Consider the following 115,343-nt stretch of genomic DNA (forward strand, 5'->3'; position numbering starts at 1 on the left):
AATTCTCTTAACTTTCTCTTAGTTTCCTCAAAATTAGTTAAAAACCCACCTTCTCATTTGTTAACAATATAAGGCATTCCGCAACGGATGGCTTGTTCTTTAACTATTTCAAAGGGATGTTTTTTGTCTTGTTCTTCAGGGATGTTTTTTGTCTTGTTCTTCAGGGATGTTTTTTTAGTACATAAAAACAAAATGGTCTTATTTTTCTTAACTATTGAATTTATATAATTACCTACTTCTTGACAACTATCAGCAATTTTTTTTAAATTTAAGATATGGGTTCTATTTTTGGTTTTGCCATAAATATAAGGGCGCATTTTGGGATTTCATTTACGGACTAAATTACCAAATTGGACTCCAATTTTGGCTAATTCATTCTTATTGAGGTTGGTCATGCTATATATTATTAAATTATTGTATATTTTTATTTATGAAAGCCCAATCATTCACTAGAAGCATTTTTTTTTTATTAATATTAAAACACTTAACTGTTTTTGAAAACTTGGTGATAATTGTAAAAAATTTTAAATACTAAAAAAAATCCGAGAAAAAAAAGAAACAAAATGAAAATAAAAATCAAAAAGTCAATCAGGAATTTTCTGGGTTTGAATTTAAGGTAGTAAAGGGAAGGAAAAAACATTACGGAAAAACAAAGCCCTGTAAAGGAAAGCAAAAAAAGAAGATGAAAAGTCAATGAATGTCTTCGCACTCTTCGCTCCTTCTCTAGCGCTTTTTTTAGCACTGATGAAATAACTTCTGAACCAAATATCAATCACACCGAGAAAAGCATTAAGAAGAAAAAGATAAGTCCAAGCAGACCTCTCAATAAAACCCCCAACACTTTTCTCTTTTTCATAAACTCTTACAAACGAAACTTAACTTTAATTGCTAGGAATTGCATTCATCACAATTAGGGTCATAATCTATTCCTCTGCTACGATGTGCTAAGTGGAGTATAAACTTAGTATGATCCGCTGCTTCTTTGGTTTTTTAATTTGCTTCGTAAACCTCACTAACAAAATTAAAAAGCCCGCTCGCACTACCACTCGATTGACTAGCAATTTCACCTAATGCATTTCCTGCTCCGCTTCACATCAAATCATTTCCTAATTCATCTATTCATTTTGCGAATTCACTTTTTTCTTTGTTTTCCACATTCCTCATAACCTTTTCCATAAGGTCTAAGTCTTCTGTGTTAATTCCCCCGCTACTATTAATCTTATTAATAATATTACCAAGTTCTAAAGCAAATTCTTTAGACACGTCTCATGTTAGAGCAGTCTGTTTAAGTTTCATTCCTATTGGCAAAGCGGCAGGACCAAGAAGAGCACCGGCAGTTTTACTTATGGCTTGTTTGCCTACGTATTTTGCTGTGTCTTCTGCTGATTGACTATTTCCTGGACCATAACTTTTTACTACACTAATGTCACCATAACCTCTAATTTCATTTTCATAACTCCCATTTATCACTTCATCACTTTCATAATCTTTAGCAAACTCCTCAAAACTAGGAACTTTGTATTCATTTTTTAATTCTTGAACTAATTCAATTAGTTTCTTGCTTTCTGTTAAATATGGATTTAATTTTGGCATGTTTGTATAAATTTATTTGATATTTTTTTTATGTTGTATTTGCTAAATTTTTAAACTCACTTGTTATCTTAATCCTTTTTAGTCCAGCCATTAACTAGCGAGAATAGGTAACACTTTATTATTGTATTTTCCCTAATTTTAGTTATCGTTATAATTTTGTACAAAATTAATCTCTAAAAATGCAATTTTGAACTTTTTACTTATTCTCTGCTTCTCGCTTCGGAATAATTTTATTATTATTTTTATATCATTTTTCTTTTTGTTTGGTTTTATCTCGTCTATTTCGGATCCTTCATTCGTTAATTTCTTTATGATTGCCGGATAGCAAAACCGCTGGTACTTTTAGACCAGCAAATTCTTCCGGGCGGGTATAAGTAGCAAAATCTAGTTGCGAGTTTTGAAAGGTCTCTTGCTGATAAGATTCAGGTTGAATGGCCCCTGGAATAGCCCGAATTAGGGCATCGGTAATTGCCAAAGCGGGCATTTCTCCTCCCATAGTAATAAAATCACCGATTGAAATTTGCTCGTCAATATAATATCAAATCCGTTCATCAAATCCTTCATAATGTCCGCAAACAAAGACCAGATTAGGAGTTTGGTTGAGTATTCTCGGCACCTCGTTTTGGGTGAAAGTTTGCCCTTGGGGAGAGAGCAAAATGAGATAACTGTCAGGATAAGTCTCTTGAATAGCAGCCAGAGCCGCTACTAATGGCTCAATTTTCAGGACCATGCCAGCTCCTCCACCATAGGGATAATCGTCAACCTGACCTTTGACAGCAAAATCCCGTAAATTATAAACTTGATAATCAAGTAATTTTCGTTCTCTAATCTTTTTGGCTAAAGAAATCTGAAAGTAATTGTGAAAATATTGAGGGAATAAAGTCAAATAAATAAAATTTATCATAAAGAGCAAGTATTAATAATATAATATAAATATATTTAAAAATATAATAATATGAAAAAAGATATAGAAAAAAAAAAAAAAAAAAAATGACGTTTTAGAAGGTGGCAGTGTTTACTTTTTCTATCGTCCTAAAGTCGAGAAAGTTCTTAATCAGCAAGAAGGGATACAACGTTTTTTTTCGTTTTACGAACTCAACAACAAAATAAATATCGATTATTAATTGTAGGCAAAAAACAGTTGCCTCCCAGCGAGAAAGATAGTTATTTTCTATTTTTAGAAGTTATTAAAAATAGCAAGGAGGAGTTATTGAATGCCTTACAAGAAAAACATTATTCAACCAAAACGCGGGGCGAACGGACCTCGCCAGTCTCTCAGCGCCTCGGAGTTGGCAAATATTTACTGGTGTCTCATGATAATCATAGCCATTTTATCTATCGGTTGACTGCTCCGGCACAAATTAAAGAAGTTCAACAAGAATTTAATCTCCAAAAGGAGGATGATTTTTTAATTAGTATTAAAAATCCGCAAGCGACCACGCCTCCTGGAGTTGAGTTAACGGAAAGGCAAAAAGTCAAATTCCCACCTTCTCTCCAAGCCAAAATGGCTAATTACTCTTTTGTCCCGCTTACTACCAGCGAATTTTTTGATTACGAAGGAGTAGAATTATTATTAATTGCCAGAGGCAAAACTAATTTAGCCAGTCGTGAAAAGGGGGTAGAATCCTGTCTGGAAAAAATTCCTTTGGATAATTTGGTGGATGAGTTGGCTAAAATAAGTTCACCAGAAGTTTTATCACCAATTAGAGAAAAATAATTATCCAAAGATTTTCAATACCTAATTTATTACAATAATGTTTTAGTTCGTTAGTAGTCCTAATTTTAGTGTGTCTTTGCTAGAGTTTAATTTTCTTTTTTACATTTGTCGCAGATTATCATTTTATAATTTACATTTATCATGGAAAACTACAACCCCAACCATTCCTTCACCTTTGGCAACAATTTCCAAACTGCAATCCCACCAACTACTCCCGCCAAAGTTCCACCAACTCCATACTTCACCTTCATACTGTTAGTTTTTTGTTGTAATTGTTTATATTGGATTTCTAAAGTGTTTATTTTAGTTTCTAACTTTTCTATTTCTTTTTCTAGTTCATCAATACCTTTCTCTATTTTGGGTTGTTCCTGAGCTTCTCGCTTGATAATTTCCTCACTGGCTTCTAAATATTTTTCTAATTCTGCTAAATCTTGGTTCATTTTTTCTCCAATGCCTTTAAGACTTTGGGGATTTTGGTCTATTTTTTTATTTACTATCTCAACTCTCTCTTTTAAGAGATTTAGTTTGTTGGATCAGTCAGCCATAATTTTTTCCTAACAAGAGAGAAAAAGAAACAATTTTTAATTGTTTCCTTGCCTGATAAGGCTAGAGAGAGAGAGAGAGAGAGAGACGAATTAATATGTCGATTACCATAATAGTTATTTTATCAATTTAGTTAATCCCCTCACCACTAACCTTAGACATTCTACTCGGTGGGGAAATTGTGATATATCACTAAACACTTGTAAATCAGGACAATTATCTAAATTGTAAACTTTTTTTTCAATCATGGCTTGACAATTAGTTAATAATTCACGAGCAAAATTTAGGTCTTTTCTTTCTAAACAAGAGCAGATAATATTAGCCACTGCCACAGTAATCAGACAGGACTGTTGACCTGAAAATAAGCATTTTTGTAAATTATTATCTTCTTTTTTTACTAGCAAGTGAATAATATCGCCACAACCTTGTTCTAGGCTACGAAAAGTAGCAAAAGGGATTTGTCATTCCTCACTCTTTTTTTTCAATTCCTCTAATTTTACCTGGTGGTTGGGGTGGTTATAATTAGACAAGATAATTTTTCTTTTTTCCTCGGGTGAATAAAGCATTATAATTAATTTTTGACAAGACAGTATGTAAATTTTTGCTCTCTTTTCACACTCCAACTGGTAAAAAAAATTATAGCAAGATTGAAAATGAAAAAAGGCTTAATATTTTTAGAATCGGCAACCAAAAAAAAGACCATTCAATCCTTTTTAGGCGAAGAATATGTGATATTTGCCACCGGAGGGCATCTATGAGAACTAAAAAAGTCCGGAGTATATAATTTGGGAGTAGATTTAGAAAATTTTCAGCCTTCTTACGAAGTAATTGCCGAAAAAAAAAGTTTAATCAACTTCTGAAAAAATTATTTAAGTAAAGAAAAAATTCTAGCAATTTATCTGGCCACCGACCCCGACCGGGAGGGAGAAGCCATCGCCCAAGAGACCGCAAAATCATTAGGAATAGACCCCATTAAATGCCAGCGACTACTTTTTTATGAAATAACCCCTCGCAGTATTAAGGAAGCCTTAAGTAATCCTTTGACTATTAACCAGAATTTGGTCGAATCCCAACTTTCTCGCCAAGTATTAGACCGCATGATAGGTTTTTGTCTTAGCACTATTTTACAAAAAAAATTACAAGCCCTATCGGCCGGTCGGGTACAATCAGTAGTTTTGAAATTAATTATTGAGCGGGAAGAACTGATTAAACAATTTGAAAAGAAAAAACTCTACATCCTTTGTGGTCTGTGCCAAGTCAACAAGCAGAAAATAACTCTCAAGCAAGTGGATGAGACCGGAGAATTGATCCTCTACAAAGAGAAAAGTGCGGCTGAAGAAATTAAAAAAAAATTGAGTTTAATTTTTCAACTAGCCGACCAAAAAGAAGAAAAAAAGTTCATTTTACCGAAGTCACCGCTCATTACTTCTTTATTATTATTCGAGGCCAAATCGCAACTAGGATTTTCGGTGGCTCAAACCACGCAATTAGCCCAAAAATTATATGAGGGGGTTTGAATAAGTAGCCAAAGAAAACAAATTGGGTTGATTACCTATCCCCGAACGGACGCTACTCGTATTAATCAGGAGTTCACGAGTTCAGCCTATCAATATATCAAAAAAAATTGAGGTTTTAATTATGTTAATACTAATCCGGCTTGAAAAAAAAAAGAAAAAACCCTTAATGTTCAGGGAGCGCATGAGTCCATTCACCCTACTTATTTGAATTACCAGCCCGAGGAAATTAAAAGTTCTTTAACGGAGGAAGAATACAAATTATATAAGTTGATATACAATCACACTCTCGCCAGTTTAATGAGCCCGGCCCAAATTAACAAAATTACTTGACGATTTCTTAATAATAATTATCATTTTGTTACAACGGAAAGGATTTGTCAATTTGCCGGATTTTTGGCAGTGGCCCCGGAAGTTTATTTTCCTAATTATAACGTTAAGTTAAAGAGTGAATTGATTACTCTTTGGTCTCCGGCAATGCCTGGCATTTCCCAACTAGAAGCCTATAAAATTGAAGTCCAAGAATATCAAGAAAATAAACCTGTTCGTTATAACGAAGGCAGTTTGGTACAAGAATTAGAAAGGTTGGGGATTGGTCGCCCTTCTACTTACAATTTGTTCGGTCGAGTATTGTTGAAAAGAGGCTATGCCAAATTGAACGAAAAAGGACAATTTATTCCTACTCCTTTGGGAATTGCGGTTAATAATTGATTACAAGCCAATTTTGCTACTCTGATAAATGAAGGTTATACTGCAGCCTTGGAAACCGAACTAGATAAAATTAGCCAAGGGGAAAATGATTATCTTACTTTCATTAAGACCTTTTGAGAGAATTTTTCCTTTTCGCTGGCGAGAATTAGTAAATAAAAATATTATCTTATTTTAACCTTGGCAGACAAGCCATTTTTATTTACTATTATGTTGTCCGGCGGGAAAAAAACTGGCTAAAACATAAAAAAAAGCCAGAAATAAACACGCCGCCGGACGCAATTATGAAAACACTTTTCTTTTAAGGGGAGAAAACAAAATTAAAGAACCCCATGTTATGGGGCGAACAGTGAGAATTGAACTCACGAAAACTAGCACCACAAACTAGCGCGTTAGCCATTCCGCCATGTCCGCCAACTTGGAGCGAGTAACGGGAATCGAACCCGCGTAATTAGACTGGCAGTCTAAGATTCTACCACTGAACTATACTCGCAAATCATTATTATTTTTTATTTCGTTAATCAAAAACTAAATCTATTTTTTCTCTAATCATTAACATTTCCTTTTCGGTCAACTTTCCTAATTTCTTAATCAGCCTTGACTTATCTACTGTCTTAATTTGGTCCAATATGGCTAAACCTTCTTTGTTGTTAACTATTACCGGCACTTCAAAATCTAAAAATGTTTTGGTTCTCTTGGTAATCGGAGCCACAATAAAGCGGTAATTTCACTTATTTAAATTGTCAGTGAAGACAACGACACCCGGTCTAATCTTTTTTATTTCACTTCCTCGAGCCTCTTTTCTCCCAATTCAATATAAATAAACTTCACCCTTTTTAACTTCACCACTCGCCATCATTATTTAGTTCCTCGTCAAGGTCAACATTATCTCATAATTTTAATTCTTTTTCTCTTTCTTTATTCTTAATGGCTTGCCCGTAGTTAGCAAAAATGTCTATCTTTTTGGAGTTTTTGGCTTTTGGTTTGGATGAGTTAATTGGCTGTTTTTGGAGAGTTTCCATCAATATCCGGTAATCAATCTTTTTACTCTTTAAGAAGTTTTGGATTAGTTGACTTTGGTGGCCCTTGTTGATTTCCAAAATTATTATTTCTTTCATATCCTTGTCTAATTGAAAATATTGGTCTCCGGCAATTTTACATCTATTTTAGTCTTGTCAGACAAAATATTGTATTACGTCTATTTCTCATATATTATATTATTATTTTATTCTAAATCATTTTTCAAATATTTTTTTCAATAAAGGGAGAAAAAGATCCAGCCAGTCAAAATAGAAAGAGGAATGGAAAGTGAAATGAAAACCAGCGGATATTGTAAAATAGTTTCTCAAAAAAAGTAGCCAACCCCAAATAAAACACCAATAGAAAAGCCCATAATTAAAGTAAATAAAAAGGAACTGACTTCTTGTTGATAAAAAAGTAGAGGCACCAAAAATAAAAAATTAATCAAAACAAAACCTACTCCATTAAGTAATAAGAAGAGGGAAGTAGACGCTACTCCAATCTTCGTAGCCACCAAAAAGTAAATAAAAAAACCGGTCGTTGTCAAAAGATTAATCCCCATAAATCAAGTAAAAGCCGCTACGAACTTGGCTAAAATCATTGTTTCGCGGTTCGTGCCCGGAGTAAAAAGCGTAACTTTGACATCTTCATCACGTCTAATTTTGGGAATACTAAAAAGTTTCTTTGCTTTCAATTCCTCTCAACCCAGGCCACGTCCGACCAGCCAAGAAATCAATGGGGTCATCGCTATTAACAAAAAACCCAACTGAATAAGGGAGACAACTCAGAAAAGTACCAATTTTTGCTGTAAAGTATCAATTGGAATGTCAGCCAAAAAGTGTTTTGCTCTCGATGGTTCTTCTAAAGAGGCTTTACCAGAAGAAGAAAGAGCCCAAATATAAACAGTAAACAGTGCCAGATAAAGAAGAACGATTCCAATTCTGGATACTAGTTTTCGCACATAATAACGATAAAGTTTTGAAAATACAGATTTTTGAAATTTAGACATAAAATGATTTTAATTCAAATCCTCCTCTTGATATCTTAAATAGTAGAGGGTAAGGAAAAAAATCCCACAAACTAAGGAAATAATGGTAAACCAAATGGGGTCAAAGAAAACATTTTCTACTTTGTAGGGTCAAGTCCAAGAACTAAACATTTTTAAGGCTCATCATAGTGCCGGTAGAAAGACTATCAGAGTGGAGAAAATCCATTTGCTGCGGCCTAACCAGGAACTCACAAAGAGATAAGGAACAAAAACTAAGAAAAAGAATAATAGCGGTAACACAATTACGGATATTAAAGCCAGTAAGGAGAACGACGACCAAGATTTAACTGGGGATAATCAAAAATAATAAATCCCGTACGGAATTAAAAAGAAAACAATATTAATTAGAAAATAGAAAGTCAAAAAGGCGAGAATCTTGCCTCAAATTAAATCACCTCTTTTTACTCCTGGGGTCATGGTTAAAACGGTCGCTTCCTCGCCATCCTCTCTTGGAGAGAAAAAAGTCCTTTCAAAAATCTCAAAAGTGAATCAATAAAGAACTACAAAACCGGTCAGATTTCACCAGGCAATATCAAAAAGTAATTTTCAAAAGGTTTTGCCTTTGGTATAATTTTGGTCGGCGTATCCCAGAACTGAACCATCTGTATGTTGGAAAAAGAAAACATTATCAGCGGTGAAAGGAAAGGAGAGACCAAAAATGTTAAAGGAATCAATTGCCTGACCAATTATTTTTTGTGCTGCGCTAAGTCCTTCGTTGCCTTCTTCTTCGGATTGCCCTTCTTCTTTTCTTTTTCTGTCTTTTTGTAGTTCATCCCGAAGTTTAAGACGTGCCTCTACTAGACCCACATCTAAACCTATCCCCTTAATTTCAATCTTGCTGCCAAAAAGTAATTTTACTGTATTAGAAAAACTGACGTTTTTTTCAATATTTCGTCTTTGCTCCGCAGTTTGGTCTAAATTACTACTTAGGAATTTAGCCACTCCTTTGCTACCAATGAAAGGTATCACAAATCACCACACCACTCCAATTAGAATGGTGAAAACGAGAATTCGTAATCAATTTTTTTGTCAGATTTTTCCAAAATAGAATCTATATAATTTTCCGGTCTGCGACATAATTTAATTTATTATAATTCAAATAGTTGTTGGCCTTTTTCAATAAAATATTCCTCATAAGTCTTTTCAATATCAGCCGTTTTCGGACCCGTGTAAACAATGTGTCCTCTCCTAATCATAGTAATATCGTCGGCTAATTTTTGGAGGTCAGAAAGAATGTGGGTTGACATTAAAATGGTGCCACCTTTGTCACGAATGTTTTTCAAATTGTTAAATAAATCTTGGCGAAAACTCGGGTCTAAACCATTAAAAGGCTCGTCCAGTAAATATACCCTTGGTCGGTAAAGGCTCAAAGTGAAAACTTGGAGAATTTTTTTTCAACCAGTCGAGAGAGAATGACAATTTTGCGAACGAAATTGGGAAAGTGGAGAACTGGCTAGTTTTCGCAATACTATTTCTTTCGGAATATCTCGTAAATAACCGCAATCTAGCAGATATTTTTCTACTGTCAAGTTCGGAAATTTTGGTTCGGCAGGAATAAAACCCAATCGCTCATTAAAGCGAGGGTCATGGTTAACCGATTTGCTTTCGATATAAGCCTCGCCGTGGGTTGGCAAGACCAAACGAGTCAAAATGCTGAGTGTAGTCGTTTTACCGGCTCCATTAGGACCAATAAAGCCATGAATAGTCCCTTTTCGCACGGCAAAAGAAACACTATTTAAAACCGTTTTATCACCATATCTTTTACTGACTTGTTTAATTTCAATTACTTTTTCGGACATATGATTTATTTATTATTAATTAATTTTATTATTATTGGCGCTCCGGGAAGGATTTGAACCTCCGACAACTTGTTTAGGAAACGAGTACTCTATCCACTGAGCTACCGGAGCACTTTAACTAATTTTTAACAATTAATCAAATAATAACACCAATAAGCGACGATTAGTTTGATTATTTTCTCACCCAAGTTTTTCGAGGAGCATTTCTATTATTACCATGTGGAATAAGCAATTATCGAAAATGTTAGGTTTTTCGTCTTTATAATTTGAGTTTCTTATTTTTTTTGTCTCTCTCTCTCTCTCTAAAGAAAGTCAACAATTTAATTACCCCATAAACTCCACTAATCATTAAAAAAAGGACAATCACCACTAATATAATTTTAGTGCTTCTTTCCGGTTTCTGTAAATCTTGAATTTCTCTTTTCAACTTTTCTATTTCAGCACTTAAAGATTTAATTTTTTCGGTCAGAATTTGGTTTTGTCTTGCGGTTTCTGTTGACTTGTCCTTGGTCTTCTTATCCCCATTTTCTCCGCTGGTTCTAGGAGAAGTAATTTTCTCCTTTATTTTTAGTAAAAATTCTTTCATAACCACTTCAATTTCCTCGCGAGAAGATGCCGTATTTATTTTTCCTTCGTAATCTTGGTACTCTCGATCGGTGAATTGTCCCCTAATTTGTCGCAATGCCAGCAAAGAGTTAAATCTCATAGTTTTTAATTGTATTTGATTATCCTTCTCTCCTTTCAATCTTTCCAATTCCTTACGTAAACTTTCTAATTCTTTTTTTTCGTCTACTGAGATTTTTTCCTGGTTATCCTCTAAATCAATGTTAAGAAAATCCTGGGGAACGACTTTATGGACCGTTTCTGCGTCAATCTTTACCTTACTTTCTAATTTTCCTTGACTTACTTCCTGCGCCCACTGCAAAAGACAATAATCAAAAATACTATCCAAAGCGGATTTTAACTGTCGAACGCCTTTTTCTTTAGTTTTATTGATTAATGTTTCCAAGGCTTCGGGAGTAATTTCCAGATTGTCGGGATTAAGACTGGAGTTTTGGTTGAATCACTTTTGGATAAACTGGCGAACGATAGCCTTTTTCTGTTCGTTATCGTAGCCTGGTAATTCAACGACAGTTGATATTCTCGATAGCAGGTACTCGGGGATTTTTTTCGGGTCATTGGCGGTTATCACAAAGGTTGCTTGGGAAAAATCTAATTTAACATCCAAATAATAATCCAAAATTTCCTTGTTTTGTTCTGGATCCAAAATGGCATTTAGGCAATTATGAATAGCCGAATCACCTCCATAAGAATTAACTTTATCAATTTCATCCAACAAAATTAATGGGTCGTGGGTTTTAGTCTCCGTCAAGGCCTTAGTCAATTGTCCGATTTCGGTTCCGGAAGAGTTTTCACTGGCTCCGAGCAGCAGAGAAGTGTCGGTGGTTCCCCCTAACGACACCAGAAAAAATTCTTTCTTTAAGGCCTGGGCTAAAAGTCGAGCATAAGTGGTTTTTCCCACGCCGGATGGCCCAAAGAGACATAAAATTAGCGGCGTTTTTTTAACGTTGTTTTGTTCGCGGTAATTCCTAATCCTCAAACTATTCAAAATCTTTTCATTTTGTCTCTCAAAGCCTATCTGTTGTTTGAGAATTTCCTCGGCCTCGGGCAGATTGGTGGCTGGAGAAGTTGACTGGTAAGCCACAATTAATTCGTTAATTATCTTTATTTTTTTTCTTAGAGTAATTTTTGTTACGCTAGAATGATTCAGATAATTATGTTGGTTTTGAAGTTCAGTTTTTTTAGCATTTAACCGATCAAGGACCGTCATTCTTAGTATAACAATATTTTTTTAACGCAGCAAGTCAGTCCAAAATACTTAAAATTATATTAATTAATAGAATTGTCTGAAGATAGTAATTGATATAAATTTGGTTTAATTAGTACCTTGCGTACTTACGAAAAAAAAGAATTAGACACCGTGATATTTCTAAGACGGTCTTAGAAAAAGATTTAGTTAATCTTGGCACCCAAGCCACCTGAGAAAAATATTTAGAGATTGTCGAACATAATCTAAAAATAGTAAAGTTTACTCTCAACAATCTGCCTCCGCAAGTAGTTCATTCTCGAATTACTTCAGATTTGTTGCCTTTATCCACTTTAAAAAGTTTCGACCCAGAGAAAATGAATTATGAACTGGTGTTGGAGGAGAAAAATTTTTTACACCTTTGTCAAGAAATAAAGGAACTTTTAGAAAAGAGAAAAATTACCGTTTCCATGCATTCGTCCCAATTTTTTAGTTTGGCGTCTGATGACAAAATGATAAGGGAAAATTCCCAAACCGAGTTGATTTATTATGCAAACATTTTATCATTAATAGCAAAAGAAGCCATTATTACTATTCAACTTAATTCGAAACGGGAATTGGTTGAGCGACTGGGAGAAGAAAAATATTTGCAATGAGTAGCGGAAGCAGTTCAAAAATTACCTGCTAATGTTCTGGCAAAAATTAGCCTAAAAAACGAAGCGCGCGGTTTCTGAAATTCGGCTAATCTTTACAAATTTCACCGCTATTACCAAGAAAAATATCAGATTTTTTTGCCGCTGGCTTGAGATAATTATCACGAATTGGCTAATCCTTCGCGAATTAGTGAAAGCCGAGAAAATTGAGAATGATTTAACGATACGTGAAAAAAACAGACTCCTCTTTTTTATTGGTCGGAAAGTTGCGGCCAAAACAAGATTGCTCATTGTGATTTTTTTCACCATAAAACCCTTCCACCCACTTCAATTCCCGTTTGAGTATGTGAAACCAAAATGAAAGAATTATCCTTAAAAGAATTGTTAGAAAGCCAAAAAATTAATATAGAGGAGGCGGCGGGAAAGAAAGAACGATAATATTTTTTTTGTATCGTTGTTTATTTGAAAATATCCTACTTATTTTTAATCTTGCCAGACCAGATAAAATATCCATGTCTATTTTTTAAGCCTAGAAATCTCCTACTTAAAATCTCGGTTCACAATTCTCTTTATTTTTTTCAGTGGTAAAAATCACCCCTCCGCCCAAACAAATATTATCACAGTAAAAAACCGCATACTGTCCGGGGGTAATGGCTCTTTGTTTTTCAGAAAATTCCACTTTTAACTCTCGAAAATCGACCAATGAAATAATTTTGACCGCAATTTCCGGTTGGCGATAACGAAATTTAGCCGTTATTTTTTGACTATTCAGACACTTTTTTAATTTTTCCTCTCTAATCAACCAATTAATATTTTTTACCACACATCAATTGCTATACAACCATTCGCTATCCCAACCACCTGCTACATAGAGTACATTTTTTTCAGGGTTTTTCCCCACTACGTAATGAGGCCTTTTTTGCCCCGGCAGCCCTAAATTGCGTCGTTGTCCGATAGTAAAGTAAGGAGTTCCGTAATGCTGGCCAATGCTCTCTTGGCTGTCAACATTGATTATTTTGCCCTCTTTTTTTGGGAAGTAATTAGTCAAAAAACTTTCAAATTTCCGTTCTCCAATAAAACAGATGCCAGTTGAGTCTTTTTTTTGGGCGTTAATTAATCCAGTTTCTTTGGCAATTTGACGGACTTCATTTTTAGTCAAATCGGCTAGGGGAAAAATTATTTTGCCTAGTAAATCGCGGTCAATTTGGCATAGAAAATAGGTTTGATCTTTGTTGTTGTCTTGGGGTTTGCTTAAATAATACTCTCTGTTTTCCTGAACTATTTTAGCATAATGACCGGTGGCAATAAAATCGGCCGCAAAATTTTTTTTCACGTGTTCCACAAAATAATGAAATTTAATTGTGCTATTACACAAAATATCAGGATTGGGGGTTAAGCCTTTTTCTAACTCGCGGAGGAAATTGGCGAACACTTCGTCTCAATACTCACGAATAAAATCCACTTTGTAAAGCGGAATTTCTAATTGTTGAGCAATGGCTTGGGCGTCATTTCAGTCTTGAGTTTGCGAACAAATATTAGTCTCTTGCCCGCCCAGATAATCGTCCCAATTTTGCATAAAAACAGCCTTTATTCTGCAGCCTTGTTTTTTTAAAAGAAGAGCCGCCACGGCCGAGTCCACACCCCCACTGAGAGCCACAATAACTTCTTTACTCATTTATAAAATTATTATATATTATCTATATTATTAAAAAAAAAAAAAAAAAAACAGTCAAGTTAATGCGGTCGTTTGGGGTAAAAAGGCAAAAATTGAATTAAAATTATGAATGACAGAATAAAACAATTAACCAGAAATTATCTCGATAGTTTAAATTTACCTTATTATCAGTTAGACGACAACCAGAAACAAGAAATAATTCGCATTAATGGAGAAACGGAATGAATAATTTTTAATGCTGGGTCTCTTAAGACCACTCCATGAACGCACGGTGCCTACGTGACTAGAGACTATTCAGCGGAAGTTTACGAAATAATTTCCCCCTTTTTGCAAGAAATACTCCAGGAGGTAGTGATAAAAATTTATCCCCGAGATGATTTGGATTCTACGGATATTGATGAAGGAGTCAAGTTTTTTTACTTTTTCGGTGGCTCTGGAAGTGGAACGGATACGCTTGGTCATACCACATTTATGGATGCTATTCCAATCTCCCGAGACGATAACCCAGATAAAAGCTATTGAGTAGCAATAAACAAAAAGGAAGCCGGAAAACACTTTAATGAAAACATAATGAGAGGTGACATTTTCTTAGGCAATGACCGCCATTACTGAAAAAAAGACAACCACCTCGCTAATTTATTAAATGAAAATGATATTGTCAACAGTCGGGAAAATCCCTCTGCTCCTAATCAACAAACTAATAATAACTCTAGTGGAAATGATAACAACACAAATAATCAACAACAAACTCCTCCTCACAATCAGACAACCATAACCAGAGATTTAACTTTTACTATTGATAGTGTAACAAATATTTGAGGAGATTATCATATCGTCCCCTTTTCTCCGATAGAAGTGGGAAACGCTTATGTTTTTAACATTAGTATCCTTCCTAACCACCGACATGATTCTACGCTCTTGAGAGTTGGTAATAAAATAATTCTTCGGGATGTCAGGTTTGGTCCCGGACCGAACGAAATAAGAAATTTTTCTCAAAATGATCTTTATGTCAGAGACTTTTTTCGTGCCATTGAATTAGCACCGACTACTACTCCTCCGCGGACAGAAGTAAGAGATTTAAACTTTACTATTGATAATATTTGACAGCACGGCGGCACTAATGTTTATTATATCGTGCCAACAACTGATTTGATGATAGATAACAAAAGCATCTATACTATTGTTGTTGAGTATAATGGCTCGCCCCTTAACGCTGGTGATCAAATAATCATCCGGGATGTGACTTTTGGTCCGGGTCAGGCCAGAAAAGAACTCGACATTGGTGAGATCTGGGTCCGCTCCTCTTTTCGCACTATTGAATTAATATCGACTACTACTCCCCCAGGCAGCAGCAGCACACCCAATAATCCTCCACCCCCCCCCCCATCTTTTCCCGACGTGTTGAAAAAAAATCACGATCTGATAGACGAAGAAAATAGTTTTTTTAAATTACGCGACGAACTGAAAGACATAATTAACCAAAATAAATCCGTGGTTCAAGAGGCTCAAACTCTCGGACTAACTTTGCCGTCATTTTCGAATAATGCTTTGGATTTTTTTCAAACCACCTCTTTCGTTCTCTTTGACGCAGACCAACCGCTCAACAGCCCTTTTAATCAACAAACTAGCGACAAAAATGACAAAATTAGACAAAAAGTATTAAATTTTAAAAATAATATTTACCAAATCTATGACAGCAATGTTAAAAAATTAAATGAAAAGAAACAGGGGGAGCAAGGAGGCTCCCCGCCACTCGAAAATGAATTAACTAAATTAAAAAAGCAAGTAATTAATAAAATAAGCAACATTCTCACTGATCCGGATAATTTAAGAAATATCGATTTAAATACTCTGGCTGGTGGTAAATATCAGAATTGAGAAAATGATATTATGGGATTAAACACGGCCGACGAAGTGAATGATTACTTAAATGCTTTTTCAGTCGCTTTAAAAGAAAAAGGAGTCGAGGAAAAAGAGATAGAGGAGCAAGAAAAAAATGATAATTCCTCCGATCATGACTCTCAGAAAAATGATAATGTTATTGATGATAAAACCAAAAATTTCATTAGCAATTTGCCCTTGCCCTCGGCCAAAAATGTGGCTAAAAGTAAAATCCTGGAATTATTCAGAAATCACCGACCTGATTTGGAAAAGCTAAAAGAAATTTGAGCGGGCTATGATAGTTGAATAGATTATTTGGATAATCTTACTAGTTCGGCCGAGGTGGTGGCCTTTTTGGAAAGAATGGAACAAGCCATGGTTCAACAACAAAGTCAAAAACAACAATCAAGCAAAAATCCGTCTGCTCGGCCGAATTCCATGATTTCCCCTTTTCTAATATTCTTCTTTCTGGCCTTGGCTAGTTTTCTAGTCATAGTTGTGTTAATTCGAATGCGGAAAAACCGGTTGCAGAGACAAAAAAATTAAAATAAAGCAATAATAAAAACAATTATATATGACTAATGCACAAACTTGGCTTGACGAAAATATTCCGCTAAATCAAAGAAATAATATCAGAGAATTACTGATTGACAATATTTCTCAACAGGAAAGAAATGAGAGAGACAATGAATTGGGTTTGCGGTCAAGAACAGCCAACGAATATTATTTAACTACTCCTTTAACCGGAGAATTAAACTTATCAACCTTTCCTCATCTGAAAAGATTGAAAGTGGAGCATCAATCCCTAACTCGTTTAGTTCTGGCCGATTGCCACAGTTTGGAATCTTTGGAAGCCAACGATAACTTGTTAAGAGAAGTCGTTTTTCCGACCCAAACCCAAGCACTAGAAAGTGTTTATTTAACTAATAATGATTTGTCAGCCCGAAACTTATATTGCTTTTCTCATTTTCCTAATTTGCGAGTTTTGTTTTTGGGAACTGATGATAAAGACAGAATAAGACAAGGTATTTATAACCGGTGAAATGGCTCTCTAATGTATTTGCTAACTTTAACCAAGTTGGAGGAATTAGATATTAATGCTACTGATATCGATGATGGATTAAGATGTTTAGCAACTAAAGGTTTAAATTATTTTACTTTCGGCAGCCAAGGTCGAACGGAAGCGGGAGTAAACCAAATTAAGAATATATTTAAAAATGATTTTAGGCTTAAGGAGGGAGAGGATGCGGAAGAATGAATAGAAGAATGGGCGGCGGATGATGATTTTGATAATAACTCATACAAAATAAGGCATATTCGTGGCTGACAAGAAAGACAAATAACCGCCTGAGTTGTCGAAGTTCCTTAAGTTAGAGGTAATAACAACTAAAAATTAAGATAATAATGTGTTAGATTTGAAAAAATTATTCACCGATTTTCCCGGTTTAGTGCGGGGTTTAGAGTCACGTGGAGTAAGCGAGGAGCAATTAACAATCCTTCGGGAACGCTATAAAGAAGAAAAGGAAATAATTCATACTCTCAATAAACTTCGCCAGCAGAGAAACCAATTGGAGGGTCCCAACAATGCAGAAAAAGTGCGAGAAGTTAGAGAAGAAATTGCGTTTTGGGAAGAAAAATTACGGACAGCAATCCAGGAAGTCGAAAATTTAGCCAACCAAATTCCTAATTTGCCAGCACCAGACACCCCCACTAATGAAGAGGGCAACCGAGTAGTCGCCAGCACTGAATATCAACATACTATTCAACACAATTTAACCCACGAAACGATATTAAAAAAATTAAAATTAATTGACGAGGAAAAAAGTATTCTCCTCTCCGGCAGCAAGTTCGCGGTTTATCAAGGTTTTGGCAGCCAATTATTACATGCTCTTATTAATTTTATGCGAGCCGAAAATAGTAAGCGGGGCTATCTTTTATTTGATACTCCTTATTTAGTCAAGGCTCATAACCTTTATAATACCGGTCAATTTCACAAATTCCAAGATAATCTTTATAAATTGGAGGAAAGTGATTTTTACCTCCTCCCCACCGCCGAAGTCAGTTTAGTTAATCTCTATCAAAACCAAATATTAACCGAGGCAGAATTACCTTTGAATTTATGTGCTTATAGCCCCTGTTTTCGGGCTGAAAGAATGGCTTCCGGTCAGGAAAATAAAGGCTTAATTCGTCTACACCAATTTCATAAAGTCGAATTAGTGAAAATAGTTGAACCCGCCAACTCTTATGACGAATTAAAAAAAATGTTAACTGACGCTCGCAATATTCTCCATTTGTTAAAAATCCCCCACCGCGTAATTGAACTTTGCCACCAAGAATTGGGTTTTACAGCTGCTAAAACTTATGATATCGAAGTCTGGTTGCCAATCAGTCAAAAATGATTAGAAATTTCTTCATGTAGTAATTGTGAAGATTTTCAAAGTCGTCGAGCTCAAATCCGAGTCAAAAAAGAAAACCAAAAATATTATCCTCATACCCTTAATGGCTCGGCTTTGGCGGTTGACCGCCTAATTATTGCTTTGTGCGAGTATTATTATAATGAGAAAGAAAATAAGTTGATTATTCCAGAGATTTTACAGAAATATTTTTAGATTCCCAAAAATTACTTTTTTAATTGGAAATTTAAACATATCTTCAATGAATATAACAATTTTGCATTAACCCAGAAGTGCAAATTTTCTTGTTGCTATTCACCTTTCTAAACAAAAAAAGTATTTTTACTCAATTTCTTATTAAAAAGCATTTAAAATTACCTAATATGACTAGAAACGCCCAAAAATATATCAACGAAATTATTACAAAAAGGACCACTATTCCCTCAATTTAAGTAAACAAGAACTAGTTGGAGAAATGGATTTAAAAGAGTTTACTAACCCGACAAGTATTAAAGCAGATGGCAATGAGTTTACCAGTTTAGAGTGATTATTTATTTTGCCTGAGTCAAGTTGGGAAAAGCTAAAATGATTAAGCCTATGAGGCAATAAAATCGAGAATGTGGATTTTACCAAATTGCTGAATAATTTTCCTAATTTGCAATCAATAAATTTGGAAAATAACCCGTTAAATTTAAGCAAATTGGAAGACTTAGATGATGAACAACTTTCTCAATTAGTAGAATTAGTTGAAACAAAAAAATTAAAAATTAATTCTTGAAAAGGCACTCCTCTATTAGACCTTTTGCGACAAATTAAGAAATTGAGGGAAAAAATTGCCAAATTAGAACAACAATTACAAGCCCAAGTTGAAGTTGCTCCGAAATAAGAAACTGATGTTTAGTGTCATTTTTGGATAAGTATAGAAAAGGATAAAAGGGATGATTTCTTGTTATCTCTTTTCTAGAAAAAATTTCTCAAAAGGCTGGTGATGTAAATTTTAGATTAAACTCGGCAAATCTCTTTCAACATGTTTCAGTTTTTATGCGATTTTATTATGTCTCCCTTAGCAATATACAAAAAACGCCATTTCTCAACTTTTCTTGCTTCCTCACCTAATTCTAAATTTAAAGCGTTTACTCATTCTTTTGCTGCCTGATTTTTTTCTTCTATTTCAGGATTGGGGTTATTATCATCTTTAATTTCTACTAATCAATAAGTATCATTTTCATCTATCACCAAAAAGTCGGGATAATAATGCCTTTGTTTTTTTCCATAAAGAATATAAATTTCATCTCCCCATTGCAAAAGTCTAACTCATTTTTTAACTTCTTGGGTTTTATCAATTAACTTCGCAAATTGAAATTCAATGCTGCTGTCAAAAGTGTCATAATTATACAGACTTTTGTTAGACGGATAGCCTTTTGTTTTCTTGACGAATTCTTCCTCTAAATTTCCCGCAACCATTTCACAACTAGGATGAAAATAATTGAAACTTTTTTCAACTATCTCTTGCTCGGGCTGATTTTCACCAACATGTAATTCTTTAAAAATGTTTTGGATTAATCGGGCTAACTGTTCGCCGGCGGCTTCTCAATATTGAGACACTATTTCTAAATTACCAATTTGGAGAAATTTTTCTACTAAACGACAGGCTGATTCTATTTCTGTAAAATTGGATGAATTAATAAACGAGCATTTACGAAAAATAAGACCAATCAATTGACTTTTTATTTTTTCTTCCTTAGGAAGTTGTTGAGTCGCTTCAATAATAAATTCTTCATCATCCGCCGTTTTTCAACTAATTTTTTGATTAGTATCTATCTCAATTTTGTAACGCTGTAATAGATTTTTTATCTCTTTTTGGGAAGTAAAATTTTCTCCTAATTCCTTGAATCTTTTGCCTAGCCCTTTGATTTCAATTATCCGTAAAGAAAAATTTTGGGGTTTAATTTTTTGCCGTAAGATTTTAATAATAAATTTCCCTTTTATTTTATTTGGTGGAACTACTTCTTGGCTTTGCTGTAAAATGTTTTTTTCTCGTTCGTCTAAATTTTGAGGGTTAAAAATGTTTTGACCAAAATTATTTTCTACTCCGTTTTGTGGTGTTTGAGAAAGATTTTCAGGTTGTCCGCTCATTTTTTTGTTGTCTTCTCTTTGCTCTTCTTCAACAATTCCAAAAAATTTGTTATTTAAGGATTTACGAACGTCTAATAATTCTTTAAAATTGTCATGCATTATAATTTCCAAAGTATTTAAGGCTTCTTTGGGAGTATATTCACCAAAAGGTAAACGCAAACCACGACCGATTATTTGTTCGATAAAAGTGGTTGATTTGAAGGCTCGCAAAGGGACAATAACATAAACATTTTTGACATCTCAGCCCTCTTTTAACATGCCAACCGCAATAATAATTCGTGTAGGATTATGGGGATTATCAATGTTTTGTAATTCTTGGGCTAAGTCGTCGGTAATTTTGCTACTATCAACTTGGAGGATATTTTCGGAGGGAAATTCACAATTAACAATTAAACTGGTGCGAATGTTTTCGGCTTCTTCAATGCTGGGGGCAACTACTAACATTAAAGCTTTTTGGGAGTTTAGATTATTTTGTCGGGTGTAATTATCTAAAAGGGTTTGCTTGGCATCCAATAATTTTATTGCGTCTTTTAATTTGGTTTCTTCCTCCTGATATCCATCATATCGGCCCACCATGACCGGAATTTTGATTAATTTATCTCGCAGGGCTTTTCATAGAGGATACTCAAAAATGATTTCGTTAGATGGCGTTTTTTCATGCGGAGTGCCAGTTAGCCCAATTAAAATTTTTGGTTTTAGTTTCCGAATGGCTTCGGAAAATTTTTCTCCATAATATAAATGATGTTCGTCAGCAAAAATAGTTAAATCATCTAATTTGCTTAAATGTTCCCGTAGAGATTGGCCTAGTATTTCATCATAATTACTAGTTTTGCGAGCCGTTTTGCCTTTGGCTTGGGTTAAAGATTGGACTGTGAAAATAAATAATTTGACGGAATTTTTATCAGTAGTTTTGGCCGTGTGAAAATTTTTGATATCAATAATGTGGGGCGGTTTGATAGTTAATTTATCAGCCAGAGAATTAGGTTTGTTGAGTGAAAAATTGTTAATGGTCTTTTCTCTAATTATTTTTCCTGGGGCCACAACTAGAAAATTAGTTATCTTTTCTGCTTCGGCTAAATAGTTTAGAATAGCCGCAATTATTAAGTTTTTCCTACTCCGGTAGCCACCGAGAGAATACATTCAGATAATTTTTCAGAATTTTGGTTTTTGGCTTGATAATAATGCTCTAAAAATGCTTGAACGGCTCCTTTATTTGGTTGACGAAGTTCTAGTTTTTTAGCAATGTTTTCGAGGGTGGTTTGGTTAATCATTAGGCTTTAGTAACATTTTTGCACGCCGGCAGTTTCAAAACTCACGGTAATCCTTCCCCAATTCTCCTTTCTCGGCCAATTTACCAAACTCCTCACTTCTTTCAGCGTTTCGGTATCACAAATAGCATATCCTTTTCAAATCATTTAATTTCAATCGCGGATAACTGGAGTTTAATCCGCCAAACTTTTCCATTAAATATCCCTTGCTATAAGAAGGTCTTTCCTTAATCACTTTTTCATAAAAAGGATCTTTTTCTATATTATTAATTCAGTCTCGGTTTTGAATGTAATTATCTAACAATGTTCTTATCTTTTTGTTAGGCTGATAATATTTTTTATAGAATTCTCGATCTTTTTTTTCTATTCGTTCATCATTGATTTTACCCCAGAATTCCACCTTTTCTTCATCATCTCCCTCCCTTCTCGCTCAACAATAAGCACTACAATACGTTTTCTTACCTTTAGTAAATTGGGGCAAAATTCCTTTTGATTCCCGACTTTCATAGTTCGTCTTTCCATAAATTTTTCTTCAACTAGGTTCTCATAATAAAGGACGGATTTTTCCTTTATATATTCCTATTTTTGGATCACAAACATAACATTTTCCATCTATTTCTTTTAACTCAACTATTTCGTGCTTTTGCTTTCAATCTTCCGGCAACTTATTTATCATTTTGTTTAGCGTTAAATACTCATTTCTAGTCAATTCACCTTTTTTATTTAATTCTTCATATTCCAAGTAATCATTGATTTCCCTTTTGTTGGTTTCATACCCCAATCATTGCAGACTTTCCAGTTTTTTTCTAGTTACGCTGTCAGGATCGAAATTTCATTCCTTTGCGTGTTTTTTCAGAAGGTCTCGTACTCTTCAGTTCAAGTACCCCCCTCCATTATAATATTTTCTCCACCTGTTAAATAAAACTTCTCTCCTTTTTCAATTACGCAGGGACATTTTAGAGTGGCGGTTTATGTATCATTCTTCTATTGTTCCTCCTTTTGCCGCTTCATATTCAATAATGCTTTTATAGTTATTCCGAATTTTTCTGAACTTAAATCATTTTTTAATCCTAAAAGATAAACTAGGAATTTTTTTCTTGGTTCACTCAAAAAGTTCATAACCGTCTTTGATAAAAATAAGAAGCACAATTAACTTTTTAAGCCCAAGTAGAAATTTTTTTGCGTCATGAAGAAACTCATTTAAAGTTAATTTTTGATGCTGTTTTAAAACTAAAAGAGGTTGTTCGTCTAATGGAAGAACTAATAAAAAACTAGTGGGAATTATTGGTGAGTTTTTTGTTGAGTAATCTTTTGCTTCGTTTTTCTGCCGAGTTATTTTCATAATTTCATTGTTATATTCTCGCATAATGCCTTAAAATATTATTCGGCACCTTGCCAATTTTAACATTATTATAATTTTTGCTTTCTAATTCAGGGTCAACACTCAACGCGGCAATTTCTAAAAACTTATTTTTATCCATAGAGTTAAGCAAAAAATTAACTAATCCTTCGGTCAACATTCCTTCCACTACTGCCAATAAAACATCTCCTTTTCTACCACAAAAATGTTCGTTATCGGGCTGATAATCATATTCCAACTGGGTCGCTACTAACTTCGCCAATTTCCCATTTAAAGCATTTTCAGCCAAACAAATTATTCCGGAATGAACCTCAAACATGGATTTCTCAACTTGAAAATAAGTAAATCCGCCGCTACCAGTTCAATTAACTCCCCCACTAATTCCACCTTTATCCTCGCCACTAATAACTTTTTTTATTCGTGGAACAGCAAAATTATTAATTGTTTCCTCATTATTTTCAACAATAATTCACTTTCTCCTTAATTTTTGAGCCACAGCAGCGGTAGTCCCTGAACCAGCAAAATAATCCAAAACAATATCTCCCTCATTAGTCGCAATTTGGATAATTCTTTGTAATAATTTCTCAGGTTTAGGAGTAGAAAAAGGCTTAATATCAGGAAATAATTTCTGGATTTCTTTTGTGCCCGTTGAACTCTGTCCTACTTCGTCGTGATTTCACCAAGTATGGGGTGGTCGCAGTTCTGATTTCTCCGCATATTGTCTAGTATAAGGCTTTCATCCTTCTTTGTTTTTCACTCAATCAATTTTGTCTTTATTTTCTTCGTAAGACAACACCCCTCATCTTCAACACCCCTCATCTTCAACACCCCGCGCCGTTCGGCGCATCGGGTATATTTCCTCGCCGTCAGGTGCCGTAATCGGATAAAACATGTTTGGACGGTCAGCTCGAGCACTATTCGCCCCTCATTTTTGAAGCATAACCCTTTTATAATAGCGACCTTGCTCGTCTTGATACTTAAATTCTCGTAAATTAGGCTCTATTTTTAAATAGTTTTGTTTTCATCCACTATTCTTGGAGTAAACTAATATGGTGTTATGGCTAGTTGAAAATTGCTTGGCATCCATCGCAATACCCGGTTTATTTTCTCATAAAACGCTTGCCACAAAATTCTCCTTTCCAAAAATTTCATCCAAAACCAATTTAAAATGATATAATTCGGTATCATCTAAATGAACTCACAAAGAACCATCATCACTTAATAATTCATAGGCTTTAAGAACTCTATCTCGCATCATGGTTAATCAAACTGAATGCTCCAATTGGTCGTCATAATTAGCAAACATTTGTCCGGTATTAAAAGGTGGGTCAATGTAAATTAACTTGATTTTATTCACGTACTTTTTTCGGTATTCTGGGATTTTGCTTAAACTGGTTAGAGCATTTAAACTATCACCGCAAATTATTAGGTTATCAGAGGAATTTTCACCAAATTTTCCTATTTCTTTAAATAATCGGACCTCTGAAACCCGATAATCATTAGGGTCTACCCATTCATACTGACCTTTGTCATAATCTTTAACAATCAGAGTTTTATCTTTGTTAACTCAATTTAGTTCTAATTTGCCATTATTTTGAACCATGTCCTTAATAATTATTTTTACCTATACAATAAATTGGAAGAGGTAAAAATTCTCAAAAAAGTCTTAAATTACTAATATATAAAACATTAAATGGTAATTACAATTAAAGATATTTACCAGCAGGTCGAAAAGTTTAGTAAATTAGAAAAGATTAAAGTCGGGGGTTGGGTAAAATCAGTCCGGGTAGGAAAAGAAAAAATTTTTATTACTTTGAATGACGGATCAACTTTAGATAATTTACAAATAATTGCAGAGCGGGAAAGTTCCCCCAGTGGTTTATTAGAAAAAGTAAATTTCTCTTCTTGTTTACTGGTAAGTGGTCGCTTATTGTTTACTCCTCAGCGTTCTCAGCCTTTTGAATTAGTGGTTTTAGGTTCAGATTTGGAAATAATTAATTCTACTGCTGATGACTATCCCCTACAAAAAAAAAACATCCCTTTGAACGTAGTGCGTGAATCGCCTCATTTACGGGCTAAAACCAACTACTTTTTGGTCCTTTTTCGCCTCCGTCATAGCATCAGTAAAGCCATCCATGATTTTTTTCACCGAGAAGGATTTTACTATGTCCCCACTCCGATTATTACTAACAATGACGCGGAAGGAGCCGGCGAAGCCTTTAACGTTACTACTGATAAAAAAGAACCTTTTTTCTCAAAACCTGCTAACTTGACTGTCAGCGGGCAACTCCATGCCGAAGCCTTGGCTCAAGGATTAGGCAAAGTTTATACTTTCGGACCCTGTTTTCGAGCCGAAAAATCTCATACCACTCGTCATTTAGCCGAATTTTGAATGGTAGAAACCGAAATGACTTTTGCTGATTTAGAAACAATAATCAATTTAGCCGAAAAAATGATAAAATATGTGGTAAATTATGTTCTTGACAATAATATTGCTGAATTAGAATTTTTAGAAAATTACGATAAGGAAAACAAAAAAGAAATAATTAATAAATTGAAAAAAATTGTTGATAGCAAGTTTAAAAGAGTTGATTACACACAAGTTCTTGAAATTTTAAAAGAAAGAAAAGAAATTTTTGTTTTTAATGATATTAAATGAGGTGTAGATTTACAATCCGAACACGAAAAATATTTATGCGAACATTTTGACAATAATCCAGTTTTTATTACTAATTATCCAGCCGATTTAAAGGCTTTTTACATGAAAGGCGGAATCTTACCAGAGGTCAAAGACAGAGTCTTGTCAGAGGTCAAAAATAATCCGGATAAAAAAATGGCAGTCTGTTTTGATTTATTATTTCCGGAAATTGGAGAGTTGATTGGCGGAAGTTTGCGTGAGGACAATTACCAGACTCTGCAGGAAAAAGCCAAACAAAAAAGTTTAAATATTGACAATTTAAGTTGATATTTTGATTTACGAAAATACGGTTATGCCCCCAGTGGCGGTTTTGGTCTGGGCTTAGAAAGATTGATAATGTTTATTAGTGGAGCCGAAAATATTCGGGATACTTTGGCTTTTCCAAGGTTTAATGGCAAATTAGAATTTTAATGTTAACAAAGTCGAAATTGTAAACAATTTTGCTAAAATCTTTCATATGAAGTTCAGCGTTGATTGGGCCAAATTAAAAAAATTCTTTCTCTGGCTAATTGGTTGGTGGTCGGTAGAACTTGCTCCTCCCGTTCGCGGTCGAATCCTCAAAAAAAACGAAAAATCATTAGTTGGCAAAGCCTACTATTTTTGTGATTTAAAAAGTTGAAAAGTTAAGAGTCCTCTTTCAGGAATTATCAGTAAAATATATCCCAATTATGCTATCCAAATTACTAATAAGGAAGGATTACAAGTGTTAGTGAATATCCAACTTGACAGAAAAAATCCCATGCCTCTTGATAAAATATTTCAATGTGAAGTCAAAGAAGGAGACAAAGTTAATCCAAAAATCACTCTTTTTATCGTTTATTTAGAGGAACAAGTTATTAGTGTTTGTGTTTATATTCCCTGACAACCAGAAATTATTGGTAAAATTGGTGAATTCCAAAAAAATGATAAAAAATGCTTTGTCAAGGTTCACTATCGTAACCCTTATTCAAAATTACAATTTAAAAAACATGGAAAATATTAAGTAAAATTTCTTTTTTTCTTTTCTCAGAAATTAATCTTATTCAGTTTTCAAAGAAGGTAGATTTTCTAATCCACAAATCGTATATATTATAATTTTATGTGCGGGACGCCCGCTCCTCCTAAACTTCTCATCACTTATATATATTTATTATTTTATATTGTTGAAGTTAAATATTTAAAATTAATATTATAAATGTCAGCCGATAAACCGCCTCTAATTACTAAATGCCTTAATTGTGGAAAAAAAGTCGTCGTTAAATATGTGCGTGCTTCACGTGATTATAGCCAAAAAAATCATTGGGGATACTGAACTGAAGCCAAAGAAAATGATGGATGTTATACTTGCGACCAGTGTTTATTTCGTCTTTATAAAAATTATAGGTGAGAATTTTGTCAACTTATTCCTAACAAAAAAAAGCGGGTCTTACTACGTCAATATATTGTTAATGGCGATATTAAAGGAAAGATCGAGCCTGCGTTTAGTAAATTAAGAATTAAAACCATAAAGAAAGAGTAGAAACCTTTCTCCTCACCAACAAGGGTAAAAAAATAGGTAAGGGAAATTAGATTTCTTTACAATAAAACCATTTTATAATGTTTTTTTATTTACTTTTATAAATTAATAAATATAAATATATAAAAACACTATATGATATGGCAAAAATAAACTTAAAAAAATATCAAGAATGGTTAGAAAAAAGAAATTTATCTTCGCACACTATTAGTAGATATAACTGAGGTTTGCGAGAATACGGGGCAGAAGAACTAAACACTGATAAAGTCGTTGCTTTTTTTAAGAAAAATTTAGCAAGGTATGAACCCGCTAGTCTACATCTTCACCGTTGCGCTTTAATTTCTTATGCTAAATTCAAAAAGATAAAAATTGAATGAGAACTAATTGACCAGATTATTCCGGGGATTCCCTTGAAATTTTTCGAAACGATTACTGAAATTGAATTAGAGAGATTAAAACAAGCTAAAACTAGGGCTAGTGATGCCACTAATCAACGAAATAACTTAATTTTAGATTTTTTATTTTACACTGGAATGAGGGTCAGCGAATTAATTAACATTCGCCATTGCGACTATCAAGGAAAAAAGTTAAAAATACATGGAAAAGGTAATAAGTTTAGGTATATCCCCCTTCCAGATTTCTTAGCCAAGCATTTTAATGGCAGTTCTGATTACTTGTTTAAAAATTATCGGGGTGAAAAAATGAGTGATGTCTGAATTCGAGAAATTTGTTATAGAAGAACTAAAAAAGCAGGTCTTAACAAGCAAATTAGTCCGCATACTTTTAGACGTAGTCTTGCTACCATTTTAAATAAACGGGAGGCTCGTTTAACCACTATCCAAAAAATATTGGGACATAGTCGAATTGATACTACCGCTAAATACATCCATAATTCTTACGAGGAAATTTATCAGGACTATAGCAAGTTGTGAATTTCTTCCCCCCCCCAATGACAGTTTCTTTAAAAAATAAGGAATAAGTCAGTCGGGCGATTGTTGTTATTCTTTATCTTTTTCTTCCGGTTCCATTAATTCAAATCCTTCTAAATACTTGCTCCTATCCGTTTGCTTATAGTTGTCGCTTCCGTTTCCCTCCTGCCCGCACTGGTGGCACTTATAAGTCATTTCGGCAAGAATATTTTTATTAGTAGTGGCTAATCCTGTTTCTTGTTGGCATTGAGAACAGAGTATGAGAAATAATTGCATAAATCTTTTAATCTTCACAATATTTATCCGGTTTATCTTCTGCATAATTTTCATCTCTATCGTTATCAATTTCTAGCAATCTAATTCTTTCTTCTAGTTTATCAAGCTTGGTTCAGAGAGCAGGAAACTTCTTTCTTTCGATTTCTTCGGCTAATTTCTTTTCCTTTTTTTCGTTTTCTATTTGCTGGTGATATTTAAAAACATCCTCATCTACATACTTATCATTATGACAGAGTTCGCAAGAACATAAAAAGAAAGTAGCAAAGATAAATCCCATTGGTCGACCATCGGGATATTTTTTTCCATCTGTATACTCTACTCTAATTTTCTTTACTTTTTCTATTTCCATACTATTTTTTAGTTTAAAATTATGTGATTTTTCTCTTGGATAATAAATCTGGTCGTATCAAAATTTCATCATTACTACTATTTAGCACCGATTGTTGCCCCTATTGGTGATTTTGGTCAGCACTCAAATTGTTTTTCACTCTTTTTTCACCGGATCGTATAAAAAATTAGGTTCTTTTCCTATTCCTGGGCATTTTCCTCTATCCATTGTCGAATAGTTTTGTGACGATTGGCTATTATTTCTTTGTCAATTTGTCCTTCTCATTCAGTTCCCCTTTCTAATTGGCGTATAAAATCCTTTGTTTCTTGGGTTAATTGGCTTATTCTCTGATAATCCTCACTTTTTAGTTGTATTCTTTCATTCGGAGGCTTGTATCAGGCCTCCTCTCCTAATTTTTCCACTACTAGGGCGTCTAAAGTATTTTTTTTCCATAACCTTTCCTCTAATTCTTTTTTTTGTTCAGTTGTTAGCAATTCTTTTCTGTTGGGAGTGTATCATAAAATGAGGAAATTGCTCACTAGAAAGGCTTCTTTAAAGATTATTTCTTGCTCTTGGTTCATTTTTAATGTTTCATTTTTATGAGGTTATCACGCATTCTCGGCTACGTGACATGCTAAAATTTGACTAGTTATTTTATTCTTCTGATTCAAGTTTTTTTATTCTTTCCACACTTTCTTGGGTTCGTGTCTTTCAATCTCATATTAACACTTTAAGATCCTTCTTGCTTATGACAAGTGCATTGGCATCTTTTTCATGCGGAGTTATTTGTGCTTCAATGTTGGCCAAAATTTGACCTCTTGTTCTTATTAACTCTTTAAGTTTTTCTTTTGCTTCTTTTTTTAAATTTTGTATCTTTAAATCTAGTTGGTTATTCATAGTATCTTGAATTAATTTTTTTCTGCTTCCTTTCTAATTTGCAGCAAAAATTCAGTCGCTCTGGTTATTTGCTCGCTATTAAAGGTTCGGACTAGGTTTTTAATTGCTTCTCTCTTTTTCATTATGTCGCTATGTTTACTGTTTAAATGCTTAGCGTATTTTTCTTCATAATTGTTATGACCACAAAATCGGCATATTTTTTTCTTTTGGTTTTCTTTTTCCATTTTTAGTTTTTGTCTTTCTATTAATTACTTTTTTTGCTTATTGTTTTGTTGTAAATTTGTTCGCTTTTATTGCTTTGCGTACCTTTTTACTGAACTCTATTTTTCTCTTTAATTTTTCCTTACCGCTTCTTTTATGGTTTTTTAATTTCTTTAAGGGATGGTCTCCGATTGGCAAGTTCTTTATTCATTTATCCTATTTTTGTTAATTCATCTATTTTCTTTATAATTTCAGGGTCGGTAGTAGTTCTAATGATTATTGTCCCCTTTTCCATTTTAAAAACTGCCCTACCTCCTGCTTTTAATACTTCCAAAATGATCGGGTTTGCTTCTTTTCCTATTTCTCCCTCTTTTATTTGCTTATAATTAACTTCTGTCATGGCTTATATTTCGGTCTTTCTCTACTTGGTCAGCTATCTTTTCTATTTTGGTCTTGACTAATTCCTCTATTTCGTCGCCTTTCCTGTATTCTATCATTTCAGAATAAAAATATTTCTGTTTACCCGTTCTTGGCTCGTGTTTATAATATAATCATGCTTGCCTTCGTTTGGTCCCCACTTGCTCTCAATACTCAATAATCACGCTTTTTTTTACCTGTTCCAATAATTCTTTACTTGTCATGGTCGTTTTTTATTTGTTTTCGTTTCCATATTTTCCTCAAAAATTTCTTTTATCGGCAGGAGTAAATTTAATCCCTTGTTCTTGGTATAGTTTATAAATTAAAGGCTTTTTATCCTTGATTTCTTTATCGTTCATTATCCTATCCAACTCTTCTCTCCTTTTCTTATTCAGTTTATACCACAAAGGAGGATAAGCGTGCATTGGATCCTTAAATAATGGTTTGCCAGTTTTGGAACAATAAAGCATTTGCGAAATATGAAGCATAGTTTGTAGCCGGAAGTTCCCCCTGGCTGATTTAGTGAAAAATTTTCTCTCTGGATCTAACGATAAAAATGCCTCTGCTATTTCTTCGGCACTATGCTTGGTTTTGGATAGAGTTTCCGGTGTTTCTTTAAGCATTTTGTCAGGGCTTATTTTATTTTCTTTATTTTCGTATGTCGAATTTTCCATCGCCTTTTATAGTTATTCTAACCACTTCAGTAAATCCCATTAATTTTTTGTTACCATTTTTTCCCTCTTTTAATTCTAACTCGTAACTACTTCCTTCTCTTAATTCTCCCCACTCTTTCTTTGGTACATGTTTATCAAATACAAAAATTTTATCTGGGTTAGTTTTAAGTATCAAAAATTTGCCCCCATCTTTACCAGTTCCCTGGATTACTTCCTGGATAGTAGCAAATTTGGTAATTATTTGGTCCCGATTTGTTCAATAATCCATTTATTTGCTGTTTATTATTCTAATTTTTGCTCTAATTTGGTAAAATTCACTGATTTTCCTCATATCTTACTCGAAATAGTCATTAGGATAACCATTATTTTATAAAAATGGTCACTCTCTCCCCTTTCTCTTCACCCATCAGGCATAAAAAATTAAAACTGCATCTCTTTCATGTTCGTTTAGTTCTCTATCTTTAAAAAACCACACTTTTCGTGGAGCTCCCATCTTGCCCTGAATCTTTTTTAACTCCAATCCTGCTATATCGCCTTTGTCGGCTACTCTATTTCCTCATTTGTCCCGGTACTGATTGCTTACTCCCTCGTATTTTATTGTTCTTTGCTTAGCCACATACTCTAATGCTCCTACTGTTCTTATTAAGTCAACCATATTGTGATTGTATTTCTGATTTCTAAATAACTTTCCGGTTTCTACTAATAATGTCTTCGGTTGTAGTTCTTCCAATCAATTTTCCATGTTTTCGGCTTGGTTTAATCAATTTTTATCGGTAAAACTAAAAATCGCCCATTCATTTCAACTTTTATAGTAAAATATGCTACTAGTACTAGTTCCGCTGGGATCCGTAGCCATTGTACCTCCTTTGCTTATTCCTTTCTTATTTATTCTATAAGAATACTCCGTATTTTCTATATACATACCTAGGTATCAATTAATTATCCCCTCTCCCATCTTATTAGTAAACACATTATTTATATTTTTATCTTATGTAATTCAATTATCATTCGACTTTTTGGCCGCGAATACTTTTTTGACCTCAAGCCCCTCGCTTCCTTTTTTTGGTTGTAGCTCAATTGGCTTGATTTTTCCGACCCGACCGACCGACTTTTCCGCTTTTCTTGGGAGTTCACTTCAGTTAGCATTAACTCTTGGCATAGTCAATCTTTAACAATGACAAGGTTAAAGATTGCTTTCCAGAGTATCTCTAACTGGCATTATACCCCAAACAAATGGCAAAATTCGACGGGTGTGGCGAAAAAGCATGACTTTGAGGAGCCAAAAAAGGATGGGGCTTAACCGCCAAAATATTTTTTTAATATCTAATTAGCATTTTTCGGCATTTTCATCTCTTTTATCAAAACCAAAAGTGTTATTGATAGAATTATCGGCGTTAAAAACACTTGACCTATTTTATAACCCCCCAGGTGATGTTGATTTCTCCCGTGGTGTTTGTGTTCTGCTTGGTGGCATTTGCCATGTTGATGATTATGATTTTCTGCTATCAGCACCTGTTGTCTGCAATGAGAACAACAACTACTTTCTTCACAACTACTTTGGTGCTCTTGGCACTTCCGATCTGTTTTTTTATTACTTTTCACTCTTTGCCAGTCAGAACAATCTTGGCAATTAGGAAATTTGCTCTGTTTATTATTAAATTTTATCTTCTTTTTTAATCAATAAACAAAAATTCCGCAAATTATCCCTATGCTAATAATTATTGCTATTTTATTCAGATTGACCGTCACTTTTGCCCGATTTTGCTTTTGGTTTATAAAAGCCGCTACTTAAAGTATGGTTGATGCTTTTTTCTTCTAATTGCTCGGCTACTTGCCTTGTTATGGATAAGACTTGCTCTTTTTCCTTCGCGGTTAGATTTTTAACTATTAAACTTACGCTATATTTCATTTTGTTATTTCGTTATTATATTATTTTACACAGAATTTCCACTTGGCTTCTAACGTTCCAGTATTCATTCTATGCCTTGTTGTTGGAGTTTTTGCATAATTTCTTGCTGTTCTTTTTCTTCATCTTCGTATCCTTTGTTATAAACTCCATTGATTATTTCATAATATTTTTGACTTGCTGGCAATAGGTTCTCATATTTCTCTAATTCTTGTTCTACTTCTTTTATTTCTTCCTCAATTATAGGGCGAACTAGTTCGTGGATTTGCTCCTTAGCATCCTCTCCGTTTTCTGTTGTTGTTGAACCGTTTGGAATATATTGTCATAATTTATAATTGGATCAACTTTCTCAATTCTGCAAATCTTGCAATTTCTCTCGGTTTTTTTCAATCATTTTTTCGCATACGCTTGGGGTTATTACTGACATATTTTTTAACTAATTGTGGTTTTTTGTCTTCCATAGGAGAAATTGTAATTACCTTTGCCATTGTCAAAGACTTGGTTATATTCTTTAATTCCTTTAACTCGGCTTTTAAATCCTCTTTTTTCAAAGGCATCAAAAGGAGCTGTTGAGGCATTGGTTTCAGCAACATTGGCTCGCTCTTGTTTTTGGGACAAAGGGTCATGCCGCACTCCTAGATATTTTTCCATTTTTGTATGCCAAAACTCATAATCCCGGATATATCAGGCTCGGATGTCTAATTTAGGCTCATAAGTTTCGAATTTGACCTGACTGGGGTGAATACCGGTTTTACCATCTGATGCTCCTTTTTCCGGCCGCCTACTCTTTTCAAAGGCGATAAAGAAAAATATGCCTTTTTTTCACATTTGGATTAGATAATTAGCGTCCTCTTCGGCCGGTTGTTCGGGAACTATAAATATCAATTTGCGTTCACTCATAAAAGCATCTATCGCCATTTTTTTTACGGCCTCAACCATTTGTTTAATAAAATAATTGATCCGCTTCATGTAGGCTTCATTGGCTCGGTTATTTTCAAAAACTACGTATTTGTAAGGATAGGTTTTTTTATTACTTTGAATTTCTATTTTTTTGTTGGCTAATAGACGCAATTTTACTGTATCATATTTGTTTAGTAAATTACTATCTTCTTCTACCACTTCGGCTAAGAAAATTTTACCAGTAATTGCCTCGGGATCGTTTTTGTATTCTACTAAGGCTATTTTGCCGCGAGTTATTAATTCTTCTTCTACTTCGTCTCAATAATCTAACAAAGTTCCACCTCCTTCTAAAATGCTTAATCCGCAATAATAATTAAAGACAAATTCTCTGATTGCTACTTCTAAATCTTCTTCGCTATATACTGTTCCCGATAAATCATGCATTTGTTCTAGGGTTCCGTTTCAGTAGTTTACCATGTAATTTTGCTTGTTTTTAATGCGATACTAATATTCGCTTTCTTTCTTTATTATTTTCATTTTCATTTGCTATTTTGTACTACTATTTTCCATATTTGTTGATCGTGAGCATTATGTTATTCATCCAGTCTTACTCCTCTTTCTATTTCGGCTTTTAGGCCAAGGCTGGTGTAGCATAAATCGCACAGTTCCATTGTTGTTCCATCAAGGACTTGGACAACTCAAATGCTTCCATTTAATATTGCTACTCCTCCGCAATGGTCGCAGGCTCAATTTGAGGTTTCTCTTTGTGTTTCGTCAAAAGTTCTTTTTTCTATTAAATCGTATCTACTATTTTCGCGTTTTGTCATATTTAGTTGCTATTTTGCTTTATTTCATTACTGTGACAGGCTTCGCATATGATTTTAGTTTCCTCGTTTTCCTGGTTTATTCAATCATAGTAAATTCCTGGTTCGTTGTGTCCACATTCTTGGCATGCTACTTGTTCATGCATTCCAACTTTTCGCATTCCAAATACTTCTCAATTGCTAATTTGGTTGTCCACTTTTGTTCCTTTATTGTGCCATAAGGCGTTGTGTTTGTTCAAATTCAGCCTGACAATCATCGCAAGTGATTTCTTGGTGACCATCTTCGAAGTGAATTCTGTTCATTAGTTCTTCACTTCTTCCGCATATAGTACACTTGGCATTATCTAAGTCTTCTGTATGAATTTCTGTTCCAGTTATTTTCCCGTGTCCGCCAAAAAAATAAATTTTGTCAATTTCTGTAGGTTCTTGGTTATTCATAGTTATTTCAGTTTAAATCCTTTAATTTCGCCAGTATTTTTAACTATTACCTTATTCTGCTCTACTTGGGTTTGATAGCAATCTTGGCAATAGTTATTGCTATGTCCCATAATTCTCTTTAAATCATCCTTATAATACTCGTAAACTTTAATGCGATTGGTTATTTTCTCGCACGTTTCACAAGTAAAAGTTATTAGTTGGCTGTTAGTCATAATATTATCAATGGTTTATTAACTCTTGTCCCTCACGAGTACTAAAACAATCAGAGCAATAAAGATTTACCCAACCTTTGCTTTCGGTTACTCCATATTCACCTTCATCATAAAAAACATCAAATTCCGTGCGGTAAACTTCTTCTCCATCGGCAAAATATTTTCCGCAACCATGGCAAGGTCTTAGTCTATTTCCCTTTTCCGCTTCAAACGAATTTAAAAGTTTAAAGTTTTTATAAGTTGTATCATTCATAATTACTTAGTTACACCAAATAGTCGTGAGGATTTACATATTCTCTTTGGCCAATCGCATTAAAATTTTCCTCACCATGTAGTTCCTTCTACTCCTCCTTGTGGATTGTTGTTGAGAAGACTTTGAGAACAACTCTGACAAATTGGTTCAAAAAGATTGCCGCTTTCATCAGCCATTATCCAAAATTTTCTCCTTTGTCAATAGTTTCGCTACATTGGTCACATGATAGCACATATTCACCCTGATTAGTGGTTTGTTCTTCTATTGTTCAGTTCATTTCAAAATTTATTATTTCTATATCTGTTATTATTAGTCGTTCTGAAAGAGAGATGCACAAGCTTCGCACACATTTATTTCATTTCCCCCTCCAAACTCCGAGGGTTTTACTCCCTCGACAAATTCTACAGTTACATAATTATCGCCCACTTGCCATGATTTTCCACAAACATTACATCCACCCTCGTATAAATAACTCTGATCGAGATCAGTTAATTCTTCTTCTGTTACTAGGAAACTATTTTTCTCGAAAGTTACCATAATCCTTTAATTTGTTATGCTACCTTTCAAGCACAGTAGTTTAAGCAAGTTATTAATCCCGCATAAACTTTGCTTGGACAGAAGAACCAGTTAGTTTGCGTTTCTGGCTCGTATTTGTGTTCTAATCCTTTATTTCTATCACGTGGTTTCAATACCATCACTCGCTTATCGAACATCACTATTTTGTACTTATTTGGTAAACTGGTTTCAATTACTTCCCCAAATCTTTCTTTTAAATCCACAAATTTAAAGTTAAAGGCTTGGCTGAATTTACCAATCGCTAATAAGTTGTGAACAGTGGAGTCTAATACTAGGAAAATGTCTTTTAATTTCTTGGTATTAGTTTTTACTTTGGTTCTAGTAGCAGGATCTGTTGGTTGATCTGCCGGCTTCATTCATCCTAATTGGAAAAGGTCATTTTTATTTAAAAATGCTGAACTGGTATTATAAATTGCTCCTAATACTTTATCAGCCTCACTAAATCACTTATCTGACATTTCATATAAATTGCCATCGGGTGCTTCTCCATTTTCTAAATTAGTAGTGTTTTTTTTGTAATTGCCATCGGTGGTTCAAATTTCTTCAACTTTCTCGTTAATATCATCAGTAATTTGTTCGGCTATGTTTTCTTTTAGTTGGGTAGTTAATTCTGCTACTTTGGCAGGGGTATCCAAGGCTTCTTGGAATCTGTCTTCTACCACCAAATCATAATAAACTTTATCTATTACTGATGGGATATCGATTCAAGCGATATCTATTTGCCGGCTAAAATCATTTCCGGAATGAACCGACAAATCAGGTCTAAATTTAATACCGGCTTTAGGTTGAGTTAAAATGTACCTTGCCTGCCCGGCGTATATTTGGATTTTGTTTTCTGAGAATAAATCCAAGTAGCGGCTATCAGCCTTAACCAATTGGATTATTTCGTCTTGTTGTATTTTCTGTTCTAATAAATGTAAGTATTGGCTTCTATCGACTGTCATTTGATTTTAAATCTTGGCAGTCGGTTTTGGTAGCAGTCGGTTTTACTCACCATTTGGTGTCTTACAACATATTTCTTAAGAGGGGTAACCGAACTGCCTTTTTGGTGAACCCCCCCTTGGGGAGGAAATTGTTGAGCAGTTCGGTTATTTTTAAAGTTTGTTAATTTAAACTTCTTACTTTTTCTTGTTTTGAATTAATTGCTGAAAAGAGCCTGTCATCAATGATTCAAGTTCTCTGGAACTAGCATCTTTTTGCATCTGAATATTCATCCGTTCGCGTTCCATAGTAGTTTGCCGCAAGTTTTCGGTTTCGCGATTGGCTAACCTATCCTTTAAGTGTCTAATTTCTTGCTTTAATCCTAATACTTCGCCATTAGCGGCTACATAAAGCCGGCGGTATTCATCTCTTTCTTTTTCTACTGTTACTACTGCAGCTTTGGCTTTTTCAGCAAAAGTGGCTATTTCTTGAGCGTCACTTTTTTGAGTTAAATCGTCACTTTCTGTTATTGTTGTGGTTAAATTTTTATTTTCTTCTGTCATTTGATTAATTGCTTAAATGAAATGGCAGTTCAGTTTTGTTTTCGATTTCGTTAGATATCAATATACATTTTACAATATATTCACCATGTAGAGAGGCATGCGGGAGGATTTTAAAAAAATATAAAAAATTACTATATATCATATGCAAAAAGAAATTAAAAAAAAATCAAATTAACTTTAAATGTATATTTTGTGCTTCTGATTTAGGTTGATATATCGAAGAAGAGGCAAGGGTAATAAATACAAAAGACAAAAAGATAATACAATCAGTTCTTTTATGCGTGAATTGCATGGGAGGTGGATTTCCTCCTGCTGAAAAGGATTTAAAAGTGATTAATGAGGGCTGAGAGAAAGGTGGTTTGCTAATTCCTAACTTAAAAGTAAACCCACGAGGCGAATTATTACTAAAACTTTTGCAACAAATGCTAAACCAAAAAGAAATACAGGTTAGATATATTGATGGAAAAATATATTTGGAAAGTAATAATTTAGTAGTGGAAATAAAAAAGAATTAAGAGTTGTTGTTGTTGTTGTTGTTGTTTTTGCTCTATTTTGCTTTATGTCTTTCTTTGATTTTATTCAAGTAGTTTTTAATTGATTGTAGAATTTCTTGTCTGTCTTTTTTATTTTTTACAATAGTTTTTCAAGCAAATCCCGAGTAATAGCCACGTTTATCATTTGGTTTTCAAATGCTATCAACTACTTCTTGATCTTTCATTTTTTTTAAAAATATGCTGATTTCACTTTTTAATGGTTCAATGCCTAAAAAAGATTTCTGATTTTTCTTATCATAAGTGAAACACCTGTGTTTTCCTGATGGCTGTGGTTGAGTCGCTTTTCCAGTTATTTCTTTTTTGTCTAATGAACGAATAAATTTGTCAATTATTTCTATTTCTTCTCTAATTCACCGATCGAGATTATTTTCATCTAAAAATTTATCAATGCTGGTTTTTTCACTTTCAACATTTTTAGTGTCGTTTTCTTTCTTATCACGCACGCTCGGTTGCACATTGTCGCTGGTTTTGGATTTTTTATCTATTGGGGGTTTTTTCAGTTGTTTAGTTTTGGGAATAATAACAATAAAACTTTTATTTTCTACCCCCAAAATCTCTTGTGCTTCATTTCTTCTTTTTTGCTCCCTATTGACCAAAGAGATTAAAGCAAATAAATTTTCTTTGTCTTCATATCTCCTAGCCTCTACCAAAATTACTCCATCTTTGTCAGCATCTGTTCTTAAATGATCATTGCCATGCCCGCCTTTATGAAAGCTATAGCAATCAACTATGCAAATAAGTATTATGTTTTTCAAATTATCTTTTGCACTACTGTCATCATTTCATTTGATTTTAACTTTCAAACGAAGTGCGGTATCTTTTATGGCATAGTAATTTGTATGGTTGCTTTCTAATTCTCTTTTGTACTTTAATATTTGTGTTATAGGATCTGAATCATTTTTTCTTTTGTATTCTATAAGTACTGGTTTTGTTTTTTTTGCCCTTTTTTGATAAGCAGCTAAAGCATCAACAATGTTGTCTTTATTGTTGCGATTGTGTTCAGGTATCGGTCATTGGTTTTTTATATGAATCAAGTTGGGGAAAAAATATCTCAAATTTTCAGCAAAAAAGTTTTCCATTTCTGTTTCACTAACAAATTTCTTGGGTCGGAGAATATTTTTCACAGCACTTTTTTTGTTAACCATAGCCTATTTTTCCTCTTTTTTTCGTAATAAAAGCATTAATACTGATGACTTTAATTTCTTTATGATCTTTTCTTCCTTACTTTCGAGAGGTATATCCTGATAGTGGAAAAAGATTTATCACGTTTTAGAACCAGTAATTTTGTCTACCGAATAAACTATCAAACTTATTAGACAAGGGGAAATAAGTTCCCCTTTTTGTTACTACTATTTTAATAATTAATTTCCGCTTTTGGTTTACTTTGGTTCGCAATTAACCGAATCTTTTTAACTTTTCAGCGGAAAATAAATTTAAGAAAAGTAGTAATTATTTACTTTAGGAGGACTTCTACTTGAGATTGGTACTCAGATTCATCATCATCAGAAATTTCCACAAGACTAATAGGTTCTGAAATTGCAGTTTCAGATTCAGTATCATATATGTCAGAATCATACACGTCTTGAGAATGTATTTGTTTAATTGGTTCTGGTTTAATTCTATTGACCTCTAAAAATTGTTTTTTGATTTCATTATCATCTTCTTGATCCATTTCATCTAACCATCGAGCGATTATTTCAACTATTTCTGTTGCTGTAGGTCTTTTATCAAAATCTTTATCCATACATTTCATAGCTAAATTAATATAACAATCAGGTCCTAAACATTCCGGTCTAAATCCATTTATAATTCTTAAAGTAAGGTCGTCACTAAACGGAATTCCATCAAATGCCCTTTGTCCAGTCGAAATCTCTGTCGCGATAACTCCAAGACTATAAATATCTGATGCTTTGGCATACGGTTGACCTACTAAAATCTCAGGTGCTATATACGGAAGAATTCCACAAATTTTTCCCTCCTTTACTTTAGCAAGTGCAAGATCAGCAATATGTGCACTATGCAAATAATCTTGTAAAATATTACCAGAGTGCAAATCTCGATGAACTAATTCTTGTGAATGAATTGCCTCAAGATCAGAAGCGATGCAATTTAACAGATTCAACTTATCTTTCCATTCTAATCGTGATACTTCTACAAGATTTTGTCGTAACGAACCTTTTAGTGCAATTTCCATAACAATAATATAATCACCATAATTATTTCTCGACACTCCAAAATAGTTCAAGAACGAAGGATTCTCGTAACCAATTTCACAGTGATTTTTCAATTCCTGGATAAATTCTTGTTCATTTTTGTTTGAATCATGAATCACTTTAAGTGCAACATCATTCCATGTACCATTAATTCTATCGAACCAATTTGCATAATATACAGTAGCAAATCCTCCTTTTCCTATTTTCCTGATATCTCTGAAGTCATTATAATCAATCCAAGATAATTTAAATCTCTCATCATCTAATATTCTCTTAAGTTCAAGATTGATATGATCTGGCGATTTATTAGTTTTCAAAAGACTTCTATATTTTCTAAACCAATAATTTGCACTCTGAATATCTCTTTTCGTACCGATACCATTTCGATAGAATCGAGCAATATTATGCATTGCTTCTTTAACACCCATATCGGCAGACTTTCTATAATATTCAAATGCTTTATTATAATCTCGATAAACCCCTTTTCCATTTGCATAGCAATGACCAACATTACATATTGCAGAAGCATTACCTAAATCAGCCGGTCTCTTATAATATTCAAATGCTTTCTGAAAATTTTTTTCTACTCCAATTCCATGCTGATAACAATTCCCAACATCATTCATCGCTTTCTGATTTCCTAAACCAGCTGCTTTCAAATAATAATCAAAAGCTTTCTTTTTATCTTTTTCAACACCAGCTCCGTACTGGTAACAATCACCAACCTTAAGCATTCCATTAGAATTGCCCATATCGGCGGATTTCATATAGTACACGAATGCCCTATATTCATCCTTTTCTACTCCAATACCATCCAAATAACAATCACCAAGTTTATATTGTGCCAAACTATCTCCACTTTCCGCAGATTTTAAAAGTAATTCAAAATCTTTTTTAACTTTTTCAGAATAATACTCTTCTTTTAATTGTTTAATGCTTTCAATAACATAATTTAACACTACTTTAGTAGTTAATTTCTTATCATCTCTCAATCAGGCACAAAAAAGAGCATCATTTTCCGGATTAAAACTTCTTCTCAAAGCATTAGCCCATTCATTAACTTCTTCAATGCTAAATCCTTGTTTTTGTCATTCTCCAAATACCTCTTTATAATTTAGCAATTGTTTGTTTAGTTCGATTAATTCTCGTTCTCTCTTTTCTGTTTCAACTTCAATTTCCTCTAATGATAAAATCATCAGATCTTCCTTATCCTCCGAACTTTTTTCCAATTCTTGCAGTTGATTTCACAATTCATCAAAATTATTATCTATATTAGAAAGATCAACGCTATCTCCAACAATACTGCTAATAAAAGTATTGCCTCCTGCTACCTCAGCAATTTCATTATAGTTATTAAAAATGTGTTTTAAGACTTCTTTCCGAATAGTTTCTTCTTTTTCAGCAATCTCTTCTTTTAATTTTTTAACCTCCTCTAACTCTTTTATTTCTTCTCGTAATATGTCAGTTCTTTTCTTAAGGTTGGTTTTTATATCCCCGCTTCTTTCAAGTGATTTTCTAACGGCTGAAAAAATTTTAAGTACGGGTGTTTTTTCTTCTTGTTGAGAGAGCAACTTTGTTTCATTACTTTCTGTACCTGACTGAGAAATTCCCTTAAAATCATTTTCATCATTTTTAATTGCTGTAGAAACTTGAATATTAGTTACTTTAACTTCTTCCTTTCTTTTAATTTCTAGACCCAACCTTTTCCTTTTTTCTTCTAATTCTTTTCTCTTTCTGATCTTTTCTTCCATATAAGAAAAAATATCATCACTTAGTTTTTGCAATTTAGAAGGTTGGTAAGGAGATTCTTGATTTTGGCAAACTTTTTTTAAATGTTTAAGTAATATTTCTCTAGATTTGCTTCTTGTTATTTTTCTTTCTTCAATTTCTTTTTTATCTTCATCATCAATAATATCAAGATCTAAAGAGGGGTTGTCAACATGAACGATACCGTTGCATGAGTTAATTATTTTGCTAAGTTCTTTGTGAGTGAGTAAAGATTTTTTGTCTTCCTTGCATTCTTCCTCGCTTCCAAAATTGGAAAAATTAGTTCGAATAACAGTAGTGTGATTAACGACTGAATTGTCAAAAATGATTGACTTTAATAAACTATAATTTGCTATTTCTTTTTCATCAAAACGACCACTAATAACAAAGATTACTTGACTAATGCCTTCCCGTGCTAAGTAAACCGCTTCAGCTAGTTTGTCTAACACCTCTTCTCTCTTTAATTGAGTATCACCAATTCCTACCGTGTCAATTGCTACATAATTGATACCACTTTCAGTAAATTCTTCTCTTTGAACTTCTCTAGTTACACTAATGCTTGATCCGCTTTCGATAAATTTTTCAGTTCCACTAATTACATTAGCTAAGGTAGACTTACCACTACCAGTACTGCCAATTAAGATTATTGTTTTGCCGCTAATATTTTTTTCTGGTGTTTGATTGGGAAGCGGTTCTTGTGTTTTAGGAGTAGAAATTTCTTCTATTTCGCTTAAATTATCACTAGTGTCTTTATCTTTTTTTTTGCTTTTAAAAAAAGCGAATATTTTTTTAATACCTTTCTTTTTTTTTGATTCTTGATTATTTGGTAGCATGATTTTTTTATTTATTTCTCAAATCTACTTTGCTTCTTGAATTATTTGAGCTAATTGAAAGATTTCATTTTCTTGAATTTCTTTTCTCACTTGTTCAGCTGTATTAGTTTCTAGATCATCAATTTGTTGTTTAATTTCCTCTTCTTTCTGGATGGTGTCTGCTTGATCTTTTTCTTTTTCTAACTTTTCTTTCTCTGCAAAATAATTCTCAATTAAAGTTTTAATATCTTCTATTTTTTCTCATTCTTCTGGTTTAAAAGGATTTCTTTCACAACTATCATGTAAATGATCTAATACTATTTCCCGTGAAGTGTTGCGATTTTTATCGTTATTATTGTTAACATGCAGAAGACCTCGACAACTATTGATCGTTTGCTTAATCCCCAAGTCTTCCTCCTTCAATGATTTTATGTCATTTTCACGCCTCTCTTTACTTTTAAAATTATCAAAATTAGTTCTTACTATGGTGATAAGGGATTCAGTAATTTTCAAAGCATTTAACTTACCAAACGCTTCTTTTTCTTTATCAGAAAACCTTTTTTTATAGACAAATAATACGTGACTTAGTCCTTGAGAAACTTCACTAATCGCTTTACCAATTCTAATTAATTCTTCTTTTTCATTCACTTCGGTATCACCAAAACCAATGTTATCAATCACGCAGTAGTAATTTCCTTTTCATTCAAATTCACTACTTGGTCTGCCCCATTTAGTTTCCGGTGTTGATTTATTGCTTTCTATGAAGTCTTTACTGCTACTTAACACATTGGCTAATGTTGACTTACCGCTTCCAGTTCAGCCAACAATTAGAATGTTTCTAGTAGTGATTTCTTCATGAGAATAATTAGATTCAGAATAATCATCATGAACGTATTCACCATCAGTCAAGTATTCATAACTCCTTTTACCAATCATTCTCTTAATACTTACTTTGCAAGGAGTAACTATTTTAACTTTTTGTGCTTCTAATTTAACTCGTGTTCTTTTTCATGGCGAACAAGGAATGTCAAAACTTTTTTCAAAAGTCCTAGTTTCAGTATTTTTAATAGTGTTAGAAGTACTAGATTTTTTTTCAAATTTCCCACCGACTCCTATTGTAGCAACAGCCGAGGGAGCTAATTTAAGATCAGCCGAAACCCCTCAAGTAAAATCAGTAGATAAAGTAAAGTTGTACTCTTTTTGGATTGATTCAGTAAATTTAAAAGTATGTTTCAAAGTATTTCCGCTTTTATTATCATAACACTGAGGAGCATCAGTTAACACCTTTTCAGATTTAATTTCCTTTTTTCTATCTTCATAAAGTTCGATATCCTCTATTGTTTCTTCATAGTTGGCAATATTTTCCGTGGATTGTTGTTTAATAATAATCAATCATTTTTCTTCGGGTGATAAATAAAATTTTTTGTCATTTACTTCTAGGTATTCATCTTTTTTATCTTTTCTTTGCAAACTCATTCTACCATCACTATTTTGTTTAACAATGAAAATCAGAGCATTTTCAAAATCGGTTGAAAAACTTCGTGATTTTGATAAAAGATTTGTCAAGGATTTATTCGTCTTTTTGGAAAGATAATCATTATCTTTAATATTTCTTAATTTAATTGTGTTTTTCTCGGCATCATCTACTTCTACTAGCAAGGGATTGCTATTGTTAATTGTAACGATATCTCCACTGTAGAGATTGAGATTATTTTCTAATTTGATAGGCTCGTTTACCATGTTTTTTTATTAAATGTGTTAGTTAGTTTAAATTTTCCAATCACTACTCGGTAATTAAGCCCTTTATATAGCAAACCAGGTAGCAATTGATTTTAAAATTATTCTAATTTGCTATTTACTATCGTTTCGACCATAGGCAATTTAATATTTTTTTCTTTTCTGACGATTTCTCATCAAGATGATAGTAATTAAAATTCCAACAAAAACAATTGCTCCTCCCCCAATTACCCAAGGCATTTTACTGGACTTATTATCTTGCTTACCTACTTGTCGTAACTGCGTAATTTTCTGCTCTAATTCTTTTTCATCCACTTTATTTTTCCCTATTTTCTGTAAATAATCCTTAAATCTTTGTCACATAGTTCTTTGTTCATTATCCATACCAGCATTGTTTTCATCAGTTAATTCCTCGCTACTAATAGTTTGAGGAGGTGAACTATTAGTACTAGTTTGTTTGAAAGAAATTAATAAACTTCCATCAGCCTGTTGAGTAATTGAATGAATATTATTGGCAATAAAATATTGCTGAATTTGGATTAAAGTAGGTAAAAAAGTTTGATTTGCTTGGCTAGTCTGATTGTCATTTTGATTTCCATTTTCTCCATCGTTATTATTATCACTGTCTTCGCCGTTGCTATCGTTTGAATTAGTTGGAGAATTGCCTTTTATTTTCTTTAATTTGTCTATTATAATTCTATCCTCCTCTTTAATCTTGCCACTCATAAAGTCCCCCTCTTCTAGGTTTTTTATTCGGTAATTTATACAATAAGGGCGGCCATATTTATCCAATAGCAGACCAACAGTTGCGTCAGTTGGTTTAAATTTTGTTCCACATTCATAACATTTCGCTTCGCAATCGTGGTTAACTTTGTTGGCAGTATTATGGAAAGCGAGCATTCTTTCCATATTAGTTTTGGGTTCTTTTTCTCCCGTGCTTCTAACCCTTTTTGCACAATAAGAACAGTGAAGAGTTTGTCTGGAGTCAGTGACAGAGAAATCTTTCCTAGTTTGACAAGTTCGGCATACCATTCAACTCTCCCAAAATCCCCCATTATAATGACTATATTTGTCATAAGAAGCAGGATGATTTAACCATTTGTCGCATTTTTCACAATATCTTCTTTCTAAGTCGCTTTTATCTTCGGGTTCATTATCTCCCTCTCTAACTGGAATTCCTTCATTTTTTGGGTCTTTTGTTCCGTGGTAATTACCATCTTTGTTCTGCTCTCTCTCTTGCACTTTCAATAATCCTTGCTTGATTAATGATTCGCATTCGACTTGTTTCCTGGTTCAGCAAGGAAAACAATAATCCCCCACTTTGTCATTCTCCTTGTAGAGTTCATAATATTTACCTACTGGAATTTCATTTTGGCAACTTGAACATTTTTTTACAACTTCTGACATATATTTGTAATTTTTATGTTTTTGTTATATAATATATAGTAATTTTAATAATTTTTGTTTCCCTCGCTTATTTTTTTTTATTTGGTAGCGAGATTTTATTTTGCACTCTAGTTCCCTCTTTGACTACTCTTTTTATTTTTTGGGAGGCGTTTCTATTTGGGCTACTTGTTGCCCTAATTTTAATTTACCTATTTCTTGTTAAATTTGTCTTAACAGCGAATCATATTCTTCTTGGATAAGAATTCTTTGCACACGTTCTTCTACTTTTAATTCCAATTTATCTTTTTTTGCTCTCGTTTTTAGGAAATCTTTCAAGAAATAAAGTTTGAAGTCAGTAGAAGTAAGGTTAATTTTCAACTCTTCGGCAACTATCTTGCTAATTCATAATCTTTTTATTTCCTCCCCATAAATATCCTCTTCTCTAGCAAAATCAATTCAATATCCCCTTTCCTCATTTAGTAAATCGTGAGTGCGAACTTTGGCAATTTCAATTCCTCGATAGTCTGATTGTTCATAATTTATTGCTATTCTTTCTTTTTGCTCACTTTCTTCTTCCGGAGTTTCTACCAGTTCTGGTCTCCAATCCTTTTTATAGCCCGGTTCTCATTTTTGTTCTTTTCAGTCATATTTTTGCCAGTCAGTCACTAAATTTAGTACACTTTCATAACCTGTTACTCGGCCATTTTTATCCTTTACTTCTTCAACATCCCTTTTTTGGGTTAAAGGCAATAAATAATAAGTTCCATTAATTTCATAAGTTAGGTTAAGGGTTCCTTCCCCGCTTGGGTTGGTTACATATTCTTTTTCTGCAACTTGGTCTAAATAAGGAGCCTGATTAAATAATCCTCGTACTTTAAAAGTAATTAGGAAGTCAAAAACAGTCACTAAATTCATAATTCCTCCCCGCACTCCAAATTCTTCGGTAATGCACATTTTCAAAAAATTATCATTTATCCTTTCTCTTATTAGTTGTTGGTCGGGAGTAAAATTATTCGGTTCATATCTTTTGTTATATTCATCCTCATCATACTTTATCTCTATGCCATTTATGCTTTCTGTTCCTCTAATATTACTGGGAAAATATTCTCGGACAAAAGCATCTCTTCTATTTTTTAAAATTTCTAGTCTTTCCTCAAATTTTAATAATTGAATATTAACCCTTTTGCAACGAGAACGAACAAAGTCAGGCACTCTATCTCAATAATTAGCCGTCAGCATGATTATAGTTTGGCTTAAATCGACATCCCATTCTAAAAATTCATCAAAATAGGCAAAGTTAATTTCTCGGTCAGTCATTTGTCCTACTACGAACATTACTGTTTCTTCTTTAACTTTTTCAAATTCATCCAAGAGGATTATCGATGCTTGGCTTGGCAAAGCATAAACTTTCCCGGATAATCTACCTATTCTTTCTTTTAAGTTTAGATACATTATTTGTTCTTTTTTGGAACCATATTGATTAATCGCATTCAAAGCAGTTTGTAAGCGATCCCCATCCTTTTCTTGCTCCTCGATGGCTTTAATTTCGCTTTCAATATATTTCATCCGTTCCTGCTGATTATTAGTTGGTTTGGCCTTATTTTTTAGTTTATTTAATAACTCTTGCCATTCTTTTTTAGTCCTAAATACTGCCCAAGTTTGCTCACATAAGGCTTCAGTCACTCGTCCATAAGAAGCATTATCCAAAGTTGGTCGCATTCCTTTTAAAACTTTGGTGTGATTTTGCCCAGCCATACCAATTATGACTATGGGACGCTTATAAGCCTTGGCCAAGGTTTTGCTGATCTCAGTTTTACCCACTCCGGCTTTTCCTACTAAACAATAAAAGGTTTGGGGCATTTTTTTCCCAATACTGCGATAATAGTGGGCTACTTCAGTCCGATTTCTTAATTCGGCTTTAAATTCAGTAAATCCAGTTATGCCATTCATTACTTTATCGAAATTCTCTAAATCCGACCAAATAATCTCTTCAGTAAAGGCTAAAATGAGACCTTTCATACCTTTTTCTCTATTCTCTTTGGTTGTACTACTACGAGAGGCGAGCCTTTTTGTTTCATTATACCTCCTTACCAAATTCTCTAAAACCAACGTGTCTTCTACTGGTTCTCCTCTTTCTTTTAAGGATTGATATTCGTCAAGGGTTAATTTTTTAAATTCATCTTTTTGCTTTTTTCTCCTTTTCTCTTCCTCGCTTTCCAGAGTTTCTTCTTCAATGCCTATTATTCCTTTTCCGCGGCTTGACTTATAATCAAAAGTTCCGGTTAGAGGATTTCATTCACAACTTGCACCAAATGAGCCATAAAAATTATGGGAAAAACTATCCACATATTCAGCAATTGGTATTTCTAAGGACATACATTGGTCAATAATTTTCGCCATTTGCTGAATAAATTGCGGTTGTTCCTCCTTGGTACTCAGGCGAGTAGTATTGTCCCTTTGTGTTCCCTTATCCCGATCTTTATCTCTTTCTGTTAACTTGTCAGTGCCGTGGTCTAAATTAGGTCTTATTTCTCATCTATTTTTTTCTTTATTTCAACTTCTTAATCCCGTTATTCTAGTTGCTTCAGCCGATAATCAATTACTCCGAGTATTTTTTAGTTCAGTTATTACTTTGCTATCATGGGTGCCATATTCTCCCCCAATCATATCCACGGTTTTGATAGGTGTTTCTTTGCTAGTTACTCGCTCTCCTTCTTGGCGTTGATTTTCTTTGTCAACGGTTCTATCCACACTTTTATCTTGGAACCTGTCTTTAATAGTGTTACCAATGGTCTTATCAGTGCTTTTTAAAGTTATTAATTTCTCTATTTTTAACTTAATGTTGGGGTATAATTTTTGGAATAAATCTTCCTTTCTTTTTAATTCTTGAAATTTAGTGGCTATTTCAGTAGCAAAACGATCAAAAAAGTTTTCCGGAGTTCCATAATAAACATTGTTTTTTCATTTGTCATAAACTTTTTGAGTGAACCACTTGGCCGTAAATTCTATTATCCTTTCTCTGTTATCAGTACGCAAGCCCGCAAAAAATCGAGTTTGCATCTTCGCTCCCACTCAAAATTTTTCGAAATCAGGGTACTTATTAGCGATAGTTTTAGATTGTATTGTGTTAATTAACAATCTTTCATCCTTATTAAAGGTTTGTCAAGGGTAAAGGGCCATTTTTTAATAAATGGCAGATCGGTTTTTATTAACACAATTTTAGGTGATATTTTGTTCTCTTTTGTTTTTTCTGACCTCCAATTCTCTTTGTATTTTTTTTCTAGTTCCTCAAACTCTCTTTCGTATTCAGGGTCGCTGTGGATCTTATCTCATATTTCTGCTTTTTTTATCCTTCCAAATCCTTGTCTCTTTCCTCGTAATGATAATTTCTCTGATCTAAATACTTTCCTCCTTTATATTTGGGTTTATCTACACATAGACAGTCATATTTGCTTTCGCCAGGATTTCAAGTATCCCGACCGTCACTAGTGCGGGGGCAGTATAAATCGGCAGGAATTATTTCATTTTCTCAACATCCCTCACACACTTTGGCTATTCTTCGCGGATCTATTCCTATGCTTATTTTGTTAGCGATGTGAACTTTGTGCGGTTTTCCCCGGATTGTGTTTTTACACACAGCACACGTATAGACTTTATCTTCGCCAGTACTTTTATGGGCTTTTTTCTTGGCACTACTTAAACAATTAGTACATATTCAAATGTCTTTTAAATTGCTTAATTCTTCTCATGCTTTTCGGATTAGATTTTGGTATTTGTGATCTTTAATCCTTTTTTCTTCCTCATTTAAGTCATTACGGAATGGCAATTCTGATCTTTTATCCTCATACTTCTTTTTGGCTTCTAAATAAGTTTCAGCCGCTCGTTTATTTTCCCCTACTGCTTCTAATTCTGATATATCGTGAGAATGTTTACACCATGAGCATTTAAAGGTTTCTGTCATACTGCTTTAAAAAAATATTTTTAGTCTTTTTCTGCCACTTCTTAATGGTGGTAATTTGGCTTTTTACTTTTCTTTATTAGAAAGGATCTGGTTCTATTTTGTGACCACAACTTCCGCAAACAATTAACTGTTCTCCCGTTTCCTTGTTTTCTATTTTATATAAGTAAATATTGTCATCACTTACCTTACTTTTTTCTTCCCCACATTTTTCGCATTTTTCGCCATCTACTGCTCGTCATTCTTCTAAGATTTTCCATTTTGTTTCTTTCATATCAATTACATTTTACCCTAAAAAGAAAGGCGGGCCCAATTTGCTATTTTTTATCCCCAAAATCTCCAAACTCTTTTGTTTATATGAGCAAAAATGGGTGGGTCACTTTTATTGCCTTAATTTTCCACTAATATGCTTTTGCATCGAACACAAACATTCATGGGAATAGCAGCTGTTTGTTGATTTTGGACCACATACATATAACCTTTTTCTACTGTAATATGACAATTCTCACAATTATTATATTTGGTAGCAAAACTGTCAATTACTTTTCATTTGTTCTGTAATTTTTGACTTATCACGCACGCTCGGCTGAGTGATGTCGCTCTTGTTTTATCTGGCTTGGTACTTGTCCCTAATTTTCTTTTCCCTTTGTCATAAATAATCAATGTTTTTGTTGATAATTGACTGATATTTGGCTAATGCTCTTTTTTGTTCCGAAGTTCCCCACTCTTTCCATTCTAAAAATTTAGTCAACACTTGAATTAAGTATCCTAGATTTCAGTCTTCAGCCATTACTACTTCTCGTAATTTGGTTTCTATTAATCTTTCACTTGGATTAGTCCCGGCCGTTCCTCCTAATTCTGCTACTTGGCTTTTTAGTATAGTTATTTCAGCCTCCTTATTTTTCAATTCTTTTTCTATTTCCCCCGGTTTCTTTTCGGCAAATTTATCAGTTCATTCTTTTAACAGACGAGAATTCTGCTTATTTTCATGTCTTTCTCGGGACAATTGCTCGGGAGTATGATCGGGAAACTTTTCGGTTCATTTCTTTAATTCCTTTGCCTTTTTTAATTGATTTTTTCAGTCCTTTGGCAAACCCTTGACATTTAATTCATCATAAACCTTGATTTTTTTTTGTTCTTGTTGGGCCAAAATTTTAGAAGCGATGTCATCATCTCACTTTTTATAAATATCACCTATTTTTTCTTTTATTTTTTTGGATGGCAAATTAGAAGCCAATAGGCGAGAAAAAATTTGACTTCTGTGCTTTTGGTTGTTTGCTCCTTTTTTGCCGCCTAATTCATTTATAATTTCCTCGTACAAGGATATTGTCTCATCCTTTACGTTAATCAGAGTATTAGATTTGTTAACATCTGCTTCTAGTTCTCTTATTTTCTCATTAGCCTCTTTTAGAGCCTGGGCTAGTTGATAATTTACTCCTTTTTTTACTTTCTCTTCTAACAGATCATTTTCAGCCGTTAGTTTTTGTAAATTAATTAAGTATGTTTGAGCCTGGTTAGCATGAAATTTTACTTGCTGTTGGAGTTCTTTAACTTTGCCAATATAAGGGTTAAAGTTGGGGTTGTGAATGTTTTCAGGGTCAGTTAGAGAAATATTATCCTTAACGGGTTTAAAAGGTGGAGTTGGTGGGGGCGTGGGTATTCCTTGGTCGGAGTAAGTCGGAATATTATTTTTTACTGTTCTATTCTTTGCCCTTTGTTTTTTCAGGTCAGAAGGTTTTAGACCTGGTTTTACTTTTTCGTTAATTTCTTTTTGCAATTGGGTTTTGTTGTTAGTCATAGCAATGAACTACTCACCTCTTAATTCTTACGAATTTGAAGATGGGAGATTCGTAGAGGTCAGAACAAGTCTGACATGACCGAGGCTATACTCTCTCGGAGAGCCTAGATAACCATTACTAGTTATCAAGTTCCTAGCCCGAACCATGTTTTAAGCATGGTTAATATAATTTTTGCCAATTCAACTCCTACTTGTAGAAGTTAGGAGCCTTCTTGGCTAGTTTGGTAAAAACTATCATATATTAACCTCCATATAATAAATAAACTCTCATGGAAGCAAAACTAATAAACAAACATTCAAAAGAATTTTTAATTACTCGCATACGGGCTATGCAGTGAGAAGGAGACCAAAGCGGAGAGGTCATTAATGATAATCAATTATCAGAAATGAACTGGAATGATAAACTTCGCTCTCTAATAAGTTTATATGATATTTTAAAATATGCTAATAAAATAGCCAATGAAATTTTAACTATCCAAGGAAAAGAACTCTGAAAATCCGGAGAGTTTCATTTTGAAAGACCCGAGCAACAGCAGTGGTTCTGGCTAAATAATGTGGAGGACCAGAAAGATATAATACAAACTTTAGAAAACGCCCTCCAAGAAAGAGATAACCATAAGCAACAAAACGAGCAAATTTTAACTAATTTGAAAAATATTCTCGGCGACGATTTAACTGATTGAGAAACTAAAATAGCCAAAAAATCAGAAGTGGATCAGGCTAGCCAGGAAAAAATTCAGCAAGAAAATCAAAAAAAGCAATTACAGCAAAAGCTTTCAGAATTGACCGACCAATTAAATAACCAGGATAGCGGCCAACAAAAAGAGGAATTAGAGCAGCAAATTAAACAATTACAGGCAGAGTTAGAGCAGGCTAATAATAGACCGCAAGAGACCCCAGACGATTATCAAACCATAAAGAATGAGTTGGAACAATTAAAAAAACAGACCACCAAAAACCCTGATAGCCAATTAAGCCAAAAAGTCATGGAAATGTGCGATAAAATATTAGCGAGAGAGAGAGAGAGAGAGAGAGAGAGAGAGAGCAAAACCAACGAGAACCTGCGGAACCTCCCATCAAACAACCAAAAACTATATTGAGTAATTGGCATAGGCGGAGTGGTTATAATTGTTCTTTTGGTAATAATTATCAGACTTTTAAGATTCCAAAGAATTAAGAAAAGAAAATTAAAATAACTTATTATCTATTTACCATTTTTTTCTTCTTAATTATAAGAAACTATTCCTCTTTCATTATGCTAACTAACGTGGTGCAAAAAATTATCAATTACTTTCCGGTATTGGTTCGTATTTATTTAATCTTTCTTGCAAATTCCTATTTTTTGCTTCTAATCTTTTTACTATCTCTTCTAAATTGTCAATCGTTTTATAAAGTTTGCTAATATGTTCAGCGGCTTTTTCTGTGGCAGGAACTATAGTAAAAAGTGGATTAGTTTTTAATTTTTCTTTGTCGGTTATTTTAAATTGTTTTTTTGTGTCCATTATTCATATTTTTTCGTGTGCCATGATTGACAGGGCGAAAAGCGTTTTTTAATTGTTCAAGCAAAAACGACCCACCCTTTTTATCGTATAAACAAGAGATTGGGGGCATTTCAAGCCAAAAAACGGCTCATCCTCTCCCCCCTTTTATTTAGAAAAGAGAAGCAAAAACAAATCTCCATTAATTCCCTAGTTACTTAACTTTTACGAACTTCAATCTCCGCACTCACCCCTCCTGTTGTCAACTCCTAAACTCTTGCCTTAATGATTTTTTTCATATCTTTGTATATTCGAAAATATTCTATCTATTTTTCATATTTTGATTTACTTTTACATTTTTCAATAATTTTCTTTAATTCGGTTATCTGCCTCTTTTGTTGCTCTACCTGCTCTTTTAATTCATCTATCTGATGCTGCTCATCTCCATTTTTGGCTTCTAATTTCTTTATTCTTTCCTCATTCTTTTTATGGTCCTTTTCGCCTTTTTGGTCATTTTTTTCTAACTTTAGGGTTTTGCGGTCAACATGTATTTTATACCCGTATCCCATGGCGGTTAATAACACCGCCACTCCTCCTACTAATTTTGCACAACTTATATCCATGATTACTGCTTCTTGTCGCGAACTACTCCCATCATTCTTTCTAGGAAATTGTTAGCACTATCCTCATTCCCTTTAATTTTTACTAGTTCATCATAATTTTTTCTGAAAGTTTTTAGTAAATTATAATAGCCATCCATAGTGTCTTCTGTTATGGCTTCTTCGGTTAGTTTTTTTAATTCACTTATTTTCTAAAACTTGCTTTCTTAATTCTTGGTTTTGTCTTTGTAATTGTTCTAGTTGTAGCATATTCAAGTGCCAGAATAAAGTGGCCATTTTTCCAGGCATCCCAATGTTAAATAACCACTTAGGTCCGGCAGTTCAATACAACGAGGGGGTGTTTTTTAATCCACCCCAACTCATTCAAAACTGGTCTCTCCAAATCTAAATTAGAGGCGGGTAGGCAGACAAATGGGATTTTATACAAGCCTACCCACCACTTTTTAATTAACCAAAACTCAATCCTGTTCTACCATCTTTTCTGAAAAAGTATAAGGTTCAGCAAAATATAATTCTCGGTAATCCTCTTTTCGCAAAGAATTAGTGGCCCAAGTATTTAAATATTGAGAACCATCTTTTAATTTTTCACCGGCTATTTCTATTCCTTGACCAGCATATTTGGTTGCTTCAAAAGTTTTTTCCAAAATCCAAGAACCATTTTTTACTCCCGTTCCTGTTCCTTGTGTGGCTAAGCCTGTTCCTAATCCAAAAAGGGATAGGGCTAATCCGGCATAAATGATAAATTTTTTGATGATGTTCATGATATTAACATTTTTAATTTTTTAATACTACTTCACCCCTTTTTTTACAATTGTAAATAGGGTTGTAATTATTCTTTTTTCTCTACATTACAATTTTAATTGTCTGGGGAGTTGGATTTGTTTGTTTTTATAAGTTTAAGTTGCAGTTTATGTTATAACTTATATTAAAACTCTAAAATAACATATATAATATATAGATTGAATTTCCTTTATTTCTTATTTACCATATGCTTGCATTACTTTAGTAATAGCATATATAGGTATAAGTTAATAAGGAAATTTTATAGTCCAAAAATATGACAAATAAAAAAACAATTCAATACGATGCTCTAAGTGTTGCTAAATATTTGCTTTCATTAGACCCCAATAGGGAATATTTTGGCAATAAAAAAATGCCTAACCGCTCCATTATTAAGGGTAATTTTCGGTTAAATCAAATGCTTTACTTGCTCCAAATATTTTATCACCTGAAACAAAAAAAAACACTGTTTAGCGATAATTTATATGCTTGGGAAAATGGAGTGATAGTTTATAGTGTTTATACTCGTTTTTGAGAATTATATCTGCAAAAAAATGGTCAAGACACAAATGCTATTGCCAAGGAGGACCAAAAAACCATTGCCACCTGCTTTCGTTATCTCAAAGATATTCCTGACCGAGTTTTACAAGAGTTCGCTTATCATGATCCGGCTTGGTCTTCCACTTGAGCCAAAAGTTCGCAACCCGAAATTAATTTTAGCGGTCGGGAAAATTTGGAGACCTACCGCCAATTTTGCTCGCGTTGACTACCCGAGGCAACCCGATTATAAGTAAATGGAACAGATTCTAGCACCAGGTCAGATTTTTTGGTTAGTTATTCCGCTTTTTAGTGAGAAAAAATGAACCTATGAAAGACCTTTTTTAGTTTATGGGACAGAGGATGGAGATTATATCTTTCTGAAAATTTCTATTCGTCCCAAAGAATATTTAGAGCAGTTTGAATTTTCTCCTGATAACAAACCTAGTAGTCTTTATAAAGACAAAAATTTTGTTGAAACTAATATTTTGATTTATATTGAGCAGGACTTATTTCCTGATCTACTTAACAAGACCACTCGACTAGTTGAGCAAGGTCAATTAATTCTGCCCGAAGCTTTTCAGGAGATAAAGAAAAAAGTTAAAGAATGTTTTCGCGACAATAAGTTTCGGGGTAATCGCTATCAAGTGCGAGTGAAATAGGAGCAAATTAATTAACTCTCACCGAAACCTTCTGCTGACAACACCCCGACTTCACTTTTTCTTTCTTTCCCCAAGCCTACCTAATAAACCAAACATGGAATATAAGAAAAAAGAACAACATAATCACAATAATTCCTAACAATCAAACAATTTTCTGCTCCAAATATCCTTTAGCCTTTTCTTTTTCCGGGCAAGTAGAACAGGGTTCACATAATTTCTCAATCAATTTATCCCGTAAAGAACGATATTGTGTCCTTTCTTCTTCCAGTAATTTATCCACCGCTTCTAATTCTTCACTATGCTTGGTTAATATTTGATTAATTTTAGTTTGTTTTTCGCCATTAGTCAATTCTGATCGTTCTAACTCCTTGACTTTATCACGAAGTTCTTGCTTCAAATTATTTTTCTCCTGCTGGCAAAGTTCTAATTTTTTCCTTCATTCTTCCAACTCTTTTTCTTTACTGGCAATATCTTGTTTGTTGCCATTTTTCGCTTTCAAAAACTGTTTGCCAAGAGTGTTTAACTCCTTCTGATAATTAATTAGTTTTTGTCGTAATTGTTCAATAATTTTTTTTGTATCTCCCGTCATAATTGGCTTGATTATTTAACTCAAAACGATTAGGAGAATTATTGTTTGGGAGGAACTTCAAATTGGTTTTTGGTTTCAGTCTTAACCTCTTTTTTAGGCCAAAGCCAAGTAGACCATCCCTCCGATGGCTACTGTGGCTATTATGGCACTAATTAGGTAGATTGTTTTTTTTTTTAAAAGCAATGAACCGTTATTGACATAAGTAAACAAAATTTTCCTCTTTTTTGTATTTGAAACATTTTCTCAAAAAAAATATTTGTCCTCTTCATACATTTTTAGTAAGCAAGTATTACAGATATATTGGTTATTATCTTCTTTTTTTTCAGTTCAGTAGCCTCAAATATTTCTTTTAACATATCCGCCATAACCACGATTATATTTAATTTCAAAAGATTTTTGGCAGGGATATTCTCCTAAAAAGGAGCGATTTTGATAAGAACATTCAACTGGCAGAGGTTTTAAAACTGGTTTTTTGGGTTTTGTTTCATTGTTCATTCCTGGTCATTTTTAAAAATTATTCCTCCTTTTTAGGCTTGATTTTTTCAGTAACTTCATCAATTTTATCACTGGCAGACTTAGTAAATTGATTGGCTTTTTCATTAACGACTTTGGTGGCCTGATTAATTTTTTCCCCCACCACTTGCTTTGCTTGGCCAACCCCTTTTTGGAATAAATTAGCACCTTGTTGTTTTAGACCGGACAAAAGATCCGAATTATTTTCTGGTTCCGGACCCCTTTTTTCCCCTAAACCACTTTCCCATCTAAGTTTTTCGGTTTCATAATCAATTTCTTTGAGAATAGTTTGCTTTTCTATTTCTAAGAGTTCTAATTCTCATTTATGTCGTAATTTAGCCTTGGCAATTTGCCCTTCTTTGCGAATTAGCCTGGTTTTGGGACTAGATTTTGGTTTAGGACGATTAAATCACCAAACAATCAGAGCTGGGGCTGCTACACCCATAGAATATGAATTCCGGTTTCAATTATTTGTTTTCAGTTATTTTCAGTCATAATTTTTTATTTTTAAATATATAAAATATTTAGTTCCTATAAAGTATTAAAAATACTTTCTTCTCTTTTAATTATTATCGATCATATGTTAAGTAAGTCTCGTGCGTTCGGGTAAGTGATATATACTGATAAATTACTCTCCTTTGCTTTCCGATTCTTTTGGAGTTTCTGCCTTTTCTTCGGTTTTTAGTTCTTCCCAATGCTCATCGCAGTAATATTTCTTGCTGTCTTGGTCTTGATGTTCCGCTTCTTTATTACATTCAGATTCAGAACATTTATGTTCTTCTTTTTCTTGTTTTTCGGCTTCTTTATTTTCGGCGATTTTAACTTCTTCTGTCATATCAAATACATTTTACTAATGTTTTACAAAATCCAATTCTGATAAAGAGATTCTTGACACTTTCGGCATTTATAAAAGCAGTCAGGGCAGAGATATATTTGGTCATGATTTTCTTTAAGGCAATGTAAACTAATATAATATTCTAGACTATCTTTTTCTTTTTGGCATTTGCTACATTTGATGTCCTTCTCTATTATTTCTTGGTATTTACCATTCCCTTCTAGTTGCCAATATTTGCCAGTTTTTTCGAGATTAAATTCATAAACTATTCCGTAACTCCCCTTAAATTCTCCCCACTTACTGATATTCCACCACATACTCTCTCCTTTTTCGGTTGTTATTCGGCAACTTTTTAGAGTTTTTTGACCATATTGTTTTTCATATGGTCTAATTTCTTTAATTTTGTCTATTAGTTTGGTCTTTTCTACTACTTTTTTCTCGCTACTTTTGATGTTTTCTTTTTGTTCCGGCTCCATCATTATTTGTATATATTCACTTTCCCTTGCTAATTTTTTCTACTCTGTCTTTTTCGCTAATAGTAAAAGTTAGAACGGCTTGTAATTTCTTTTCTTGCATGTAGTAGGTAATGTTGCCTCCTTCTACCCTTTTATAAAATAATCTAATGCATTCGTAAACTTCAGAAGTTCCTTTTTTTCTTTTCCACTTCCCAAATTGTATTCAATGGTTTTTGTTAATTAAGGGTTCTAAATTAAAGCCTGCATTATCTCACTTATCTCGCCAATCAGGGCTTTTTTGTTCTGTTTTTCCGTTAGGATATTTAATAACAAGGGTTTCTTCCTGGGAATTGAAAATAAAAGTTAGTAGGGAATGCATGTAGGAGCAGAGAAAGGTTTAACTAATATACAAGCCATTCTTAGTATTAAAAAAGGGATTGTTTAAGGGCAAAATTATGGCTCGTAATATATTATTAGTTTTATCTAATAAACTACTAAAACTCATTAGAAAAAGGGAACCCGCACCCCCCCTTATTTAGAAAAAAACTATTTTTCTTCCTAATATTTGATTAACCTTTTGCTATTTATTTTTTAACTAAGAAAAAAATTAAAATTGAGAGGATTACTGAAAAAAGGAAAGAAGTTCCTATCAACCAATAAACAACTTTAAGTCTTGCTTCTATTTTTCGTCATTTTTCTTCATCAGCTTTTTTTTGCTGATTTTTTATTTCCTCCAACTTTTTGTTACTCACCTCCTCCAATTCTTTTTTTTGCAATTTTAATTGTCTCTCGTTTTCTTCTTTCAGAGAGAGCAACTCATCTTCGCACTCTTTTATAAAAGAATTAGGAAAATTTTGTTTGTTTTCGTTTTCCATATATAATAGTATTTTTTAAAACGGTAGCGAAAAAATAATTAATAATGACGAATAATTCAGAATTAAGTGCAGAAATTGTTAACCTTACTAAATTAAGAGACAAGTTATTGGATCTGAGGGCTAATTCTCCCAAGATCAAGTTGTATTTAAGGAAAGATTTAACCTGGGATTTATCAGAAATAGACGAGTTAGCATTAACCAATAATATAAATTTTTCCTTAGGACTTGCCTCTGAGTTAAATTTGCTACTTAAAGGAGAAAAGGAGATTATTTTTCTCGACTTAAGCCCTTTACTTCGTTCGTTGGAGAAAGCCGAAGAAAAAGAAAAAATACGAAAAAAAGTCAAACAATTATGAGGAAACTCTCAAAGAATTTATTTAGAAAAAGGAGTGAATAGTCTTTGGCTTGGTCTTTTCTTTTGCCGTGGATACCTTTTTGAAAATTATGTTATTAATGCCCCTTTATTTTTCTTTCCTGCTAAAATTTCAAAAAACGGCCTGGGAATCACTGTCGAAAAGGACAAAAAAATTAATTATACTCTCCTATATTTTTTTAAGAAAATATTTAAATTAGAAGAGGATTCTTTTAGAAAATGCCGAGAAAAATTGGAAAATAATTCCCAAGACAGCCTGAAGCATTTTCTTCTCGACACCCAGCAAACTTTACGAGAATTATTACAAAATCATACTTCCATAAAACTTTCTGATTTGGCTAGTACTGATGTGACTACTTCTGCACTAACATTGCTAGGAACTAGTTTTGCTTCCGACGAATTAAAGTTGGAGTCTTTTTTGTACTTAACACGGAGCAATAAGACCGAGAAATTCAAAGAAGACGAGTTAGAAATAAGTTTCAATGCCGTTCTAACTATTGACAGGGAAGTCAATTTAAGTCTATTTAATGATTTTGAGCAGATGATTGAAAAATGCACAAATGATAATCTACAAAATTATCCTTCTTCTGGGTTAGATTTGCTTACTAATAAGGAAGAGAAAGATGATTACACTAATACTGGCTCCTTTTCAACTAGTTCTAAGCATGTAAACGAGAGAAAAAAAATTTATATCCCTTTTGATAGTGACCCCTCTCAGTCACACATTCTAAAAAAAGTTCTTTACGAATTCCACAAAAACGTCCTATGCATTGACGGTCCGCCTGGCACCGGAAAAACCCAACTAATCTGTAATTTAATTAGCAATTGTCTAATTTATAATCAAAAAGTAGCAGTTGTTTGCGAAAAAGATGTTGCTTTGCAAGTTATTCATGATAAGTTAAACAAAATTGGAATTAAGCAGTCAGCAATCAAAATAAATGAACTAGGACAGACCATAAACGTTTATCGTCACATAGTTGAGGTAGAAGAAATGTCGAGAAAAAGTAGAATGTCGTATCATGCTAATCACGAATACGAGGCAAAAATGACCGATTTAGAGGAAAGGAATACTTTATGCCTAGAAAAGTTAAGAGATTATCACAAAATTCAAAAAGACTTTCATGCCAAGCGTGGTATTTTACTGGGTAAAGTTTATGTTGAAACAAAAAGTACTAAAAGAACTTCTGAACTCATTTCTTTAATAAAGTGGGTAGAAAACGAAGAACAATCGGACAAACTTAAGTCAAACTTAGAAGACTATGTAGGCAAATTAAAACAAGTTATCCAAAAGCAAAAAGAAATTTGCTTGGATTTAAAGCATTTGTTTTTATCTTATAACCAACTAAATTTTGCTTTTATCCCTTTAAACGAAAGTTATTTAAATGATATTATTTATTCTTTGTTGCAAGAATTAAGGGGAATGGGGAATTCTAAACTACTTTCTCAAATTTTCCGAATAAAGTTAGTATGAGAAAGTAGAAAAAAAATAGCAGCAGTTCATTTATTAGAGAGGAAAAGAAATGAATTTATTTTCTTGTCACAAAGACCAGATTTAAAAATCTTATTCTTCTTTCTAGACATAAAAAGTTTGGATGAATTTTGGCAGAAATGCTCCCAAGAAACGTTTTTGTTAAGTTTACAAAAATTCGTCAATACTAATTTTTCAGCAGTTGGGAGTCTTTCCTATTTAGTAAATAGTCTTGATAAGAACACCCAGGAAATTGTTAGGTTCCTTTTGGAAAAAGTCTTTAATTTTCAGGAATTCGATTGGCTGGAAGATTACCCAAAAATTGTAGAACAAACTGTTTACCTCAATTGAATAAGTTTGCTAGAGGAGAAAGGAAACGTTCAACACTGAGGATTTCTGGAACTAAATAGGATTCATCGAGAAATGAAAACGATTAACGAGGAAAAAAAAAGAATAACCCAAGAGATTTTAAAAGTCAAACAACAAATTAATCATCAATCATTAAGTGTTAACGGTACTTTAATTCAATTGGTAAAAAGAAAAAGAAATATTCCCCGTTTAAGAAAATTATTACCAGAACTGCTCAACTGTTTTCCCGTCTGATTAATGACGCCCGAGGTTATGTCGTCAGTGGCCGAGTTTGGCAGACCAAGTTTTGATCTACTAGTTTTTGACGAATCTTCTCAAATAACCCTAGAAAGTAGCATCCCTCTTTTAGTGAGGGCAAAAAAATGCTTAATTATTGGTGACGAAAAGCAATTACCGCCGACTAATTTTTTTAAACTTCTTTTAGATGAAGATGAAGAGTTAGCATTTGAAGAGGAAGAAGAGGAAGAAAAAATAATTGGTCAGACAGTGAAAACTATTAATTTACAACCAGATGACTTGAGAAACAATTTTAGTTTGCTTAACTGAGCAAAAAAATATGTTAATCCCAACCAAAAGGAAACTCTCCTGTATCATTACCGCTCTAAATATCCCGAATTAATTGATTTTTCTAACCAAGCCTTTTATCATGGTGTTTTACAAGTTGTCCGGGATAATGAAGATAGGAAAAATTACTCTCCTATTGAATTCATTAAAATAAAAGGCAAATGAATAAATAATCAAAATGATGTCGAGGCACGATATATAGTTGACGAATTGTTAGAAAAAAGATTACTTGGCACGGAAAAAAGTTTAGGAATCGTTACTTTTAATAAAAAGCAAAGACAGTTATTAGAAAGTCGCGACGAGATTATTGAAAAATGAAAAACAAAAAATAATTTGTTTATCAAAAATTTGGAAGAGGTTCAAGGTGATGAGCGAGATATTATTATTTTTTCTATTGGTTATGCTCCAAACGAGGAGGGAAGATTTCTTCATTTCTTTGGTCCCTTGAGTAAAGAAGGAGGAGAAAATAGGTTGAACGTGGCTATTTCTCGAGCTAAAGAGAAAGTTATAGTTGTTTCCAGTATTTTGCCATCAGAATTGAATGTTGCGAACAGCAAAAATATCGGTCCTAAACTGTTAAAAGAATATTTAGAGTACGCCTGATCCTGTCAAGGAAAAGATTGAGTAAAGCAACAACAAATACTTGCTGAAAAAATACCGATGATAATTAATACATCATACTCCAAAGACAAAAAAGCAGATAAATTTGACTCCCCTTTCGAAGAAGAAGTGTATCAAGAGTTGGTAAAATTGGGCTTTGAAGTAGAAACTCAAGTGGGAAGTTTTGGCTACAGAATTGATTTGGCTGTTCGTAATTCCCAAAACAATTCATATGTCTTAGGAATCGAATGTGACGGTTGGGCTTATCATCACAGGTCAGAAGATGTTGAAAGAGATGAATATAGGCAAAATATTTTGGAAAATAAGGGATGAAATATAATTAGAATTTGTTCCCGCGACTGGTGAGGAGATAACAACAAAAAAAGGACAATTGACTGGATAAAGAAAGAAATTGAAAAAAATTGTTAGAAAAAGTATTAAAGTTTGGTCAGGTAACTTCAAGCCCTTTGCCGGTCTTTTTCTTTCAGTAAATAAGCCCTCACGGGAAAGTTATCAAAAGTGACCTCGCCCTTTAAATTATAGTCCCTAAATATGTCGTTTAAGAGTTTTATAAAAGAGTTAGGTTTGCTAGCATTTTTTTCTTTTTGTCAGTTTTGGGTTTTGGTTTCAAATAAGTTTAATAATTGCTCAATTTGTTCTTTATCGATTATTTCTTCCGTTTGCTCTTTAGGAATACTCTGCGTTTCTTTTTCTTGGTAATCTGGATCACTAGTATCTTTGACTGGTATTAAGAAAAGTTTTGATAATATGTATTTAGTAGAGTAAGTTTCTGATGCTCCTTTGGCCTTGGCTAAATCATTGCTTTGTCCGCAAGCCCAAAACTTAAAAATTAAGCGACTATTTGGGCTATTGCTATCTATTATTTCTAACCTTTTTAAGTATTTTAAATAATGGATGCTGCCCTCTTTTTCATGAATTAAAGGTTGACTTTCTTCATCACTTAGTATAAAAAGTAATTGATTTTTGGCTAATTCGGGCTTTAATAATTCTAATAATTGTTTTTCATTAAAAAAAGAGTATTTTTGTCCCTTATTCTCTTCGGTTTTGAACAAACTTCCTACTTGACCTTGAATGACTTGCAGCTTTTGATAAATGTTATTGTTAGTTGTTTCCATTATAAGGGTTTGCCCTCTTGTTAAAAAAAGCTCCATCAAGTATTTTTACTGGTTAAGTTCTCCACGAGATCCTCTCTTAAACTCAATGCTTATAAATTTGCCTGATCTAAATGCTTCTATCATGCTGGAAAGTTCCTCATGTTCCGTTACCTTTTCAATTGGTTTTTTGCTTGGCGGAATACCTAATTTTCTGTCTAATATTTCGATAATTTCCTTTATATTCTGCTGGGAAATTCCCTTTTCTTTTATCCAATTTTGTAATTTATTTTGTAGTTCTTCTAAAAGTTGTTCGTTGTTCATTATTATTCATTTTTACTCTTTCTTTGGTATTTCCTCTCAATTAAATAGCCGATATAGTCTTTGTTTGTTTTTATTTTTAAGATAGCAAAAGAATACATAACGTTTATCTATTCATTCGTTATTTTTAATGGCTTTTCAGACTTTTTCAGTGACAATCACGTCCTCAAAAACGTATATTGTCTTTATATTTTCCTTATCATTTTCTATTCTCTCCTCTACATCCAGTTCGTAAAATACTTGTCCGTAATGGTCACTGTCTTTGCGAGCAACTTCCTTTTCCCTGACTGAGTTTATTCCTCCTACTAGCCGGTAAACTATTTCACTCTTTTTTTTCTCTTGATTGTCCGGTAAATCATCCGGTATTTTTTCCCGGTCCTGATTATCTCGGTTTATTTGAATACTTTGGGTTTTGCCTAACTTTTTATTAGAAATTACCCAGCCAGTTTTGTCTTTGGTTTTTTTCTTTTTTTTAGTATTAGTTCTTATCGTCATTTTTACTTCATATCACGCACGCTCGGTTACGTGTTGTTAGTCTTTATTAATATCTATTGTGCTTCGCTAGTCTCAATAGTTTGTTCGCTCCGGTACTTGTCCCTTAAAACATCAATAGTTTTTTCAATAGCATTTCTTTCTTCGGTTTTTTCTTGCTCCTTTCTTAATCAGCATAAATAGTTGAGAGTGAATAATTTATGCTCGTCGTTCATTTTTGCGAAACTCCATTTGCTTTCGTACTTGTTATCCTCTTGGTTTAATTTTTGGTTAAGCAACTCTTTAGGAGTAAAATATAGTCTTCTCCATTCCCCTTCTTTGCCTTTTTTTCACATTATTTGGTATCATTCTTTGTTTTCAGTAATAGATAATTCCTTAATTAGCCAACTTCTTAATTTCCCTTGATCAGTAAATTCAGTAAAAGTGCTAGTTTTGGGATTAAATCAGGCATAAATTTCCTTATTGCCTAGTTTATAGTGGATTTTTGTTCGGTTGTTTTCTGAGTTTTGGATTTTTTCTTTATTATTTTCCGTCATTTTCTTTGATGTTTTGTTCGTTGCGGTAAATATTCCTTATCATTTCTATTACCACTTGGAATTGCTTGTATTCATTACTATCTCGGTAATAATGGTCGCGTAAATAGCATAAATACTCTAAAATGAAAAATTTCTGTTCGTCGCTTATTTTTCCGTAAAGCTTCTTTTTTCGTTGCCAAGTTTCTATGTCTACTTCGCTTTCAAATTTAGCAATATATTCTCTGTCAAAATCGTTGAAAACACTACTTTCTTTTTTGCCCTTTTTTGGATAATTGGGTAAAACTGGGCAAGTATCTCTTTCCGTATCGGTTACTCCTACTTCTTCTAAATAATAGTTAAGGGAGCAGTAATACTCATCTTTATGTTCTATTCTTTCTTTGTTTTCTGTTCAGCAAGTTTGGCAGATCGGTTTGTCTATTGCTAGGGAATTATGTTCCTCGTGAGAAAATCCTGCCAATTCCTCTTTCTTTACTTCTGTATTACAAAATTCACAAAAATTATTTTTTAAAATATTTGAAATTTTCTTTTCTTCATATTTTTTGTCTTTCTCCGTTAGTGGTTGCTCTTTATTTACTTCAAATGTTTCATCAGCAAAATTATAACCGACTTCTATTCGGTGATTGTGCTTTAAAGAACATTGGTATTCATAGTAGTTTCCTTGGTATATTGGAGGTTTCATTTCTTTTTATCGGTTTATTTTAAGTGCGACCTATACTCTGTTTTTGACCGTCCTACAAATTATAAGTATATTTTATCATACTATCTTCCGCAAATAGCAGTGATTTTTTTTAACTCTTGAATATTTGATAAGAAGTTGCTAACAATTGGAGAACAGAGACTATTAAGTTAGCAATTAATAATCATCTTTCAACCTTTTTCCACTTCTTTTCTGATTTGTCTTCTATTTTGGTTATGGGTTCCTCGTCGGTCATGTATTAAGTATGTTTTCTAACTTTTTTTCTCCTTATTCTTTTTAATAATCCATCAAAAGGCCCAAAGCAAAAAGATTATTACAGCAATAACAACCCCCTCCTAAAATCCAGGCTCAAACATAACCACCACCTTTTTCCTTAGCTAATTCTTGTTCATATTTTTCAAAACAATTATCACAAAGGTAATAAGAGGCAGTTTCAATAGGCCAGTGGTGGCTGGACCAACCAGAATATTTACCGCGGTAAGAGGAATGACTACCAGTTTTAAGGGTTTTCTTAATTTTTATTTCTTTGCCTTCTTCAATTTCTTTACCACATTTTTTACAAAATTTTTTAGCCATTTTTAATTACTCAGTTTCGGCAATTTCTTTTTTCAAATTAGGAGAAAATTTTATTTTTGGCACTCTTTTGGCCGGAATTGTTATTTTTTCTTTAGTTTTTAGGTTTATGCCTTGTTTTTCCTTAGTCATTACTGTTTTAAAAGCAAAATGACCTACTAATTTGACCTCTTCGCCTTTAATTAGTGCTTTATTAATTTCTTCTAAAAAATCATTGATGATGTTTTTTACATCCTGCTTATTAATGTTATCATTTTTGTCTTTAACTCGTTCTATTAAAATTTCTTTCGATACTATATTATTCATACATTAATACTATTTTGATTGATTTATTCTAATTCGTATTCAGTTCCTTTCAAAAGTCTTTTGGCATGTTTTAAATATTCTTCCCCATCTTCGCACAGAGAACCCTTGGCATTTTTATAAGCAATAATTTTGTCTACCATGCTTCTGCCTAATTTATCTGCTCCCTCTTTGCTAGTGATGTTCCTATCAAACTTTTCTTGAATTTCTTGCGTAATTTTCATTATTGCCTGACAAGCATCACAATGCCATTCGTGCTTTCACTCTTTACCTGCTTTTTCCGTAATAATTTTGGCGATGTGGATTTTATCACTTTTTATGTCGCTACTTTTGGTTCTCTCCTCCTTAACTAACCTAAAACAATCTACACAAACTCCTTGGTTAGGCTCCAATTTTGCATAATAGGCTGAATAGTCGTATTCTTCGCCACCGGCCATTATTTTTTCTGTTTCATCTTTTTCACAAAAGATACATTTTCTAATCTCGCCTTTTTCAAAATCTTCAAAAAACTTTTCCATTTTTTGTAGGAATTCAATCATTAACCGTTGACTATTTTCACTCACTGCATCTTGGTCTTTGTTAGTGTAAATTTTGTTTATTTTCTCTCGATTAATAAGATCTATTCGCATTTCTCTTATACAATTGTAGCAATAGTCATTCATTTTCTTATCTTTTTCGGTCACTTCCTTTCCGACAATAGTTTTAATAATTGGTAATTGCATAACTACCGCCTCTGTTTGACAGGAATCGCATTTACCTCGCTTGATTGGCGAATTATAAGCCGAAAAAGTTTTTAACATTTTAGGATCGGTTATTTCTAATTCACTTTTTGTTTTCTGCGACTGCTTTTTCTAGCAGTTCTTTTTCTTTCTCATTACGAGGCAATAAGACTATTCTTCTGCTATCTGCAATTCTATAAAAAGAATGAAAGTGATCCATTTCCTCATTTTCTTTTAAAAAATGCACTTTAATTAAGAAAAGGTTATTGAGACTTCTTTCTATCTTTTTAATTCTAATATTTTTTATGTCGGTTTGTTGCATATTTTTATTCTATTCTATTTGATGCCATTTGGCAAAATTTCTCATTCTTTTCACAACCGATATAATTTCGGCCTAATTTTTTTGCCATTAAGGAAGTGGTTCCAGTGCCGCTAAACAGATCCAGCACTAAGTCTCCTTTATTGCTACTGGCTTTAATCATTCTTTCTATCATATCCTCAGGTTTGGGAGTGGGATGCTCGTTCTTAACAATTCTACCGTTCACTTTCTTCTTGTGCCGATCACTGCTTATTTCTCAAACATCAGGGCAAAGTTTACCATCGGGATGGGGAAATCACCTTTTGCCATTTTTTAGTATTCCTTTGGGGGAGTTAACTCTCGTGGGGTGGGTATAAGGTATGCGAATATCATTGTAATTAAAAACATAGTTCTTACTTCCCGTAAAAAAGAGAATAGTTTCTTGGTCGCTGCAATATTGCCTTTTGTTCGAACTTAAACCATCTTTTTTATACCAAGTTATTCAATTTTGATAAATCAGACCTTTGTTTCTTAGGTAAGACGCAATATAGGCACAATTATAAGGAGTGTTGAATATGTAAATAGAGACCGTTTTCTTTAATTTAGGAATTAATTTGTCTATTCAACTGTAAGTGAAATTAAAAAATTCCTTTTTATCTTTAAATTGGTCTCATTCAGCATCTATCAAATTATGGGGAGGATCAGCAATTACTAGGTCAATGCTATTTTCCTCTAACCTATCGAGGAATTGCAAGATATCCATTTGGTGAATCTGATTTATTTTTAGTTTTTTTCCGTTTCCCATATTTTCAATTTCGAATTTTTACTTGTTCTTTAAATCAGAGGGCTTAAGCCCTTCCTTTATGGTCATATTCAGTTCTTTTTTAACGATTCCTTTAGGGAAGTTTGAGTTTGATTTTCTTTTGATGGAACCGACTCTTTTTTTGGTGACGGAGGAGTGTTGTCTTTAACTTTTCCCGACTTTGATTCATCTGCATGAATGTCTTTATTTATTTTTTGAGTTGCTTTTTTGTTTGATTCTTCTATAATCTTATCCAATACTTGCTTGTTTAAATCATCACCCAAAGTTCCTTTTTTTACTATTACGGCCTTACAATTTCCTTGGCTCGGCACTATTAATTGCAATCCATTAGCATCTAGCCTTTCGATAAGTTGCTCGGTTTGTTGTTCGATGGTTAAGTCTTTGGGAATAATATTGAATAATTGCTTGTCCATTTCCTCACCACGCCTTATTAAAAAGCCTATGGTTGCTAATGTGTCTTTTAGTCGGGTTATTTCCTGCTGTTGTTCGCTAACTTTTGCTTCTAATTCAGATATTTTTTTATAATTCCTAGCCATTAATTACTTATTTTCTTTCAATAATAATCTAATTTTATCCCCCCTTGATTTCGTAACCGTTTAATCAATCTAATATTTTTCGTTTTCTTTAATTGCTTTTCTCATGCTTTGTTTTTTTAACTTCTAACGCCGTTTTCTTTCGTTTTTTAATCAATATTAACGAACTAATAAACATCACCACGATTGCTGCCACTAGCAAAGAACCGACTGTTCCTCAAAACATACTATTATCGTTTTTGGGATTTTGAGTAGCAGGAGAATTATTTTTAGCCTCAGTTTCCATCTTATCCAACCGGGCTTGAAGTTTCCCAATTACTATATTCTTTTCATTTAATTTAGTTCTTAATTCTTCAATACTTAAATCTTTGGTGTCCTCCTCTTTTTCTTGGGGAGGAATTGGTTCATTCAACTTTCTTTCTAATTCTTCCTTTTCCTCATTGGCTTTTTTTAAGTCCTCTTTCAATTGGTTCAATTCCTCGCCATTGGGAGTATCGCACTTGTGATTGAGGATTTGTTGTTGTTTCTGTTTTAGTTCTTTATCTAAATTATCCTTTTCATTGGCCAAATCGCTAACTTTCTTTTGTAAGTCAGTAATATCCTTATCACTACTTCCGGCTTTAACTATTTTGCTTTCTCAATTAGTCAAATCATTTCCTACTATTACTTTTAACTTATTCTGAAACTCGCTAATAGAGTTTGCTTGATGGTCAAAAGCGGATTTTAAAGCAACTCCTTTTTCGCTTTCTTGTTCCAGTTCCTCCATCATAATTTTCATTAATTTTTCTCAACTCTTTTTAGAGAGTTCTTTTCTTTTGGTTTTGGAAACTAAAGGAACGCTTCAATTTTTTGCGGCTACTTCCTCTCTTAATTTAACTCCTAATTCGTGTAATTGTTCTAAGTCATCAGTATTGTTAATGGCATTTTCTCAATTAGCAATTGAAAATTTCTCATCTTTAATTTTCCATCTTTTTTGTTTGCTTTTTATGTTATCTATTCAAAATTTCTTTATTTTATTGTAATTCATATTGCTTTCTATTTCTTAAAATTGTCTATATTTTCGCCTTATTTAGGTTTAAAAATGGCAAAAAAGCCATCTCTTCCCATTTTATTTCACTTTTTTAATTTGTATTGATAAAATCTATATTTCTAATTCGTTGCTTTCCCCGTAATAGTTTAGTCAGCCCATATCCTTACGACCGACTTCATTTTTTAAACTTTGCTGTCATAAAATACAACACTTTCAGCAGATAGGCCGTTTAACTGTCTGGGGATAAATATCCCAAAACAAGACATAACCCATTACTAATTCATTATTTTTCTGTCAGGGTCTTTTGAATACTCAGCAGAATCAGCAAGCCTTTTTTCTACTATTTTTCCTTTCGGGAATGCTTTTTGTTTCCATAGTTATAAAGGTATATTCACTACCTTTTTAGGCTTACCATTGCCATTACCGCCATTGTTTTTTTTCTCTTTGCACTTGCTACATCGGAAGCAAAACATCTCACTGATATTTTTCTCTTTGCCGCACTCGCGACATTCTTTAAAAGTTAGGATTATCACTAATCCCACCAAAAAGAAGTTAGCGGTCAGGCTAATGGCTAAAATTGCTTTTATCATATTACAATACTCAAATTAAATGTTAGCTATTAAGATTTATAGTCTCTCTTTTAGAGAGCGGGGAACTCGTCGTTCTTATCCTAAATCTTAAACTAGGCAGATTGGGGGATGCCTGGCCTCACAGCATGAAGCCTTTACTATGATTAACTTTTTGTGTTAACATAATCCTCTTCTTCTGCTTCTTGCAAGTTAATTCGAAAGTTGCTTTCTGCATCTTCTAAATCAATATCAATTCTACTGCTATAACTTTCTCAAATTTTGTCAGTTTCACTATCAGCCGCACCTATATTGAGTCTAATTCTTTTCTCTTTTCGCCGTTTTCTTAATTCTAGCAGTAATTCTTTATTGGTCAGTTCATCCTCTTCAGATTCATTTCCTCCATCTAATAATGCTCGATAACTTCTTTCGATAACTCTTTTATCGTCGCCTAATTTTCTTCAATCTTCCACGTGTAAATAATCAGCCTCGTTCTGCCGGGATTTACTATATTTAAATAAATAAATGCAGCCAACCATCAGAGTATAGGCAAAGCGGTTTCTATTTTTATTGGTAAAGACGAATAAAGGATCATCACTGTTTGGTAAAGGTAGTTGGTTGCTTTCGTTTCTTAATTCAAAATACATTTCAGTTAGTCTTCGCCGGATGCTTAATTTTAAAAGATAATAAGTTTCACCATTTTTATCTTTTTTGACTTGTCTTTCGACTAATTCAGCGATAACTACTCCTTGATTTTTTATATTATCACTTTTGTTTGTTTCTGTTGTACTCATTTTCTATTTGATTTACTTTAAAGATAAGGTTGGGGTCATTTTCCCTCGTATCATCTGCCGTTATAGAGATAATGCTGATGTTTCTTTTTAGTTAATTCGCCATTACCACTTATCGCACCTTTTTATTTGATTTTCCATAGTTTTAATTCTTATTTCTTTTTGTTGCGGTTTTTTCCACTCACTTCTTAAAATACTCGCTATTGTTTACTTTGCCTTTTCTGTTTTCCTTGCTTAAACTATTTAAATGGCAGTAGAAACACTTTTGTCGCCCTTTTGAAAGTCAGCATATAATTTTGCCAGTCCTACTTTTTCCCCTGTGGTACTTTATGATTGTTTCGTTAGTCATTATGCTTTTATTTTGTCGGGGTTGGTTTTCGCCCAATCCTCTCAATACTTTTTCCTTTCTGAATATTCAGAACGTTTAAAACTCTCACCATTTCTACATTGTTTACAAGGAATAGTCCTGTAAACTGTCCTATTTTCGCAATTTTTCATTATACAATATGCTTGTCCTGCCATGCGTTTATGCTTCCAATATTTTACTCGTTTCTGTATTAGTTCCTGTCATAACCTTTTAAAATAGGGGTATTTATTTATCCCAGTGTTTAGAGCAGTAAACCCCTTTTTGGTTATCCTCGCTATCATAAAACACTTTCATCTGACCCTCTTTTATTATCTCAAGGTCTTTATCGCAGATCATTCCTTTTGGGTTTACTTGCTTAATGTCTACTTTAATGCTATATTTTCCTTTACTATCTTTCTCCTTATTCATAAAATTTACTTTTGCCGTCTTTCCGGCTGTCTTTTTTTTGTTAGTTTATCCTTTTTCCTCTCGCCTAGTCTTTGTTCACTCTTAGTTTCATCTTCTTAAAACTCTTCAGTTCGGTTTTACCACCTTGCAGGTTTAGCCTGCTGGCGGCATGTTGGGTTTGTCAGGTTTTTCATCCTTTTTCAATTTTTATATATACAATATATCATCTGTCTTTAAATCATTTTACGAAAGTTCGACCTCCAAAACCTCAAATTTTGGTCCTTTTTTTCTCTCCGCTCCCTTATTTTCCGTGGTTTAGAGTTTTTACCCCTCCTATAATTATTGGTGCTTTATTCCCTGTTTTTTTATCCTAATCACGCTCGCTCGGGTGGGCGATATGCTTAAAATAAAAATTGAAACTTTTTTGGTTTCGGTTTTTTAAAAAGTGTTTTAGGCTAAAAAAACCCTCCTTTTTAAAAAATATCTCTGCCCTTAAACTTTTTCTTATTTTTTTGCTTGTTCTTTTGCTCTTACGTAGTTTTTCTTGCCGGGCTTAATTTTTGTTCGCCAAATTGCTTGCCGTTTCCTTTTTTAGGCCTTAATTTTGAAAAGTTTTTTAGAAATATTTTCGGTTTTAAAATGCATCAATGCATCGTTAATTGCGTGCGTGTTCGCTTTAAAGTATGTCTTATCTCTCCAAGGAGAGAACGACACCAATAGTTAGCTAGGTAATAGACAAGCAATACACACGGCTAAACAAGCACTTATATCTATCTAAGTATATAAGCAAGTATGCGACTAATAGCACACATAACCTAATCACCATACTAATTCAACCTAGTATTAACCATTACTCCAATTTTTGGGCTAATCTACTAAATTGAGAATATTGTTGCAGTTCATTTTTAACGATACTTTGGTATTCACTGCCTAATTGATTGTAGCCTTTAATAATTTTCTCTTCCAGTTGTTCTATTAATCAATCAGCCAATTTAATTAGATTGGGTATTTGATCCTTAATTAACCCTTTTAAGGCCCCCGCAATAAAGGCCAGGGTCTTATCCTGTAAGTAATTAAAAACCATATCTCACCAAATTCCTTTGACTTGAAATTCATTCGCATTTTCATCTTTGTGAAGTTCGACAATATGTTTAAGAGCATACTGTTCGCCTTCCTGATATTGTTGTTCAATTGGCAAATCTGCCCCTTTTTTGGTTAACTCCGTGCGAGGAATATCGTTTACTAAGCGATTAATTAATAATTTGTTAAAGGCTTGTTCTCATATTTCTGCTTTTGTTTTTCAGATTTGGCATTCAGTTTTCAAGGCTAATTCTTCGGTCATGGTTAAACACATTTATTAAGAGATTGGCAGGCTTTCCTCTAACCTCATAATCCTAAACTTTGGCGAAAATTATTGACTTCTTGCAAAATTTCTTTTAATTCGGCGGCATCTTCCGGCTCTAGTTCTTCATTTTTGGCTTGGTCGACACAAAAAAGAAAATCATTATACAAAATCTCTGCTTCTCCTCCTAATTCAGTTGTATTATCGATTTGGTTTTGGATTTTGCGGTATAACAAGAGGACATCGTCTTTTGCTTTAATTACTTCTTCTCGATAATTATAACTTGCCATACTTTTTTTCTAATTCATTAAATAGTCGTAAGACTTCTTTTTCTCGCTCGGCAATGTGTTTTCTCCATTTTTCTGCTCATGCTTTTAACCGGACATTGAATTCCGCTTGTCCTTTTTTTCCTCTTTCTATCTCTTCATCTAGTTTTTTTAAAGCCTCCTCTTTGGACATTGGTTTTTTTAACCCCGGAGACACAAATTTATCAGTTACTTTATTCTTTTTCTCTCATTCTTTAAAATAAGCGTCATACTTGGCTTTTAATTCCTCCTCAGTTTCGCATTTATTTTTAGTTCAGTTCATATTTAGTTCTGCCGAGTATTCTTGTTAAGTTTTAGTTATTAATTACTCAAGTCATCATAAGCCTCTTTAACGGTCTTGCCTTGCAATTCAGTCAGTTTACCCGTGGCACCAAAAATAATGTCTTTAATATCTTTTAGGTGTTTGGCAAAAAAGTTATCAATTGCCTCTTTTTTCTTCCTTTTTTTCCCTTGACCATTAATTATTGATACTATAAAGAATTCTGCAAAGCCGTATCTTATAGAATTAGCATCAATTTCATCTAATTTTCCTTTTTTTGTTTTATCTTCCGGAATGGCATCAATATCTTCTTCTCATTTATCTTTATGATGATAGTGTCCTCCTATGCCGCCTGATACTTTATTGTATTCATTTAACTCATCCTCAAAATTTCCTTTGACAATGCCTTTGCCTTGGTAATCATCAATAATTGCTTGCAATTCATTTTTCAAGTCTTGTCTTTCTTTAACTAGTTTGTCTACTTTGCCTAGTTCATTGTAGGCTTCTTCGATAGTTTTATTACCTACTGAATTGGGAGTTTTATCTTGCAAAATATCATCTTTACCATGTGGTCATTTAACAAAGTATTCATCTATCATTTTCTTTTTATCAGCATTGCTTTTAGTTTTATTTTCTAGCACTTTTTGTACGAAAAAATGAGCAAAGCCAAATTTTATTGAATTAACTTCATTCGCGTCTAATTTATCAGTGTCGGTTGTATCGGCAGGCGTTTGTTCCACCTCTTCCTGCCAAGTAGCAGCGTTTTGGTGAAAGTGTTTTTTTCCGGCATTGTTATTAAAATTAACTACTTCAGTTTCAAAGTTTCCAAACACATTAGTTTCACCTTTGTATTCAGTTATAATCTTTTTTAATTCATCTTTTAAGGCTTTTTTCTCTTTTTCTAGGGGAGTTAAGCCTCCTCCAGTAGTTGGAGTAATTGTTCCTAATCCTCCTATTTTTATTAATTCTTGCTTTATATTTTCTAATGCTGTTTTGTTAGCAGGATTTTTATTAATTTCCTGTTGCAAAAGTGTTTCAACAACTTCTTTTATTTTGTCTAATTTATTGCAAAATTCTCTAATTTCACCGCTTTTCGCTCAATTGGGTTGCGACATTAGTTTATTAGCTCCTTGCAATCATTCGGCTGGGTTTAATGGATTTTTTATTTCATTTTCTTTTGTTCCTGTCATTTTACTATTTTTATAATGTTAATTAGATTTTTTATAGTTTCTTTGGCGATTGTTCTATTTGAGCAGTAAACTCTTTGTTTTCTTGTTCTAACTTGCCAACTTTTTCTTTTAACTCTTTTACTTCCACTAATATTTCAGCCAAAGCAGTTTCAAGTTTTTCAGTTTTATGCTCTAATTCTTTATTTAGTTCACTGTTTTTTTCCTCTAAATTACCTACCTTATTTTCTAACTTGTCAGTTATAGTCTTGGTTGCTTTTGCCAAAAAACTTTCTTTTCAATAATAATTATGATGTTGCCAGTCAAATCAAACAGCGTTGTTTCCTTGTTCGATAATATCGTTAAGATACTGAATCTTATGTTCTTTCAACCACTTTGGCTCGTAACGAAAATCATTTTCGTTTATCTCTTTTTCTAGTTTTTTCTTATCGTCAATTAATGCTGCTTTGTGTAAGTTGTACATATTTTCTTAATTTCTATTTCGTATTAAATATTATCAGAGTTGGTTCAAAAAAAGGAATAATCAGTAATTCGCTAATTTCTACCCAACTCCTAGTGAAACTCGGCAAATCGGCATCTTACCTAGGATTCCGACTGATTTTTACTGTCGCTGCTTCACATATACATTTTACCTATCCGAACCCATCCGATAAGCACTCATCCCCGCTCCTTCTTATATAATACACAGCAAAAATGTTAAAACTATAATATTATGGTAGTAAAAAAAGGAACTAAAAGAAAAGTAGCGGACAGCAATTGAGATAAATTAGTAAACAATTTAAGAAAAGGGATTGCAGAAATGGAAAAAGATAGAAAAGCCGGAAAAAAAGAAACCCTAACGGCGGTGGAAGTAACTTGTACCCATGAAGACGTGGCTAAATCCGTTAGAGGATGAAAGAGAGGGAAGAAATAGATCACTGTAATCATGCAAGGAGGACTTCATGTTTTATTGGAAAACTTAATTAACTCTACTTACCAATATCATAGAGAGAGGCTTTCAAAAGCAGGTATTTATGGTAAAATTCACTCTTTGGCTACTTCTTATATTACTTTTGGCGGTTGGGAACCTAGTTGTGATGGAGCCGGTTGAACCCGCCTGGGAATAACAAAAGTGGGAAATATTTCCTTAGTTAGCAAAACCCTCTATTTAAGTTCTAATTATACTTACTGCTTTGCTGGTCTGCCAGTTATTCTTTCCTATAAGTTTCCAAGTCTCCTTAACACCATTGCTCACGAGTTGTCCCACTGCTTACTAGGCGATTTTGACTTAAAATGATCTCAACTTCATGATGAAGGCAAGCATGAACTATTAACTCAAGAAATCTTAAAATATTTATGAACTTTACCGGAAGTCCAAGAATTAGAGAAGTTGGTAGGACTAGCCGAAAAGGCTAAAAAATAGTCTTAAGTTGAATAGATGTCCTTGTTTTCCTTACCTATTTTGCCACTAGTAATAAATTCTTCTATTCTTCTTCGATTTTCCAAATTAAGAAATTTTATTTTTTCTTCGGTTACTTTTCACTTTAATTCATCTTGGAATTTTTCTTTTTCGATCACCGCTTTTAAATAATTAGGTTTGCGACTGCGGATAAAAGTATAATTATCGACTACATATTCAACTTTCTTTTGCATCCTTTCAAAATATTCCGGTTTATTCTTTTCTAACCAATTTAACTCTACCATTATTTCTGTATTGCTGTCACTAGCAAAAAAGCAGGCTAAATCATTAAAAGTATACATTTCTTGTCAGCCATCTTTTCACTCCACCACTCCCATTTTCTCTCTTTTGGCAAAATATAAGTCTCAATTAAATTCCTCGTAACTTTCAAATTCGTATTCATCCCCGACAGTTTTTTCTAAATATAATATCTGCCCCTTATCATTATACAGGCACTTTATTCAGGTTCATTTTCTATATTCCTCTGGGTCATGTGGTCTTGTTTTTCAATATCATTTTTCCAACTCCTCATTTTGTTTATTAAAACTGGTTAAATAAGGGATATTTCAGTAAGGATCATTAGGATTTCCCAAGAATACTTTATTAATATTGGGATTTTTCCGGCGACAACTCTTTTCAATATCACTATATCGCTTGACTTCATTAATTTGGTAGCCTTTGCCTTGTTCCCGCATGTCCCGGGAGGGAATAAACTCGTCAAATATTAAGTCAGTCAGAGGATTATTAATTCTCCTTTTGGCTTGGGCGGGATTATACAAATCTAAAAATTTTATTCTTTCTTTACTTTGATAAACTATCCCTCGATATAACGAACGCCAGTCTAAATATCAGTTATCCCGCCATTCTTTTTGCCGATTATCTCTAAATTCTACATCTTCATCTTGTCAAATTTCGTGAACTCATTCTTGCAATAAATCCTCATAATAGGGTCGGGATTGGGTAGTATTCTCATTCCAATCTCTTCCTAATAATCCGGCCTGATAATCTTCGTCGATAGTTGCCATATAGAGCATTCAAATAGAACTGTTTTTGGTTTTCCCCAATGCTCGGTCAGTTATGCCAAATTTGGTATTAATCTGAATAGTTTTCTTGCTTGGGCAGGCACAGGAGGAAGTCCAGCCTTCTAGCATAAAGCACTCATTTGAGACTGGTTCTTGGCAAACATAAATCTCTCGTAGGCGGATTAAATCTGTTACTTTCTTAAAGGCTTCTTGAAATTCAGGATCAATGCTTAATTCTTGAAAAGTTATTTCTCGTTTTCGGTCTTCTTTTGCCATTTGGTGGATTAAGTGGCAGTTCGGTTTTGTCCGCTTTTCAGTTAAACTTCCTCAACATCATACTTTAAAGCACAGTCTCCGTAAATTCATTCGATTCCTTCATCTAATTTACTTTGTTCATTTCCTCAATTAATTTTTAATTCATGGGTTACATCATTTTCAAGAAGTTTTTTTCCGCATTGGTCGCATGTTTCAAGTCCAGAAGAAGTTATTAGTTTTTTATCTCCGCTTAATTTTTTTTCCATATCAAATACATTTTAGTGAACAAAAAACGCGCAAGAGCCACTTCTCTCCATTATGGTCCACCTTTTATTCCTTACAAAATAGGCAAAAAGACATATTTTTAAGGTAAAAACGGCTGTTAAGTGGTCCACCCTATTTTCGCAAAAATTGGCCTTAAGTTCTGCACTAACATGCCATTTCTCCCGAGTTAATTTCTCACATGTCAGGATGAGGAGAAAAATTAATCAATTCAATTTCGGGCAAAAAGGTTTCTATTTGTTCCACTGGAATGCTCTGTATTTCCTCAACTAACCGCTCTTCTTTTCACAATACTTTCCACTCTAAAAACTCTTTTATTCTCAACTCTTTAATCACCGAACCATAGTAAAATCTCCGCATGGTCGGTTCATTTTGTTCTAGATAATTAATTAGCATTCTCATTCGCTTTTTGTTTTCAGCAATTTCCTCCTCATTTAGTTTCTTCTTTTTGGGAATTAAATATCAATGCTCTACTCCTCCGGAAGTATTTTCCATTTCTTTTACTAATTGGGCAATTGGCTCCCTATTTTTTTCGAATAATTTAGTTGCCAATTTAATGGCGAGGTTAGTTTTATCAACTTCTTTCAAGTTTCGGCTGCTTACTTTGCGAAAATATTGGCCAATTGTTTCTCCCTTTGGTTCATCTAATCTCTCTAAAATGTATTTGATAAAGCAATAGTCATGTTCTTTTAGTCTTTTCCGACTTACTTTTTCCTTATTTTCACTTTTATATTCAGCCATTATTTGTTCTTTGGTTTTTCCCGCACAATTAATAAAGTAAATATTTTCCTTATCCTCTCTGTTTTTCCGTAATAGGAGAACACAAGTATCTAATTGAGCGTTATCAAAGGCATTTCCCGTGCTGCTATCTTTGTGAATAAAGTCAAAAAATACTGCTTCTAGGTAATTACTACTTACTAATCTTTTTCTTTCTTCGTAATATTGTTCAGTAATTAAAATACTAGTTGGTAAAATAATTAAGCAAACTCCGGCCGGCTTTAAGTGTTTTAAACATTGACGAGTTCAAGCGGTATTACCATCTTTGCTGCCGTACACACTTCTTCTTTTAAAAGTTGATTAAAAGGGGGATTGCAGAGTACTACATGGAATTGTCTTTTAAATCCATCTTTTTCTAAAGTATTGCCATACTTTATTTTGCCTCTTCTCATTCCAGCTGGTTTAAGGGTGCAATTAGGTTCTCCTCCGCCAAGAAATCGGTTCATTTTTCGCAATAACATTCAACGGGCTAATAAGACGCTTTCGTGTTCTATTTCTTGCCCGTAAATTTCACAATCAGGTTTATATTTACGAAAAGTATATAATAATGCCCCAACTCCACAAGCAGGATCGTAAACTTTTAATTGTCATTCTTTTCTAGGTTTTTGGCGTTCGCGGATAAAATTTCAGTAACTATTATTCTTGTCTTTTTTGTTTATTTCTTCTCAATTGGGCTGGTAATTTTCCACGTATAAAAGTGCTAATTCACTCAATAATTCACAATAATTCTTGGGAGTAAAAAAAACTCCGCCTTTACTGGCTAAATAACGAGGATAAAAATATTCGACTACTTCCGGATATCATCATTCTTCTTCATTGGGTCGGTATCTTTTGATGGTTTCCCGCAATTTTCTCTTTATTTCTTCTCCTCCTTTGGGTGCTGGTCAATCCAAGAAAGCACACCAGAACATTTCTTTAAAAGTATGGTTAAGATGGGGATTTATTTCTTTATGTTGATTGCTATTTAAGAAGTGATCTTTGTATTTTCATTTGCTAATTCTTTCGCAAACTTTTATAATGTTGTGTCAATTTCATTTTTCTCTTTCGATAAAAACCATTTAATTCGTTGTATTAACATTATTTTGAGTACTTTTTCGGTTTTTAAGAAATTATAAGTAGGTTAATAATTTAGTTGTTTTATCACGCACGCTCGGCTGCGTGTTGTTATAAACTTTTTATAATTGTTTTTCCAGTCTCTTCATTTTCCGTTCCATTTTTCATTGTTGGTAGCAAAGAGAACACAATAAACTTCATTATTTTTCTTTTCAGAGTTATAATTTGATGTGCTTTCTCAATAACCTTCGTTTATTTTAATGTCTTTTTTGCACTTGCTACATTTCATAAAGTTATTTTGCCTTACTTTGGCTATATACTAAAGTGAGTGCATTCATTTCTAGACTTATTTTTGAGTATTTTGACAGTCCTCGCTACAAAAGTAAATCCCTTCATAACAGCCAAATAATTCTTTTTTTTCCTTATTTTTGACAGGTATTTTTTGATAAATCAGATTTTCCAAGTTTCCCGGTTCTTGGCAAGTTTTGCATCTTGTTCATAGTCTATTAGGGTCAGTTAGTAATTTTCTTTTTTTTGATTTGTTATTCTTTGCCTTTGATAAATCTTTCATCGTAATGTTCCCGCATTCAGTTTTTAATTTTTTCATCCTCTTGCTTTATTGTAATTGGTTCGGTTACGCTCTTATAAATTTGCCTATATCAATAACCTTTTTCTATGTCGGTTTTTTGATAAAAAGCTAGGGTTCAGTCATCATCGTTTTTGCAAATCATTCTCATTTCAGTAATATCCTCGTAATAGCGATAGGCAAAACTCCATTTAATTTTTCCCTCTTCTATTCTTTTATTTACTTCTTCTAATAGTTCTTTTTCAGTTGTGTGTTTTAGGCACATATTTTTCAAGTTCTTTAAAGATTTTATTTCAAATCTCTTCGGTTTCGGCAGGTGTTGGTTCATTGGTTTTTAATCAGGTTAGACCCTCATAATAGGCTAGAAAGTAGCTTTTTATTAATCTTTCTTGTTCTTTATTAAATACTTCCATCGGCTTTTTTTTAATATTTCTTTTCTTATTCTTTTGTCAATAATTTTTCATTGCTTGGTCGATTGTGGTCAAATGTCTTTCATGCTCATTCTATAAACTTCCATTAAAGGATTTTATCAGTTTTTGATAGCAAAATACAAAGCAATCACAAAATAAACAATGCTAACTATTAGCCAAGCCCAACCCATGAAAGTAAATCTCTGCTCTTCCTTAATTACAAAAAAATAGTTGAAAAAGGCGTAAATAACTGGGCCTAACAGTATTATTTTTTCGGAGATATCTTTTAAGGTTTTAAACATTCCCATATTTTCTTATTCTTTCAGCGGTCTTTTCACAAATTTCCTTTACCACTTCTTCCGCATTCCTTTTAGTCTTATGAGCGATGGGAATTACCATAACTAGAGAAAAATCAACTCCATCGGGATTGTTGTCTCATTTAATAAAACTTTTTTTTCAGGCAATGCCATATTCTTTTGCCATTTCCTTTCAAATGTTAAAAAGATTTTCTAATTTTTTCAAGGCGTCAGGCTGGTCCACCATATATTTTTCCAAGCCCTCAATTTTGGATTGTCCTACAATAATTTTTTCTGTCATAAATATATAAGTTCACATCTATTTAGCATTTTTGTTTTCTAGCACATTTTAATATTATAAGCAATCTCAACAAACCCCTATCATTAAACCATCTCTGTGAAAAATGCTGGGAGCATTCTTGCATCGTTCACAAAGAAGCCGCGGAGTAATATATTTCTTGCCATCAATTTCGGCATGTCAATTATAAACTGGCTCATTTCTAATTTTTGCTTTTTCATTCGTACATAATTCATTGGTTAGGTACATCTTTCCTCTTTTTCCCAAGCTTATAACTCTTTTAATTGCATTCATGATTTAAAAATCCTTTTCCATTAAGTACTCATTTTGTCTTATTTTTGTATAATAATTGGTAGCAGGGGCAGGACTTGAACCTGCGATCTTTGGGTTATGAGCCCAACGAGTTGGACCGACTACTCTACCCTGCGTTATGGTCGGGAAAGAGAGAATCAAACTCCCGTCACATGAACCCAAATCATGCATCTTATCACTCGACTATTTCCCGCTGTTTACTCATGCTCTCTATCCTCCTCTGTCGTTTTTAGCATTTCTTCTATTGCTTCCCAGGTAAATTGTTCTTGTTCTTTAATGGTTCCTTGAGTTTTTATTAATTCATCACACTGTTCCTGGGTAATTCCTTGTCTTCCGGCCTGGTATTCTTGAAATCACCCCTCAAAAGTATATACTTTTTCTTTCGGTTGTTGTTCTTTTTCCGGTCGCATTTTCTTTTTCTTATCTTCTGGTAAAAATAAGTCTAATATTTCTTGTGGGATTTTTGCTTCTTCTTCTACAAAAGCATCCGGGGTTATAAATATTCGATCATAATGTCCTTGACTTTTTAAAGCATCTTGTAATGCTAGTAAATGGTCTTTTAAACTTTTAAATAATTGGGTGCCAAATTCAGTTTTTTTGTTAAAGGATTGCCCTAAGGCATAATCATTTACTAGAAAATTTTTCTTGGTGCAGCATTTGCAACTGGCTCAGATTTTCATGTTAAGTAGTTTTTGTGCTTACTTTTGTTTTAGTTTTTCCTCTACTAATTTGGGGTCTGATTTTAGTTCTTCGCTAACTTTAATTTTTCTTTTAGTTCTTGGTATTTTTGTAAGAGTGAAGTGGTTGACATCTTTAATTTTTAGGGGGGATTTGGATTTGGGGTTGGGGGGAAGTTTTTTGCTGTTCATCTGGGATAGTTAACACATTTGAGTCAAAAAGATGTAATTCTATATCTTTACTAGCACTGTCTAGTTCAGAAATCTTTAACTTTTGTAATTGTTCTGTGATCTCCTTAGTATCTATCACTTTACTAGTAGTAACTGCCTGCGGGTGAATTTGATAAGGAGTGTTTTGGGATCACTGATTGTATTGTTTTTTTGTTTCTTTATATTGTTGGTAAAAGGAGGTATTTTCCCCTTCATAAATTTCATTACATCAACTACTAACAACCTGTTTTAACTCTCTTGCGTTAGGTCTCTTTTTAGGATCGTTATCTCAACATCTCCTAATAAAGTCTTTGCATGCCCTTGGTATTAACAATTTATCTATCTCAGGTCGATATCCTTGACAGACTTTCAAAGCCAAATCAACATCGCCTAGTTCTGGATAAGGATAAGCCTGAGCTAATAATTCATAAGCCACGATACCAAAAGAGTAAATGTCACTTGCTTGTGTATAGGGCTTGCCTTGTAATACTTCGGGGGCTATGTAGGGAAGAACACCGAAAATTTGGCTCTTTTCTGGTTGAAAGTTGGCTGGCTTGCTGAGACCTAGATCGGCGATAGAACTATTTAAATTATTAGAATTCAACACATTGCCACTATGAAAGTCTTGATGGATAAGGTTTTGCTGGTGAATTATGTCTAATCCGGAGGTAATATTTGTTAACTTTCAAAGTTTATTAAATAAACTAAATTTATTAGTTTTATTAGTTAAATACTGTCTTAAATTACCTTGATACATATATTTCATTACTATGATATAATTCTTATTTTCATCCTGAGAAATACCATGGCATTTGACAACATTATTACCACCATCATCAACTAATTTAATATTAAAAATCTCTCTTAAAAATTCTAAGGTGATATTTTGGGAACTAGTGAGGGATTTGAGAACTACTTCTATGTAATTTAATTCTTCGTAATTCTTTTTTTCACTATTTCACTTTTCACTTCTTTTGCTTTGTCATCTAGCCTTATAAACTTTGCTAAATCCACCCTCTGCTAAGTATTCAATATTAGTAAATTGCTCGTAGGGAATTCATTTTAATTCACTTTCTTCTAGTTGTTCGGAATAAATTAAATCCTCCAACGTATTTATTTCTTGCTTTTTTTGTTGCTGATTAAACTTCTCAACTAATTCTTGCCCAACCAGATTTTTTATATTAACTTGCCATTCTTTCTCAAAACAAGAGTGACATCGCCCTTTATTAGTATTAGGTTGTTGGCATTTTTTACAAAATCCGTATTTAATTGGCTCTAGATCGGTTCCTTCTAAACTTCTGGGCAATTTGTCTAGGTTTATTTTACTAAAGTTGACATTTCCAATATAAAGTTTTTTTAACCTGCCACTAGCAGGTAAGGATAAATTAGCAAGTTGGCTATCTCGGCAATCAATTTCTTTTAACCACACACAATTAGTTAAATCGAGGCCGGTTAATTTATTACTAGAGCAATTAAATTTCCTTAAATTAACAAAATCAGAGAGATCTAAGTTGCCGGTGAGGTTTCTTCATCTAATATCTAACTCTGTTATTTCTTTTCTTTGCTTACCAAAATTGTTATCGATACTTCATGACTCATTTTTTAATTTGCAGACTCCATCTTGGGGATAAAAGTAATCTAAATAATTTTGAGCAATATAGAATTCTTCCCTTAATTGTTTTAAGTCTAAATTCTTGTTAGGCTGGTAGTCTTTATCTCTTAGGTAAGCCGCAAATTCAGTATCACTATCGCCTAAAAAAGGTCTTAAACTAATCTTTCTTCACACTCTGGCTTCTTGGGGAGTAAAATAATATTCTTTTCATCGGCAAACTTCATTCAAATCTCTTGGTTTAAAGCCAACTGCTATTCATTCTTTTGCTTCTTGATAAGATAAGCCAGTTTTTTCTCAAAGTTGTTGATAGGTTTGACCTCTTAAAAATAACTTGATAAAACCAGGATGGAGAGCGGTTCAACAATTCTCTGATGCATAAGCCATTAAAACATTGCTATTGTTCTTACCTTTTTTTACCGTAAATTGATAAGTTTTATCAACTTGCAAATCACTTCATTGGTCAACATCTATCCAATTAGCAAAAACTAGGATAGTTTTTCGATTTTCTAATTCCAGAATGAGATATTGTTGATTATTTTTATCTCGTTTAAACTTTTTATTAAAAACAATAGATTGGATAATCCTTGTATTTACCATAATGAATAATTTTAGCAAAAATTATCTATTACATACAAGCATCAGCCAACAATATTTTACTCTACAAAGGAGTATCTTTTTTAACCTATGACAAAGTATAAAATTATAATATAGTTGTCTATCAGGGACTACTGGCGGATGAAAGAGGTTTGTATAAAATCCCATTTGTCTGCCTACTGTAGTCTGTCAGGCGTTCCTACTAGGCAACTATACAGTAAAGACAAATGGGGAATTACTACTTAAAGCAAGTCAAACTTGTTGTTAAACATTTACGGTTACGAAGAGATGTTAGGAGGGAGGAGAGATTTTTTTCGCTCGTTTCTGCTCCAAAAGAAATTCCTCCTTAATTAATGTTAGCGAAAAATTATTCTTATTACAAAGAATATCTTTAAGAAGAGTAAATTATGAATAATTTATCTTTCCAAAACAGATAATTACAAAAAAAATACCCCCCAGTAATTATTTATTTTGGGAAGGTTTACACTGAACTGTCTCCAATGAGTACTCATCCATAGGAATAACACATAAAGCAAAATATTGGAAAGTTAAGAAGTAGTGTTTCTTGACTGACCAGACCATTGGCGGAATTATACCTAAAAATCCAATGGTGGGGCAAATGAGAAACATGCCCCTAGCATCCGCTAGCAAAGTTTAATCAACTTTCGAAAATAAGTAATTAAAATTATTTATCTTTGGAAATTGATATATATTTATATTTTATACTTTTGAAGGACGCACTAGATAAAAAGTTACTGGCATTCTTTTTTTAGCCTACGACAAATTATTCACATATAATTTTCACTCCCTAAATAATTTTTCATATTCTTCAATCGGGAAATCACGAGTGCTACCATACATCAATATTCTAAAACTCACATTTTCCTTATACTTCTTTACTAGTTTTATTTTTTTTGTTATATTAGAAGGAGTATACTTTTTTGGGGGGATACCCAAGTTATCTTCTAATGAAAGCATTAAAATAGCGACAGCGTGATAGTGAGTAGAGGCCATTTCTGGATACTCCCCTCTTTTCTCCTCTCTAATATTTCCCTTACCCGGACCACTTGCTTCCCGGTCCACAATGTTTTTTTCTAGTCAGTCGTAAAAACTTTGTCAGTTTCTATTTGTTGTCTTGTCGTTTTTGTTGCTTTGCGAATCATTTTTTTTCGAATCGTCTATTTGTTGGGGGGGGGGGGGGGGGTGTAGTTTTTATAGTATTCCCTAGCTTGGAGAATAAAATAAACAAAAGTAGCTCGCCCAATATCACCTCGAGCATCAACAACAGGATATGCAGCACTATTGTTTTTATCCATCCATACTTCCCAATATAAATTCTCCACACTTAAATAATAAAGAACGGCGTATTCTAGCATATTTTTTTTTGCCGAAAAGAGAAAGAGGGAACTTTGTGGAGACAAATTTTTATTCATTAAAAAATTAAAGAAACCGGTATTATTTTTGTCTTCATCGTTTTTTCATTTATCCACCCAGCCTTTTTCTAATGCTAATTCAGCAGCCAATTCCTCCTTGGTTTTTGTGGCTAAATCTAATTGGGTTTGTAATTCATTCTTTTTTTGGGTTAGTTCAGTTATAGTTTGTTGACTTTTAAGTTGTTCTTTTGCCCTGGCAATTTGCTCTAAAAACAACAAACGCACCCTTTTATATTCACCCCGTAACTTATCTCATTTATTTCCCGTTCCAAGTTCTTTTAAAATTTGGTCGTAGTCATTTACTTCTTCTTCTTCTTTTTCTATTATCTCCATCAATTCCTTTTCCTCCTCATTCAAATCCCCTTCTTTCAACTTCTCCTCTAAATCTTTATTTCTATTTTCTAATTGCTCTTGGCTTTCTTTACCCTCAATTAGAGAATTAACTAATTCTAATAATTTAGTTCTAATTTCCATGTAAGGGTGGCGTAATTCTTCTCAATATCATTGCTTTCCAGAAACATCCTCTCATCCGGCTTCTAATTCGTTTTTTATAGTCTGATATTCGTCAGGTTTTCAGTCTTTCCAATTTACATGTTTTAGTAATTGTTGTTCGGTGGGATTATCTGTGACTTGGTTTTTGAGGGTTCCGATTTCTTGTCTTAAATTTGCTAGTTTAGTTTGTAAAAGAGAGACTTTGTTTTGTTCTTCGGTTAGTTCTTGCTGATATTTAGTGATATCGGCTTCCATTTTTTTTATATCTTCCCCAGTTAAATCAGTTTGAGTTCCCATTTCAGCAGTAGCAGGTTTTTTTAAAGCCTGTTCTAATTTAGTTTCTCAATCTTGGTCTTTTTTAGTTAAAAGTTGTAAATATTGTTGTTTTTGAGTTTGTTCTTTTTCTTGGAAGTCTTTGATGGTTTGTTCTAGTTGGTTTTCTTTTTGGGTGAGTTGGAGTTTAATATTGTCTATTTCTTTAATAACTTCCTGGGTCCGCAAGAGTAGTCCTTTTTGACTAGAAGCCTGTCCTAAAATGTCATAAACCTGCTGATCTACTTTTTGAATATCTTCATTCATCTGGGCTAAATTGGTTAATTTAGTCCTTAAATCTTGTAATTCTTGGTCTAATTTTTTTTCCTGGAGAGTTAATTCTGTTTGGGTTTCTGCCTCTACCATGACTGGTTTGGGCTTATTAAGTATCACATTAGCACTATCCAGTTTGTTTTTTACCTCCGCCAACTCTTTTTCGGCATGTTCTTTATGGATTGTAGTTTTTTTTAAATCTTCTTGCAAATGCTTAACTTTGGCTAAAATTTCTTGTTGTAACCTCTTTAATTCTTGGTAATCGGTATTTAATTGCTTATAGTTTTGTTCACTAGTTAGCAAATCGTTAGCAGTTTTTATTTGCTTATTTTTCAGTTGGTCGAGTTTTTGTAAGGCTTGGATGGTATTCAGGGGCATTAGAAAAGTTTTTACTATAAGTATCAATATTCGTTCGGCATACAGTGGCGGCAAAATTTTTCTTCTTGCCCGGTATCTTTGTGCAGAACATCATAACCATTATCGCGATAACTACCCGGTTTGGGTTCGGGACTTACTTCTCTCCCGCATTTATCGCAAACTCCCTCTTCAGTTGCTTCTATATCTAATTTGCTTGCTGGGTCGTCAAATGATAATGTTGTTGTCGTCATGTTAAATCAAGTTAATTTTATGCTATTCAAAATTTATTACTTCTTGTTTGCGACTGGCTTTTATTTATGTTACACAATACATCCGAGCGAGTATAATATTTAGTTATTAAAACATTTATATATAAGCCTATATGACTGAACTTCTAACTTCCCTTAAAAATTCCTCATTAGTGCAAATTCGCAAAGTAAATTTGAGGTATGTTAATGGAAAAAAAATGTTAATTAATGAAAAAAATATACTTGACCAATATTTTACCAAAAAATATATTGCCGAAAAATTACTCAAAAAAACTAAAAACATAATTTCTCAATATGAAAAAATTGAAAAATATACTTGATTAGAACCAAGCGTAGGAGAAGGATGTTTTTATGATTTGCTTCCCCCAAATAAAAGAATTGGTGTCGATGTTGATCCAAAAAGAAAAGATGTAATTAAAAGTGATTACTTAAAATATAAATTGCCAGATAAACCTTTAATTGTTATTGGAAATCCCCCTTTTGGGCATAGAGGTGTTATAGCTTTGGAATTTATAAATCATTCAAAGGAAGCCGATTTCGTGTGCTTTATCTTGCCTATGTTTTTTGATAGTAAAGGAAAAGGAAGCATAAGATATAGAGTTAAAGGATTCAATTTAATTTATTCCGAACAACTAGAAGAAAATGCTTTTTATACCCCAAATAATAATGAGGATATTGATATAAAATGTGTTTTTCAAATTTGAAGTAAAAAATATTCAAATCCTAGTATACAAGACTTAAATTGATATTCATTAAGAAATAAAAACCCTTTTAAAAAATATTTAGATGTTTTTACTGTCTCTCTGGCAAAAAAAAGAGAATGTGGTAAAAAATGAATTTTTGAAGAAAAAGCGGATTATTATTTATCAACTACTTTTTACGGAGAAAATAAAGTAGTTGATACTTTTGAAAAAGTAAAATATAAAAGTGGTATTGCCATTAAAATAAGTACATCAAATAAAGAAGAAATTCAAAAAATCAAATATTTACTAGAAAATGCTAATTGAAATAAATATAGCAGTTTAGCCACTAATTCTTGTAGACATATTGGCAAAGTTCATGTATACGAAATATTGAAAGATAATGATTTTCAAATAGAGTTATAGTATGTTTAAAGAGTTAATGCAAAAGATAATTAATAAGAAATATGAAGAGTTAAATTATGATAAAAGAAACAAAAATAATATCTTTTGAAAAGTTACCGAATTTGAAGCAAACGCCATAGGTCAAATAGGAGAAGAATTTATTAGAGAAATATTTAAAAAGTTCAATTTAAGATTTGATGAGAGCAAAAAAAACACTCGTGATGAATATGATATTTTGTTAGACAGTGGAATAAAAATTGAAGTAAAAACAGCGAGAAAAGGAAAAAAGCATGATACTTTTCAATTTAATGGCATAAACCCCAGATATACTCCTGATTTTATTATTCTTGTTGGAATTTTAGAAAATGATTTACTTTATAGAATTTTAAGTAAAAGTAAAATATCGTATGTACATAGAGGAAGAAAATTTATTGTTGATTTAGAAACGACTAAAAAACAATTAGTAAAGATGAACCCTAATAATGAAGTAAATTTTAAATTAACTTTAAATAAAAAAGAATTAGAAAATATTAATAATTTTGAGAATGAATTAAAAAGTGTGCTAGAAAAACGACTATTTAAGTCAAAGTTATAGATATTGAGGAGTGCAGGAAAGTTACTCTAGAAATTTTGCAAAAAGATGCTAAAAAATAAACTCCTCATCTATTTTCCTTAACAATTTAATTCATTCTTCATATCCTTTTTGGGTAAATTCTTGGGTTCCCGGCAAAGCACTAGCCAACAAAAGCGGACTAATTTTATTTACTTTTTCTTCTAATTCCTCCGGAGTGTTCTGCTCTAAATTAATTTTGGCTTCGTTAACATAGTTTTCCAAACTTTTAATCTTATGATTATTGGTTAAATTAGTTACTTCTTCAATAAAATTATAAGTGTTAGGCAAGCCATTATAAATAAACAAATCTCGCAATTCTATTATTTGCTTGCTATCAAAATCTTGTCCAATTAAAGTTAAAATTTTGTCTTCTAAAACTTTAATACTTTTATCATCGGTGTCTAATTTTCTTCCTCTTTTTGTAATGTAATATTCGTAAATGGCTTTTATGTTTATTCGGCCTTTTTTGCTTTCTGGTTCTTCATATAAGTGCCAAGGGTGAGTTTTATTATCCGCTTTTCACATTGTAACTCTGTAGTCGGCTTCTATTCCGACGCTACGTTTTAATTGAATATTTAAACTATCTGGTTCGGCTATTCAATCATCTCATCAACTCAACTCATTAGCCAATTCTTGTTCAGTTCTGATTATTTTTTGGCTTAATTCTTCTAAACTATTTGCTTGGTGTTTTCTTAATAATAAGTTAATAGCATCTCTTAAATTGCGGTTTTCTCCAATTATCTGATACAAGTTCTTTCCTTGGAGTAAACTGGCTAAATGACTTAAATTATTAATTGGATGGTCGCTGCTTCCCAACATCTCCATAATCTTTCCACATTCACGACGCCAAGCCTCTTTTAAATTTCTTTCATTTTCTAATTTTTCTTCTAGTCTTTTTATCTCATTTTGGCTTTGATTTAGTTGATTTGAATAATCGTTTTTGGCGTGTATTTCATCAGATAACTTTTGACTTAATTCAGATAAATTATTGGTTCCTCAATATTGGCAAATGACTCTAATTTCTTCTTTGGTTTCACTTAGACTTGCGGTTAATTCGTTTCTCTGCTTTATTAATTGACTCTCGCTCTTTTTTAAATCGTTTATTTCTCCTTGAAACTGCTGTCGGAACTTCTCTTCTACTTTTGGCAGTTCTAAATAAGGACAGATGTGGCCATCCGTTCCTAGCCCAGTAGTTGTGCTGGGATTGGGTTCAAGCGGTTTTTTAACCGGGGGTAGTAATTTTAAAGTATAGGGACTATTGATGGCCTGCAATCAGTTTTCGTTTTCAAATATATTGGTCGGACCTTTTTCATACTCTCCTGCAAACTCCACTTCATTTCCTTGTCTTAAGGCTTCTTCAATTAATTTGGGATATTGACTAGGGCCGAAGGTGGAGGCGTCTACTTTGCATCATTTTCCCAGCCCCATTTCTGTTTCTATTTTTTCTTTTCAAAAATTACGAAATTTCTCTATCGTTTCCGCTCCATATTTTTCAGTTAAGGCCAGCGGTTGATCTATTTTTTCATCTTGCCGCGTTTCATACCCCATTATTTCTTTAATGTATAAGCACAAATAAACACCACAATCATGACTATTGCTTTGCTTCTCTCCTTTTAAAGTGGTAGTGTCAATTTGGTCAGCCACTTGTTCATTAGTTAAATAAGCGATAAGAGGCTTTACTTGTTTGGCTTCGCTAGCAAGATCATTAAGAGAAGAAGTTCAATAAGCCTTGTTTTTTTCTAAAATAAACATTCCCCAGTGATTGCCCGGGTGAATTCCTAAGGCAATGGGGAAGATAGTATATTTACCGGCTCACTTGTTTAGTTCGTTCTTGAATTTCTCTAACTGTTCTTTATCCTTTGCATCCGCTTTATTTTCTTTAAGGCGTTTAGCCAGTTCATTGGCATGATAAATATTAGCCAGATCCGTTCGTAAGCAGAAAATATTGCCTAAATAAATATTTTTTTCTTCATCTTCTTCCACAGCGCTATCGGTGACATAATGCATATTCCTCAAAATAAAGGCTACATTATCATCCGTCAATCATTTGCTCGTGGTTGGTTCAGTATTTACTTTTTTAGCATCTCCGGCTAAATCTAGTGGTAAAATTATTCCGGTGTATTTGGCTCCTTCTTTTACAAGTGGTTCCACGAAAGTAACTTTAATTTTTTCTCTATTTTCTTTTCTTTCTTCCTCGTCGTCATATTCGGCTTCAAGGAGATTAAAATCCAATTCTTCTTCCCTTGTTAGTTCACTTTGTCCAACTTTAAAAGTTATTTTTCCCTGTGTCATTTATTTTCCATATTTTTTATTACAATTGTCGCAAATTCCTCTTTTTATTTCCTCATCCGTTATTAGTGTTTCACCACATTCACTGCATTCTGGTTCAGTTTCTATAAGTTTTGCAGTACAATCATAACAGACACCCATCTTCACCTCTTGCTCGCTCTCTAATTCCTCTCCACAATCCGAGCATTCTTTTTTTTCATTTTCTTCCTCGGTTTTTTCAGTGCATTCTTCGCAAATACCACTCTCTATTTCGGCTTGGGTTTCTAAAATATTGCCGCATTCTATGCATTCTTGTTCTTCTATTTCCTCCTCTTCATCATCCTCGTCATCATTACCACCCTCCTCGTCTTCTTCTTCCTCCAAAGTTAAACCTTCTTCAATTTGTTTAGCACAACGTTTGCAGACTCCAGTATTTTCATCCACTTCTACTTTCCGACCACACTCGGGACACACCTCTTCCTCCTCTATTTTTAATTGATATGTTTTGATAAAATAAGCCTCTCCTTCTAGTTTTTGCACTTCGGCTCATAATTCTTTTCTACGGTCTTCTCAAAAGTTTAATTCTCGGGAGTCGAATGGTTGGTTCTCATTATCAGGATTGGCCTCTCATTCTGCTCTTTTTTCTCTCCCATAATCAATCAAATTTCACAACGTTTCTACTTTTTCTTCTTTAATTTTAATTTCTTGTAGAATTTCTTCGTATTTTTGTTTTAATTCTTCTTTCGACTGAGCCATTTTTTTAATTGTTGGCAGTCGGTTTTTTATTAACTATTTTTTCTTAAGTAAAATACTCTTTTTCATCTCTATAAAAAGTTTCTGATAATCTTTTTATAACTTTTCTGCTACTTATCATTTAGTACAATTTGTTTGGCTCTATTAATTTCTTCTTCCATTGGCTCATACCCCTCCGTTTCCCACTCTTTTATCACTTTTCTAATTTCCCAATAGTTTTCTTCTATCTCTTTAAGTATCTTTAACTTTTTTTCATCCTTTTCAACTTTTTTGACTTCTTCCAAAGCCCGAGGTATTTGATAGAAAAATTCGCTTCTTGCTTTTTCTCTTTCGTTCTTTTCCCTCCTTGCTTCATTAAGGCTTTTCTCTATTTTATTCTTTTCCAATAAACGTTCCCTAATTCTTTCCAATTGTTCCCTCGGCACACCTCGGCAAGCATAAAGTTTAACCAATTCCTCAAAATCCTCGTCTTTTTTAAATCTTTTTAAGTCAATCATTTAATTTCTTTATTAAGGATTTTTAGTGTTCTTTCAATTCTTCTTAAAATTTTCACAAAGTTTATCTTTAATTTTTCTATCCTTTTTTTATGGAATATCACGCACTCTCGGGTGGGTGCTTATTATCTTTTTGCAAATTTGCAAACCTTTTTGTCCCTTACTTTTGAGAATTAAGATTTAACCTTTTTTCTTCTTCCCGCAGTTCTTTGTCCGTTTCTTTAAAGAATTTTAACATTTCTTCATAGCCTTCTGCTGAATACCTACATATTCTTTTAAAATTGTTTTCATAAAAGTCACAATCGCTAATAGTCTGTGAACTTATATCAAGTCTTGTTAAGTACTCATTTCCTTGTTCGTCAATCACTATTTCCCTTGTTATTTCTTCTCTTTTAGTTATTCTTTTGAGCTTTTTCATAATTTATTTTAACTTTATTGGTGAAAACTTTCAACTTCGGACAAAATATCGTTTAGTTCCTCTTCTTCTGATGGTTCTAATCCTTCATTTCTGGCTTGGCTGATATAAAAAGTTAGATCAATATGCAAAGCATCATCTTCGCCTTTTAAGTCACTAAGTTTGTCCCTCTGATTGGTTATTTTCCTGTGAAAGAGGAGTATTTCATCCTTTGCTTTTAGTATATCTCCTCAATATTTATTTACTGCCATACTTTTTTTCTAATTTTTCAAGGCGTTCTAGAGTTCTTTCCCACTCTGTTAAATGATTTTTCCAACGAATATCATCCAACATCCTCCGAAATTTATCCTTTAACATTATTTCGTTATGTTTTTTTATTGCTATTTCCAAACTATTTGACATTTCCTTTTTACTTGCACTTACCGGTTTGTTTTTTTATATAACTATTTTTATCCCTCTCTTTCGTAATCACAGCCCTTCTCGGCCGATGGTTCAAAGTCCTCGGTTTCCTCGGGTCCGGGTTGGTTTGTCGCATTCTCCGTTACACTTGCCCTCATCTTTATAGCATGTCGGGCAAGTAGGCTCACAATAAATAGTTTCGCAACCATAGGGGTCAGGCAATTCGTTGCACTTGTGGTCGGCTCCGTCTCTATGCTCTTCCCCGCAATTACCACACTTTCATAAAGGCATTTCGGGCTCCTCATCAATGTCAATATCAGGTAGTTCTTCTTCGGGAAGTTCTATTTCCACCTCCTCGCTTTTGTCGTTAATTAATTCTTGCTTTTTGCTTGGTTTTTTCATTTCCTATCCTCCTTGATCCTTGTCTCGTTCTTTATCTCCATCTCCGTCATCTCAATCCCCTTCGTCTTTGTCATCCTTATCTTCGTCCTCATCTTTCTCATTATCTTTGTCAAAGTCGATATCTTTATCTCAATCATCATCCCAGTCATCGTCTTTATCTAAGTCAATATCGCTATCCACGTCATCATCCTTGTCTTTATCGGTGTCTTTATCCCTATCGGCATCAAAATCAGTATCATCATCTCGCTCTTTCTCATCCGCATCAGGATCTATGTCGATGTCATCTAAATCTTGATCGTCACGATCATCATCCAAATCTAAGTCTAATTCGGTGTCTATTTCAGTTCCTAAATCCGGCATAGTTGGTTGATTGTAATCTTGGACTATGATCTGTTCTTCTTTTTCCCGATCGTCTTTTTCCTGGATGTATTCGATAGTCGGATCACCTTGTTTTCTTAACCCCGCCTGTATGCTAACATGTCCGGTTTTTTCCGTTCCTCTAATGGCTACTGTAAAGTAGTTAGCCTCAATCCCTTTGGCTTCCTCTAGGGGATGCAAATTATACCCTACCATTCGGTAATCATACATTCCCTCGGTAACTTGAACTTCTATTGAGTCATTACGATTTTCATAAAAGTATCAATAACTACTACTATCAGGTCTTTTACGGTGGGAAGCCAGCAAGGCTTGCATTAGAGTACCTATAATGTTTCCACCCGGTCCACGGCAATAAGATTGCTTACTGATATATAAAGCGGTAGTATCGATTGATACATCATCTCCTCCCTCATTTTTCGGTCCTTTTTTATCTATGTCTTCTCCTGGGTTAACTTTTTCCATTCCTTGTCGGTTACCAGTCGGACTAGTAGGAGGGAAAGTAAAACTCTGCAATACTGTTCCTTTATATTGCCAGGGTTGAAAAGTTTTTTTTCTTTCTTCTTCACCGCTGGTCTCAAATTTGTCAAAAGTTTCGACAAAATGGACTCCTTTATTCAATATCCCAACAAAGAAACTATTATCATCATATCGCAAATTAACTTTGCCTTGCCACTCTCCTGCTTTTATGCATTGTTTAAAGGCGCTAAATTTGCAATAAATATTTTGTTTAGGAGCCAAATTATTATTATTTTCTAAATTGTTAAATAGTGTGCTGCTATGCTTGTATCGGATTTCAAAAAGTTTGCCAGTGATTTTATTAGCAAGTCCTCAAAAATCCGCGTTAATTTGAATAGAGTCAGGATTATTTAGGGATAAGGGGCAGTTGATTATTGATAATACTTCGGAGTTTTTGGAGTTCTGTAAAAAAAGTAATGGTTTAGTGTTTTTTGGTCCCATAGGAAGTGGTAAAACCGCTATTTTAGCCATGCTGGCTAATGAATTGCCTGGGGAAAACAAGTATGCCATCTTCCCTTGTCAGTTACCGTGAACTGAAAAAGCACAATAGGACTTTTCTTACTCTCCTAGTCAAAGATTAGGAGTCACCGAAACTATTTTCTTGGATGAAATAAATTTACTTTTTAAAGGGAATATAGTGAAGGATGTTAGGGAAAGGCAACGGTTTTTAATGCACTTTATTGCTTTAAGTAGGCATCAAGGAACTAGATTGTTTGTGAATGCTCAGAGGTTGGGGCGGGTGAGTATAGAGCAGAGGGAGGTGACTACTGGGATTTGTCAGGTGAGTTTGTTAAGCAAGACGGATGAGGGGATTTATATTCAGTGTGTGATTTGGGAAGCAGCCGCCTGAACCAATTCTAAAACTGAACAAGGCTTCGTTATTTTTGTTCCTAAGAAATACCTGGACGCATACGACTCCTATTGGTTGAAAAGTTTGAAATATTTGAGACCTAAGCAAGGTTATATCTAAAAAACTTGGCAGCTTAGTTGACTGTAAAAAATATATAAAATTAAAAATATAGATGATAGTTCTCTCTAGAGGAAAAATTTCTATGCAAACAATACAAGTATTATAAATAAATAATTGCCTATGATCAGAAAAAGGAAATATCTAACTAGTATACTTTGCTAAGTTATCGAAAAAAAATGACCAAATGTGAAAATAAAACTACATAGTCATTTATTTTTCATTATTCAAATTATTTTTCGCTTTTAAAATCCTCTTTTGCTAACTGCATCCTCACCAAAAACAGCACTTTGGGAGGAACTAGCAACTATTTCAGTATCAATCATAAGGTCATCGCCTGCTTTATAAGTGTTAAAAGGTGGTTTGTTAAAAACAGTAATAGAATTAGAGGTTTTATCTTTGTAGTCTAATACATTGTTTAGTTGGATAATAAGTCAGTTTCGGTAAACATGGGTGCTGGTTGCTTGGAATGGTTTTCTCATATTAGTTATTTTTAGTAATTGAAGATTGCTTATTCTTTTTCACTTATCTCTTTTTCTAATTTTTCTAATAATTCTTTTAATAGTCTTTTTTCTTCTTTACTAAACTTACTTGCCGATTGCAATTCCTCCTCATTTATACTATTTATGCTCTTATCTGAGACCTTTAATTTACTACTATTTTTTTCTTTATTCTCTTTTCTTTTTGTGAACCATTAAGATTCAATATAATGTCTCCTCGATGAAAAATGCCAATTTTTCCTACCTTTCCTAGATTTGTTGACTTATCATCAACATCTTTACTATTACTAATACTTTTGTTAATGCTACTCTCACCCTTTTCTTTTTCGCTCAAGAATTTTTTAAACAATCACTTTATTATTTTTACTCGAAACTTGCGATGAAAGGCAAAAAAGGCAAGTAATACTATTACACATATTACTATTAGTCAAGGAGGAATAAGTCATAGTAATATTCCCAATTTACTTGGCATAAGAAATTTCTTTTTCCTTTAAATCACTGTGATATCTTGGGTCGGCATAGAAATATCCTCTTTCGACTATTTCCTCATTAGGTCTTTTTTCTCCAACTTTTACTCTGAAAACAGGAAAAGAGTCGGGTTTTTTGATTTCTTTTGAAAAATATGCCTCTTTTAGTTTTTTGGAATTCAGTTCTCTTCCTAAAGTATCTCGCAATAATTCTTCTGCTATTTCTTTATCTCCTTCGGGAATAAAAGCATAAGTAAAGGGATAAGGAAATCTAGTCTTAACTTCTTCTAAATAACTAAGGAGAGAAAAGGCATCACAGTAACCTTTTTCGTTAGTATAGAGTATAATTTTTTGATGAGCTTCATAAAACAAATCAAATTGTTCTCTCGCTACCTCTTTGCTTCCTGCACCTTCAAAAATAATAAATAAACAGCCTTTAGTTCTTTCATTATCTATTCTTACCATTAACAATTCATCATTTAATCTGCTCAACTTTTTCCGATGTGTTTCTATATCAAATGCTAATGTTTCATATTGAACTTTTTTTTCTCTTACTCAGTTTAATAACTTTACATCTAATTCGTCAACAGGAGGATTACACAAAGGTTCTAATTTTTTCAGATAAGTTAAAACTCTTCTAGCCCTATTTATTACTTCTTGAAAGTTATTTTGAGTAACCCCTCCATCTTTTTTTCATATTTCACCTCAATCATTAATTAATCCCAGTATCTTGTTCGTCAAGTTTAATTTAATTGAATCTTTTTCGAATTTGTTATTAGTTTCCATAATACTCGTTTTTTAATTCCGCTTTCTTTATAATAAAATTTTGGCACTAGTATATAATTTACCAGTAACTTATTAAGTAATTTTATAATCAGAAAACTAAAATAAGTTAATACGACATGAAATCGCACAAAAATATATTAATGAAAAAAAATATGAAATTAAAAGTAAAAAAAGTTTTAGAATTAGAAATCAATAATAAACTGGTTGAGAAAAAGATTGAAGAAGTATTAGTTTACAAAAATGAAGGAAAAAGAAAATATCAAAGAGTAATAAAAACTAGAAATACTTACTATTACCCTAAAGATGAGAATGGAATACCAGACTTAAATTGAAGAAATAGAAGTCGGAGTTATGATTCCAATAATATTGGAGAAAAAGTTCCTCTTTTCTCAGACTTAATAATCAATAATTTACAAGTTTTATGTCAGAACCTAATAAATGCCTAAAATGCCAAAAAATCTTCAAAAACGGAGAAGAATATTTTGAAGTATCCAACAATCCTAAAGCAGGAACTTATCATAAAAGTTGCTGGGCTGAAATAGAAAAAGAACAGCAGAATAGCAGCAATTATCCTACTTGCCAAGAGTGTAAAAAGCTAATAAAAGCAGGAGAAGAACGTGTCAGCGAAACTATGCCTGATGCTTTTAGCCCTCAAACTTTTTATTATCATAAAGCTTGTTTTAAGAAAACACAATGTTCTAAATGTTCTAATCCAAGGCTAGAAGGTAGAGATTTATGTTTTGATTGTAGTATAAGACAGAATAATCGTAGCCATCTTGATGATATTATGGATAATCACAGGAGAAATTCAAGTTGAAATAATAACAATAATGATGACCCTAACAGAGAGAGAGAGAGAGAGAGAGAGAGAGAGAGAGAGACAAAATCAGAACTCTCAATCTAATAAATGCCCTCACTGTGGTTCATGAGCCAATTCACAAGGCAAATGTTACACTAAATCATGTGTAAATTATTGAAAATCTGATAACCCTTCTAATCCTCCTAGCAGATTCAAAAGAGGAGGTTGCCCTGAATGTGGTCGCATTAATGTCATTATCAATCCTGAGACTGGTTTGTGTAATGATTGTAGCATGAGACAACTTCGCTTGATGATTCAAAAGTTAATCAAAGATGAAGGTCTTAAGTCTGCTCAAATCGAATGAGAAAGTATGAAGTCTCAAGTGGAACAGATACTTAACTGAGCCAAACAAAATGAGCCAGAAGTAGCAAAAGCAATAGAGAAGAATATAGAAACTATCGAAAGAGATTTATATCCTGAACGGAGCAAGAATAAAGGTGGTTCAAGTTGGATATGGATTTTAGTAATAGTCGGGGTTGCTGTAATAGGATTAGTCAGTTTTATTTGGTGGAGAAATAAAAGGAAGAAGAATAATTTTTAAAGAATCATGGTCGAGTTTAAAAATCTTTCCGAATTATCAGAATTCTTTCCTACTAAACAATCTTGTATTGACTACTTTGAAAAACTTCGCTGAAATGGTAATCCAGTTTCTCCCTATGACCCCACTTCTAAAGTTTATGAACTTGCCAGGAAGAACCAGTATCGGTGTAAAAATACTGGTAAAGATTTTAATGTCATGACTGGAACTATTTTCGAGAACTCAAAAATACCAATAAGAAAATGGTTTAATGTCACGGGCATTTTGGTTTCCCATCTAAATGGCGTCTCTTCTTATGAACTAACTAGAGATTTTGGAATTACTCATAAGTCGACTTGATTTATGTTGCATCGTTTACGTCATGCTTGTGACCTTCCTATTTTTAAAACTATGATGGAGGGAACTGTAGAATTAGATGAAACTTATATAGGCGGTAAGAATAAGAATAGACATAAGAACAAGAAAATTCCTTATTCTCAAGGTCGGAGTCAAAAAGATAAGGTTCCAGTTTTTGGGATGCTAGAAAGAAGTAGTGGTAGAGTAATCATGAAAGTTGTTTCTGATGCTAAAATGAAAACTCTAGTGCCAATAATTAGAAAACATGTTAAAGAGGGTTCTAATTTAAACACTGATGAATGATATAGAAAAAGTAAGCAGTTAGATAGACTGTTTAATCATCAACTAGTTAATCATGGTGACAAAGAGTATGTAAAAGAAAATGTCTCGGTTAATGCTATAGAAAATAGATGGTCTCGTCTTAAATCAATGATTGGTCTAACTTATCGCCGTGTAAGTAAAAAACACTTTCAAAATTACCTTAATGAATTTGCTATAAGAAACAACGCAAGTAAAATTAGTTTTCAAGAAAAGTTTGACTTGGTGCTTTTATCAACTGTAGGTAAACGATTAACTTATCAACAACTAATCAGTTAAAATAATATTAATGGAAGCGAATCAAAAAGAACAAAACAAAGTGCTATGCGATAGTTGTGAGCGTTATTTTGACTCTTCTTGTGTTACCAAAAATAAGAATGGCTATAATTATTGTGAGGGTTGTAATCGTATGCAAGTTAATGCTTCAAAGTATGATAAACCAATAAATAAATCAGACTTTGACAAGATGTTAAAGATGGCTTTGGATACTCCGCCGTTGGAATTCGATTGATTGAAAAAGACCAAAAAAAAGGAGAAAAAAAGAAAAAAGGTTTCTAAATAACATCGTGACTCACATAAGACCTTAGATGGTTTCTCTTCCTCAAATCAGTGATGGTTTCTAGAAATTCTTGTCTCTGCTTGAGATAAAAATCTCGCAAACAAGAATTGCAAATTTTAAGTTCCTCATCATTTTTTCTCTCAGTTCAATAATCTCAATTATTCTTTTTAGCATAACTTTTTTGAGTGCCAACTCATTTTATTCAGAATTGTTTTTGACACTTAAAACATTGTGCAGAAACAGCTTCGTGAGATTTGCAAATTTGAAAACCCCTTTGTGTAATTTCTACTAACAGTTCTTCATTAGTAAAATTTTTAAGTTTTCTATTTTTTGATGGAGAATTGTATACTAATGCCAAAATTTTAATGAATCAAACTGCTAATTATTTCCCTTACTAGTTTTTTAATAATTGCATATCTTGCAACACAAAGGTTCTAGCGATTATTGCCAAATGCCTTGAACCTTGACACATTTTATGCCATCGTTCGGTATGCCAAAAATACTTGTCATTCTCAGTTGGAGAAGTAGCATCAAGTTTCATTAAACACTCTTTAACACTATTATCCAAATACTTAGTTAAATCCTCTTTCTGAAAGAATTTGACTCTTTCTTCAATAACTGAAAATAATCTTTCCTTAGTTCTGGCTTCTGCTTTTCTTACATCCCCCTTGAGGATGTTATTCTTTTTCTCAATTGGATTTAACTCAGGAGTGTAAGAAGGCAAGTAAATTGGCTCAACGTTCTTGCTGACTAATAACTCAGCAATAGTTGGCAGTTTTAGTTTTGCACAAGACTTAGTAGCTTTATGAACTGACAGATTATCCATTATCACAACATTTTTCTTACCATTATTAGGAGGATTGAAATCAGTTAAGAATTGGTGAAAGTCTTGGGTTTTCATTCCTCCCTCGATTAACCTTCAATGGATTACCTTTTCTCCATTAGTGATTTGAGCTAGGAACATCAAAGTATGGTTTTTGCCTCTCTCACCAAACTTTTGCTTAATTGTTGGTAAACCTTTTCAACCATAACCTTTTCGTAAAACCATATTACATCTAAATCCAGTTTCATCCAAAAAAAAGATATTAGCACCAATTGCTAGTAAATAAGGAAGAGTTACGTTGATAAAGTAATTAATCTTGGCTCTATTTTTCAATCGTAATTGTTCAATAGATTGGTAGGTGAATCCTTTATAAACCACTCTTGCTCTTTTTAGAGATAGGCAGATAGTAGATTGACTACAATTAAATATCTCTGCTAAAGCCCTTTGAGCAGTGGGTTTAATTTTATTAATGGCAATAACACATTCGCGTAATCAATCAAGTAGCAGACCATCTATTTTTCTTTTACGCCCTCGCTTCTGTTTTATCTTTCGATTTTCTTTATCAGATTGGCGGGCATGTCTTCGCAAGGTGCGTTCACTGGTTTCAAATTTATCAGCTAATTGCTTCCAAGTGAGTTTGGAGGCTATTTTTATTTGGTTAATTATGTGGGGAGCAGGAAGGCGACAATTTTTATTTGAGCAGTAGGGATGCGAATTAGACATAATTATTTTCTCTTTCTTTTTCTATATCAAATAAAACTGACTAATCCTCCAATTGCAATTGCTCCACATATTCAAGGTCAGTAATTAGTAGTTTTGGGTTGGATTTCAAAACTAGGCTGGATTTTTCTTTCTAAAAGTTTTAATAATTCCTGCTTTTGTTCTTCACTAAGATTTGAGTTGATAATTTGTTCTTTATTTTCAATTGTTATTTCACCACTTTTTATTTTGGCTAGGAGTTCAAAATATAATTTCTCATAATCAGGTTTATTAGGTTTTGGATTGCTTGGAGGAGTAGGAGTATTATTTTGGGGAATTAGAGGGGATGATTCTTCCTTCTTCTGTTTTTCTGGTTTTGAGAGATTCTTCTTCTCATCACCTGTTTCATAACCCTCATCAGCGAAAAGAAACCTCTTGTTAAACTTTTTAATACCTAAATCCCTTAACTTAGTTCTCAAATCATAGGAAACTCCATGCAATTGCCTTCCTTCTATACTTATTAAATATTCTAAGGAGAATTTACTTGGATTAGCAAGAATTTGTTGAATTCGTTCGGTATTTCTGATACCAAGAACATCAATTTCTTCCATAAAAGCACATCACTCTAGCCCATCTTCACCTTTAACTTGCTTTCTTTCAAGAATCCCAACTTTTTCCAAACTGGGTATAGTTCTTCAGTCAGGAAAAACTTTTGCCTCTTTGGAATAATAGACTTCTTTAAGGTTGTTGGCTCCATCAAGGTTCAAAACACTAATATTGGATGGCAAACTATAATCTAAAAAAGTTAAGTTTTCGCAGTTGCTAACATTTATTTCAGTTAATTCACTCGTTACTTTACAAGACAAAGTTTTTAACTTTTTGAGATTACTACAATCTACTTTTTTTATCTTTCCATTCTCGGCACAGTCTAGTTCTTCTAAACTTTCGCAACCTTGTAAGTTAAGACCACCCATTAACCCTCCCTTTCCTTTACATTGATACTGACCTTGACAAGATAGTTTCTCTAACTTTTTCAAGCCATTGCAATCGATTTGATTCAAACCATTATCGTAACAATACAAATATTGCAAGTCTTTCAAATGGTTAACTTCCAGTTCTTCTAAACTATTTTTATAACAATATAAACCTATTAATTTTTGGTTATTAGTTAAATCTAACTTTTTAAATTTAAAACTTTGTGACAAAGCACAGTTTAGTTCTTTTAGTTCGACAAGACTACTCAAATCTAATTCATCAAATTTATTAGAAGTGAGCATTAAGGTATGTAATTTAGTTAAACCAGTTAAATTTATTTTTTCTATAAAGCAATGATTAGCATGAACTTCTTGTAATTGTTTGTTTTTGCTAAGGTCTAAACTGCTTATCCCAACTTTGATTTTCTTCTTTCTTTTCCTTTCTGTTCATACTCCCTCTATTTTTACTGTTTCTTTTATTTCTGTTTCTCCAATACGGTAATTATTCGAACAATCTAAATATTCTAAGTTGGGGCAATAATCCAACTCTAACTTAGTTAATTCATTATCACTAACATCTAGTCTCTTCAAATTAGTAAAACCTGCGAGGTTTAATTCGCCACTTAAACCTAATTCACCTAAGTCTAATTTTTCTACTTTATCTCTTTCTACTAATGGATACTTAGCATCTAATCAAGTTTGAGCATCACTATCTACTCTACTAATAATTACTCTGTCTGGTAAACCTAAAGTATCTAATCTTGCTTTTTCAGTAGGAGAAAGAGGATTATTGCTGTAAGAGACAATTCGCAAATTCTGCTTTTTCATCTCTTCCACTGGCACATCCCACTTTTCCAACTGATTATTATGGGTGTATATCTCCTTAACACTTAGGCAGTTTTCAATAGTCAGTTTAGTAAGTTTATTATGAGCCAGTGAAACCAACTTTAAATCAGGGCAGTTTTTAATTGTGATTTCACTTATTTTATTGTTACTCAAATTCAACTGTTTTAAATGAGGAAAGTCTTCAATTACTACTTTTCCTTTTAATTCTAGTTGAATAAAACAAATAGAAACAACCTTTGCCTTTACTTCTGCTAAATTATTGAAGTCTTTTTCTTCTTGTTTAGCTTTTAGTCTTAACCAGTTGGTTAATCAGGCTTGATTTTCGTATTCTGTCATGAGATTTTATTTATTTTTCTGGAATTAGTTTAACTTTGTGTTTGTCATAATTTTTTGCAGTTGTTTAAAATTTCAAGTTTTTTCTCGTTTCATTTTAACCCATTGATTTTTACTAAAAAGTATTCTTTTTCTTTTTCAAGGTAAGCAATTCGCTCTTTAGAAAGAAGAGCGGGGAACTGCAATTCAAGATTAATCTTTCCTACTTTCTCTTCTGAATATTCTAAAGGCATTCCGTTTCTATTTGGTTGTTGTTGGAGTCAATCTCCAAACTCTTGAAATTCGTAAATCTGCATAATAATATATTTTATAGGAAGTTTTCATAAATTTCCATAAACCTTGTAAAACCATGCTCAATAAAAATAAAAAAATGTTTAAATGATATTGTGGTAAATATAACTTCGAAGGGTTTGTCTTTTGTTTTCGCCCTTTATTTGGTCTAAAAACTCTCATTTTTTCGACAAATAGATATCGCGGAGGCAATCGGAGCATATCTTATCTCCTCTCTCGCTTTCAGGTTTCCTACGAATTTGCTTATAATTCCAATTCTTATCCACTCAATAATTTCAATAATTTTTTTGAGAAGGCATGCCTACGGCAGTGTTGTAAGCAATGTGAAAAATCTTCCCACAATCTTTCATAAAGCATTTAACTTTTGTTGGCTTAGGTAAACTAATTCGGTTTGTTGTTTTGCTAATTTTTGTATCTATATTATTAATTTTACTTTTATTCTTTTTTAATTCTTTAATTTTTCTTTTCATACTTGGTCATTTTTTTTAGATTTGTTAGTAAAAACAGTCGCTCCTGGTTAGATATAAATTGTCTTGGTTGTCTATGTAGTGATTGTAAACAACATTTTTGAACAATAATAACGAAAATTTAAATTAAATAATATGACGATATGACTAACTGACAAGAAATCCATCCTAATTTTACAGAAGAACTAGTAAAAAAATAAGCCGCTAAAGGTTTTACTTATGAACAAGTTAAGCGTTTAGCCAATGTTCAAGGAGATAGATTTGATGTTAATGGTTATGATTATTTTGACCGTGCAGAGGAAGATGAAAACCAATGAAAAAGTAGTGAAATAAAAGAAGTCATATTTTCAGAAGTAGATTTAACTAATAATTCACAAGACCAATTAAAAAGTGAATTAATAACAGAAATTTGATCCTCTGAGGAAACAGATTTAACCAATGATTCGAAAGAAATACCAAAAAGTGAAGAGATAACAAAAGTTTGAAGTTCAGAAGAAGTTGATTTAACCATTAATTCTTTAATTGCAGAGAAAATAAAAAATCAACTAGAGAGCAGTGAAATAACAAAAATCTGAACTTCTAAAGAAGTGGATTTAACTAAAAGCTCCCCAAATTCAAAATCAGTTTCAGAGAAAAAAAATAAAGGTAAACAACAAAAGGATAAATTGAGTCTAGAGATATTCAAACAAATAAAAGATTTTCCGCCTTATTATTCTTATGAGAACGGAGAATGGGAGGAAAATAAAAATTTAAGTTCTGAGCAGAAATCATTAATTAATAAATTGATAGTAGATGAAGAACTGAGAGAGAGGTATAAGATGTATGGATTATGTGATGAGTGTTGACAGCCTAATACTAATATGTATAAATGATGTAAGCCTTGTAACACTAAACATTTTAAAGACAATTTTCCTAATTGGACCAGCGGCAATCCCGAAATAGACGAATTTATCCGAAAATATCAATCAGAGGTGACTGGGTGGACAGGGGTATTAGAATGAGTTCCTTATGATCAATTTACTGATATCAAAAAAATTGGTGAAGGCGCTTTCGGTGAAGTTTATAAAGCTAAGTGGATTGATGGAGTAATTGGAGTTTGGAGTACTGAAAATAATACGTGAAAAAGGGATAAGGTCGATAATATGGTCGTTTTGAAAGTTTTAAAAAAATCTGAAAACATTACTGTCGACTTTTTGCGTGAAATCACGAGCCAAAAACAGGCTGAGAATGGCAGTTATATTGTCAAATTATGAGGCATTTCCCAAGACCCTATTACCAAAAACTATGTGATGGTAATGAAATACATTCCAGATGGCAATCTAAGGCAACATTTGAATGCAAATAATAAAGATTTGTGCTTTAAGACTCTGCAGTTATATTTTATAGCAGCGGGATTAAATTCTGTTCACGGACAAGGATTAATGCATCGAGATTTACATTCGGGTAATATACTAAACCTAAACGGGAACAAAGATGAGGATTTTTTTTGTTACATCGCAGATTTTGGGTTATGTCGACCAGTTAATGAAGCTGATAAAAGCAAAGTTTATGGAGTAATGCCTTATGTAGCTCCTGAAGTATTACAAGGTCAACCTTATACCCAAGCATCCGATGTTTATAGTTTTGGCATGATTATGTATGAAGTGTTAACTGGTTTGCCTCCTTTCTATAGCGAAGAACATGGGATTAATTTAGCTTTAAGCATTTGCTGAGGAGTTAGACCTCAGTTTCCTGAAAAGGTTAAATATCCTCAAATACTAATAGATTTAATCAAACAATGTTGAAATTCTGATCCTGCAAAAAGACCGAGTTCTAGAGAGCTGGACAAGACTTTAAAAGATTGATGATGGAAAGTTCAAAGAAAAGAAAATACGGATTTTTATCAGCAATATCGGGAAGCTGAAGAATTTAACCAAAGGTTACCTGATGATATAAGGTTTCCTTCATATGAGAAGCATCCTAAAGCGATTTATACTAGTAGACTTTTACCGACGACTAAGGAAATGATTAAGTTGTTGCAAAAACCCGAAGAAGCCAAAATTCTCCAATCAGTAGAGTTTAACCTTGATAAACTTGATGACTGACTGGAAGAAAACGAAGGATTAGATGAATTTGTTAACATTTTTTCAAGAATTCCGGAAGTAGAAACTGAACTTGTTGAGAAAGTTAATATTGATGACAATGAGAAAGAACAAGTTGAGCAACAACTCCAAACTCAGGTCGAGATGCCTGTTAAAAAATAGTAGTAACTAAAGGGGGGGAGACCATTTCCCCTTATCTAATAAGCATTTTTGTTTATCAGATAAACTAATTCAGGTTCTCCGCTAAATATTCCCCCCTCAATCTTTTCCTCTCCCCTGCCAAATCCACTCCCCCCCCTAAATCATCCCCACACCGTCAACTGCCATACTTCAACCTCTCCGTTCAACTCTGATTCTTTAACTCAATAATCCGCTGCATAATAGCAATCACTGCTACACCACAATCATACCCATTATTTTGCCTCAGGTCATGCCGTTTAATTAAATAGTTGGCTAAATATTCCTCCTTGATATCCCTCGCCTGTCTAATCTGCTCCAATAATTCTTTTACTAAGGGCTGAACATATTGATAATTTACCCCACCTAGGGTATCATAATGCCAAAACCTTTTCTCTCTTGCCTGATAAACCAACAAACTTCAATGATGGTTAGGATTGTTAACCAGAATAAAAACTAGTTCTTTACTGTCATCACTTATCTCAGTTAATAATTCTTTAAAAATCAAAGGATCATCTTCTCTTTTCGCCTCCCTCACAAGATGGAACTGATGGGCGGACAGGATTTTAAACCTTTTATCCTTAGGCAATCTTTCGCAAGCCCAATCAATCTCTTTATCAGTCAACCATCTTCCCTCTTTAAATCATTCTTTATTTTGCTCGGCTTGATGTTCCTTTCTGGTTTGTTCTTTCTCCTTTTCTCATTCACTAGTTTGCTTGGTGTTTTTATCGCTTTTAGTCGGTGAAGCAGCAAACCAACTAATAACCCATACCAAAAACAAGATTATTAATAAAAAAAATAGTTTACCTAACATATTACTTATCTTGAATTTGACTTCATAATCATCCCAGAGCAATTACTATTATTATTGCTCCTACTCCATAAAAAACCGGAGTTTTAATAGTCTCTCAAAAACTTTTTTCTACTACTTCCTGAACTTTTACTCTTTTAGCCCTAAGTTCTTTTATTTTGGCTGCCAACTCCTCCTCCCTTTTTTTGGTAGTTGCTAATTCACTCTGTAATCTTTTTATCTCTGCTTGGGATTTATTTCGCTCTTGCTGACTTTTTTGTTTTTCGGCCGCAAGTTCTCTTTTCAATCTTTCCAACTCCTCAGAATTATCCCCTTTACTCTCTAAATCCTTTATTTGCTTTTCCAACTGCCCTATTTTACCATTAGCACTAACCAAAGCCTCCTCTAACTTCCTTATCCTCCTACTAGCCAAACTCAACCCCTCCCCAATTAAATTCTTCTCTTTTTCTAACTCCTCCAATTTTTTTTCTTTTTTATTTAGTAACTCCTGGGCTTTTTTAAGATTACTTTCCGCAGTTCTTAAAAGATTTTGATAATTAACTAACTGGTTAGTTTGTTGACTAATTTTCTCATTTTGTTCTTGGACTAGATTGCTTTTTATCTCCGCCTCTAGTCTCACTCTTTCCGCCTCTTGCTCCTTCTCACTTAGTTGGTTATTTAGTTGTTCAACTTGTTGACTAAGTAACCCACTACTAACAGCCAAAGCAGTTAATTGCTGCTCTAATTCCCCCGACTTAGTTTGCTCCCCGGATAATTTTTCTCTTAAAACATTTAATTCCTGTTCTTTACCACCCAACTCTTTTTTCCACCTATCCAACTCCCGTCTAGTTTCTGTCAAACTAGTTTCTGATTCATTTAATTTACCCTTTAATTCCTCTTTTTCTTGCTCCAACTCCCCCATTAATTCCCTTTCTCTCACTTGCCAACCCTCCTTCAACCGCTCCAACTCCTCCTCTTTTTCCCTCAACTCCTCCTCCACCTCCCTTTTCTTTTTCACCAAAATGGGGTTCAATTGAGGTTTGATAGACATTATAATATATATAAAATTAATTATATGTGAGAGAATTAATAGAGATTATCAAATAGAACGGACGAAAAACATGTTGAGTTTGGGCGAGGAGAGGAATTTCGTCTCTCTCTCTCTCTCTCTCTCTCTCTCGTGTTTTACATAATTGAAATACATACAAAAAAATTATATTAATAAATAAATATCATGTGAAATGAACCATTAATAAACGCAAATAGACCCCAAACCAAAGAAGGATTAAAAAACTGATGAGCCGAGTTGAAAAATATTCCGGCTCGTTATAATGAACCAAATGATAAATTCCGGCATCTATTACCAGATGCTTACCGATTAGTAGATACTTCGGACTTAGATGACTGAATAGAAAATTATGATTTTAGTCAACGGGGCAATCCTCAATATCATAAAATCATGGGTAAAAAATTCCATGGTTGAAGACATTTAGATGAGAATTATGAAGATTATCCTACTTTTGCTTTTGAAAGCACAGAAGGAGTATATGCCTTAGAAAAGATGTCTCAAAAGGTTTTAGCCCGTTGTTATATTGCCATGAACCGCTTATTACACGGAGTAGAACCGGAATGAGAAACAGAAATAAATAGATTATCTAATAATTGAGTAAGAAAGACTTTACAAACTGCTTTTGAAGAACATACTACGGAAGAAGAAAGGAATAGTTTACCTCAGTTATTAGAGGAAGCCCTAGAAAATCAAACTGCTGCTCAGCAATTGCAGGTGAGGAATGGGTATTAAAGAAAGAATATAAATAATTATAAATAATATTAAAGAGAGGTAAAAATTAATAAAGTATTAGTTATCTCTCTCTCTCTCTCTCTCTCATGAAAAAAGGAAAAGAATATGAAAATCAAGCCTGATTAGAAGAATGGTTAAAAGATAGAACCAAGTTTCAGGATGAAGAATTAACAACTAGTTTGGGTAAGCATAAAAACACAGTTAAAAATATTAATTTTAGTTGATACAATCTCAAAGGTAAATTAGTAATTGAAAACTTCCCTAAACTAACCACTTTAAACTTAGGTAATAATGAATTAGAAGAAGTAGAAATAATTAATTGCCCAGAATTACAAAATATAATTGTTTCTCATAATCAAAAATTGGAGAAAGAAGAGAAAACTTATACTTATGTTGAAAAAAAAAAAGATGGGACCGAAGAGACTAAAACTGGAAAATACACAGTTAGTAAGGAAACTCAACCCACTCTTAAAAAAATAAACATTAAAGATTGCCCCGCAGTAAGAGAACTTTATTGTTCCAATAATGGTCTTACTGATTTAGATATTAGTAAACTAAATCATCTAAAAGTTCTAGCCTACGATAATAATAAATTCACTCCTGAAAAGCAACAAGAACTAAAAGATTTAGGTTTAGATACTGAAAATCCTACTGGTAATCCTATTAAAGTGTTAAATAATGATGACTTTATTAACAATAATGAAATAGAAGAAATTGATATCAGTAATGAAGCAGGTTGGGAGGGAGAACTAGAAGTTGAGAACTGTCCTAAACTAACTCATTTAACAGTTGATAATTGTATGTTAGAGGGATTAGTTATTAAGAATTGCCCCAAATTAAAGCATTTAAGTTTTAGGTTTAATAAGGTTGAAAATATTAACTTATCAGAATTAACTAATTTGGAAAATATCTATTGTTCTAGTAATAAGTTAGCCAAATTAGACCTAAATAAAAACACTTCTTTAAAAAATTTAGTTTGTGATAATAATCCTATTACTAAATTAGAACTAACCCACTTAAAAAACTTAGAAAGTTTGTATTGTTTTAAGTGTAATTTAGAGGAATTAGATTGTAGTGATTTAAAAAAGTTAAAAGAGGTGTATTGTGCTAATAATTTTTTTTTTTACGAACTAGATGGAGAGGAAGAAGTGAGTCATACTTTGACAAAAATTAAAGTTTTGGGTGCCGATTCTTTAGAAACACTGGATTGTGCTGAGAATAGTCTGGAAGAATTGGATGTTAGTAATATGGGAAGTTTAATTTCTCTTTCCTGCAAAGAAAACCCTTATTTGTTTGCCTTAAAAATTAGGAATTGCACTAATTTAAGATTTCTTGATTATAGTCGAGTGGCTGACGTTTCTGGAGACTGCGAATTGATAATTGAAAATTGCCCTAACATTAGATCTGTCTTCTGTTCCGAAGATTTATTAGTTGATTGAAGTCAATTTATTAATCTAGAATTAGTTGAAATTGGAAGAGAAGAAGAAGTGGTTGACAGTGATGGAGATATAGATACCGTTTACAAGATTATCAAAAGAATTGACTTCCGAGTTGACCGTAACACCAAAAAAATCCAACAAATCTTAGCCAACCCCGATAACTATTCCTTAGATGATTTACTAAAAATAACAAAAAAAGATTTAGAAGGAGTAGATTGAGAATTAAAAGAGCAATTAATTAAATTAGTCAAAGAAAAAACCAAGAGAAAATTCACCCCTGATGAGGAGGAAGATTATAATCCCCAAAAAAAACAGAAAAAAGATTCCCTAAGCCCAAAATCCCTCTTAACCCAATCCATCTCAGCCGTCAAATCCTACTGAACCACTAAGAAAATCCTCGACAAAACCTTAGAAGAAGTCTTAGGTCCATATTGAGAAGAAAGATTCACTAATAAAGAGTTTGATAAATACCCTGCTTCGGTAGAATATCTAAAAGATTTAATTGATATCTGAATGGAAAGAAACCGAAAACCCGAAGATAACTCTAATCCTCCTAAAATAGAAATTACTGAAGAATTAGTAAATAAATTCTCCTCTATCCCCAACTTTAATAAAGAAAAAGTAGAGGAATTACTAAACTCAGTCAAAGATAATGAGGAATTCTTACAACAAAATCCTGATCTAACTAATAAATCCTCTAAGGAAATAATCATCGCAACCAAAAGGTTTGAATACGATAAAGATAATAAAGATAATAAAATCCGCCAATACTACAACCTAAAAGAGGACGAACCCCTTACTGATGAACAAATTAATGAATACTTATATTTGGAAGCTGTTGGTCAGTTGCAAGAAAATAGAGAAAATACAGTTCCGAATCAATCTAATCCTGATAAAGGCTCCTGAACTCCAACCCTAATAGTAATAGCAGTTTGAATAATGATTTTGGTGGGTATATTCTCAGCAGTGGGTATTAAGAAAAGGGGGTTGAAAGAAGAGAAGAATAAATCAGTAAAAGCAGCCTCCATACCCGAAAAATAGATTTGGATGAGGAAAAGCAGGAAGTGGAGGAGAAACAATTAGCCCAAAAAAGATTTAAAAAAGTTAAGCAAAAGCAAACAAATTAGTTTACCTACATACATGAGCATCAAAATAATATATTATGAGTACTTTACAAGAATATTTAAATCAAAAATATCCAACTAAGAAAGACAAAGAGCAAGTAAAAGAAATCATTATTGAGGACAAAAGTTATTATGATACAGATTTAGAGGAAACTATTGACGATAATCCTTGAGAAAAAATTGATGGAGGGGAGTTAGACTTGTCAGACTATTCTAATCTAAAAAAAATAAATATCAATGAAAAATGTTTGAATTCTCCTCTCACTAAACTAGAGTTAGGTGCTAAGCCAAAACTCTCTTCCTTAAGTTTGTCAGTGGAACAATTAACTGACTTAAAGTTTAACAATTGTTCTAACCTAAAAGAATTATATTGTTCTGGAAACAGATTAACTAATCTTGATCTTACTGGCTTAATTAATTTAGAAAAACTTAGTTGTGCCAACAATCAATTAAATAATTTACATTTAAACAATCATCCGCATTTAAAGCATGTAAAGTGTGATAAAAATGAAATAACCAGTTTAATTATTAATGATTGTCCTAACTTGGAAATAATTGAATGTGAACACAATCGAATTCCTGAACTCAATGTGAGCAGTTGTCCTGAACTGAAAGAGCTTTGCTGTGGTAATAATCTTTTGACTGACCTGGAGTTTACTAATAACCTAAAGTTAGAAAAACTAGAAATTAGCAATAATAAGTTTACTGAAAGGGATCTAAATTTTCTAAGTCATTTGGTTAATTTGAAAGAATTATACTTATCAAACAATGGTATTGTTGGTTCCTTAAAATATTTGCAGAATATGGTAGAATTAGGAGTACTTTTCGTTAATGACACCGACATTGATAGCGGCTTGGAGTATCTGCCAGAAAGTGTTTACGAACTTTATTGTGAAGCGACAAATGAAGAAGAAGATGCTAAAATAAAAGTTATTAATCAAGAATTACGTAATTATGGCTGATGAAATTGGGGTAGTCAAGCTCACCTTCTCAAGGGATGAAAAGAAAAGCACCATGAAAAAGTAAATCCTATTAAAGTTATTCAGCAAGCCCAATTAATTGAACGTTTAGAAGCAAAATTAGTTACTGAAAGAGAAAATAACCAATCCAAAGTAGTTGAATTAGAAGAAGAAAAGCACCAGTTTCAAGAGCAACTTCAACAATTGTTTAGTATAGTTTTTCCTATACAGTCTTATAGTTTTCTTGCTCTTCAAGCCGAAATTCAAAGGATAAAAACACAGGATTTAGTTACCCAAATTTCCTTGAAAAAACAAGAGTTAGAAGAATTAACTAATCTTCTAAAAGACAACCTGAGCGTATCTGGCAAGTATCTTCTTGAAAAACTATTAAAAAAGCAAAAGAAAGTTTTGCAGAATAATGACAATGCTTCCGAAAAAATTGAGGAGTTAAAACAAACATTGAGTGCAGAATTAAGTAACGATCAAGAAAGTTTACAAACCCTTTTAAACAAGCAAACTGAGATTCACCAATTAGAAAAACATTTAGTTAGTTTGCAAAATCAACAGCAGACAGCTCAAATTCTCCAATCTACCAACAGTTAACAATTACTCGCTCAACTAACCTCCAACCCTTCCTCACTTCCCGAGTATCAAATTTTGTTTAATATATTTATCATTGGCCCCAATTGTTCTTTAGCAAGGGAGTTAATTAATTCCAAACCATCCAGGATTTTCGTTTCTACTTCTTTCAGAGTTTTAGGGTCTAATTTTCCTAAATGTTTTATTATTCTTTGTTTATCAATATTTTTTACTTGGTAGCACATAATTTTTCCCCTTTGCTTGTTAAAGTTAGAGTAAACTTCCCAACTCTCATAAAAGGGTTTACGGGTGTGAGTTAGCGGAACCACAATAATTCGGCTGCTTTTTTGGATTTGAATGTCATTAGAAATTACCACCGCAGGATGGGGGTCTTTAATTTCGGTATTCTTAACAATTTTTTTTAACTTGCCTTTTTTTAAGGGGTCAAAACGAATTAAATAGACTTCACCGCGTTTAACTTCTATTTTTTTCTCGGAATGAGGTCTGATTTTAATGCCAATCATTAACTATTTGAGTTTTTCTCGTCCTCCTCTTGTATTTGGTCTCATTCGGCAATTTCTTTATTGCGTTGTTCGTCTTTTTCGGCTAATTCTCAATCTTTGGCTAATTTTTGCTTCTTTTTTTCGGTTTGCTGATCGTAATTGACTACTAATTGGCGAAGACTGTTAATTATGAGGAATTTCTTGACTTCTTTAATATCGCTTTTGATTTCTCTTAATTCCTGAATGACTTCTCGGTTTTCGGTTGTTATTGCTGTTCGGTGATTACCCGGCATGGCTTTTAGTTGTTTTTTAGTCATATTAAGTTATTTTTTATTCTTTTTTCGCTTCTTTTGGTAGTGTTCTCGTTGTTTTTTAGTGAGTTTTTTGCCTGCTCTGGTTTGTGTCAACTATGAAAAAACAAAACTACTTAAGTAAGCATCTTGCTAAAATAATATATTATGCGAGGTCACAATGTCAATATTTATTTTTCAGAAAAAACTTACAATAAGATCAAGCCTTTAATTAGCCAGAGGAAAATTAGTGAATTTGTTAATCAGGCAGTAGAAAAAGAGTTATCTCAGAATGAAAAGAAAGAAAAAGAGCAGTTAAGAGAAAAAT

At 33.1% G+C, this 115,343-nt stretch carries 149 protein-coding genes and 5 tRNA genes (2 of these 154 only partly in view); 31 read left to right on the forward strand and 123 right to left on the reverse strand.

Annotated elements, in window-relative coordinates:
* From rpsB to trmD, 3 genes are all read right to left on the reverse strand, one after another.
* Positions 1–395, reverse strand: partial view of a 30S ribosomal protein S2 gene (rpsB, locus tag DHMRE_RS02840; protein ID WP_322632194.1) — the 5' portion only. It extends 391 nt beyond the left edge of the window; 395 of the gene's 786 nt are visible here — the first part of the coding sequence; it begins with the start codon at positions 393–395; its stop codon lies beyond the left edge, outside the window.
* Between the two features lie 595 nt (positions 396–990).
* Positions 991–1,593: a hypothetical protein gene (locus DHMRE_RS02845; RefSeq protein ID WP_322632195.1), complete on the reverse strand. Its 603-nt coding sequence runs from the start codon at positions 1,591–1,593 to the stop codon at positions 991–993.
* 196 nt (positions 1,594–1,789) lie between these two features.
* Positions 1,790–2,479 carry a tRNA (guanosine(37)-N1)-methyltransferase TrmD gene (gene trmD, locus DHMRE_RS02850; RefSeq protein WP_322632196.1) on the reverse strand — a complete coding sequence of 230 codons (690 nt, stop codon included), beginning with the start codon at positions 2,477–2,479 and terminating at the stop codon, positions 1,790–1,792.
* Positions 2,480–2,734: 255 nt separating this feature from the next.
* Between trmD and DHMRE_RS02855 the strand changes: the two genes are divergently transcribed.
* Entirely contained in the window at positions 2,735–3,310 is a 576-nt protein-coding gene (locus DHMRE_RS02855; protein WP_322632197.1) for a hypothetical protein, read from the forward strand.
* A gap of 149 nt (positions 3,311–3,459) precedes the next feature.
* On the opposite strand, the gene DHMRE_RS02860 is transcribed toward DHMRE_RS02855, so the two are convergent.
* Positions 3,460–3,855 (reverse strand): hypothetical protein, encoded by a 396-nt coding sequence (locus DHMRE_RS02860; RefSeq protein WP_322632198.1) that lies wholly within the window; start codon positions 3,853–3,855, stop codon positions 3,460–3,462.
* A 114-nt stretch (positions 3,856–3,969) separates the two neighbouring features.
* Entirely contained in the window at positions 3,970–4,419 is a 450-nt protein-coding gene (locus DHMRE_RS02865; protein ID WP_322632199.1) for a hypothetical protein, read from the reverse strand.
* A gap of 87 nt (positions 4,420–4,506) precedes the next feature.
* Here DHMRE_RS02865 and topA point away from each other — a divergent pair, with 87 nt between their 5' ends.
* Positions 4,507–6,234, forward strand: a complete 1,728-nt coding sequence (gene topA / locus DHMRE_RS02870) for a type I DNA topoisomerase (protein ID WP_322632200.1) — start codon at positions 4,507–4,509, stop codon at positions 6,232–6,234.
* Between the two features lie 179 nt (positions 6,235–6,413).
* On the opposite strand, the gene DHMRE_RS02875 is transcribed toward topA, so the two are convergent.
* The 9 genes from DHMRE_RS02875 to DHMRE_RS02915 form a co-directional block, all read right to left on the reverse strand.
* Positions 6,414–6,489, reverse strand: a tRNA-His gene (locus tag DHMRE_RS02875).
* 5 nt (positions 6,490–6,494) lie between these two features.
* A tRNA-Gly gene (locus DHMRE_RS02880) sits at positions 6,495–6,568 on the reverse strand.
* 24 nt (positions 6,569–6,592) lie between these two features.
* Positions 6,593–6,934, reverse strand: a complete 342-nt coding sequence (locus tag DHMRE_RS02885) for a type II toxin-antitoxin system PemK/MazF family toxin (RefSeq protein WP_322632201.1) — start codon at positions 6,932–6,934, stop codon at positions 6,593–6,595.
* Positions 6,912–7,193, reverse strand: coding sequence for a hypothetical protein (locus tag DHMRE_RS02890; protein WP_322632202.1), 282 nt, complete (start codon positions 7,191–7,193; stop codon positions 6,912–6,914). Before DHMRE_RS02890 ends, DHMRE_RS02885 begins: the two co-directional genes overlap by 23 nt.
* 107 nt (positions 7,194–7,300) lie before the next feature.
* A complete protein-coding gene (locus DHMRE_RS02895) occupies positions 7,301–8,104 on the reverse strand; it encodes a hypothetical protein (protein WP_322632203.1) in 804 nt (267 codons plus the stop codon).
* 9 nt (positions 8,105–8,113) lie between these two features.
* On the reverse strand, positions 8,114–9,220 hold the full coding sequence (locus DHMRE_RS02900; protein WP_322632204.1) for a hypothetical protein: 1,107 nt from the start codon (positions 9,218–9,220) through the stop codon (positions 8,114–8,116).
* An 11-nt stretch (positions 9,221–9,231) separates the two neighbouring features.
* Positions 9,232–9,942, reverse strand: a complete 711-nt coding sequence (locus DHMRE_RS02905) for an ABC transporter ATP-binding protein (RefSeq protein WP_322632205.1) — start codon at positions 9,940–9,942, stop codon at positions 9,232–9,234.
* A 35-nt stretch (positions 9,943–9,977) separates the two neighbouring features.
* Positions 9,978–10,053: transfer RNA gene (locus DHMRE_RS02910), tRNA-Arg, on the reverse strand.
* Between the two features lie 148 nt (positions 10,054–10,201).
* On the reverse strand, positions 10,202–11,773 hold the full coding sequence (locus DHMRE_RS02915; protein ID WP_322632206.1) for an AAA family ATPase: 1,572 nt from the start codon (positions 11,771–11,773) through the stop codon (positions 10,202–10,204).
* 182 nt (positions 11,774–11,955) lie between these two features.
* On the opposite strand from DHMRE_RS02915, the gene DHMRE_RS02920 reads away from it, so the two are divergent.
* Positions 11,956–12,840 (forward strand): hypothetical protein, encoded by an 885-nt coding sequence (locus DHMRE_RS02920; protein WP_327207199.1) that lies wholly within the window; start codon positions 11,956–11,958, stop codon positions 12,838–12,840.
* A 106-nt stretch (positions 12,841–12,946) separates the two neighbouring features.
* On the opposite strand, the gene mnmA is transcribed toward DHMRE_RS02920, so the two are convergent.
* A complete protein-coding gene (gene mnmA / locus DHMRE_RS02925) occupies positions 12,947–14,077 on the reverse strand; it encodes a tRNA 2-thiouridine(34) synthase MnmA (RefSeq protein ID WP_322632207.1) in 1,131 nt (376 codons plus the stop codon).
* Between the two features lie 105 nt (positions 14,078–14,182).
* On the opposite strand from mnmA, the gene DHMRE_RS02930 reads away from it, so the two are divergent.
* The 4 genes from DHMRE_RS02930 (at position 14,183) to DHMRE_RS02945 (ending at position 19,237) form a co-directional block, all read left to right on the forward strand.
* On the forward strand, positions 14,183–16,504 hold the full coding sequence (locus DHMRE_RS02930; protein ID WP_322632208.1) for a hypothetical protein: 2,322 nt from the start codon (positions 14,183–14,185) through the stop codon (positions 16,502–16,504).
* 28 nt (positions 16,505–16,532) lie between these two features.
* Positions 16,533–17,327 carry a hypothetical protein gene (locus DHMRE_RS02935; RefSeq protein ID WP_322632209.1) on the forward strand — a complete coding sequence of 265 codons (795 nt, stop codon included), beginning with the start codon at positions 16,533–16,535 and terminating at the stop codon, positions 17,325–17,327.
* Between the two features lie 37 nt (positions 17,328–17,364).
* The gene (gene serS / locus DHMRE_RS02940) at positions 17,365–18,567 is read left to right on the forward strand and encodes a serine--tRNA ligase (protein ID WP_322632210.1); all 1,203 of its coding nucleotides are present in this window, start codon (positions 17,365–17,367) and stop codon (positions 18,565–18,567) included.
* A gap of 259 nt (positions 18,568–18,826) precedes the next feature.
* Positions 18,827–19,237, forward strand: a complete 411-nt coding sequence (locus tag DHMRE_RS02945; protein WP_322632211.1) for a hypothetical protein — start codon at positions 18,827–18,829, stop codon at positions 19,235–19,237.
* A gap of 116 nt (positions 19,238–19,353) precedes the next feature.
* Here DHMRE_RS02945 and DHMRE_RS02950 read toward each other — a convergent pair whose 3' ends face one another.
* Genes DHMRE_RS02950 through DHMRE_RS02965 form a run of 4 tightly spaced genes read right to left on the reverse strand, consistent with a single transcriptional unit; the run spans position 19,354 to position 24,718 of the window.
* Positions 19,354–21,627, reverse strand: a complete 2,274-nt coding sequence (locus tag DHMRE_RS02950; protein ID WP_322632212.1) for a DEAD/DEAH box helicase family protein — start codon at positions 21,625–21,627, stop codon at positions 19,354–19,356.
* Positions 21,588–21,758, reverse strand: coding sequence for a hypothetical protein (locus DHMRE_RS02955; protein ID WP_322632213.1), 171 nt, complete (start codon positions 21,756–21,758; stop codon positions 21,588–21,590). Before DHMRE_RS02955 ends, DHMRE_RS02950 begins: the two co-directional genes overlap by 40 nt.
* Positions 21,751–23,121 carry a hypothetical protein gene (locus tag DHMRE_RS02960; RefSeq protein WP_322632214.1) on the reverse strand — a complete coding sequence of 457 codons (1,371 nt, stop codon included), beginning with the start codon at positions 23,119–23,121 and terminating at the stop codon, positions 21,751–21,753. The genes DHMRE_RS02955 and DHMRE_RS02960 overlap by 8 nt, the downstream gene beginning before the upstream one ends.
* The gene (locus DHMRE_RS02965) at positions 23,108–24,718 is read right to left on the reverse strand and encodes a site-specific DNA-methyltransferase (RefSeq protein WP_322632215.1); all 1,611 of its coding nucleotides are present in this window, start codon (positions 24,716–24,718) and stop codon (positions 23,108–23,110) included. The genes DHMRE_RS02960 and DHMRE_RS02965 overlap by 14 nt, the downstream gene beginning before the upstream one ends.
* Before the next feature lie 90 nt (positions 24,719–24,808).
* Here DHMRE_RS02965 and asnS point away from each other — a divergent pair, with 90 nt between their 5' ends.
* The 4 genes from asnS (at position 24,809) to DHMRE_RS02985 (ending at position 28,273) form a co-directional block, all read left to right on the forward strand.
* Positions 24,809–26,224 carry an asparagine--tRNA ligase gene (asnS, locus tag DHMRE_RS02970; RefSeq protein ID WP_322632216.1) on the forward strand — a complete coding sequence of 472 codons (1,416 nt, stop codon included), beginning with the start codon at positions 24,809–24,811 and terminating at the stop codon, positions 26,222–26,224.
* A 46-nt stretch (positions 26,225–26,270) separates the two neighbouring features.
* On the forward strand, positions 26,271–26,795 hold the full coding sequence (locus DHMRE_RS02975) for a PTS glucose transporter subunit IIA (protein ID WP_322632217.1): 525 nt from the start codon (positions 26,271–26,273) through the stop codon (positions 26,793–26,795).
* A gap of 192 nt (positions 26,796–26,987) precedes the next feature.
* Entirely contained in the window at positions 26,988–27,311 is a 324-nt protein-coding gene (locus tag DHMRE_RS02980) for a hypothetical protein (RefSeq protein ID WP_322632218.1), read from the forward strand.
* Between the two features lie 137 nt (positions 27,312–27,448).
* Positions 27,449–28,273 carry a tyrosine-type recombinase/integrase gene (locus DHMRE_RS02985; RefSeq protein WP_322632219.1) on the forward strand — a complete coding sequence of 275 codons (825 nt, stop codon included), beginning with the start codon at positions 27,449–27,451 and terminating at the stop codon, positions 28,271–28,273.
* A 33-nt stretch (positions 28,274–28,306) separates the two neighbouring features.
* Here DHMRE_RS02985 and DHMRE_RS02990 read toward each other — a convergent pair whose 3' ends face one another.
* The 23 genes from DHMRE_RS02990 to DHMRE_RS03100 form a co-directional block, all read right to left on the reverse strand.
* The gene (locus DHMRE_RS02990) at positions 28,307–28,513 is read right to left on the reverse strand and encodes a hypothetical protein (RefSeq protein ID WP_322632220.1); all 207 of its coding nucleotides are present in this window, start codon (positions 28,511–28,513) and stop codon (positions 28,307–28,309) included.
* A 7-nt stretch (positions 28,514–28,520) separates the two neighbouring features.
* Positions 28,521–28,934: a hypothetical protein gene (locus DHMRE_RS02995; protein WP_322632221.1), complete on the reverse strand. Its 414-nt coding sequence runs from the start codon at positions 28,932–28,934 to the stop codon at positions 28,521–28,523.
* Between the two features lie 107 nt (positions 28,935–29,041).
* Entirely contained in the window at positions 29,042–29,422 is a 381-nt protein-coding gene (locus DHMRE_RS03000; RefSeq protein ID WP_322632222.1) for a hypothetical protein, read from the reverse strand.
* A gap of 73 nt (positions 29,423–29,495) precedes the next feature.
* Positions 29,496–29,738 carry a hypothetical protein gene (locus tag DHMRE_RS03005; RefSeq protein WP_322632223.1) on the reverse strand — a complete coding sequence of 81 codons (243 nt, stop codon included), beginning with the start codon at positions 29,736–29,738 and terminating at the stop codon, positions 29,496–29,498.
* 11 nt (positions 29,739–29,749) lie between these two features.
* Positions 29,750–29,962 (reverse strand): hypothetical protein, encoded by a 213-nt coding sequence (locus DHMRE_RS03010; RefSeq protein ID WP_322632224.1) that lies wholly within the window; start codon positions 29,960–29,962, stop codon positions 29,750–29,752.
* 188 nt (positions 29,963–30,150) lie between these two features.
* Positions 30,151–30,339, reverse strand: coding sequence for a hypothetical protein (locus DHMRE_RS03015; RefSeq protein ID WP_322632225.1), 189 nt, complete (start codon positions 30,337–30,339; stop codon positions 30,151–30,153).
* Entirely contained in the window at positions 30,326–30,580 is a 255-nt protein-coding gene (locus tag DHMRE_RS03020; RefSeq protein WP_322632226.1) for a hypothetical protein, read from the reverse strand. Before DHMRE_RS03020 ends, DHMRE_RS03015 begins: the two co-directional genes overlap by 14 nt.
* A gap of 9 nt (positions 30,581–30,589) precedes the next feature.
* Positions 30,590–31,030 (reverse strand): hypothetical protein, encoded by a 441-nt coding sequence (locus DHMRE_RS03025; RefSeq protein WP_322632227.1) that lies wholly within the window; start codon positions 31,028–31,030, stop codon positions 30,590–30,592.
* Positions 31,005–31,298, reverse strand: coding sequence for a hypothetical protein (locus tag DHMRE_RS03030; RefSeq protein WP_322632228.1), 294 nt, complete (start codon positions 31,296–31,298; stop codon positions 31,005–31,007). Before DHMRE_RS03030 ends, DHMRE_RS03025 begins: the two co-directional genes overlap by 26 nt.
* Positions 31,299–31,397: 99 nt before the next feature.
* The gene (locus DHMRE_RS03035) at positions 31,398–32,000 is read right to left on the reverse strand and encodes a hypothetical protein (protein ID WP_322632229.1); all 603 of its coding nucleotides are present in this window, start codon (positions 31,998–32,000) and stop codon (positions 31,398–31,400) included.
* A gap of 18 nt (positions 32,001–32,018) precedes the next feature.
* A complete protein-coding gene (locus DHMRE_RS03040) occupies positions 32,019–32,189 on the reverse strand; it encodes a hypothetical protein (protein WP_322632230.1) in 171 nt (56 codons plus the stop codon).
* 164 nt (positions 32,190–32,353) lie between these two features.
* Positions 32,354–32,779, reverse strand: a complete 426-nt coding sequence (locus DHMRE_RS03045; RefSeq protein WP_322632231.1) for a hypothetical protein — start codon at positions 32,777–32,779, stop codon at positions 32,354–32,356.
* Positions 32,760–32,939, reverse strand: a complete 180-nt coding sequence (locus DHMRE_RS03050) for a hypothetical protein (RefSeq protein WP_322632232.1) — start codon at positions 32,937–32,939, stop codon at positions 32,760–32,762. The genes DHMRE_RS03045 and DHMRE_RS03050 overlap by 20 nt, the downstream gene beginning before the upstream one ends.
* Positions 32,940–32,988: 49 nt before the next feature.
* Positions 32,989–33,363 (reverse strand): hypothetical protein, encoded by a 375-nt coding sequence (locus tag DHMRE_RS03055; RefSeq protein WP_322632233.1) that lies wholly within the window; start codon positions 33,361–33,363, stop codon positions 32,989–32,991.
* Between the two features lie 5 nt (positions 33,364–33,368).
* Positions 33,369–34,313, reverse strand: a complete 945-nt coding sequence (locus DHMRE_RS03060) for a hypothetical protein (protein WP_322632234.1) — start codon at positions 34,311–34,313, stop codon at positions 33,369–33,371.
* A 116-nt stretch (positions 34,314–34,429) separates the two neighbouring features.
* The gene (locus tag DHMRE_RS03065; RefSeq protein WP_322632235.1) at positions 34,430–34,663 is read right to left on the reverse strand and encodes a hypothetical protein; all 234 of its coding nucleotides are present in this window, start codon (positions 34,661–34,663) and stop codon (positions 34,430–34,432) included.
* A gap of 2 nt (positions 34,664–34,665) precedes the next feature.
* Complete coding sequence (locus DHMRE_RS03070; protein ID WP_322632236.1) at positions 34,666–34,857, reverse strand: hypothetical protein; 192 nt, start codon at positions 34,855–34,857, stop codon at positions 34,666–34,668.
* A gap of 10 nt (positions 34,858–34,867) precedes the next feature.
* Positions 34,868–35,098, reverse strand: a complete 231-nt coding sequence (locus DHMRE_RS03075) for a hypothetical protein (RefSeq protein ID WP_322632237.1) — start codon at positions 35,096–35,098, stop codon at positions 34,868–34,870.
* Between the two features lie 2 nt (positions 35,099–35,100).
* Positions 35,101–35,310: a hypothetical protein gene (locus tag DHMRE_RS03080; RefSeq protein WP_322632238.1), complete on the reverse strand. Its 210-nt coding sequence runs from the start codon at positions 35,308–35,310 to the stop codon at positions 35,101–35,103.
* 4 nt (positions 35,311–35,314) lie between these two features.
* On the reverse strand, positions 35,315–35,563 hold the full coding sequence (locus DHMRE_RS03085; RefSeq protein WP_322632239.1) for a hypothetical protein: 249 nt from the start codon (positions 35,561–35,563) through the stop codon (positions 35,315–35,317).
* Between the two features lie 309 nt (positions 35,564–35,872).
* Positions 35,873–36,100, reverse strand: a complete 228-nt coding sequence (locus DHMRE_RS03090; RefSeq protein ID WP_322632240.1) for a hypothetical protein — start codon at positions 36,098–36,100, stop codon at positions 35,873–35,875.
* A gap of 14 nt (positions 36,101–36,114) precedes the next feature.
* The gene (locus tag DHMRE_RS03095) at positions 36,115–37,083 is read right to left on the reverse strand and encodes a hypothetical protein (protein ID WP_322632241.1); all 969 of its coding nucleotides are present in this window, start codon (positions 37,081–37,083) and stop codon (positions 36,115–36,117) included.
* 174 nt (positions 37,084–37,257) lie between these two features.
* The gene (locus tag DHMRE_RS03100) at positions 37,258–37,623 is read right to left on the reverse strand and encodes a hypothetical protein (RefSeq protein WP_322632242.1); all 366 of its coding nucleotides are present in this window, start codon (positions 37,621–37,623) and stop codon (positions 37,258–37,260) included.
* 290 nt (positions 37,624–37,913) lie between these two features.
* Between DHMRE_RS03100 and DHMRE_RS03105 the strand changes: the two genes are divergently transcribed.
* The gene (locus DHMRE_RS03105; RefSeq protein ID WP_322632243.1) at positions 37,914–38,138 is read left to right on the forward strand and encodes a hypothetical protein; all 225 of its coding nucleotides are present in this window, start codon (positions 37,914–37,916) and stop codon (positions 38,136–38,138) included.
* A 32-nt stretch (positions 38,139–38,170) separates the two neighbouring features.
* Here DHMRE_RS03105 and DHMRE_RS03110 read toward each other — a convergent pair whose 3' ends face one another.
* The 9 genes from DHMRE_RS03110 to DHMRE_RS03150 all read right to left on the reverse strand — a co-directional run bounded on the left by DHMRE_RS03110 (position 38,171) and on the right by DHMRE_RS03150 (position 51,848).
* Complete coding sequence (locus DHMRE_RS03110; RefSeq protein WP_322632244.1) at positions 38,171–39,322, reverse strand: hypothetical protein; 1,152 nt, start codon at positions 39,320–39,322, stop codon at positions 38,171–38,173.
* 308 nt (positions 39,323–39,630) lie between these two features.
* Entirely contained in the window at positions 39,631–42,990 is a 3,360-nt protein-coding gene (locus tag DHMRE_RS03115; RefSeq protein ID WP_322632245.1) for a protein kinase, read from the reverse strand.
* Between the two features lie 24 nt (positions 42,991–43,014).
* Complete coding sequence (locus DHMRE_RS03120) at positions 43,015–44,709, reverse strand: GTPase (protein ID WP_322632246.1); 1,695 nt, start codon at positions 44,707–44,709, stop codon at positions 43,015–43,017.
* 141 nt (positions 44,710–44,850) lie between these two features.
* Positions 44,851–46,113, reverse strand: coding sequence for a hypothetical protein (locus tag DHMRE_RS03125; protein ID WP_322632247.1), 1,263 nt, complete (start codon positions 46,111–46,113; stop codon positions 44,851–44,853).
* 198 nt (positions 46,114–46,311) lie between these two features.
* On the reverse strand, positions 46,312–49,272 hold the full coding sequence (locus tag DHMRE_RS03130; RefSeq protein WP_322632248.1) for a hypothetical protein: 2,961 nt from the start codon (positions 49,270–49,272) through the stop codon (positions 46,312–46,314).
* A 166-nt stretch (positions 49,273–49,438) separates the two neighbouring features.
* Positions 49,439–50,053, reverse strand: coding sequence for a hypothetical protein (locus DHMRE_RS03135; protein WP_322632249.1), 615 nt, complete (start codon positions 50,051–50,053; stop codon positions 49,439–49,441).
* Positions 50,054–50,129: 76 nt separating this feature from the next.
* Positions 50,130–50,324, reverse strand: a complete 195-nt coding sequence (locus DHMRE_RS03140; protein WP_322632250.1) for a hypothetical protein — start codon at positions 50,322–50,324, stop codon at positions 50,130–50,132.
* A 116-nt stretch (positions 50,325–50,440) separates the two neighbouring features.
* Positions 50,441–50,626: a hypothetical protein gene (locus tag DHMRE_RS03145; RefSeq protein ID WP_322632251.1), complete on the reverse strand. Its 186-nt coding sequence runs from the start codon at positions 50,624–50,626 to the stop codon at positions 50,441–50,443.
* A gap of 31 nt (positions 50,627–50,657) precedes the next feature.
* The gene (locus DHMRE_RS03150) at positions 50,658–51,848 is read right to left on the reverse strand and encodes a hypothetical protein (protein ID WP_322632252.1); all 1,191 of its coding nucleotides are present in this window, start codon (positions 51,846–51,848) and stop codon (positions 50,658–50,660) included.
* Between the two features lie 269 nt (positions 51,849–52,117).
* Here DHMRE_RS03150 and DHMRE_RS03155 point away from each other — a divergent pair, with 269 nt between their 5' ends.
* Positions 52,118–53,044, forward strand: coding sequence for a hypothetical protein (locus DHMRE_RS03155; protein WP_322632253.1), 927 nt, complete (start codon positions 52,118–52,120; stop codon positions 53,042–53,044).
* A gap of 84 nt (positions 53,045–53,128) precedes the next feature.
* Here DHMRE_RS03155 and DHMRE_RS03160 read toward each other — a convergent pair whose 3' ends face one another.
* The 4 genes from DHMRE_RS03160 to DHMRE_RS03175 form a co-directional block, all read right to left on the reverse strand.
* Positions 53,129–53,350, reverse strand: a complete 222-nt coding sequence (locus DHMRE_RS03160; RefSeq protein WP_322632254.1) for a hypothetical protein — start codon at positions 53,348–53,350, stop codon at positions 53,129–53,131.
* Positions 53,351–53,652: 302 nt separating this feature from the next.
* Complete coding sequence (locus tag DHMRE_RS03165; RefSeq protein WP_322632255.1) at positions 53,653–53,949, reverse strand: hypothetical protein; 297 nt, start codon at positions 53,947–53,949, stop codon at positions 53,653–53,655.
* 2 nt (positions 53,950–53,951) lie between these two features.
* Complete coding sequence (locus tag DHMRE_RS03170; protein WP_322632256.1) at positions 53,952–54,086, reverse strand: hypothetical protein; 135 nt, start codon at positions 54,084–54,086, stop codon at positions 53,952–53,954.
* 303 nt (positions 54,087–54,389) lie between these two features.
* On the reverse strand, positions 54,390–54,707 hold the full coding sequence (locus tag DHMRE_RS03175) for a hypothetical protein (RefSeq protein ID WP_322632257.1): 318 nt from the start codon (positions 54,705–54,707) through the stop codon (positions 54,390–54,392).
* Positions 54,708–55,003: 296 nt separating this feature from the next.
* Between DHMRE_RS03175 and DHMRE_RS03180 the strand changes: the two genes are divergently transcribed.
* Together DHMRE_RS03180 and DHMRE_RS03185 are read left to right on the forward strand one after the other, a co-directional pair.
* Positions 55,004–55,516, forward strand: a complete 513-nt coding sequence (locus DHMRE_RS03180; RefSeq protein WP_322632258.1) for a hypothetical protein — start codon at positions 55,004–55,006, stop codon at positions 55,514–55,516.
* A 4-nt stretch (positions 55,517–55,520) separates the two neighbouring features.
* Positions 55,521–55,925 (forward strand): hypothetical protein, encoded by a 405-nt coding sequence (locus DHMRE_RS03185; protein WP_322632259.1) that lies wholly within the window; start codon positions 55,521–55,523, stop codon positions 55,923–55,925.
* 76 nt (positions 55,926–56,001) lie between these two features.
* Here the strand turns inward: DHMRE_RS03185 and DHMRE_RS03190 are convergent, their stop codons facing one another.
* The 7 genes from DHMRE_RS03190 to DHMRE_RS03220 all read right to left on the reverse strand — a co-directional run bounded on the left by DHMRE_RS03190 (position 56,002) and on the right by DHMRE_RS03220 (position 59,192).
* Complete coding sequence (locus tag DHMRE_RS03190) at positions 56,002–56,514, reverse strand: hypothetical protein (RefSeq protein WP_322632260.1); 513 nt, start codon at positions 56,512–56,514, stop codon at positions 56,002–56,004.
* Positions 56,515–56,607: 93 nt separating this feature from the next.
* Complete coding sequence (locus tag DHMRE_RS03195; RefSeq protein ID WP_322632261.1) at positions 56,608–57,009, reverse strand: hypothetical protein; 402 nt, start codon at positions 57,007–57,009, stop codon at positions 56,608–56,610.
* Between the two features lie 19 nt (positions 57,010–57,028).
* Complete coding sequence (locus tag DHMRE_RS03200) at positions 57,029–57,472, reverse strand: hypothetical protein (protein ID WP_322632262.1); 444 nt, start codon at positions 57,470–57,472, stop codon at positions 57,029–57,031.
* Between the two features lie 183 nt (positions 57,473–57,655).
* Positions 57,656–57,862, reverse strand: coding sequence for a hypothetical protein (locus tag DHMRE_RS03205; RefSeq protein WP_322632263.1), 207 nt, complete (start codon positions 57,860–57,862; stop codon positions 57,656–57,658).
* A gap of 23 nt (positions 57,863–57,885) precedes the next feature.
* On the reverse strand, positions 57,886–58,338 hold the full coding sequence (locus DHMRE_RS03210; protein WP_322632264.1) for a hypothetical protein: 453 nt from the start codon (positions 58,336–58,338) through the stop codon (positions 57,886–57,888).
* On the reverse strand, positions 58,304–58,696 hold the full coding sequence (locus DHMRE_RS03215; RefSeq protein WP_322632265.1) for a hypothetical protein: 393 nt from the start codon (positions 58,694–58,696) through the stop codon (positions 58,304–58,306). The genes DHMRE_RS03210 and DHMRE_RS03215 overlap by 35 nt, the downstream gene beginning before the upstream one ends.
* Before the next feature lie 205 nt (positions 58,697–58,901).
* Positions 58,902–59,192 carry a hypothetical protein gene (locus DHMRE_RS03220; RefSeq protein ID WP_322632266.1) on the reverse strand — a complete coding sequence of 97 codons (291 nt, stop codon included), beginning with the start codon at positions 59,190–59,192 and terminating at the stop codon, positions 58,902–58,904.
* Between the two features lie 44 nt (positions 59,193–59,236).
* Between DHMRE_RS03220 and DHMRE_RS03225 the strand changes: the two genes are divergently transcribed.
* Entirely contained in the window at positions 59,237–62,995 is a 3,759-nt protein-coding gene (locus DHMRE_RS03225) for an AAA domain-containing protein (RefSeq protein WP_322632267.1), read from the forward strand.
* 8 nt (positions 62,996–63,003) lie between these two features.
* Here the strand turns inward: DHMRE_RS03225 and DHMRE_RS03230 are convergent, their stop codons facing one another.
* The 23 genes from DHMRE_RS03230 to DHMRE_RS03340 form a co-directional block, all read right to left on the reverse strand.
* The gene (locus DHMRE_RS03230) at positions 63,004–63,702 is read right to left on the reverse strand and encodes an ERF family protein (RefSeq protein ID WP_322632268.1); all 699 of its coding nucleotides are present in this window, start codon (positions 63,700–63,702) and stop codon (positions 63,004–63,006) included.
* A 45-nt stretch (positions 63,703–63,747) separates the two neighbouring features.
* The gene (locus tag DHMRE_RS03235; RefSeq protein ID WP_322632269.1) at positions 63,748–64,002 is read right to left on the reverse strand and encodes a hypothetical protein; all 255 of its coding nucleotides are present in this window, start codon (positions 64,000–64,002) and stop codon (positions 63,748–63,750) included.
* Between the two features lie 12 nt (positions 64,003–64,014).
* A complete protein-coding gene (locus DHMRE_RS03240) occupies positions 64,015–64,494 on the reverse strand; it encodes a hypothetical protein (protein ID WP_322632270.1) in 480 nt (159 codons plus the stop codon).
* A gap of 53 nt (positions 64,495–64,547) precedes the next feature.
* Positions 64,548–65,027, reverse strand: a complete 480-nt coding sequence (locus DHMRE_RS03245; RefSeq protein ID WP_322632271.1) for a hypothetical protein — start codon at positions 65,025–65,027, stop codon at positions 64,548–64,550.
* A complete protein-coding gene (locus tag DHMRE_RS03250; RefSeq protein WP_322632272.1) occupies positions 65,014–65,706 on the reverse strand; it encodes a hypothetical protein in 693 nt (230 codons plus the stop codon). The genes DHMRE_RS03245 and DHMRE_RS03250 overlap by 14 nt, the downstream gene beginning before the upstream one ends.
* Positions 65,707–65,815: 109 nt before the next feature.
* On the reverse strand, positions 65,816–65,959 hold the full coding sequence (locus tag DHMRE_RS03255; RefSeq protein WP_322632273.1) for a hypothetical protein: 144 nt from the start codon (positions 65,957–65,959) through the stop codon (positions 65,816–65,818).
* Positions 65,960–66,000: 41 nt separating this feature from the next.
* Positions 66,001–66,300 (reverse strand): hypothetical protein, encoded by a 300-nt coding sequence (locus DHMRE_RS03260; RefSeq protein WP_322632274.1) that lies wholly within the window; start codon positions 66,298–66,300, stop codon positions 66,001–66,003.
* A 6-nt stretch (positions 66,301–66,306) separates the two neighbouring features.
* Positions 66,307–66,603 (reverse strand): HU family DNA-binding protein, encoded by a 297-nt coding sequence (locus tag DHMRE_RS03265; RefSeq protein ID WP_322632275.1) that lies wholly within the window; start codon positions 66,601–66,603, stop codon positions 66,307–66,309.
* Between the two features lie 23 nt (positions 66,604–66,626).
* A complete protein-coding gene (locus DHMRE_RS03270; RefSeq protein WP_322632276.1) occupies positions 66,627–67,400 on the reverse strand; it encodes a hypothetical protein in 774 nt (257 codons plus the stop codon).
* Between the two features lies 1 nt (position 67,401).
* A complete protein-coding gene (locus DHMRE_RS03275; protein WP_322632277.1) occupies positions 67,402–67,641 on the reverse strand; it encodes a hypothetical protein in 240 nt (79 codons plus the stop codon).
* A 4-nt stretch (positions 67,642–67,645) separates the two neighbouring features.
* Complete coding sequence (locus tag DHMRE_RS03280; protein WP_322632278.1) at positions 67,646–68,422, reverse strand: DNA-methyltransferase; 777 nt, start codon at positions 68,420–68,422, stop codon at positions 67,646–67,648.
* A gap of 56 nt (positions 68,423–68,478) precedes the next feature.
* Positions 68,479–68,976, reverse strand: a complete 498-nt coding sequence (locus DHMRE_RS03285; RefSeq protein ID WP_322632279.1) for a hypothetical protein — start codon at positions 68,974–68,976, stop codon at positions 68,479–68,481.
* Between the two features lie 88 nt (positions 68,977–69,064).
* Positions 69,065–70,000: a hypothetical protein gene (locus DHMRE_RS03290; protein WP_322632280.1), complete on the reverse strand. Its 936-nt coding sequence runs from the start codon at positions 69,998–70,000 to the stop codon at positions 69,065–69,067.
* A gap of 114 nt (positions 70,001–70,114) precedes the next feature.
* Positions 70,115–70,378: a hypothetical protein gene (locus tag DHMRE_RS03295; RefSeq protein WP_322632281.1), complete on the reverse strand. Its 264-nt coding sequence runs from the start codon at positions 70,376–70,378 to the stop codon at positions 70,115–70,117.
* Positions 70,379–70,380: 2 nt separating this feature from the next.
* Positions 70,381–70,593, reverse strand: a complete 213-nt coding sequence (locus DHMRE_RS03300; protein ID WP_322632282.1) for a hypothetical protein — start codon at positions 70,591–70,593, stop codon at positions 70,381–70,383.
* Between the two features lie 143 nt (positions 70,594–70,736).
* Positions 70,737–71,363, reverse strand: coding sequence for a hypothetical protein (locus tag DHMRE_RS03305; RefSeq protein WP_322632283.1), 627 nt, complete (start codon positions 71,361–71,363; stop codon positions 70,737–70,739).
* Between the two features lie 142 nt (positions 71,364–71,505).
* On the reverse strand, positions 71,506–71,709 hold the full coding sequence (locus DHMRE_RS03310; RefSeq protein ID WP_322632284.1) for a hypothetical protein: 204 nt from the start codon (positions 71,707–71,709) through the stop codon (positions 71,506–71,508).
* 243 nt (positions 71,710–71,952) lie between these two features.
* Positions 71,953–72,135, reverse strand: coding sequence for a hypothetical protein (locus DHMRE_RS03315; protein ID WP_322632285.1), 183 nt, complete (start codon positions 72,133–72,135; stop codon positions 71,953–71,955).
* Positions 72,136–72,964: 829 nt separating this feature from the next.
* A complete protein-coding gene (locus DHMRE_RS03320) occupies positions 72,965–73,456 on the reverse strand; it encodes a hypothetical protein (RefSeq protein WP_322632286.1) in 492 nt (163 codons plus the stop codon).
* A gap of 38 nt (positions 73,457–73,494) precedes the next feature.
* Complete coding sequence (locus DHMRE_RS03325) at positions 73,495–73,746, reverse strand: hypothetical protein (protein WP_322632287.1); 252 nt, start codon at positions 73,744–73,746, stop codon at positions 73,495–73,497.
* On the reverse strand, positions 73,733–74,044 hold the full coding sequence (locus tag DHMRE_RS03330) for a hypothetical protein (RefSeq protein ID WP_322632288.1): 312 nt from the start codon (positions 74,042–74,044) through the stop codon (positions 73,733–73,735). The genes DHMRE_RS03325 and DHMRE_RS03330 overlap by 14 nt, the downstream gene beginning before the upstream one ends.
* A 38-nt stretch (positions 74,045–74,082) precedes the next feature.
* Positions 74,083–75,231 carry a hypothetical protein gene (locus DHMRE_RS03335; RefSeq protein WP_322632289.1) on the reverse strand — a complete coding sequence of 383 codons (1,149 nt, stop codon included), beginning with the start codon at positions 75,229–75,231 and terminating at the stop codon, positions 74,083–74,085.
* 31 nt (positions 75,232–75,262) lie between these two features.
* A complete protein-coding gene (locus DHMRE_RS03340; RefSeq protein ID WP_322632290.1) occupies positions 75,263–75,691 on the reverse strand; it encodes a hypothetical protein in 429 nt (142 codons plus the stop codon).
* Between the two features lie 249 nt (positions 75,692–75,940).
* Here DHMRE_RS03340 and DHMRE_RS03345 point away from each other — a divergent pair, with 249 nt between their 5' ends.
* The gene (locus tag DHMRE_RS03345; RefSeq protein WP_322632291.1) at positions 75,941–76,141 is read left to right on the forward strand and encodes a hypothetical protein; all 201 of its coding nucleotides are present in this window, start codon (positions 75,941–75,943) and stop codon (positions 76,139–76,141) included.
* Between the two features lie 12 nt (positions 76,142–76,153).
* Positions 76,154–76,630 (forward strand): hypothetical protein, encoded by a 477-nt coding sequence (locus DHMRE_RS03350; RefSeq protein ID WP_322632292.1) that lies wholly within the window; start codon positions 76,154–76,156, stop codon positions 76,628–76,630.
* A gap of 2 nt (positions 76,631–76,632) precedes the next feature.
* Here DHMRE_RS03350 and DHMRE_RS03355 read toward each other — a convergent pair whose 3' ends face one another.
* The 19 genes from DHMRE_RS03355 to DHMRE_RS03445 form a co-directional block, all read right to left on the reverse strand.
* Positions 76,633–77,964, reverse strand: a complete 1,332-nt coding sequence (locus tag DHMRE_RS03355) for a hypothetical protein (RefSeq protein ID WP_322632293.1) — start codon at positions 77,962–77,964, stop codon at positions 76,633–76,635.
* Positions 77,965–78,005: 41 nt separating this feature from the next.
* A complete protein-coding gene (locus DHMRE_RS03360; protein WP_322632294.1) occupies positions 78,006–78,209 on the reverse strand; it encodes a hypothetical protein in 204 nt (67 codons plus the stop codon).
* Between the two features lie 163 nt (positions 78,210–78,372).
* On the reverse strand, positions 78,373–79,281 hold the full coding sequence (locus tag DHMRE_RS03365) for an N-6 DNA methylase (RefSeq protein WP_322632295.1): 909 nt from the start codon (positions 79,279–79,281) through the stop codon (positions 78,373–78,375).
* A complete protein-coding gene (locus DHMRE_RS03370; RefSeq protein WP_322632296.1) occupies positions 79,233–80,060 on the reverse strand; it encodes an N-6 DNA methylase in 828 nt (275 codons plus the stop codon). The genes DHMRE_RS03365 and DHMRE_RS03370 overlap by 49 nt, the downstream gene beginning before the upstream one ends.
* A gap of 62 nt (positions 80,061–80,122) precedes the next feature.
* A complete protein-coding gene (locus DHMRE_RS03375; RefSeq protein WP_322632297.1) occupies positions 80,123–80,344 on the reverse strand; it encodes a hypothetical protein in 222 nt (73 codons plus the stop codon).
* A gap of 57 nt (positions 80,345–80,401) precedes the next feature.
* Positions 80,402–80,626, reverse strand: coding sequence for a hypothetical protein (locus DHMRE_RS03380; protein ID WP_322632298.1), 225 nt, complete (start codon positions 80,624–80,626; stop codon positions 80,402–80,404).
* Positions 80,598–80,906 carry a hypothetical protein gene (locus DHMRE_RS03385; protein ID WP_322632299.1) on the reverse strand — a complete coding sequence of 103 codons (309 nt, stop codon included), beginning with the start codon at positions 80,904–80,906 and terminating at the stop codon, positions 80,598–80,600. The genes DHMRE_RS03380 and DHMRE_RS03385 overlap by 29 nt, the downstream gene beginning before the upstream one ends.
* Positions 80,857–81,126, reverse strand: coding sequence for a hypothetical protein (locus tag DHMRE_RS03390; RefSeq protein WP_322632300.1), 270 nt, complete (start codon positions 81,124–81,126; stop codon positions 80,857–80,859). The genes DHMRE_RS03385 and DHMRE_RS03390 overlap by 50 nt, the downstream gene beginning before the upstream one ends.
* 41 nt (positions 81,127–81,167) lie before the next feature.
* Entirely contained in the window at positions 81,168–81,353 is a 186-nt protein-coding gene (locus DHMRE_RS03395; RefSeq protein WP_322632301.1) for a hypothetical protein, read from the reverse strand.
* Complete coding sequence (locus DHMRE_RS03400; protein WP_322632302.1) at positions 81,346–81,648, reverse strand: hypothetical protein; 303 nt, start codon at positions 81,646–81,648, stop codon at positions 81,346–81,348. The genes DHMRE_RS03395 and DHMRE_RS03400 overlap by 8 nt, the downstream gene beginning before the upstream one ends.
* 54 nt (positions 81,649–81,702) lie before the next feature.
* Entirely contained in the window at positions 81,703–81,894 is a 192-nt protein-coding gene (locus DHMRE_RS03405) for a hypothetical protein (protein WP_322632303.1), read from the reverse strand.
* 101 nt (positions 81,895–81,995) lie between these two features.
* Positions 81,996–82,073: transfer RNA gene (locus DHMRE_RS03410), tRNA-Met, on the reverse strand.
* 3 nt (positions 82,074–82,076) lie between these two features.
* A tRNA-Pro gene (locus DHMRE_RS03415) sits at positions 82,077–82,150 on the reverse strand.
* 4 nt (positions 82,151–82,154) lie between these two features.
* On the reverse strand, positions 82,155–82,637 hold the full coding sequence (locus tag DHMRE_RS03420) for a hypothetical protein (protein ID WP_322632304.1): 483 nt from the start codon (positions 82,635–82,637) through the stop codon (positions 82,155–82,157).
* Positions 82,638–82,655: 18 nt separating this feature from the next.
* Positions 82,656–82,826, reverse strand: coding sequence for a hypothetical protein (locus DHMRE_RS03425; RefSeq protein ID WP_322632305.1), 171 nt, complete (start codon positions 82,824–82,826; stop codon positions 82,656–82,658).
* Positions 82,771–85,053: a protein kinase gene (locus DHMRE_RS03430; RefSeq protein WP_322632306.1), complete on the reverse strand. Its 2,283-nt coding sequence runs from the start codon at positions 85,051–85,053 to the stop codon at positions 82,771–82,773. The genes DHMRE_RS03425 and DHMRE_RS03430 overlap by 56 nt, the downstream gene beginning before the upstream one ends.
* A 771-nt stretch (positions 85,054–85,824) precedes the next feature.
* The gene (locus tag DHMRE_RS03435; RefSeq protein WP_322632307.1) at positions 85,825–86,133 is read right to left on the reverse strand and encodes a hypothetical protein; all 309 of its coding nucleotides are present in this window, start codon (positions 86,131–86,133) and stop codon (positions 85,825–85,827) included.
* A gap of 95 nt (positions 86,134–86,228) precedes the next feature.
* Entirely contained in the window at positions 86,229–87,938 is a 1,710-nt protein-coding gene (locus DHMRE_RS03440) for a hypothetical protein (RefSeq protein ID WP_322632308.1), read from the reverse strand.
* A gap of 14 nt (positions 87,939–87,952) precedes the next feature.
* A complete protein-coding gene (locus tag DHMRE_RS03445; protein WP_322632309.1) occupies positions 87,953–88,168 on the reverse strand; it encodes a hypothetical protein in 216 nt (71 codons plus the stop codon).
* A 131-nt stretch (positions 88,169–88,299) separates the two neighbouring features.
* On the opposite strand from DHMRE_RS03445, the gene DHMRE_RS03450 reads away from it, so the two are divergent.
* Both DHMRE_RS03450 and DHMRE_RS03455 read left to right on the forward strand, forming a co-directional pair.
* The gene (locus DHMRE_RS03450; RefSeq protein WP_322632310.1) at positions 88,300–89,292 is read left to right on the forward strand and encodes a hypothetical protein; all 993 of its coding nucleotides are present in this window, start codon (positions 88,300–88,302) and stop codon (positions 89,290–89,292) included.
* Between the two features lies 1 nt (position 89,293).
* Entirely contained in the window at positions 89,294–89,866 is a 573-nt protein-coding gene (locus tag DHMRE_RS03455; protein WP_322632311.1) for a hypothetical protein, read from the forward strand.
* A 48-nt stretch (positions 89,867–89,914) separates the two neighbouring features.
* On the opposite strand, the gene DHMRE_RS03460 is transcribed toward DHMRE_RS03455, so the two are convergent.
* The 8 genes from DHMRE_RS03460 to DHMRE_RS03495 form a co-directional block, all read right to left on the reverse strand.
* A complete protein-coding gene (locus DHMRE_RS03460) occupies positions 89,915–92,176 on the reverse strand; it encodes a Ulp1 family isopeptidase (RefSeq protein ID WP_322632312.1) in 2,262 nt (753 codons plus the stop codon).
* The gene (locus DHMRE_RS03465) at positions 92,177–92,908 is read right to left on the reverse strand and encodes a hypothetical protein (RefSeq protein WP_322632313.1); all 732 of its coding nucleotides are present in this window, start codon (positions 92,906–92,908) and stop codon (positions 92,177–92,179) included. It abuts the gene before it with no gap.
* 107 nt (positions 92,909–93,015) lie between these two features.
* The gene (locus tag DHMRE_RS03470; protein ID WP_322632314.1) at positions 93,016–93,402 is read right to left on the reverse strand and encodes a hypothetical protein; all 387 of its coding nucleotides are present in this window, start codon (positions 93,400–93,402) and stop codon (positions 93,016–93,018) included.
* Positions 93,403–93,559: 157 nt separating this feature from the next.
* Positions 93,560–93,817, reverse strand: a complete 258-nt coding sequence (locus DHMRE_RS03475; RefSeq protein ID WP_322632315.1) for a hypothetical protein — start codon at positions 93,815–93,817, stop codon at positions 93,560–93,562.
* A gap of 14 nt (positions 93,818–93,831) precedes the next feature.
* Positions 93,832–94,065 (reverse strand): hypothetical protein, encoded by a 234-nt coding sequence (locus DHMRE_RS03480; protein WP_322632316.1) that lies wholly within the window; start codon positions 94,063–94,065, stop codon positions 93,832–93,834.
* On the reverse strand, positions 94,052–94,216 hold the full coding sequence (locus tag DHMRE_RS03485) for a hypothetical protein (protein ID WP_322632317.1): 165 nt from the start codon (positions 94,214–94,216) through the stop codon (positions 94,052–94,054). Before DHMRE_RS03485 ends, DHMRE_RS03480 begins: the two co-directional genes overlap by 14 nt.
* Positions 94,217–94,249: 33 nt before the next feature.
* A complete protein-coding gene (locus DHMRE_RS03490) occupies positions 94,250–94,615 on the reverse strand; it encodes a hypothetical protein (protein WP_322632318.1) in 366 nt (121 codons plus the stop codon).
* A 3-nt stretch (positions 94,616–94,618) separates the two neighbouring features.
* Entirely contained in the window at positions 94,619–96,019 is a 1,401-nt protein-coding gene (locus tag DHMRE_RS03495) for a hypothetical protein (RefSeq protein ID WP_322632319.1), read from the reverse strand.
* A gap of 160 nt (positions 96,020–96,179) precedes the next feature.
* Here DHMRE_RS03495 and DHMRE_RS03500 point away from each other — a divergent pair, with 160 nt between their 5' ends.
* Positions 96,180–96,479: a hypothetical protein gene (locus tag DHMRE_RS03500; protein ID WP_322632320.1), complete on the forward strand. Its 300-nt coding sequence runs from the start codon at positions 96,180–96,182 to the stop codon at positions 96,477–96,479.
* A 242-nt stretch (positions 96,480–96,721) separates the two neighbouring features.
* On the opposite strand, the gene DHMRE_RS03505 is transcribed toward DHMRE_RS03500, so the two are convergent.
* The 3 genes from DHMRE_RS03505 to DHMRE_RS03515 form a co-directional block, all read right to left on the reverse strand.
* Entirely contained in the window at positions 96,722–96,958 is a 237-nt protein-coding gene (locus DHMRE_RS03505; RefSeq protein WP_322632321.1) for a hypothetical protein, read from the reverse strand.
* 163 nt (positions 96,959–97,121) lie between these two features.
* The gene (locus DHMRE_RS03510) at positions 97,122–97,448 is read right to left on the reverse strand and encodes a hypothetical protein (protein WP_322632322.1); all 327 of its coding nucleotides are present in this window, start codon (positions 97,446–97,448) and stop codon (positions 97,122–97,124) included.
* On the reverse strand, positions 97,438–98,229 hold the full coding sequence (locus tag DHMRE_RS03515) for a hypothetical protein (protein ID WP_322632323.1): 792 nt from the start codon (positions 98,227–98,229) through the stop codon (positions 97,438–97,440). The genes DHMRE_RS03510 and DHMRE_RS03515 overlap by 11 nt, the downstream gene beginning before the upstream one ends.
* Before the next feature lie 152 nt (positions 98,230–98,381).
* Here DHMRE_RS03515 and DHMRE_RS03520 point away from each other — a divergent pair, with 152 nt between their 5' ends.
* Genes DHMRE_RS03520 through DHMRE_RS03540 form a run of 5 tightly spaced genes read left to right on the forward strand, consistent with a single transcriptional unit; the run spans position 98,382 to position 100,842 of the window.
* Positions 98,382–98,675, forward strand: coding sequence for a hypothetical protein (locus DHMRE_RS03520; protein WP_322632324.1), 294 nt, complete (start codon positions 98,382–98,384; stop codon positions 98,673–98,675).
* A complete protein-coding gene (locus tag DHMRE_RS03525) occupies positions 98,651–99,133 on the forward strand; it encodes a hypothetical protein (RefSeq protein ID WP_322632325.1) in 483 nt (160 codons plus the stop codon). Before DHMRE_RS03520 ends, DHMRE_RS03525 begins: the two co-directional genes overlap by 25 nt.
* The gene (locus DHMRE_RS03530; protein WP_322632326.1) at positions 99,060–99,629 is read left to right on the forward strand and encodes a hypothetical protein; all 570 of its coding nucleotides are present in this window, start codon (positions 99,060–99,062) and stop codon (positions 99,627–99,629) included. The genes DHMRE_RS03525 and DHMRE_RS03530 overlap by 74 nt, the downstream gene beginning before the upstream one ends.
* Positions 99,630–99,635: 6 nt before the next feature.
* Complete coding sequence (locus tag DHMRE_RS03535) at positions 99,636–100,559, forward strand: IS1595 family transposase (RefSeq protein WP_322632327.1); 924 nt, start codon at positions 99,636–99,638, stop codon at positions 100,557–100,559.
* Between the two features lie 10 nt (positions 100,560–100,569).
* A complete protein-coding gene (locus DHMRE_RS03540) occupies positions 100,570–100,842 on the forward strand; it encodes a hypothetical protein (protein WP_322632328.1) in 273 nt (90 codons plus the stop codon).
* Positions 100,843–101,233: 391 nt separating this feature from the next.
* Here the strand turns inward: DHMRE_RS03540 and DHMRE_RS03545 are convergent, their stop codons facing one another.
* The 4 genes from DHMRE_RS03545 to DHMRE_RS03560 form a co-directional block, all read right to left on the reverse strand.
* The gene (locus tag DHMRE_RS03545; protein ID WP_322632329.1) at positions 101,234–102,385 is read right to left on the reverse strand and encodes an IS630 family transposase; all 1,152 of its coding nucleotides are present in this window, start codon (positions 102,383–102,385) and stop codon (positions 101,234–101,236) included.
* A gap of 2 nt (positions 102,386–102,387) precedes the next feature.
* Positions 102,388–104,517: a leucine-rich repeat domain-containing protein gene (locus DHMRE_RS03550; protein ID WP_322632330.1), complete on the reverse strand. Its 2,130-nt coding sequence runs from the start codon at positions 104,515–104,517 to the stop codon at positions 102,388–102,390.
* A 29-nt stretch (positions 104,518–104,546) separates the two neighbouring features.
* Positions 104,547–104,810: a hypothetical protein gene (locus tag DHMRE_RS03555; RefSeq protein ID WP_322632331.1), complete on the reverse strand. Its 264-nt coding sequence runs from the start codon at positions 104,808–104,810 to the stop codon at positions 104,547–104,549.
* Between the two features lie 78 nt (positions 104,811–104,888).
* The gene (locus DHMRE_RS03560) at positions 104,889–105,275 is read right to left on the reverse strand and encodes a hypothetical protein (RefSeq protein WP_322632332.1); all 387 of its coding nucleotides are present in this window, start codon (positions 105,273–105,275) and stop codon (positions 104,889–104,891) included.
* Positions 105,276–105,859: 584 nt separating this feature from the next.
* Here DHMRE_RS03560 and DHMRE_RS03565 point away from each other — a divergent pair.
* Positions 105,860–107,515: a protein kinase domain-containing protein gene (locus tag DHMRE_RS03565; RefSeq protein WP_322632333.1), complete on the forward strand. Its 1,656-nt coding sequence runs from the start codon at positions 105,860–105,862 to the stop codon at positions 107,513–107,515.
* Positions 107,516–107,579: 64 nt separating this feature from the next.
* On the opposite strand, the gene DHMRE_RS03570 is transcribed toward DHMRE_RS03565, so the two are convergent.
* Positions 107,580–108,344, reverse strand: coding sequence for a Ulp1 family isopeptidase (locus tag DHMRE_RS03570; protein ID WP_322632334.1), 765 nt, complete (start codon positions 108,342–108,344; stop codon positions 107,580–107,582).
* A 1-nt stretch (position 108,345) separates the two neighbouring features.
* Positions 108,346–109,371 (reverse strand): hypothetical protein, encoded by a 1,026-nt coding sequence (locus DHMRE_RS03575; RefSeq protein WP_322632335.1) that lies wholly within the window; start codon positions 109,369–109,371, stop codon positions 108,346–108,348.
* 183 nt (positions 109,372–109,554) lie between these two features.
* On the opposite strand from DHMRE_RS03575, the gene DHMRE_RS03580 reads away from it, so the two are divergent.
* From DHMRE_RS03580 to DHMRE_RS03590, 3 genes are all read left to right on the forward strand, one after another.
* Positions 109,555–110,121, forward strand: a complete 567-nt coding sequence (locus DHMRE_RS03580) for a hypothetical protein (RefSeq protein ID WP_322632336.1) — start codon at positions 109,555–109,557, stop codon at positions 110,119–110,121.
* Between the two features lie 86 nt (positions 110,122–110,207).
* Entirely contained in the window at positions 110,208–112,601 is a 2,394-nt protein-coding gene (locus tag DHMRE_RS03585) for a leucine-rich repeat domain-containing protein (RefSeq protein WP_322632337.1), read from the forward strand.
* A gap of 121 nt (positions 112,602–112,722) precedes the next feature.
* Positions 112,723–114,246, forward strand: coding sequence for a leucine-rich repeat domain-containing protein (locus DHMRE_RS03590; protein WP_322632338.1), 1,524 nt, complete (start codon positions 112,723–112,725; stop codon positions 114,244–114,246).
* Here the strand turns inward: DHMRE_RS03590 and DHMRE_RS03595 are convergent.
* Positions 114,243–114,746: a type II toxin-antitoxin system PemK/MazF family toxin gene (locus DHMRE_RS03595; RefSeq protein ID WP_322632339.1), complete on the reverse strand. Its 504-nt coding sequence runs from the start codon at positions 114,744–114,746 to the stop codon at positions 114,243–114,245. The genes DHMRE_RS03590 and DHMRE_RS03595 overlap by 4 nt on opposite strands.
* Positions 114,746–115,042 carry a hypothetical protein gene (locus DHMRE_RS03600; protein WP_322632340.1) on the reverse strand — a complete coding sequence of 99 codons (297 nt, stop codon included), beginning with the start codon at positions 115,040–115,042 and terminating at the stop codon, positions 114,746–114,748. The genes DHMRE_RS03595 and DHMRE_RS03600 overlap by 1 nt, the downstream gene beginning before the upstream one ends.
* Positions 115,043–115,183: 141 nt before the next feature.
* Here DHMRE_RS03600 and DHMRE_RS03605 point away from each other — a divergent pair, with 141 nt between their 5' ends.
* Positions 115,184–115,343: the 5' portion of a hypothetical protein gene (locus DHMRE_RS03605; protein WP_322632341.1), read on the forward strand. Its footprint extends 98 nt past the window's final position; the window shows 160 of its 258 coding nt (coding positions 1–160); its start codon is at positions 115,184–115,186; the stop codon falls past the right edge of the window.

The sequence above is a fragment of the endosymbiont DhMRE of Dentiscutata heterogama genome (assembly GCF_002888635.2).
In the GTDB taxonomy this organism is placed as follows: domain Bacteria; phylum Bacillota_I; class Bacilli_A; order Mycoplasmatales; family CGIF01; genus CGIF01.